This window comes from Corynebacterium neomassiliense (assembly GCF_900626215.1).
GTDB lineage: Bacteria > Actinomycetota > Actinomycetes > Mycobacteriales > Mycobacteriaceae > Corynebacterium > Corynebacterium neomassiliense.
Map to the genome: position 1 here is coordinate 1,108,844 of NZ_LR131106.1, position 115,343 is coordinate 1,224,186.

103 protein-coding genes and 1 tRNA gene (2 of these 104 running past the window's edge) are annotated in these 115,343 nt (G+C 67.5%); 43 read left to right on the forward strand and 61 right to left on the reverse strand.

What is annotated here, in order from left to right; genetic code table 11:
* Together E0E18_RS04885 and E0E18_RS04890 are read left to right on the forward strand one after the other, a co-directional pair.
* Positions 1-927: the 3' portion of a 1-phosphofructokinase family hexose kinase gene (locus E0E18_RS04885; RefSeq protein WP_110481141.1), read on the forward strand. It extends 66 nt beyond the left edge of the window; the window shows 927 of its 993 coding nt (coding positions 67-993); its start codon lies beyond the left edge, outside the window; it ends in the stop codon at positions 925-927.
* Positions 928-967: 40 nt separating this feature from the next.
* A complete protein-coding gene (locus E0E18_RS04890; RefSeq protein ID WP_130839525.1) occupies positions 968-3,115 on the forward strand; it encodes a PTS fructose transporter subunit IIABC in 2,148 nt (715 codons plus the stop codon).
* Between the two features lie 54 nt (positions 3,116-3,169).
* On the opposite strand, the gene E0E18_RS04895 is transcribed toward E0E18_RS04890, so the two are convergent.
* From E0E18_RS04895 to E0E18_RS04910, 4 genes are all read right to left on the reverse strand, one after another.
* Complete coding sequence (locus E0E18_RS04895; RefSeq protein ID WP_130839527.1) at positions 3,170-3,982, reverse strand: helix-turn-helix domain-containing protein; 813 nt, start codon at positions 3,980-3,982, stop codon at positions 3,170-3,172.
* Positions 3,979-4,533 carry a type 1 glutamine amidotransferase domain-containing protein gene (locus tag E0E18_RS04900; RefSeq protein ID WP_130839530.1) on the reverse strand — a complete coding sequence of 185 codons (555 nt, stop codon included), beginning with the start codon at positions 4,531-4,533 and terminating at the stop codon, positions 3,979-3,981. Before E0E18_RS04900 ends, E0E18_RS04895 begins: the two co-directional genes overlap by 4 nt.
* 131 nt (positions 4,534-4,664) lie before the next feature.
* The gene (locus E0E18_RS04905; protein ID WP_130839532.1) at positions 4,665-5,549 is read right to left on the reverse strand and encodes an SDR family oxidoreductase; all 885 of its coding nucleotides are present in this window, start codon (positions 5,547-5,549) and stop codon (positions 4,665-4,667) included.
* Positions 5,550-5,757: 208 nt separating this feature from the next.
* Entirely contained in the window at positions 5,758-6,426 is a 669-nt protein-coding gene (locus tag E0E18_RS04910; protein ID WP_066583589.1) for a GNAT family N-acetyltransferase, read from the reverse strand.
* Between the two features lie 345 nt (positions 6,427-6,771).
* Here E0E18_RS04910 and E0E18_RS04915 point away from each other — a divergent pair, with 345 nt between their 5' ends.
* The 6 genes from E0E18_RS04915 (at position 6,772) to E0E18_RS04940 (ending at position 13,707) form a co-directional block, all read left to right on the forward strand.
* A complete protein-coding gene (locus E0E18_RS04915; RefSeq protein ID WP_066583592.1) occupies positions 6,772-7,656 on the forward strand; it encodes an amino acid ABC transporter permease in 885 nt (294 codons plus the stop codon).
* Entirely contained in the window at positions 7,653-8,435 is a 783-nt protein-coding gene (locus E0E18_RS04920) for an amino acid ABC transporter ATP-binding protein (RefSeq protein ID WP_130839536.1), read from the forward strand. The genes E0E18_RS04915 and E0E18_RS04920 overlap by 4 nt, the downstream gene beginning before the upstream one ends.
* A gap of 11 nt (positions 8,436-8,446) precedes the next feature.
* Entirely contained in the window at positions 8,447-9,640 is a 1,194-nt protein-coding gene (locus E0E18_RS04925; protein WP_130839538.1) for an ABC transporter substrate-binding protein, read from the forward strand.
* Between the two features lie 349 nt (positions 9,641-9,989).
* Positions 9,990-10,997: a hypothetical protein gene (locus E0E18_RS04930; RefSeq protein ID WP_130839540.1), complete on the forward strand. Its 1,008-nt coding sequence runs from the start codon at positions 9,990-9,992 to the stop codon at positions 10,995-10,997.
* A gap of 80 nt (positions 10,998-11,077) precedes the next feature.
* Entirely contained in the window at positions 11,078-12,118 is a 1,041-nt protein-coding gene (locus tag E0E18_RS04935; RefSeq protein ID WP_130839542.1) for a hypothetical protein, read from the forward strand.
* A 200-nt stretch (positions 12,119-12,318) separates the two neighbouring features.
* Complete coding sequence (locus tag E0E18_RS04940) at positions 12,319-13,707, forward strand: alpha/beta hydrolase (RefSeq protein ID WP_130839545.1); 1,389 nt, start codon at positions 12,319-12,321, stop codon at positions 13,705-13,707.
* A gap of 379 nt (positions 13,708-14,086) precedes the next feature.
* Here the strand turns inward: E0E18_RS04940 and E0E18_RS04945 are convergent.
* Together E0E18_RS04945 and E0E18_RS04950 are read right to left on the reverse strand one after the other, a co-directional pair.
* Positions 14,087-14,160: transfer RNA gene (locus E0E18_RS04945), tRNA-Met, on the reverse strand.
* Positions 14,161-14,375: 215 nt separating this feature from the next.
* Positions 14,376-17,414 (reverse strand): UPF0182 family protein, encoded by a 3,039-nt coding sequence (locus E0E18_RS04950; protein ID WP_130839547.1) that lies wholly within the window; start codon positions 17,412-17,414, stop codon positions 14,376-14,378.
* 136 nt (positions 17,415-17,550) lie between these two features.
* On the opposite strand from E0E18_RS04950, the gene E0E18_RS04955 reads away from it, so the two are divergent.
* Positions 17,551-18,129, forward strand: coding sequence for a PPA1309 family protein (locus E0E18_RS04955; RefSeq protein ID WP_066583612.1), 579 nt, complete (start codon positions 17,551-17,553; stop codon positions 18,127-18,129).
* Positions 18,130-18,159: 30 nt separating this feature from the next.
* Here the strand turns inward: E0E18_RS04955 and E0E18_RS04960 are convergent, their stop codons facing one another.
* On the reverse strand, positions 18,160-19,314 hold the full coding sequence (locus E0E18_RS04960) for a YlbL family protein (protein ID WP_130841219.1): 1,155 nt from the start codon (positions 19,312-19,314) through the stop codon (positions 18,160-18,162).
* 193 nt (positions 19,315-19,507) lie between these two features.
* Between E0E18_RS04960 and E0E18_RS04965 the strand changes: the two genes are divergently transcribed.
* Positions 19,508-20,992: a zinc-dependent metalloprotease gene (locus E0E18_RS04965; RefSeq protein ID WP_130839550.1), complete on the forward strand. Its 1,485-nt coding sequence runs from the start codon at positions 19,508-19,510 to the stop codon at positions 20,990-20,992.
* On the opposite strand, the gene E0E18_RS04970 is transcribed toward E0E18_RS04965, so the two are convergent.
* Positions 20,993-21,562: a M48 metallopeptidase family protein gene (locus E0E18_RS04970; RefSeq protein ID WP_130839552.1), complete on the reverse strand. Its 570-nt coding sequence runs from the start codon at positions 21,560-21,562 to the stop codon at positions 20,993-20,995.
* 164 nt (positions 21,563-21,726) lie between these two features.
* Here E0E18_RS04970 and E0E18_RS04975 point away from each other — a divergent pair, with 164 nt between their 5' ends.
* The gene (locus tag E0E18_RS04975; protein ID WP_237559635.1) at positions 21,727-22,509 is read left to right on the forward strand and encodes a hypothetical protein; all 783 of its coding nucleotides are present in this window, start codon (positions 21,727-21,729) and stop codon (positions 22,507-22,509) included.
* A gap of 190 nt (positions 22,510-22,699) precedes the next feature.
* Here E0E18_RS04975 and E0E18_RS04985 read toward each other — a convergent pair whose 3' ends face one another.
* The 8 genes from E0E18_RS04985 to E0E18_RS05020 all read right to left on the reverse strand — a co-directional run bounded on the left by E0E18_RS04985 (position 22,700) and on the right by E0E18_RS05020 (position 36,807).
* The gene (locus E0E18_RS04985) at positions 22,700-23,029 is read right to left on the reverse strand and encodes a hypothetical protein (protein WP_162620206.1); all 330 of its coding nucleotides are present in this window, start codon (positions 23,027-23,029) and stop codon (positions 22,700-22,702) included.
* Between the two features lie 908 nt (positions 23,030-23,937).
* On the reverse strand, positions 23,938-26,118 hold the full coding sequence (locus E0E18_RS04990) for an ATP-dependent DNA helicase UvrD2 (protein WP_130839561.1): 2,181 nt from the start codon (positions 26,116-26,118) through the stop codon (positions 23,938-23,940).
* Positions 26,119-26,122: 4 nt separating this feature from the next.
* Positions 26,123-27,193, reverse strand: a complete 1,071-nt coding sequence (locus E0E18_RS04995; RefSeq protein WP_066583632.1) for a potassium channel family protein — start codon at positions 27,191-27,193, stop codon at positions 26,123-26,125.
* Positions 27,186-30,821, reverse strand: coding sequence for a UvrD-helicase domain-containing protein (locus tag E0E18_RS05000; protein ID WP_130839563.1), 3,636 nt, complete (start codon positions 30,819-30,821; stop codon positions 27,186-27,188). Before E0E18_RS05000 ends, E0E18_RS04995 begins: the two co-directional genes overlap by 8 nt.
* A 1-nt stretch (position 30,822) precedes the next feature.
* A complete protein-coding gene (locus E0E18_RS05005) occupies positions 30,823-34,257 on the reverse strand; it encodes an ATP-dependent helicase (RefSeq protein WP_130839566.1) in 3,435 nt (1,144 codons plus the stop codon).
* Positions 34,238-35,449, reverse strand: coding sequence for a TIGR02569 family protein (locus E0E18_RS05010; protein ID WP_130839568.1), 1,212 nt, complete (start codon positions 35,447-35,449; stop codon positions 34,238-34,240). The genes E0E18_RS05005 and E0E18_RS05010 overlap by 20 nt, the downstream gene beginning before the upstream one ends.
* A gap of 10 nt (positions 35,450-35,459) precedes the next feature.
* Positions 35,460-36,542, reverse strand: a complete 1,083-nt coding sequence (locus tag E0E18_RS05015) for a DUF3152 domain-containing protein (RefSeq protein ID WP_227871200.1) — start codon at positions 36,540-36,542, stop codon at positions 35,460-35,462.
* 43 nt (positions 36,543-36,585) lie between these two features.
* Positions 36,586-36,807, reverse strand: a complete 222-nt coding sequence (locus E0E18_RS05020; protein ID WP_066583638.1) for a DUF3107 domain-containing protein — start codon at positions 36,805-36,807, stop codon at positions 36,586-36,588.
* Between the two features lie 133 nt (positions 36,808-36,940).
* Between E0E18_RS05020 and E0E18_RS05025 the strand changes: the two genes are divergently transcribed.
* Both E0E18_RS05025 and E0E18_RS05030 read left to right on the forward strand, forming a co-directional pair.
* Entirely contained in the window at positions 36,941-38,353 is a 1,413-nt protein-coding gene (locus E0E18_RS05025) for a DEAD/DEAH box helicase (protein ID WP_110481121.1), read from the forward strand.
* On the forward strand, positions 38,350-39,651 hold the full coding sequence (locus E0E18_RS05030; RefSeq protein ID WP_202616696.1) for an Rv3212 family protein: 1,302 nt from the start codon (positions 38,350-38,352) through the stop codon (positions 39,649-39,651). Before E0E18_RS05025 ends, E0E18_RS05030 begins: the two co-directional genes overlap by 4 nt.
* Before the next feature lie 76 nt (positions 39,652-39,727).
* On the opposite strand, the gene E0E18_RS05035 is transcribed toward E0E18_RS05030, so the two are convergent.
* Positions 39,728-40,168, reverse strand: coding sequence for a hypothetical protein (locus E0E18_RS05035; RefSeq protein ID WP_066583644.1), 441 nt, complete (start codon positions 40,166-40,168; stop codon positions 39,728-39,730).
* 496 nt (positions 40,169-40,664) lie between these two features.
* Here E0E18_RS05035 and E0E18_RS05040 point away from each other — a divergent pair, with 496 nt between their 5' ends.
* The gene (locus tag E0E18_RS05040) at positions 40,665-40,925 is read left to right on the forward strand and encodes a WhiB family transcriptional regulator (RefSeq protein WP_066583646.1); all 261 of its coding nucleotides are present in this window, start codon (positions 40,665-40,667) and stop codon (positions 40,923-40,925) included.
* A 135-nt stretch (positions 40,926-41,060) separates the two neighbouring features.
* Entirely contained in the window at positions 41,061-41,135 is a 75-nt protein-coding gene (locus E0E18_RS14445) for a 50S ribosomal protein bL37 (protein WP_370513275.1), read from the forward strand.
* A 124-nt stretch (positions 41,136-41,259) separates the two neighbouring features.
* On the opposite strand, the gene rsrA is transcribed toward E0E18_RS14445, so the two are convergent.
* The 3 genes from rsrA to E0E18_RS05055 form a co-directional block, all read right to left on the reverse strand.
* On the reverse strand, positions 41,260-41,604 hold the full coding sequence (gene rsrA, locus E0E18_RS05045; protein ID WP_066585880.1) for a mycothiol system anti-sigma-R factor: 345 nt from the start codon (positions 41,602-41,604) through the stop codon (positions 41,260-41,262).
* 7 nt (positions 41,605-41,611) lie between these two features.
* Positions 41,612-42,247, reverse strand: a complete 636-nt coding sequence (locus E0E18_RS05050) for a sigma-70 family RNA polymerase sigma factor (RefSeq protein WP_066583648.1) — start codon at positions 42,245-42,247, stop codon at positions 41,612-41,614.
* Positions 42,248-42,311: 64 nt separating this feature from the next.
* Complete coding sequence (locus E0E18_RS05055; protein WP_130839570.1) at positions 42,312-43,025, reverse strand: SOS response-associated peptidase; 714 nt, start codon at positions 43,023-43,025, stop codon at positions 42,312-42,314.
* 148 nt (positions 43,026-43,173) lie between these two features.
* Between E0E18_RS05055 and aroA the strand changes: the two genes are divergently transcribed.
* Both aroA and rsgA read left to right on the forward strand, forming a co-directional pair.
* Positions 43,174-44,457: a 3-phosphoshikimate 1-carboxyvinyltransferase gene (gene aroA, locus E0E18_RS05060; RefSeq protein ID WP_066585882.1), complete on the forward strand. Its 1,284-nt coding sequence runs from the start codon at positions 43,174-43,176 to the stop codon at positions 44,455-44,457.
* A 6-nt stretch (positions 44,458-44,463) separates the two neighbouring features.
* Positions 44,464-45,483, forward strand: a complete 1,020-nt coding sequence (rsgA, locus tag E0E18_RS05065; protein ID WP_066583655.1) for a ribosome small subunit-dependent GTPase A — start codon at positions 44,464-44,466, stop codon at positions 45,481-45,483.
* Here rsgA and E0E18_RS05070 read toward each other — a convergent pair.
* Both E0E18_RS05070 and E0E18_RS05075 read right to left on the reverse strand, forming a co-directional pair.
* Complete coding sequence (locus E0E18_RS05070) at positions 45,480-46,007, reverse strand: DUF6912 family protein (RefSeq protein ID WP_066583656.1); 528 nt, start codon at positions 46,005-46,007, stop codon at positions 45,480-45,482. The two genes, rsgA and E0E18_RS05070, sit on opposite strands and share 4 nt — an antisense overlap.
* Positions 46,008-46,009: 2 nt before the next feature.
* Positions 46,010-46,420 carry an HAD family hydrolase gene (locus E0E18_RS05075; RefSeq protein ID WP_066583658.1) on the reverse strand — a complete coding sequence of 137 codons (411 nt, stop codon included), beginning with the start codon at positions 46,418-46,420 and terminating at the stop codon, positions 46,010-46,012.
* 59 nt (positions 46,421-46,479) lie between these two features.
* On the opposite strand from E0E18_RS05075, the gene E0E18_RS05080 reads away from it, so the two are divergent.
* The gene (locus E0E18_RS05080) at positions 46,480-47,127 is read left to right on the forward strand and encodes an Rv3235 family protein (protein ID WP_202616697.1); all 648 of its coding nucleotides are present in this window, start codon (positions 46,480-46,482) and stop codon (positions 47,125-47,127) included.
* A gap of 106 nt (positions 47,128-47,233) precedes the next feature.
* Here E0E18_RS05080 and secA read toward each other — a convergent pair whose 3' ends face one another.
* The 9 genes from secA to E0E18_RS05125 all read right to left on the reverse strand — a co-directional run bounded on the left by secA (position 47,234) and on the right by E0E18_RS05125 (position 59,449).
* Positions 47,234-49,801 carry a preprotein translocase subunit SecA gene (secA, locus tag E0E18_RS05085; RefSeq protein ID WP_110481119.1) on the reverse strand — a complete coding sequence of 856 codons (2,568 nt, stop codon included), beginning with the start codon at positions 49,799-49,801 and terminating at the stop codon, positions 47,234-47,236.
* Between the two features lie 287 nt (positions 49,802-50,088).
* On the reverse strand, positions 50,089-50,769 hold the full coding sequence (gene hpf / locus E0E18_RS05090) for a ribosome hibernation-promoting factor, HPF/YfiA family (RefSeq protein ID WP_066583663.1): 681 nt from the start codon (positions 50,767-50,769) through the stop codon (positions 50,089-50,091).
* Positions 50,770-51,013: 244 nt separating this feature from the next.
* Positions 51,014-51,769, reverse strand: coding sequence for a ComF family protein (locus tag E0E18_RS05095; RefSeq protein ID WP_110481118.1), 756 nt, complete (start codon positions 51,767-51,769; stop codon positions 51,014-51,016).
* A gap of 39 nt (positions 51,770-51,808) precedes the next feature.
* A complete protein-coding gene (locus tag E0E18_RS05100) occupies positions 51,809-53,710 on the reverse strand; it encodes an LpqB family beta-propeller domain-containing protein (protein ID WP_130839573.1) in 1,902 nt (633 codons plus the stop codon).
* A complete protein-coding gene (gene mtrB / locus E0E18_RS05105) occupies positions 53,697-55,967 on the reverse strand; it encodes an MtrAB system histidine kinase MtrB (RefSeq protein ID WP_419866038.1) in 2,271 nt (756 codons plus the stop codon). Before mtrB ends, E0E18_RS05100 begins: the two co-directional genes overlap by 14 nt.
* Positions 55,968-55,980: 13 nt before the next feature.
* Complete coding sequence (mtrA, locus tag E0E18_RS05110) at positions 55,981-56,655, reverse strand: MtrAB system response regulator MtrA (protein WP_066585888.1); 675 nt, start codon at positions 56,653-56,655, stop codon at positions 55,981-55,983.
* Between the two features lie 87 nt (positions 56,656-56,742).
* Positions 56,743-57,411, reverse strand: a complete 669-nt coding sequence (locus E0E18_RS05115; protein ID WP_066583666.1) for a dTMP kinase — start codon at positions 57,409-57,411, stop codon at positions 56,743-56,745.
* A 17-nt stretch (positions 57,412-57,428) separates the two neighbouring features.
* On the reverse strand, positions 57,429-58,946 hold the full coding sequence (ahcY, locus tag E0E18_RS05120) for an adenosylhomocysteinase (RefSeq protein ID WP_130839575.1): 1,518 nt from the start codon (positions 58,944-58,946) through the stop codon (positions 57,429-57,431).
* Positions 58,947-59,077: 131 nt separating this feature from the next.
* Positions 59,078-59,449, reverse strand: a complete 372-nt coding sequence (locus E0E18_RS05125) for a DUF4259 domain-containing protein (protein WP_066583678.1) — start codon at positions 59,447-59,449, stop codon at positions 59,078-59,080.
* A 578-nt stretch (positions 59,450-60,027) separates the two neighbouring features.
* On the opposite strand from E0E18_RS05125, the gene E0E18_RS05130 reads away from it, so the two are divergent.
* Positions 60,028-60,915 carry a hypothetical protein gene (locus E0E18_RS05130; RefSeq protein ID WP_110481115.1) on the forward strand — a complete coding sequence of 296 codons (888 nt, stop codon included), beginning with the start codon at positions 60,028-60,030 and terminating at the stop codon, positions 60,913-60,915.
* A 39-nt stretch (positions 60,916-60,954) separates the two neighbouring features.
* Here the strand turns inward: E0E18_RS05130 and manA are convergent, their stop codons facing one another.
* From manA to E0E18_RS05145, 3 genes are all read right to left on the reverse strand, one after another.
* Positions 60,955-62,181 (reverse strand): mannose-6-phosphate isomerase, class I, encoded by a 1,227-nt coding sequence (gene manA, locus E0E18_RS05135; RefSeq protein WP_202616698.1) that lies wholly within the window; start codon positions 62,179-62,181, stop codon positions 60,955-60,957.
* A 1-nt stretch (position 62,182) separates the two neighbouring features.
* Positions 62,183-63,571: a phosphomannomutase/phosphoglucomutase gene (locus tag E0E18_RS05140; RefSeq protein WP_110481114.1), complete on the reverse strand. Its 1,389-nt coding sequence runs from the start codon at positions 63,569-63,571 to the stop codon at positions 62,183-62,185.
* Positions 63,572-63,691: 120 nt separating this feature from the next.
* Positions 63,692-64,171, reverse strand: coding sequence for a DUF3499 family protein (locus tag E0E18_RS05145; RefSeq protein ID WP_066583687.1), 480 nt, complete (start codon positions 64,169-64,171; stop codon positions 63,692-63,694).
* A 92-nt stretch (positions 64,172-64,263) separates the two neighbouring features.
* Here E0E18_RS05145 and E0E18_RS05150 point away from each other — a divergent pair, with 92 nt between their 5' ends.
* Positions 64,264-64,773, forward strand: a complete 510-nt coding sequence (locus E0E18_RS05150; RefSeq protein ID WP_066583690.1) for a metallopeptidase family protein — start codon at positions 64,264-64,266, stop codon at positions 64,771-64,773.
* Between the two features lie 68 nt (positions 64,774-64,841).
* Here the strand turns inward: E0E18_RS05150 and E0E18_RS05155 are convergent, their stop codons facing one another.
* The 5 genes from E0E18_RS05155 to E0E18_RS14395 all read right to left on the reverse strand — a co-directional run bounded on the left by E0E18_RS05155 (position 64,842) and on the right by E0E18_RS14395 (position 69,569).
* Positions 64,842-65,147: a WhiB family transcriptional regulator gene (locus E0E18_RS05155; RefSeq protein WP_066585896.1), complete on the reverse strand. Its 306-nt coding sequence runs from the start codon at positions 65,145-65,147 to the stop codon at positions 64,842-64,844.
* Positions 65,148-65,647: 500 nt separating this feature from the next.
* On the reverse strand, positions 65,648-66,769 hold the full coding sequence (gene manB / locus E0E18_RS05160; RefSeq protein WP_066583693.1) for a mannose-1-phosphate guanylyltransferase: 1,122 nt from the start codon (positions 66,767-66,769) through the stop codon (positions 65,648-65,650).
* A gap of 99 nt (positions 66,770-66,868) precedes the next feature.
* Complete coding sequence (locus E0E18_RS05165; RefSeq protein ID WP_110481113.1) at positions 66,869-67,759, reverse strand: glycosyltransferase family 2 protein; 891 nt, start codon at positions 67,757-67,759, stop codon at positions 66,869-66,871.
* Between the two features lie 150 nt (positions 67,760-67,909).
* Complete coding sequence (locus E0E18_RS05170; RefSeq protein WP_337189532.1) at positions 67,910-68,740, reverse strand: SDR family oxidoreductase; 831 nt, start codon at positions 68,738-68,740, stop codon at positions 67,910-67,912.
* Entirely contained in the window at positions 68,664-69,569 is a 906-nt protein-coding gene (locus tag E0E18_RS14395; RefSeq protein ID WP_419866039.1) for an RNase adapter RapZ, read from the reverse strand. The genes E0E18_RS05170 and E0E18_RS14395 overlap by 77 nt, the downstream gene beginning before the upstream one ends.
* 109 nt (positions 69,570-69,678) lie before the next feature.
* Between E0E18_RS14395 and E0E18_RS05180 the strand changes: the two genes are divergently transcribed.
* Positions 69,679-70,389, forward strand: a complete 711-nt coding sequence (locus E0E18_RS05180; protein ID WP_066583701.1) for a TIGR03089 family protein — start codon at positions 69,679-69,681, stop codon at positions 70,387-70,389.
* Here E0E18_RS05180 and E0E18_RS05185 read toward each other — a convergent pair.
* On the reverse strand, positions 70,373-71,065 hold the full coding sequence (locus tag E0E18_RS05185) for a hypothetical protein (RefSeq protein WP_130839579.1): 693 nt from the start codon (positions 71,063-71,065) through the stop codon (positions 70,373-70,375). The two genes, E0E18_RS05180 and E0E18_RS05185, sit on opposite strands and share 17 nt — an antisense overlap.
* 210 nt (positions 71,066-71,275) lie before the next feature.
* Here E0E18_RS05185 and E0E18_RS13845 point away from each other — a divergent pair, with 210 nt between their 5' ends.
* Positions 71,276-71,437 carry a hypothetical protein gene (locus E0E18_RS13845; protein ID WP_154669485.1) on the forward strand — a complete coding sequence of 54 codons (162 nt, stop codon included), beginning with the start codon at positions 71,276-71,278 and terminating at the stop codon, positions 71,435-71,437.
* 247 nt (positions 71,438-71,684) lie between these two features.
* On the opposite strand, the gene E0E18_RS05190 is transcribed toward E0E18_RS13845, so the two are convergent.
* The 4 genes from E0E18_RS05190 to E0E18_RS05205 all read right to left on the reverse strand — a co-directional run bounded on the left by E0E18_RS05190 (position 71,685) and on the right by E0E18_RS05205 (position 75,636).
* Positions 71,685-72,491: an ABC transporter permease gene (locus E0E18_RS05190; protein WP_237559636.1), complete on the reverse strand. Its 807-nt coding sequence runs from the start codon at positions 72,489-72,491 to the stop codon at positions 71,685-71,687.
* 3 nt (positions 72,492-72,494) lie between these two features.
* Positions 72,495-73,484 carry an ABC transporter ATP-binding protein gene (locus E0E18_RS05195; protein WP_110481108.1) on the reverse strand — a complete coding sequence of 330 codons (990 nt, stop codon included), beginning with the start codon at positions 73,482-73,484 and terminating at the stop codon, positions 72,495-72,497.
* A gap of 116 nt (positions 73,485-73,600) precedes the next feature.
* On the reverse strand, positions 73,601-74,338 hold the full coding sequence (locus E0E18_RS05200; protein WP_066583709.1) for a response regulator: 738 nt from the start codon (positions 74,336-74,338) through the stop codon (positions 73,601-73,603).
* Positions 74,335-75,636: a sensor histidine kinase gene (locus E0E18_RS05205; protein ID WP_237559637.1), complete on the reverse strand. Its 1,302-nt coding sequence runs from the start codon at positions 75,634-75,636 to the stop codon at positions 74,335-74,337. The genes E0E18_RS05200 and E0E18_RS05205 overlap by 4 nt, the downstream gene beginning before the upstream one ends.
* A gap of 61 nt (positions 75,637-75,697) precedes the next feature.
* Here E0E18_RS05205 and E0E18_RS05210 point away from each other — a divergent pair, with 61 nt between their 5' ends.
* The 5 genes from E0E18_RS05210 to E0E18_RS05230 all read left to right on the forward strand — a co-directional run bounded on the left by E0E18_RS05210 (position 75,698) and on the right by E0E18_RS05230 (position 80,527).
* Positions 75,698-76,861 (forward strand): ABC transporter ATP-binding protein, encoded by a 1,164-nt coding sequence (locus E0E18_RS05210; RefSeq protein WP_130839581.1) that lies wholly within the window; start codon positions 75,698-75,700, stop codon positions 76,859-76,861.
* Positions 76,862-77,023: 162 nt separating this feature from the next.
* Positions 77,024-78,292, forward strand: coding sequence for an ABC transporter substrate-binding protein (locus E0E18_RS05215; RefSeq protein ID WP_078057054.1), 1,269 nt, complete (start codon positions 77,024-77,026; stop codon positions 78,290-78,292).
* 68 nt (positions 78,293-78,360) lie between these two features.
* The gene (locus tag E0E18_RS05220) at positions 78,361-79,434 is read left to right on the forward strand and encodes a carbohydrate ABC transporter permease (RefSeq protein WP_419866040.1); all 1,074 of its coding nucleotides are present in this window, start codon (positions 78,361-78,363) and stop codon (positions 79,432-79,434) included.
* Positions 79,431-80,273 carry a carbohydrate ABC transporter permease gene (locus E0E18_RS05225; protein ID WP_066583713.1) on the forward strand — a complete coding sequence of 281 codons (843 nt, stop codon included), beginning with the start codon at positions 79,431-79,433 and terminating at the stop codon, positions 80,271-80,273. Before E0E18_RS05220 ends, E0E18_RS05225 begins: the two co-directional genes overlap by 4 nt.
* On the forward strand, positions 80,273-80,527 hold the full coding sequence (locus E0E18_RS05230) for a hypothetical protein (RefSeq protein WP_227871196.1): 255 nt from the start codon (positions 80,273-80,275) through the stop codon (positions 80,525-80,527). Before E0E18_RS05225 ends, E0E18_RS05230 begins: the two co-directional genes overlap by 1 nt.
* Positions 80,528-80,576: 49 nt before the next feature.
* On the opposite strand, the gene E0E18_RS05235 is transcribed toward E0E18_RS05230, so the two are convergent.
* From E0E18_RS05235 to E0E18_RS05255, 5 genes are read right to left on the reverse strand one after another with little or no spacing between them, the layout of a single operon-like run.
* Complete coding sequence (locus E0E18_RS05235; protein ID WP_130839585.1) at positions 80,577-81,602, reverse strand: YdcF family protein; 1,026 nt, start codon at positions 81,600-81,602, stop codon at positions 80,577-80,579.
* A 9-nt stretch (positions 81,603-81,611) separates the two neighbouring features.
* Positions 81,612-82,145 (reverse strand): 5-(carboxyamino)imidazole ribonucleotide mutase, encoded by a 534-nt coding sequence (gene purE, locus E0E18_RS05240; protein ID WP_066583718.1) that lies wholly within the window; start codon positions 82,143-82,145, stop codon positions 81,612-81,614.
* Complete coding sequence (locus tag E0E18_RS05245) at positions 82,142-83,407, reverse strand: 5-(carboxyamino)imidazole ribonucleotide synthase (protein ID WP_066583720.1); 1,266 nt, start codon at positions 83,405-83,407, stop codon at positions 82,142-82,144. Before E0E18_RS05245 ends, purE begins: the two co-directional genes overlap by 4 nt.
* The gene (locus E0E18_RS05250; protein WP_130839588.1) at positions 83,404-83,967 is read right to left on the reverse strand and encodes a hypothetical protein; all 564 of its coding nucleotides are present in this window, start codon (positions 83,965-83,967) and stop codon (positions 83,404-83,406) included. The genes E0E18_RS05245 and E0E18_RS05250 overlap by 4 nt, the downstream gene beginning before the upstream one ends.
* Positions 83,968-83,974: 7 nt before the next feature.
* Positions 83,975-84,847 carry a biotin--[acetyl-CoA-carboxylase] ligase gene (locus E0E18_RS05255; RefSeq protein ID WP_130839590.1) on the reverse strand — a complete coding sequence of 291 codons (873 nt, stop codon included), beginning with the start codon at positions 84,845-84,847 and terminating at the stop codon, positions 83,975-83,977.
* Positions 84,848-84,919: 72 nt separating this feature from the next.
* Here E0E18_RS05255 and E0E18_RS05260 point away from each other — a divergent pair, with 72 nt between their 5' ends.
* The 7 genes from E0E18_RS05260 (at position 84,920) to E0E18_RS05290 (ending at position 92,787) form a co-directional block, all read left to right on the forward strand.
* Positions 84,920-86,506, forward strand: a complete 1,587-nt coding sequence (locus E0E18_RS05260) for an acyl-CoA carboxylase subunit beta (RefSeq protein WP_130839592.1) — start codon at positions 84,920-84,922, stop codon at positions 86,504-86,506.
* A 90-nt stretch (positions 86,507-86,596) separates the two neighbouring features.
* The gene (locus E0E18_RS05265; protein WP_130839594.1) at positions 86,597-86,848 is read left to right on the forward strand and encodes an acetyl-CoA carboxylase subunit; all 252 of its coding nucleotides are present in this window, start codon (positions 86,597-86,599) and stop codon (positions 86,846-86,848) included.
* Between the two features lie 7 nt (positions 86,849-86,855).
* A complete protein-coding gene (locus tag E0E18_RS05270) occupies positions 86,856-87,572 on the forward strand; it encodes a Maf family protein (RefSeq protein WP_419866041.1) in 717 nt (238 codons plus the stop codon).
* A gap of 115 nt (positions 87,573-87,687) precedes the next feature.
* Complete coding sequence (locus E0E18_RS05275; RefSeq protein WP_066583739.1) at positions 87,688-88,515, forward strand: sulfurtransferase; 828 nt, start codon at positions 87,688-87,690, stop codon at positions 88,513-88,515.
* Positions 88,516-88,634: 119 nt separating this feature from the next.
* A complete protein-coding gene (locus E0E18_RS05280; protein WP_066583741.1) occupies positions 88,635-90,452 on the forward strand; it encodes an acetyl/propionyl/methylcrotonyl-CoA carboxylase subunit alpha in 1,818 nt (605 codons plus the stop codon).
* A 39-nt stretch (positions 90,453-90,491) separates the two neighbouring features.
* A complete protein-coding gene (glpK, locus tag E0E18_RS05285) occupies positions 90,492-92,138 on the forward strand; it encodes a glycerol kinase GlpK (RefSeq protein WP_130839596.1) in 1,647 nt (548 codons plus the stop codon).
* Positions 92,139-92,148: 10 nt separating this feature from the next.
* Positions 92,149-92,787 (forward strand): DUF1707 SHOCT-like domain-containing protein, encoded by a 639-nt coding sequence (locus tag E0E18_RS05290; RefSeq protein ID WP_066583746.1) that lies wholly within the window; start codon positions 92,149-92,151, stop codon positions 92,785-92,787.
* Between the two features lie 10 nt (positions 92,788-92,797).
* Here the strand turns inward: E0E18_RS05290 and E0E18_RS05295 are convergent, their stop codons facing one another.
* The gene (locus E0E18_RS05295) at positions 92,798-93,991 is read right to left on the reverse strand and encodes an amidohydrolase (protein WP_078057055.1); all 1,194 of its coding nucleotides are present in this window, start codon (positions 93,989-93,991) and stop codon (positions 92,798-92,800) included.
* Positions 93,992-94,122: 131 nt separating this feature from the next.
* Here E0E18_RS05295 and E0E18_RS05300 point away from each other — a divergent pair, with 131 nt between their 5' ends.
* Genes E0E18_RS05300 through E0E18_RS05310 form a run of 3 tightly spaced genes read left to right on the forward strand, consistent with a single transcriptional unit; the run spans position 94,123 to position 98,291 of the window.
* Positions 94,123-94,983 (forward strand): purine-nucleoside phosphorylase, encoded by an 861-nt coding sequence (locus E0E18_RS05300; RefSeq protein ID WP_066583750.1) that lies wholly within the window; start codon positions 94,123-94,125, stop codon positions 94,981-94,983.
* Complete coding sequence (locus E0E18_RS05305; RefSeq protein ID WP_130839598.1) at positions 94,980-96,593, forward strand: phospho-sugar mutase; 1,614 nt, start codon at positions 94,980-94,982, stop codon at positions 96,591-96,593. Before E0E18_RS05300 ends, E0E18_RS05305 begins: the two co-directional genes overlap by 4 nt.
* A gap of 45 nt (positions 96,594-96,638) precedes the next feature.
* Positions 96,639-98,291, forward strand: a complete 1,653-nt coding sequence (locus E0E18_RS05310) for a hypothetical protein (protein WP_066583753.1) — start codon at positions 96,639-96,641, stop codon at positions 98,289-98,291.
* Positions 98,292-98,370: 79 nt separating this feature from the next.
* Here E0E18_RS05310 and upp read toward each other — a convergent pair whose 3' ends face one another.
* Positions 98,371-99,018 (reverse strand): uracil phosphoribosyltransferase, encoded by a 648-nt coding sequence (gene upp, locus E0E18_RS05315; protein ID WP_110481098.1) that lies wholly within the window; start codon positions 99,016-99,018, stop codon positions 98,371-98,373.
* Positions 99,019-99,080: 62 nt separating this feature from the next.
* On the opposite strand from upp, the gene E0E18_RS13850 reads away from it, so the two are divergent.
* From E0E18_RS13850 to E0E18_RS05335, 5 genes are all read left to right on the forward strand, one after another.
* Complete coding sequence (locus tag E0E18_RS13850; protein ID WP_161972242.1) at positions 99,081-99,383, forward strand: hypothetical protein; 303 nt, start codon at positions 99,081-99,083, stop codon at positions 99,381-99,383.
* Positions 99,380-100,381, forward strand: a complete 1,002-nt coding sequence (locus E0E18_RS05320) for a C40 family peptidase (RefSeq protein ID WP_130839600.1) — start codon at positions 99,380-99,382, stop codon at positions 100,379-100,381. The genes E0E18_RS13850 and E0E18_RS05320 overlap by 4 nt, the downstream gene beginning before the upstream one ends.
* Complete coding sequence (locus tag E0E18_RS13975) at positions 100,378-100,566, forward strand: hypothetical protein (RefSeq protein WP_130839602.1); 189 nt, start codon at positions 100,378-100,380, stop codon at positions 100,564-100,566. The genes E0E18_RS05320 and E0E18_RS13975 overlap by 4 nt, the downstream gene beginning before the upstream one ends.
* Positions 100,567-100,577: 11 nt before the next feature.
* Complete coding sequence (locus tag E0E18_RS05330) at positions 100,578-101,852, forward strand: hypothetical protein (protein WP_066583759.1); 1,275 nt, start codon at positions 100,578-100,580, stop codon at positions 101,850-101,852.
* 89 nt (positions 101,853-101,941) lie between these two features.
* Positions 101,942-103,756, forward strand: a complete 1,815-nt coding sequence (locus E0E18_RS05335) for an FUSC family protein (protein ID WP_237559638.1) — start codon at positions 101,942-101,944, stop codon at positions 103,754-103,756.
* Positions 103,757-103,850: 94 nt separating this feature from the next.
* Here E0E18_RS05335 and E0E18_RS05340 read toward each other — a convergent pair whose 3' ends face one another.
* The 7 genes from E0E18_RS05340 to E0E18_RS05370 form a co-directional block, all read right to left on the reverse strand.
* The gene (locus E0E18_RS05340; protein ID WP_130839604.1) at positions 103,851-104,765 is read right to left on the reverse strand and encodes a hypothetical protein; all 915 of its coding nucleotides are present in this window, start codon (positions 104,763-104,765) and stop codon (positions 103,851-103,853) included.
* A gap of 9 nt (positions 104,766-104,774) precedes the next feature.
* Positions 104,775-105,734 carry a hypothetical protein gene (locus E0E18_RS05345; RefSeq protein WP_202616699.1) on the reverse strand — a complete coding sequence of 320 codons (960 nt, stop codon included), beginning with the start codon at positions 105,732-105,734 and terminating at the stop codon, positions 104,775-104,777.
* A 145-nt stretch (positions 105,735-105,879) separates the two neighbouring features.
* Positions 105,880-107,463 carry a serine/threonine-protein kinase gene (locus E0E18_RS05350; RefSeq protein WP_130839606.1) on the reverse strand — a complete coding sequence of 528 codons (1,584 nt, stop codon included), beginning with the start codon at positions 107,461-107,463 and terminating at the stop codon, positions 105,880-105,882.
* 13 nt (positions 107,464-107,476) lie between these two features.
* Positions 107,477-108,175 carry a hypothetical protein gene (locus E0E18_RS05355; protein ID WP_130839608.1) on the reverse strand — a complete coding sequence of 233 codons (699 nt, stop codon included), beginning with the start codon at positions 108,173-108,175 and terminating at the stop codon, positions 107,477-107,479.
* 87 nt (positions 108,176-108,262) lie between these two features.
* Positions 108,263-109,054 (reverse strand): ATP-binding cassette domain-containing protein, encoded by a 792-nt coding sequence (locus E0E18_RS05360; RefSeq protein WP_130839610.1) that lies wholly within the window; start codon positions 109,052-109,054, stop codon positions 108,263-108,265.
* Positions 109,051-110,124: an ABC transporter permease gene (locus E0E18_RS05365; protein WP_130839613.1), complete on the reverse strand. Its 1,074-nt coding sequence runs from the start codon at positions 110,122-110,124 to the stop codon at positions 109,051-109,053. Before E0E18_RS05365 ends, E0E18_RS05360 begins: the two co-directional genes overlap by 4 nt.
* Entirely contained in the window at positions 110,121-111,128 is a 1,008-nt protein-coding gene (locus tag E0E18_RS05370; protein WP_130841231.1) for a sugar ABC transporter substrate-binding protein, read from the reverse strand. The genes E0E18_RS05365 and E0E18_RS05370 overlap by 4 nt, the downstream gene beginning before the upstream one ends.
* A 200-nt stretch (positions 111,129-111,328) precedes the next feature.
* Between E0E18_RS05370 and E0E18_RS05375 the strand changes: the two genes are divergently transcribed.
* Complete coding sequence (locus E0E18_RS05375) at positions 111,329-112,006, forward strand: LiaF domain-containing protein (RefSeq protein WP_130839615.1); 678 nt, start codon at positions 111,329-111,331, stop codon at positions 112,004-112,006.
* Between the two features lie 76 nt (positions 112,007-112,082).
* Here the strand turns inward: E0E18_RS05375 and E0E18_RS05380 are convergent, their stop codons facing one another.
* The 3 genes from E0E18_RS05380 to E0E18_RS05390 all read right to left on the reverse strand — a co-directional run.
* On the reverse strand, positions 112,083-113,555 hold the full coding sequence (locus E0E18_RS05380; protein ID WP_237559639.1) for an aminotransferase class I/II-fold pyridoxal phosphate-dependent enzyme: 1,473 nt from the start codon (positions 113,553-113,555) through the stop codon (positions 112,083-112,085).
* Positions 113,556-113,630: 75 nt separating this feature from the next.
* Entirely contained in the window at positions 113,631-114,788 is a 1,158-nt protein-coding gene (locus E0E18_RS05385) for an ABC transporter substrate-binding protein (protein WP_237559640.1), read from the reverse strand.
* Between the two features lie 91 nt (positions 114,789-114,879).
* Positions 114,880-115,343 carry the 3' portion of a TetR/AcrR family transcriptional regulator gene (locus E0E18_RS05390; protein WP_066583785.1) on the reverse strand. The gene runs 175 nt beyond the window's last position, so 464 of the gene's 639 nt are visible here — the last part of the coding sequence; the start codon falls outside the window, past its right edge; the stop codon is at positions 114,880-114,882.

The following is a 115,343-nucleotide window of genomic DNA, read 5'->3' on the forward strand; positions in this document are numbered from 1 at the left end:
GTCGGAGGTGTCAACCGGGTTGTCTCCGGTACCGACCAGGCCGGAGGAAAAGGGGTCAATGTCGCCACCGTCCTGCACCGGGCAGGTGAAGCAGTGCTCTCCGTCGTCCCCGCACCGGCCAGCGGCCGGTTCGCCGGGCTCGTCGCCGCGCTGGGCGTCCCCACACGGTTCACCGGGGGTGCGGACGCCAGGGTCAACCTCACCGTCGTCGACACCGACGGCACCACCACCAAGATCAACGAACCCGGCGGCACAGGCGGCGACGGGCTGCCGGACCCCGCAACACAGCTGCAGGCTGAACTGGGACGTCTCGGAGAAGAGGCGGCACCCGGTGACTGGCTGGTCCTCGCAGGCTCACTGCCCCCCGGATTCCCCGGTGACTGGTACGCGACAGTGACCTCGACCGCCCACGCCCACGGCCTGCAGGTCGCCGTGGACACCTCCGACACCCCCCTGACCGAACTCGTCAGAGTCGCCGGCACAGACCCTGCTGCGGCACCTGACCTGATCAAACCCAACTCCCACGAACTAGCCCAGATCCTCGGCGGAGAGTCCTCCGACGGCGACGCCATGGAGGCAGCGGCCGAGGCCGGTGACCTCACTGTCGTCGCTGACGCAGCCTGCCGCCTCACCGGACGGGGTTTCACCACGGTCGTGGTGAGTCTCGGAGCCGCCGGAGCGGTCCTCGCGGCCGACGGGCACGCCTGGTACTGCCCGAGCCCTGCGGTGGACGCCGTGTCCACTGTCGGTGCCGGGGACTCCACCCTCGCCGGCTATCTCCTCGGGACAGTCCGTGGACTGGAACCGTCGGAACGCCTGGCGCTCGCCGTCGCCCACGGATCCGCCGCCGTCACCCTGCCCGGCACCACCCTCCCCTCCCCCACGGACCTGCCGACGGTTCTGCCGGAACCCCGCCAGATCCGCTGAGCCACCACACCCCCGCCACACTTCACACCAGGAGCACATCATGACCACACCGACGAACACCCCCGACACCGGTGGACCGGACGCCGGGCGTCCCCTCCTCATCCCCGAACTCGTCTCCCTGGACGCCGGACTGCCGGCGGACAAGGACGTCGTCCTCACCACGCTGGCAGACCTGCAGGTCTCCGCCGGCCGTGCATCGGACGCCACCGTCCTGCTCGGCGACATCCACGCCCGCGAGGCACAGGCCGCCACGGGCCTTCCCGGCGGCATCGCAATCCCCCACTGCCGCACCACCGCGGTGGACGCCCCGTCACTCGGAGTCGCCCGACTGTCCAACCCCACCGACTTCGGGGCGGATGACGGGCCCGCCGACCTGGTGTTCATGATCCTGGCACCGGCCGGGGCAGGCAGAGAGCACCTGAAGATCCTGTCCACCCTGGCCCGGTCCCTGGTGAAGAAGGACTACGTCGAGGCACTGCGCTCGGCCTCCTCCGAGGAGGAGATCGTCGCGCTGGTCACCGAGAAGCTCAACGCGAGGAAGAAGAAGGCCGGGCCGTCGGCCGCGGCGTCCTCCACCGGCACCGCCGCAGGCAGCACCGGGAGAACCGGGGACGACGCAGACGCCGGAGAGGCCCCGACGAAGAAGGTCACGAAGATCGTCGGGGTGACCTCCTGTCCGACCGGGATCGCCCACACCTACATGGCGGCCGACGCACTCACCAACGCCGCCGCCAAACGGGACGACGTCGACCTCGTCATCGAGACCCAGGGCTCCTCCGGCAACGAGAAACTCACCGCCCGACAGATCGCCGAGGCCGACGCGGTCATCTTCGCCCACGGGGTCGCTGTCCGCGACATCGCCCGGTTCGCCGGGAAACCCGTCGTCGACGTGCCCGTCAAGAAAGGGATCTCCGACCCCGATGAGCTGCTCGACAGGGCCGTCGCCGCCTCCACGGCCGAGAACCCGAGTCGGGTCACCGCGTCCGGGGACGAAGAGGCCGGCGATGACACGGAGCAGAGCCCGGTCGGCTGGGGCACCCGTATCCAGCAGGCCGTGATGACCGGGGTGTCCTACATGGTCCCGTTCGTCGCCGCCGGCGGCCTGCTCATGGCTCTCGGGTTCCTCCTGGGCGGTTACAACGTCTCCAATGTCTGGGAGACGGCCGTCAAGGACTACTCCCTGTGGAACCTGCCCGGCCACCTCAGCTACGAGATGGACGGCAGCACCGAGGCCTTCACGTCCGACCGCTCCGGAATGCTCCTGTACCTCGGGGCGGTACTCTTCGGCGGGGGAACCACCGCCATGGGATTCCTCGTCCCCGCACTGTCCGGCTACACCGCGTACGCCCTGGCGGGCCGCCCCGGAATCGTCCCCGGGTTCGTCGGCGGAGCAATCTCGGTGACCGTCGGGGCCGGCTTCATCGGAGGCCTGATCACCGGCGTCATCGCCGGGCTGGCGGCACTGTGGATCCAGTCGTACAAGGCACCGCGTTGGCTCGCCTCGATGATGCCCGTGGTGATCATCCCGCTGGTCGCCACACTGATCACTGCGGCGTCGATGTTCCTCGTCCTCGGCCGGCCGCTCGCCGCGGTGATGGAGGGTCTCCAGAACTGGCTGACCTCCATGTCCGACGGCACCCCGTGGCTGCTCGGGATCGTCCTCGGACTGATGATGTGCTTCGACCTCGGGGGCCCGGTGAACAAGGCCGCATACCTCTTCGCCACGGCGGGACTGTCCACCGGCGATGACGCCGCACTGAAGATCATGGCCGCCGTCATCGCCGCCGGCATGGTTCCTCCGCTCGCCCTGGCCCTGGCCACTGCAGTCCGGCCCCACATGTGGACCCGTGAGGAACGCGAGAACGGCAAAGCTTCCTGGCTGCTCGGGGCGTCCTTCATCTCGGAGGGGGCAATCCCCTTCGCCGCGGCGGACCCGTTGCGCATCATCCCGTCGATGATGGTCGGTGGAGCCGTCACCGGTGCGCTCAGCATGCAGTTCGGGGCAATGAGCCGTGCCCCGCACGGCGGATTCTGGGTCGCACCGCTGATGGACAACGCCTGGGGCTTCGTCATCGCCGTGATCGCGGGCACTCTCGTCTCCGCGGTGACGGTGCTCGTCGTCAAACAGGTCACGGCCAGGAAGGACGCCACGAAATCCGGTGACGCGACGTCCCCGGTGCCCGCCTGAACCCCCACCCCCGGCGTGGACGCACACCGGACGGACGGTGGGAGAGCCGGCAGGTCACCGATAGATCACCAGTGACTGCTCCGGGTCATCCGGGGCGGTGACAGTGATGTAGCGGCACGTCCGCACCCTGCCGTCGATGCTCACCCGCCAGCTGCCCGACGTGTTCTCGTACGGTTCGTAACAGGTCCACAGCCGACGGAATGCAGGGTCCCCGAGCAGCCTCGCGACAGTGGACACCAGATTCTCCGTCGCAACACCCGTGGCCATCTTCATGTGGACCAGCCCGGTCACCTCCGCCGCCTTGTCCCTCCAGTCGACGTACACCCTGCGGCTGAAGCCCCGGTAGGCCGGGGAGAACATGTAGTCGACCAGTGACACCTGCGACGGAGCCTCCCCCGAGCCGGGAAACATGATCTCTCGGGTGCGCGCGTCGGCGAGCACGAGTCCGAGGTCACGGTCGAGCAGATGCCGCATGGTCGCGTCCGGAAACTGTGCCGCAACCTCGTCGAGGGTTGATCTTGCCCGCCCGCTCTCCTGCGCAGTGGTGCGGGTGACCGGCGCAACAGCATCACCGAACAACAGTCCGAGGTAGCGTCGGTCCAGGTCACTGAGCCGGAGGGCGTCCATGATGTTCTCCAGGACCGCCGGTGACGGGTTCAGCATCCTGCCCTGCTCCAGTTTGACGTAGTAGTCCATGCTGATCCCGGCGGCCCACGCGACCTCCTCCCGACGCATACCGGCGACCCTGCGGTCACTCACCGGATCGAAGACCGGCGAAGCAGGATCGGGGTCACGCCGAGCCCTGCGGTCGCGGAGGAAACCGGAGACGGCGTCCTTCCGGTAGTTCCCCGTGTCAGGGACGGTCATTCATCCTTCACCCGTGCGTCCCTGGCCTCGGAGGCCGCCCGAATGAACGCCGGCAGATCGTCCGGGGTACGGGAGGTCACGAGGGTGAACCCGTTGGTGGGGTCCACCGACACCTCTTCGTCGACCCAGGTTCCTCCCGCGTTGGTCACGTCGACGGCGAGGCTGGGATAGGAGGTCAGGGTCTTACCGACGACAAGGTCTGTGCTGACCAGGAGCCACGGTCCGTGGCAGATGGCTGCCACGGGGATTCCCGCGGACGCCGCCCCCCGGACGATCCTCTGGGCGTCCGGGTCGGTGCGCAGGGTGTCTGCGTTGACGGTACCGCCGGGAATGACCACCAGGTCGTAGTCGGACGCCGCGACCTCGGCCAGGGTGGTGTCACTGTCGACCACGGGCCCCTCAGCCCTGTCGCCGACCACGGTACGGATCTCACCGCCGTCGACGGAAGCTACCGTGACAGGCACGTCCGCTTCCCTGAATGCTTCGATCGGACGTCGGATCTCGTCGGTTTCGGTGCCGTAGTTGGTGGAGATGATGAGTACTCCGGTCATGTTCAGCTCCTCTGCTGTGACGTTCGGTTCGGTGGCCCCGATTCTGGTGGCCCGGATCCCGGCAGCCCGGATTCTGCTGGCCCGGATCCCGGAGGTCCGGTTTCCGGCGGTCCACCTTCCTGTGTACCCGGTCAGCCGTGGTTCTGCACCGGGGTGTACGGCTCGATGTCGAAGGCGGTGTCCACCAGCTCCGGACGGGTCCCGTCATTCAGGGTCCGCGACCACTGTGCATCGACCTGGTCGCGGACACTGTCGACCGTGTCCGCAGGAAGCACGTGCCGGTACATCGTGTCTCTGCCGGTCAGGACCTCGACACTGACGTCGACCACCTCGGCGGGATCGTACTGTTCGTGGGGGAAGGCGAGTCTGGTGTAGTCGTACAGTGACGGGGCCTTTTCCGGGGCCTTTTCTGGGGCCGTGCCGCTCCCCCAGGACTTCCAGCCCTCGAACATCATGTCGTTGAATCCGGTGAGGTACGGGCCCGGGTTCACCGTCGCAACTGTGACGCCGAACTCGGCGAGCTCCTGGTCGAGTGCGTCGGCGAAAGCCTCGACGGCGTGCTTCGACCCGGCGTACGCGCCGGTGAACGGGTCCACCGTCAGTCCCGCGACCGAGGACATGAACACGATCCTGCCTGCTCCTTTCTCGACCATCTGCCGGGCGATGCCCTGGGTGAGCAGCACCGGGCCGAAGACGTTCACCTCGAACTGACGGCGGAGGACATGGGCGGGGATGTCGACGGTGGAGCCACCCTCGGCGATGCCCGCGTTGTTGAACAGGACGTCGACATCCCACCCGAGCGCCTTCTCGCGGTCCGCACTGTCGGTCACGTCGAGTTTCTCCGCCCGCAGTGTCACACCCCGGCGCCGGGCCTCCGCTCTCAGGGCCGTGACCTGCGGGGCAATCTCAACTCCCGCGATCACGTCATGCCCTTCTGCCGCGAGACGGAGAGCGATCTCGGCACCGAATCCGCTCCCCGCTCCGGTGATGAGGTAGGTCTGGGCTGCAGCGTCCATGGCGTCCTTCTTCCTGTGGTCGTCGTACTGCGGCGTTCTTCTTACGGCGTTCTTCCCGCAGTGTCAGTTCCGACCGGTCACGATGCCGGCAGGTACAGGTCCAGTGTGTGTCGGCGGACGCCCGCCTGTCCTGGGACTGTCGGTACCACCCTGTGCCCGGGGCACCCCGGCTCCCCGCGGGAAGGTCACACAGTCCCCGGAGGACGCCTCACTCCGCCGGCACCGCGGTACCCCGGGAACGGTGCTCCGGCCTGTCCACCCCACCCAACCGCACGGCCGGTCGTTCACGCCATCGGTAGGTCGCCGCTACCGCGGCACGTTGGCGGGCGGCGCGGTCCGCCAGTTCCGGGCCCACCCTCTCAGACACTCCGGGGCCCGGGGATCGGCCCTGCAGCTCCTTCTCGAACGCCAGGTGGGCGATGTCCTCCCAGTTCGCGTCGAGGTCGAACAACGGGGTGTACCCCAGAGACCGGTACAGGCCCACCGCCTCCGGCTGCCGTGGCCCGGTGGTGAGGTAGATGCGCCGGTAGCCCCGGTCTGCCGCAGCCGCCTCCAACGCGGCCATCACCCGGCGCGACAGTCCTTCCCTCCGGTGGGACGACGATGTCCACACTCTCTTGACCTCGGCAGTCTCCTCGTCGAGGTACATGAAGGCACCACCGGCGACAGTCTGACCGTCGCGTCGGACCAGCAGGAGGGTACCGAGGGGTTGCTCGAACACCAGGGGAGGGAACAGGTCCAGTTCTTCGGGGGCGTCCTCGTCGCGGGCGAAGCCCTCGTAGTCCTCGTACCGGGAGGCGTACTCGAGATCCAGCTCTGCGACCAGCGGGGCGGCCTCGGGGGAATCTGTCCCGGCGACAATGATCGTGTCAGTCATGGCGCACAGCCTAACCCCGGAGGGGTCCGGCATGTCCCCGGTTCCACTCCGTAGTTTCACTCCGAACGATTCATAACCTGTGGATTCCTTGCCCCTGTGCACGGCCTGTCCTTAGTGTGAGCGCCCATGACACTCACCGGAACCGCCCCACCCGGGAACCCAGGACCTAATCCAGAAGCCAGCCCAGAAGTCGGCCCAGAAGTCGGCACGGAGTCAAGACCGGGCACACCACCCGCCCCCGCTGACCACGCACAGGCGCTCACCGTCGTCCGGCAACGGCACTGGTGGCGGTGGGGTGTCTCAGTCCTTGTCCTGTTCCTCCTGGCGCAGTTCATCTGGTCGCTCGTGACGACCCCCAACTACCGGTGGGACGTCTTCGCCCGCTACATCTTCGACCCCGCCATCCTCGCCGGACTGCGCCTCACGCTCGAACTCACTGCGGTGTCCATCCTCGGCGGATTCGTACTCGGTGGCGTCCTCGCGGTCTTCCGGCTCTCGGATTCGGCGGTGCTCAATGCCGCGGCCGCGGGCTACATCTGGTTCTTCCGGTCGGTACCGATCCTCGTGCAGATCCTCATCTGGTACAACCTCGGCTACCTCTACCCCACCCTCGGACTCGGAACACCGTTCACCGGCGACCACTGGCTCGTCGAGTTCCAGACCACCTCGCTGATCTCCGCCTGGTTCGCCGCCGCCCTGGGACTCACCCTCCACCAGGCCGCCTACTCCTGCGAGATCATCCGGGGCGGAATCCTCTCTGTCGACCAGGGCCAGTGGGAGGCTGCGGCCGCACTGGGCATCCCGGCAGGACGCCGCTTCTTCCGCATCATCCTGCCGCAGGCCGCACGGGCGATCGTCCCCAATGCGTTCAACGAGATCATCGGACAGATCAAGGGCACTTCTGTCGTCTTCATCGTGGCACTGCCGGAGCTGTTCTACACCGTCCAGGTCATCTACAACCGCAGTTCAACCCCGATACCGCTGCTCATGGTCGCCGTGGCCTGGTACGCGGTGTTCACCACGGTGCTGTCCGTCATCCAGTTCTACGTCGAGCGCCGCTACTCCCGCGGAACGCAGAGAACACTTCCCCCTACTCCCTGGCAACGGACCCGCAGGGCCGTCACCGCATGGTGGCGTTCGCTCGACGACAGGGACGGCAGGAGCGACCGGGACGCGGGCACCGGCAACACCGAGCACACCGAGCACACCGAAAGCACGGTGAGACCATGACCACCACAACTCCGGTTCAATCCGGGAGGATAGTGATCGACAAGGTCTCCCGGAGCTTCGCGGGACACCGGGTGCTCACCGACGTCTCCCTCACCGTCGAACCAGGCGAGGTCGTCACGCTCATCGGGCCCTCCGGGTCCGGGAAGTCGACCCTGCTGCGCACCATCAACCACCTGGAGACGGTGGACTCCGGCTCCGTCACGATCGACGGAGAGTACATCGGCTACCGGCGCCACGGCGACCGGCTCCACGAGCTGCCCGCCCGCGAAGTCCTTCGACGGAGGACACGTGTAGGCATCGTCTTCCAGAACTTCAACCTCTTTCCCCACCTCACTGCGGCAGAAAACATCGCAGAGGCTCCCGTGGCACTCCACCGTCTCCCGAAGGACGCCGCATTGGCCCGGGCGGCCCAGCTCCTCGCCGATGTCGGTCTGGCGGACAAGGCACACCACTACCCCCGCCAGCTCTCAGGCGGTCAGCAACAGAGGGTCGCCATCGCCCGCGCCCTCGCACTTGACCCCGACGTCCTGTTGTTCGACGAGCCCACCAGTGCCCTCGACCCGGAACTCGTCGGCGACGTACTGGCCGTGATCCGTGGCCTCGCCGACTCGGGCACGACACTGATCATCGTCACCCATGAGATCGGCTTCGCCAGGGAGGTGTCCGACCGGATCGTCTTCCTCAGCGACGGGGAGATCATCGAGGACGGCCCCCCGGAGCAGGTTCTCACCCACCCGACCCACCAGCGGACCCGACGCTTCATCGACAGCATCCTGTGAAAAGAGACACCATGACCACTCCACACAACTCCCCTGATCCGTCCGACCCGAGCACCGGAGCCACGGGCTCTTCTGCCACGCCTCCCGCGTCCCCGGCGTCCCCACAGAACTCCCGGCGGGAGTCACCGCGCGGGAACCCGGCTCCCCGGACGCGCAGGAGCAGGTTCAGCGGAAGGCAGAGGGCAGTACTCGCAGGCGGTGGCGTCATCGTCGCGGCCCTGGTCGCCGGCGCAGTCACCGTCGCCGTCAACTCCGGTGGGGTTGACTCCACCGCTGCCGAACCGACCCTCGCCTCCGGCTCCACAGGGGCAGCCGGGTCATCAGGCTTCGACATCAGCTCCCGTAACGCCGCCGAGCGACCCAGGACGGATGCGGTTCCCGACGCCGTCGAACAGCTCCGCGCCAGCGGATTCACCCCGGTCAACCCCGGCAAACTCACTGTCGCCTCCAACCTCGGCGCCGCCCCGCTGGGCATCCTCGCCGAGGACGACAACACCACTCCCCTGGGCAGTGAAGTCGACTTCGCCCAACTCATCGCCGACGGGCTCGGACTGGAACTCAATCTCGTGCCGGTCAGCTGGGCAGACTGGCCTCTGGGGGTTTCCTCGGGAAAGTACGACCTGGTCACCTCCAACGTGACCGTCACCGAGGAGCGACTCGACATCTTCGACATCGCGACCTACCGGCAGGATCTCCTCGGCTTCTACGTGAAATCCGGCTCGGAGCTCGACGACGGCCGGCAGATCACCGACTCCGGAGGAATCAGTGGCCTGACCATAGCGGTCGGTTCAGGGACCAACCAGGAGGAGGTACTGCTCCGCTGGAACGAGGAACTGAAGTCCGACGGCAGACCAGAGGCTCACCTGGTGTACTACGACGACACCGCTGCTGCTCAGCTGGCATTGGCGTCAGGACGCATCGACGCCACCTTCGGCCCCAATGCCCAGGGTGCGTACTCCTCCAGCAACACCGGCGAGACGGTCCTGGCAGGCATCGTGCCGGGAGGTTGGCCCAGATCGGCCGACATCGGAGCCGCGACGAAGAAAGGCAACGGACTGATCGAGCCGGTGGCCACCGTCCTCCGGGCAGCACAGTCCGACGCGAACGGGAACCCCTACCGGAAAATCCTGGACCGTTGGGGACTCGCGAATGAAGCGGTCAGCGAGGTCAATGTGAATCCCCCGGGTCTGCCCCGCACTGCCTGACCTGCAGCGCCACCCGCATCCTCCTGCGCCGGCCTGCAGGTCGGCCGGCACAACCCCGCGAGCTCTCCGGCCGACGGCATGACCGCCGCTCCCCGGACAGCGGGTGCACCTACTGCCGCCCTGCCCTCCGCCAAACCCCGCTGAAAGAGCACCCCCAAAAAGGCAGTTATCCCTGTGACATCTGTCACAGGGACTTCTCTGTGGTCTCTCCAGTACGGATGACCCATATTTACGAGACCAACCTACCATACGTGTCAAGTTAACTCTCCGTGTGGGCTTCCCGTCAGATGCCGGGCAGGCAAAGATGAACACGCCAAGACGTTCCGGGATCACTCCAGGGAGAGTTTTCATGCCTATCCGACGAATCACCGCACTATGTGCCGTCACCACCGTCAGTACGCTGGCACTGACTTCATGCTCTGACGGCCCCGAAATACCCGCCAACAACTCCCCGTCAACCGTGAAGACACCGGCAGTCGCTGACGAAGAGGAATACTCGAGCAGCCCTGAGGTGCGCAGACGCCAGGAGAACTACGCTGAACTGACCTTCGTCGCCCCCGGTGAGATGATCGCAGGGGAAGCCGCTGTTCCCGATTCACCCCACGAAGACCACCGAAGGTCCCCCGCGCCCGAGGTGTACACCAGCATTGACGAAACCGTGACAGAGATCGACCTCTCTGAAAAGTTCACGGCGTCATCCGTCACATGCTTCAACGGCAGGTTCGTCTTCGATTCTTCCATGGTGTACGACGTCACCAGATACGTGGAATACCGCGACAGAACCAACGGGCGCGGTCCTGACACTCCCGCCTACCGGACACCGGTGGGCCCGCTGGTACAGAACTTCGATGCCACCACCTTCAGTTCAGATACGGACGAGGCCTGGACAGACACCCGGCTCATTCCAGAGGACTCACCGGTGAAAGACCGGTGGGGTGTGGAAGAACTGCTGAAGATGATCGTTGTCGGGAGAACAGTCACCGCACCGTCAATCATGGCCGGAACACCGCAGCCGGTAAGAACGGAAGACGGCAGACCTGCCATCGAGTCTTTCGACAACGAGAACCTCCCTGTACCAGGCTATCTGGGGCTGACGGTGACCAGTGCAGACGACCTCAGACGGGCAGGTGAGCTCTATCAGGCCGGAACAATGATCAAGGAAGCCAGGCCGGTCAGGGAAGGGGACACCTACTTCATCCCCGTCGCCACCTGTTTCGACTCCCGATTGTTCGGTGACATCGGACCGGGACAGGAGTTCGCGGTAAAAGGTACTGAACCTCATGTGAGCAAGGAGAACAGGGCCGACCCGAGCTTCACACAGGAGAAGCCCGCCTGGCGTGTCAGGCTCGGCGGATGACCTGTCCTGACGATCTATCTGTCGTCCTCATCTTCCATCCGTGACCTCTGTTTTTCTGACGCCGACCACCAGGAAAGAAAATGCTGAAGACAATCACTCTCGCCGCGGCCGTTCTCACCACTGTCAGCCTCGCAGCATGCAGCTTCCCAGCTCCCGACCACCACGAATCCGTTGTGTCGGACACGACCTCCTCCCCCGGCCGGGAGGACCCCGGGCCGCACCCCACCACGGGAGCACACACACCTGCTCCTGAGCAGGATTCAGGAGGGGAACCGCTGTCCTCCTCGTACTCCGAGGTGCTGAAGGGTGCGCCGGCAGGGACCCGTTACGCTCTCGAGGACGTCAGCGGTGACGGGAAGCCGGAACTGCTGCTCCGGACCCCGGACATAACCGGTGTCCGCAATGACGTCGCGCTCGTCGAAGTGTTCGACACGCAGGGGAGAAAGCTTGACACCGGATCGTTCTACGACGGTGCCGCATCTGCCGGGGGTGGCCGTTATGAGCTCGCCGCCACCTCAGACGGCACCGGACTGCTGATGACCTCGTGGATGTCGATGAATCCGGAGACCACCACAGAGCTGTGGACGCTGAATAACGGAACTCTCCGTACCTCCGACCGGTCGTGGTCGTACACGATGACCGACCCGTCACTCGGCCCGGTCGCCAACGCTCCTGCTGAACTCGCGGCGATGATGAGGCCCGTCACCTGGTCGGACAGCCCCACCGCACCGGTCGGGCAGCCGACCGCAGTGACCGGTACATCCGGATCAGCCGTCGCGCTGAATCCGACCGCCCCCGGCACGCAGATCGGTGACACCTGCGGCTACGCGGACGGAGCGACAGTCACGGCAGGAGACTCCACCTCCTGCGGCTTCGCCATGGCTGTGGCACGCGCCGCCCTGTCGACCCGGTTCGGCCCGGACACTGTTTCGCCGGCAGATGTCACGGGGTACGCCGGAATCGCCGATGTGACAGCGTCAAGCCCGACCAACGGACAGACTTACACCATGTCCTGCGGAATCGGATCTGCCGGAAACGCAGTCACATGTAACGGTGGTAACAATGCCTCCGTAAGAATCCAGGAACCTGGCAACGGCACCCTGCTCCACCTGACCGACTGACCCAGCCCGCACCGTCCCCGTCACCACCTGTGGGTGACGGGGACCGTGCGGTGACGTACCTGTCCGGAGTTCCGCGAGGTGACAGCTCTTCACCAGACGCCGTCGCAGTCTCCGTGTCTGATATTCTCCTGAGGAACCCAGCACGGTCGTGAGAATCCCCGGAGTTCACGGCCCTCCACCTGATATCTCCTGAGGAAACAATGCTCCGTCACGTCTGCTCCCGTGTGGCTTCAGCTGTCATCGCCACCGCCCTGCCACTGTCCGTCGGCGTCGTCACCGGCGCCGGATCCGGATCCGCAGTGGCCGGTGAGCCGCAGCCCGCCATGACAGTCAACAGCGCAAAATCAGCTGTTCCCGGCTCCCGGTTCAGCGGTTCCGCGCAGATCGACGGCCCCTTCGCAACCCGGGCCGACGCCGAGGCGGACGGATATGTCGACGAGGCGAAAGCCGAGTGGCGCGACCTCGTCTACCACGCTGAGGCCGGCAGCGACCTCAGGGAGGGTTCGTCGTGGGAGGCAGGTGACCGGTACTCCCGCATGGAGGAGCTGAAGGTCACTTCCCGGGCGATGGGCGGCAGGGAGATCCCTGTGGTCACGATCAAAGCCAGGAACAACCCGGAGTCTGCTCCGACGTTGTACCTGCTCAACGGTGCCGACGGCGGTGAAGGAGAGGCCAACTGGCTCAAGCGGACCAGTGCCGTCGACTTCTACGGCGACCGCATCGGGGACGTGAACGTGGTCATACCGATGGCAGGCGCCTACTCGTACTACACCGACTGGCAGGAACCGACATCCAGCCTGGACACAGACGCACACGGCGTCGGCACGACACAGAAGTGGGAGACCTTCCTCACCCAGGAGCTTCCCGGACCGGTGGAGAAACACCTGGGCACGACCAGTGACAGGCGTGGAATCATCGGACTGTCGATGTCCGGGTCGACCTCACTGGTGTACGCCGAGAAGTATCCGGGGTTCTACAGCGCGGTCGGGGCATATTCGGGGTGCGCAGCCACATCGGGTGAGTTCTCCCGGGCCACGCAGATCGTCCTGAACCGAGGTGACGCCACATTCAACCAGATGTGGGGAGATCCCGACGGGACTGTCGCACTGGAGAACGATGCACTGGCCAACGCGGACAGGCTGGCCGACCAGCACAACATCTACGTGTCCTCTGCCACCGGGCTGCTGGGTGAACACGACGTGACCTCAGGTGATGTCCTTGACGGAAGAGCGTACGAGATGATCACACCGTTGACGGACGGCTTCGCCATTGAAGCGGGGAGCAATGTGTGCACCCATCTGCTCAAGTCGGCGACAGACGCCCACGGAATCACCGAAGCCTCGAACAACCTGGTGTACAACATCCGGGAGACCGGAACTCACCAGTGGGCGTACTGGCAGGACGATATGTGGGAGTCCTGGCCGGTCATCGCCGCAGGACTGGGTCTGGACGTCGACGAGGCCCGGACGGACGCCGCGGCTGCCCGGACAGAGTACCTTCAGGCAAACCCGGGCCGCGGAGCTGAGGGGTCAACGCCCGTATCCTCACTGCCGTCGTTTTTTGACGCCGTGGAACAGGCTTTCTCCTAAGGAAATGCTCCTGAGACGGCGTAGCCTTCCCTACCCCGGCGTCTGACACCGTCCGCTTAGAGCCCCGCCCCGGTACCAGAACTTCGGCAAGTCCGGACAAGTATCCGGTGACGGGACAGGGGCCTCTCCTGGGACACGCACGGCACTGCATCAGTCACCGGTTGTCGGCGCCGGTGACCGTAGCCTGGCGCTGTCTCCGGCTGGCAGACACGCGGTACCGACCCGAGGAATGCCGCGATGCGAACACCGCTTGCGGTGCCCGGAGATTGCGACGGTTATCTCCACCGTTCTCCGCCGGATAAAGGGTCCACGAAGAATGGTCCGCATACAGAAGTGCAGGCCACCGGTTTTATCCGGTGACCTGCACTTTCTTACTTTGTAGCGGGGGCAGGATTCGAACCTACGACCTCTGGGTTATGAGCCCAGCGAGCTACCGAGCTGCTCCACCCCGCGACGGGTAACTGATGATGACCGGAACTCTCCGTCCCGCTCTCTCAGCGACTCCCATAGTGTAGCGAACCCGGGGATCAATGTGAAATCACCAGGTCAGCGGGAAGAATCTCGGACAACGCCGGCTACACGGGAGAGTCCGGGCCCCTGGTGGCCCGGTACGACCCGGGCCATCACCCACGGACCCCGACGAATTCACCGGTCATCCTCAACAGCTTCTACTGCACTGCCGCAATAGCAGCGTCGAGCTCATCGAGTGCCTTGCCGAACTCCTCGAATGTTCCGCTCTCCCTGGTCTGCTGCACAGCTGCCATGGCATCGTTGATCCGCTTCATCTGGTCCGCCGTCGGAGTGGCCGTGCCACCGGCCTGGGAACCTCCGCCGGTCGACCCCGAGCCTGTGGAACCGGATGCACCGGAACCCGATCCGGTGGAACCGGAATCCTGCCCGGTCGACGAACTGTCCCCGGAACCAGATCCCGAGGAGCTTCCACCCGACTCGGCGACCTCGGTCACGGCGTCCGGATCGATTCCCACCTGCTGCAGTGCCTCGGCCACAGTCGGTGCATATCCGACCGAGCCGTTGTAGCTCACGAGCACGCGCAGGAGCTTCGGGAACGCCGAGGCCTGGTCCTTACGCTGGGAGTAGACAGGCTCGACGTACAGGATCTGGCCGTCACCGACCGGCAGTGTCAGGAGATTACCGTTGGTGAGCGTGTTGGAACCCTGCAGCAGAGTCCTCTCCCGGGCGATCTCGTCGGAGGACATCATGGTGTCCTGCGCCTGTCGCGGTCCCTGCGTCTGGGTGTTGGTCGGCAGTACCCGGACATGGATCCGGCCGTACGTCGCAGGATCGGAACTCACCGACATCTGCGCCGCCAGGTACTCACGACGCAGCCCGCGGAACGGGGTGATCAGCTGGAAACTGGGGCGGTTGGTCTCAGGGTCGGTCGCCACCACATGGTACGGGGGCTGCGCGAGCTCCTGGCGTCCCTCAGGCGCCGTCGGGTCCGAAGGCACCGACCAGAAGGCGTCATTGGTGAAGAACACCCCGGGATCGTCGACATGGTAGCGGGCGATGAGTTCCCTCTGGACCTTGAACATGTCTTCCGGGTACCGCAGGTGGGCGTTGAGCTCGTCGCTGATCTCGCTCTTGTCCTTGACTACACCGGGGAAGACCCCTTCCCACGCCTTGAGGACCGGGTCGGACTCGTCGAACTCGTAGAGGTCGACGGATCCGTCGTAGGCGTCCACCACGGCCTTCACCGAGTTCCGGATGTAACTCACGGAATTGGACACCGCGTTCTGCTGTGCCGCCGGATCATTGTTCACGGCGTCCTCCGTCGCGGAGTCCAGCTGCGTCCGTTCGGCGTACGGCAGATCCTTCAGCGTCGTGTACCCGTCGACGATCCACTTGATCCTGCCGTCGATGACCACCGGGTAGGTCTTCGAGTCCGTGGTCAGCCACGGGGCGACCTTGTGGACACGCTCGCGGGGGTCGCGGTCATAGAGGATCTTGGAGTCTGAGCCGATGACGTCGGAGAGCATCAGGTTCATCGACTGGAACTTCGCGGCGTACATCGCCCGGTTGAAGATATTTGACACGTCCACGCCGCCGGAACCCGAGTACGTGTAGTTGCTGGTGTCAGTGTCATACTCACCGTCATTGCCGGAACCGTCGTCGCCGACGACGGCGTAGTCCTCACTCGGATTCACCGAACCCGAGATCACCGGACCGAAGTAGATTCTCGGCTGCTCGAGGTCCAGGTCGAGTTCCCCGCCCTGGTCCCCCTCCATGTGCTGGAGGTCGGCAACGGTGTACACGGGGTAGCCGCCGCGGGCGGACCCGACGTCACGGGCAACCTCGTCAACCTTGTTCGCCGGAGCTGCGATGAACCCGTTCCCGTGGGTGTAGACGGTGTGCCTGTTGATCCAGTCCGTCTGGTTGCCGGACAGTGAGTTCGGGTCGATCTCACGGGCGGCGACAACGAAGTCCCTCATCTCACCGTCGACGTTGTAGCGGTCAACCGCCAGCTCCGTCGGGAATCCGTAGAAGTTGCGCAGCTGCTGCTGCTGGGTGAACGTGGGCGACAGGATCTCCGGGTCAAGCAACCTGATGTTCGACAGTGTCGCGGCGTCATCGGCGATGGAACGACGCTCACTGGCAGAGCCGGTGGTCTCTCCACCCCAGTTCTGCTCATAGGTCACGTTGTCGTCACCGATACCGTAGGAGTAGCGGGTGGACTCGATGTTGCGGGCGATGTACTCGCGTTCCTTCTCGGCACGGTTGGGTGTCACCGAGAACTGCTCCATCACCGCAGGCCAGCCGACTCCGATGGCCAGGGAGGAGACCACCATCAGCACCACGGCGAGTGCCGGGAGCCGGAGATCCCTCAGGACCAGGGTGCCGAAGAACATCACGGCGACGAAGATCGACACGATGAGCAGAAGAATCTTCGCCGGCAGGACAGCGTTGATGTCCGTGTAGGAACCACCCGTGAACGTGGAGTGGTCCTTGTTCAGCAGCCCGTAACGGTCGAACCAGTAGTCGGCCGCCTTCACCAGCATGAAGATGCCCGCGATCACGGCCAGCTGCCGGAGAGCGGGGGCCCCGATCTTCGCCTTCTCCCCGGTGCGGGGGTTTCCTGTGGTGATGGTCCCCAGGAGGTAGTGGGCCACAAGGTTGACCAGGAAGGCGACGATGACGAGCACCGTCAGTGTCGACAGCACGTACTGGTACAGGGGCAGGGAAAATGCGTAGAAGCCCAGGTCCTTGTTGAACTGGGGGTCCTTGACTCCGAAGTCTCCGCCGGAGAAGAACAGCCGCACCGTCCTCCAGTTGCCCTGTGCGACCATGCCCGCGACCACCGCGACGATGACGGGGATGATCACCAGGAACGGTCGCAGGGACCTTCTGATGGCGGGCCGGTGCTCGGCGAGGGGGGAGGACGCCTCCAGTCCGGCAAGGGACTCCGGACTACGGTCCGAGCTCCGGTAGGCCGCGAAGGCCGCGCCCCAGACGATGAGGCCGGACAGGACAGCGAACACCGCGAACAGTGCCACCCGGGTGAGGATCACCCCCCAGAACACCTTGGGCATGTCGACCGACTGGAACCACCGGAGTTCCGTGTAGTTCGAGACGAAAACGGGGACGAGGAACACGAGCGCCGCGAGGACGACCGCGATGATCCCCAGGATCCTGGCTCTACGGCCGGGTGCGGGGAGGTCTTGGAGGGACGGGACTGACGGTAATGACAAGGGTGCGCTCTTCTCCTGGCGCCGACCGGCGGTCGCTGCAGAACGCAGGGCGACGGTCGGGCGACGGTGGACGTCCGGGGGTCATTGCCTAGAATACCTACCGACCGGACAGCGGCGAACGAGGCAGGGACATCAGATGAACAACAGTCACTCAGGAATCGACTACCGCAGCGACATTCGCCCGCTCAACGCCGCCCTGAGAGAGGCCGTCGATTTCGTCCACGCCGAGGGATGGGACCGTCCACCGACACTGTTTGCACTGGTCCCGGCCCATCTCGTCCAGGACACTCTCGCCGCAGGCGGACAGGACCTCGACACCGACCACCACCCCCTCACCCTCGTCGTCCAGGACGAACTGCCCGACCACCTTCTCCCCGGATCCGAGGAACTCGGTGACTACATCGCCTCGGCGCGGTGGCCCTCCCCTGTAGTCGGGGCGGTGCTCGCCCAGGAGATCATGTTCAGCAATGCCGCTCCCGGCGCGGACCCCTCACCCCTCCCTGCCCGGTTGTTCTCCGGAATCATCGACGGAGGCCCGGAGCGCACACTGGTCCAGCTGCGGCCCACCCCGGAGGAGCTCGAGTCCGACCCCTTCGCCCAGGACCGGGTGCAGCTGCTCGGCGGCGAGAACCTCGCCCCCGGCGTCATCGCCGCGCTCCGCACCTCTTTCGAGGACGCCGGAGACTCCGACGGCGGTCCCGGTCACCTGCTCTGAGCGAACCGTGACCGACCCCAGCGCACCGGGTCAGCTGCAGGTCTCGGCGTCCTGACCTGCGTTACGGGCGTCCAGTGCCTTCACCGCACCGTCGAGCGAGTCGACGGCGAGCAGGGTGATGTCACCGTCGTAGCTCTTCGACGTGGCCTCGTCACAGTTGCCCCGGGGCACCAGGAAAACTGTGGCTCCGGCGTGCTCTGCGGCGGCGATCTTGTGGGTGATTCCTCCGATCGGCCCCACTGTCCCGTCCGCGTCGATCGTGCCCGTCCCTGCCACGAACTCACCGCCGGACAATTCCCCGGGTGACAGCTTGTCCACCACCGCCAGCGAGAACATCAGGCCGGCCGAGGGCCCCCCGATGTCCCGGAGGTTGTAGCTGACGCGGATGCCGTCGGCCGGCTGGGCGACCATCGTCACCCCCAGGTAGGCCCTGCCGTTGCCGCCGCTGGCGGCCTCGACGTCGGCGTCCCCCTGCAGTTCCTCGGGCATCTCCCCGAGGGTGACCTGCTCGGTGACGTCACGACCGTCCCTGCGGATGCCCAGCGTGACCTCGTCCCCGGGCCTCTTACCCCCGATGGCGTCGGAGATGTCGGAGGGAAGTGTCACCTTGTCGCCGTCCACCGAAGTGACCACGTCATTGGTCTTCACCGTTCCGTCGGCGGGGGCACCGTCACTGACGTCGTAGATCACGGTCTCAAGCGGGCGACCGAGATGGTTCATCGCCGCGACCGTGGCATTCGACTCAGACGAGGCGAACGCCGCCGCATTCTGGCGCGCAACCTCATCGGCCGAGGAGTTCGCCGGAATGACGGTCTCCAGGGGGACGACGGTGTCATCGCTGGCGAGCCACCTGCCCATCATCTGCGGCAGGGTCATCTTCGTGCGAACCGCGACGGTGGTCATGTTGAGGTTGCCCGAGGTCTGGTCGAGCTCGTCCCCGTCCACCCCGGTGATGTCGACGACCGGCACACCGTCGACCTCCCCCAGCGTGTTGAAGGTGGGCCCCTCCCCCTCCGCTGCGAACGGGACGGTGAGGTCGACATCGGTCCCGGGGATCCTCGTCATCCCTGTCAGTGCGAACAGGACCACCACCGGCAGTGCACCGACGACGATGGTCCTGGTTCGACGCCGGGAGCCGGGGACCGGTGCAGTGCTCGCAGTACTTCGGAACTTCACCCGTACCATCCTACCGTGGTCCACGGGTGCCTCCCGTGGCGGTCCGTACCGACCGTGACCGTGCCGCACCCGGGTCGCGTGCGGGGTGGGGTGCAGGCCCGTGTGCGGGTCACCTGTCCCGGCCCCACCTGTTCGCTGTCAGCGCACGCCCCTGGCCGTCCGCCGGCACCATCGCCGTCCGCGGCGCAGGTAGGCTCGGGACATGAGCAATTACGGATTCGGCTTCCACGGCTCCAGTGACGACAACGACGGTAACGACGACGGGGCCGACCGGAACAACGGCAACGGCAGGAACGGCGGCGGGAACGGCCGGAACGGCCGGGACAGCGGAGGGAACGACGACCCCTTCGGTTTCGGCGCCAACCCTTTCGGCTTCCTCTTCGGCGGCCAGGGCGGCCCCGGCGGCCCCGGTCAGCAGGGGCCCGGAATCGGCGACATCCTCGGCCAGTTCGGGGCGATGCTCAGCGGTTTCGGCAGGGACATGAACTCACCGGACGCGCAGGGACCGGTGAACTACGCCCTGGCCGGCAGGATCGCCCGCCAGCAGATCACCGGGCCCGCGGCCCGCAACCCCTCCGTCCACGATTCCCAGGCCGTCGCCGAGTCCGTCCGACTGGTCGAACTGTGGCTCGACGAAGCCACGGTCCTGCCTGCCGGGGCGACCGGATCCACAGCCTTCTCCGCCGAGAAGTGGCTGGAAGAGACCATGCCACGGTGGCGGCGGATCATCGACCCGCTGGCGTCCCAGCTCGGGGACGCCACACTCTCCGGCCTGCCGGAGGAGGCCCGCGCGCAGCTCGGCCCCATGGCAGGCATGCTCAGCCAGATCAACGGCATGAACTTCGGGATGCAGCTCGGTCACGCACTCGGTGAACTCGCGAAGGAGGTGTCGATGTCGACCCAGTGGGGAATCCCGCTGGCCGAAGGCACCGTCGCCGCCGTCGCCACGGGACGCCTCGACGACCTGTCGAAGAAACTCGGTGCAGAGCGCCGGGAGACCCTCATCTACCTCGCCGCCCGCGAGGCCGCCCACCTGCGTCTGTTCCGGCACGTCCCGTGGCTGGTGGAGAGGCTGATCCTCGATGTGGAGGAGTTCGCCACGGGGCTCTCCCTCGACAACTCCGCGTTGGAGGAGGCCACCCGCGAGTTCAACCCCGAGATGATGGGCGACCCCGCCAAGATGCAGGAGATGATGGAGCGGCTGCAGAACCAGGATCTCGCCCCCAAAATCGTCTCCTCCACCGACCATGCCCGGATCCGCCTGGAGACCAGCCTCTCCCTGGTCGAAGGATGGGTCGACGTTGTCGTCGGTGACGCCCTGGGCACCAGGCTTCCCGCCACGGCGGGGATCCAGGCCGCATGGTCGGTGTTCCGTGACACGACGCAGCCGGGCATGGCGATGCTGTCCAGGACTGTGGGGATCAACCTTGCTGCCCCCAAGGCGACCCAGGCCGCGGACCTGTGGTCCCGCCTGACCTTCGCCGTCGGCAAGGAGCGCAGGGACCAGGTGTGGAACCACCCGGACTTCCTTCCGGTGGACTCCGACCTCGACGCTCCGGCGGAGTTCATCGACTCGATCCTGGCGGAGAACGAGGGCCGCGACTTCGACCCGATCAGCGAGATCGAGAAGCTGGAACGCGAGCGCGGCAAGGACGACAGCGACGGTGACAAAGGAGACGGACGGTAGTCACTTTCCGGTGGGGGCCCACCTGCTGTAGGCCTCGAGATAGCCTGCGGCCCGGTCCGCGAGAGGGGCTTTCGCCGCCCACTTCCTGAACTCCGGACCGTGGTCCGGGACCCAGGTGTGCACCAGCTCGTGGATGAGCACCGAATCCAGGACGTACTCGGGAACGTCCCTCAGCCGGGACGAGATCCGGATCCGTCCCGAATCCACCGAACAGCTCCCCCACCGTCGGTTCATGTTCGTCACCCACTTCACGCTGGTGAAGGACGCCCTGCCCTCGAGAAACTTCTGGTTGAGGGTCCGCGCCCGCCGCATCAGGGACTCGTCGTCACCGGACTGGGATGCCCCGGTGTGTCTCCTCCTGACCTTGTCCACGAGCTCCCGTGTGCTGGCGCGCAGTTCCCCTGCGCCCATCGACATCGGGGCCAGCACCACGACATGCCCCGCCTCCATCCGCGCGGCAATGGTCCGACGTCTCCGCGCGGAGAGCCGTATCTCCACGTCCGGGGCGAACTCCGCTATCACGGCCTCCTGTGCTGCCGTGGGACGGTTCCGGGACTGTCGGGTGCTCATCACGTCCTCTACACTGGGCGCACGTACTGGGGGCGTTCTGAGGGGGACTCTACATGACCGGGTGCCAGAGACCGGGTAAACAGCGGCAGCCACATCTGCTGCTTCAGCTCAGGGAGGGAACCGACCTGATACTCAGGACACGGAGTCATCTCCAGTTCGGAACCGTGCCCGCACATTCCCTCGTCCTCGGACTTCCGGAGGAGGTCAGTGTCGACCAGGTTCACCAGGTCATGCGTGAACTGCGACGTCCAATGTCCGAGAAGACGGTGCACCGTCTCCTCGGGTACTGCGGTATCCCGGCCGTGCACGCCCGCGGGATCGTGGAGGAACTCCTGGTCGCGGGAATCCTTCACAGGCGGCCGGCCCGGTTCCACTCCACCGTCCATGTACTGGGACCCGCGATCCACGCCCGGGCGGTGCTCCGGCATCTCCGCGCCCTCGACATCCCGTCTTCGCCGATTTCACCGACGAATCCCGCATTCGGCCGCCTCTCACCCTCAGATCTGGTGGTGATGGCGGGAATGCTCTTTCCCCCGGCCGACATCAGCTACCGCCTCATGGACCTCGGGGTTCCCCATCTGACCTGCGGTGTCGTGGACGCCCGGGTGTCCGTGGGGCCACTGGTCCTGCCCGGGGTGACCGGGTGCCTCGCCTGCCTGGACGCCGCGGCACTGACAGAGGACGGCCGGTGGCGGACCGTGCGTAACCAGTGTATCGACGGCAGGACGCCCACCGCCGACCGTCTCGTCGAGTTCACCGCCGGCATGGTCGCCGGACTCGTCCGCGAAGTCCTCGTCGCACGCCGTCAGAACAGTGCGCAGCAGACCGAATGGACCGTGCCGGGACCGTTGACCGGTCGCAGCTACTTCGATCCCCTCACCCTTCAGGTCGGCATGACGGCACTGTCCCGGCATCCGGGGTGTGCGGCATGCGCCGTTGCGCCATGAGTTCTCTTCGGACGGTCAGATGAACAGTGGACCGGGCAGGGCGAACAGACCAGCAGCCGGCCCCCGGAGAACTTCCATGTTCACCACGAGGTCTTTCACGGAGAACCGGAACGCAGAAGTGGTACCGGCTGCGGCGGTCGCAGCTCCGACATAGGAGGCGTCCTCACTGTGACCGCCGGAGGGACGCCCATCAAACTCGTCGACGGCCGACTGGGACAGCCAGCACCCACAGAGCAACAACACCGACGACGGTGGCCGTAAGGCCGGCGATGTTGATCTCACTGTCGTCCAGGAAGAACCAGGAGCCGAAGCCCGCACCAGCGATTACTGAAGCAATGCTGAAGAACACACCAGGCAGATTCCTCACGGTAAACGCCACGAGGAAGCCGACAACGGCACCGACCACACCCACCACGGCACCGGCCACAACGAGGAATCCGGTATCCACCCCGGCTCCGACGAACATCGCTGCGAGCCCCGCGGTCACTGTCGCCACCGCAGCCCGTGAAGGGGATCTCATCGTCTTCATACTGCGCTACCCCTAAAAGTACGATGCGGCGGTGACCGCAGCATAGTACACGTTAGCGGTTGCTTCACATGATGTCCGAACCGAACTGGCCCCGTAAGTTGCCCTACAGTTAGCCTTCATGTTGTTCTTGAGCGGCGCATCACACGCTCGATTGTGGTAACCGGCCCGCTCGATACACATGTCGTGAATCGCACAGGGTCCATGGAAAGGTGCATTCTTCCCAAATGGATTCGGGAACTCATCAGGCGACTTCGTGCAGTAGTCATGGAGACTACCCCGTGACGAATTGTAGATATAGTTGGACGGAACCTTGACGATAGAAGCACGAGGCGTCGGCCCCTCGGAGACCCCTTCTTCAAAACCCTCAACTGGAACAGTCAGAGTCTCAGGATCAAATTCGACACCAAGAGTCTCTGCAGCATCTATCAGCGCCTGTGATCTACACCGTACGTGCCCGGCACCTCCTGAGCGACAGCCGGAGAAGAAACCCCCCAACCTGTAGTCGCCGCAACAAATGCGGCAACAGTAAATAGTGACTTTGTTTTCATTTTCCTTCACCTTATTATCGTTGACTTATACTCCACTCACAGTAGAAGACCCTTTCGTGGCCCTGCAAGGGCCTCTTTCCCAACAGGGGCACTCCGACCCGCCAGGGAACCATCTGCTCAGAACAGTAACTTGAGACACTTTCCAGACCGCGACGCTTCGACAAATTGCAAACATGCAGGTAACAGAAGTGCTACGGCGACCGCTCCCAGCTCAATGTTCATATAATGTGAACTAATATGGGAGAAATCAATTTACCTTCCGATCTTCATAATTCGGGGGTATCTCTGCCTGACCCCACTCCCGGTGGTGCTCGCACATACCTAATGCAACCGCTGCCCCGGCGTAGTCGTTCAGCTGTAGTTCTTCACGATCCCGAGGATGTCCTCGCCGAACTGCTCGACCTTCGCCGGCCCGATGCCCGGAACCCGGAGCAGTTCATGTGCCGAGGTCGGTGCCTTCAGCGCCACCGCCTTCAACGTGGCGTCGCTCATCACCACATAGGCCGGCACGTCACGCTCCCTGGCCAGGGCGGTCCGCCACGACCGCAGCTCGGTGACCAGCACCTGGTCCCCGTCATCGGCGTGGGCGTCACACCGGCCGAGAATGCGCTGCTCAGGGGTCGTCAACCGGGCGCCACACACCGCACAGGCGTTCTTCGGCGCACCCCGGACCTTCTTCCCCGCACCGGAACCACCGGCGTCGGTCTCCGACCCCTCCCAGGGCACCAGCCCGTCCAGGAACCTGGTCCGCCGGCGCGTCGCTTTGCCACCGGGCTGCCGGGCCTGCGACCAGGACAGTTCCAGAACCTCACGGGCACGGGTCAGACCCACGTACAGCAGGCGTCGCTCTTCCTCGACCGCGTCACCGGCATGTGACCCTTTCAGAGCGTGCCGTATCGGGACTGTCCCGTCGACGAGGCCGACGAGGAACACGGCGTCCCACTCCAGGCCTTTCGCGGCGTGGATGCTGGCCAGGGTAACGCCCTCCACCTTCGGAGGATTCTTCGACTGGGCCCGTTCCCTCAGCAGTCCGAGCAGGTCGGTCATGTCGAGGCCGGGGGTGGCCGTCGAAAGCTCCTCGGCCAGGTCCACGAGCGCCCCCAGTGACTGCCAACGTGCCCGCTCCTGTGCTCCCGTCGGCTCTGTCGGGGTCAGACCCACCGGGACCAGGGCGGCACGCACCTGGTTGACGAGCTGCTCCGGAGTGGGGCGTCCGGCAGCTGTTCCACCGGACCAGGCACCACCGTCAGATTCGTCAGCGGCACCCGTGCCGTCGGCCCTGGCGCGTCCCCGCAACCGCCGTGCCGCCTGTGCCAGGGCGTTGACACCCTGGCGGATCTCCGGTCGCTGGAAGAACCCCTCCCCGCCCTTGACCTGGTAGCTGATGCCTGCGGCATCCAGGGCGTACTCGATCACCGCCGACTGGGCGTTGATCCGGTAGAGAACCGCGATCTCCGACGGTGGAGTCCCCCCGGCGACCAGGGCGGCAATCTTCTCCGCCACTCCCGTGGCTTCCGCTGTCTCGTCGGTGTACTCGGTGAATTCCGGTGCGGGGCCGGCCGGACGCTGACCTTCGAGCTGCAGACGCGACCCCGCTGCCCGGCCCGTCGCCCGCCCGATGACCTTGTTCGCCAGGTCGACGACCTGGGGTGTGGACCGGTAGTCACGGAACAGCCGGACAGTGGTCGCCTCCGGGTAGCGGGTCGAGAATCCCAGCAGGTGATCCGGGGTCGCCCCGTTGAAGGAGTAGATCGTCTGATTGGCGTCCCCGACGACCGTGATGTCGTCCCTGTCCCCCAGCCAGGCGTCCAGCAGTCTCTGCTGCAGGGGGGTGACGTCCTGGTACTCGTCGACGACGAAGGTCCGGTACCGGGAACGGAACTCGTCGGCGACCCCCGCCTCCGCCTCCAGGGCCCCCGCCATCGACTGCAGCAGGTCGTCGAAGTCGAGGTACACCCCGTCGGAGGTGACCTTCGAGTTCTCGTAGCCCTCGAAGATCCGGACGAACTGTTCCGGATCAACCGGGCAGTCACGCCGGTCCGGGACGATGTGCGCCGGGTAGTCCTCCGGGGCGATGAGAGAGGACTTCGCCCACTCGATCTCTCCGAGCAGGTCGGAAAGAGTCGTCTTGTCCGTGGCGACGCCTACGGCCCCGCAGGCGCGGGCGACGAGGGGAAACTTCGAGTCCAGCAGCTGCCACGGGGTGTCACCGACGATCCGGGGCCAGAAGTACCTCAGTTGTCCACGGGCGGCGGCGTGGAAGGTCTTCGCCTGTACTCTCGCCACCCCCATCATGGTCAGTCTCTCACGCAGCTCCGCTGCCGCCCTGGTCGTGAATGTGACAGCGAGGACATGATCCGGGTTGACGAAGCCTCCGGACACCAGGTGGGCGATGCGGTGGGTGATGGTACGGGTCTTTCCTGTGCCGGCGCCGGCGATGATAGCGACCGGGCCCCGTGGGGCGGTGGCGGCACGCAACTGCTCCGGGTCCAGCGCATCGAGCCTGAGCTGGTTGAGTCTGCTCGTGGTCACGCACTCACTTCCCGTCGGCGTCGGTGATGCGCCGGATGTAGAGGATCCTGTCACCCGGTTCCACGGTCTCCGCCTCGACGGAGTCGATGCGGTAGAGCTCACCGGACCGAACGACGCCGAGGACGATGTCCTCCAGGTTCCGCGGATTTCCGCCGACCTCGTCCTCCCCCACCAGTCGCTCGGCGATGGAGAAACCCTCGTCCGGGCTGAGGAGGTCCTCCATCATCCCGGTGACCGAGGGGCTGACGGTGGCCAGGCCCAGCATCCGGCCGGCGGTCTCCGAGGAGATGACGACGGAGTCCGCACCGGACTGCCTGACCAGGTGGGAGTTCTCCGATTCCCGGACGCTGGCCACGATCGTCGCCGACGGGGCGATCTCCCTGACGGACAAGGTGATCAGGACGGCGGTGTCGTCCATGTTCGGTGCAACGACGACGGCCCTGGCCCGGGTCACCCCGGCGAGCTTGAGCACGTCCGACTTCGTCGCGGAACCACGCACGGTGACCAGGCCCCGGGAGGAGGCGTGTGCCAGGGCGTCGGGGTCGGAGTCGACGACGACGATACGGTCCGCGGGCACGCCGTCGGCCAGCAGCGCGGTCGTCGCCGCGCGGCCTTTGGTGCCGTATCCGATGACGACGGTGTGGTTACGCATTCGTTTCCTCCAGCGGCGGATCTGCAGTGCCTTCCGGGACTCCTCGGTGAGCACGGACAGTGTCGTACCGACGAGGAGGACCAGGAAGATGACGCGCATCGGGGTGATGAGCAGGACGTTGAGGAGGCGGGCCTCCTGGGTGACCGGGGTGATGTCCCCGTAACCGGTGGTCGACAGGGACACCGCGGAATAGTAGACGGAGTCCAGGAAGGTCTCGACCCCCTTGTACCCGTCACGGTCGAGGTAGACCACCACGGAGGACACGACGATGAGGATGAGGGCGTAGGTCATACGCCGGATGATCAGCCACCAGGGACTCGCCTGCTCCGCCTCCGGGATGCTGATGATCTTCAGCAGGGCGTGGGGAGGGAGGGAGTCCACCTCCTCGTTCCGGTCCAGCCGGTCGTGCAGGCTGTCACGCATCCTCATGCCCTCCGTCCGGTCCGGCCAGCCATCGTGCCAGATCTTCTGCAGTCGGCAGTGTACCCGGTTCCCAGGTCTCGTTCGGAAGGACGTAGTGGAACGCCGCCCTGACATCGGCCGGGTCGACGTGACGGCCGTAGCGGACGCTGAGCAGTTTCGCCCAGGCTAGCCGGTACACGGCAAGCTGCAGTGAGGCGTCCCGGAGATCTCTGCCGACCGGCTTACGACCGGTCTTCCAGTCCACCACTGTCCAGCCTGTCAGAGGGTCGTCACCGTCGTGGAAGACCGCGTCGATACGGCCTTCGAAGAGGTGGCCGGCGAGGGTGACGGAGTAGGAACCCTCCACGGTCACCGGGGTTCGGGCCGCCCAGATGCTGTCGAGGAACTTCTCCCTCAGCGTCGTCAGTACCGGGTCTGTCAGTGTGGCGTCCGCCGCACCCGGCAGTTCGTCCTCGTCGAACAGTCCGGCCCCGCCGTAGTAGTTCTCCACCCAGTTGTGGAATGCGGTTCCACGCTTGGTGTACGGCCGTGGTTCAAGCGGGACCGGGCGACGACGACGCCGGGCGAACTCCCCGGGGTCGCGGGCCAGGGCCACCGCCTCAGTGGCGGTCAGCCTCGCCCCGAGCGGCACCACCACTTCAGGGACTGTGGTCGCCCGGTACTCCTGGACGAGTGCTGCGGTCTCCCTGGCCCACTGAGCCGCCTGCAGGTCAGTGTCCCGGAGGGCGCCGGTGGCGGGGTCCCCGGCCCCGTCACCACCTCCGGCACCGGCTCCGCGTGCGTCACTGTCGCCTCTTCCCGGGAGGAGGGACAACGCGTCGCGGACCATGGCTGCACCGTCGGCCACCCCGGGCAGCCTTTCGGTGAGGGTGGGGCGCGGCCAGGGTGTCGGAAGGTGCTCCGGCATGCTCCGCGTGTAGGCCTCGACCAGGTCGTTGCGGGCCGCAGGTTCCGCCGGAACCATCACGGCGTCCTCACGACGGCGCAGGGCGCCGTCCTCCTCCGCCTTCGCAAGCCTCTTCAGCTCGGTCTTCGAGTACACCATCCCCAGCTGCGACCAGGTGACGATGCACTGTGGTGCGGTGGCTGCCAGGCGGTCACGGATGAGGGTGAGGGCCACCGACGGGTCCACCGGTTTCTTCGCGTCATTGTTGAAGGCTGCGCCGGAGACCAGCAGACACTTCTGGGCCCGGGTCACCGCCACGTAGAAGAGGCGGTCGTCCTCCCTTGCGGCATGTGTCCCGAGAGCTGTCCTGAACCTGTCCTCGGCTTCTACCACACCTCTGCGGTCGACCACGTCGGACAGGTCCAGGACCGGCATCCCTGTCAGGTCGTCCGGGTCATCGGTGGCGTCACCTCGCAGCCCGGACGGCAGGATTTCGGCGTTGCGGGTCCACAGGTGGACAGTCGGTCTCTTCACCGCGTCCGCGTAGGTGGCTCTGGTGGCGTGGGGGACAGCCACGATGTCCCATTCAAGTCCTTTCGCTTTGTGGACGGTGAGGAGTTGTACGCAGTCGCTGCGCTTCTCCACTTCACCGGCCTCAAGTCCTTTCTCCCTCTCCTCCGCCGACCGGAGGTAGTCGACCAGGGCACCCGGGGACGCCGCGCTGAGCTCCGAGAAGGAACGGACCACCTCGGCGAAGCGGTCGAGGTGACTGGTCCCGATGGAGCTGCTCCGGTCCCGGTGGTAACGGGTGAGTACCTCGGTCCGGACCCCGGTCATCTGCTCGATGTCCGCGACCAGGTCCGTCAACGGTTTCCCGAGGGACTGCAGGCGGAGGAACCGCAGTTCCCTGCCCAGCTCGCCGAGTCGACGTATCCCCTCGGCGGACATGCCGAAGTTCTCGAGGCCGCGGAGGTCCGCGAGTGCCTCCGCAAGCCCCACAGGGACCCGGGCGGAGTCCCGGTCGATGTCCGCGAGTCTGCGGCGGACACCCGCTGCCGCCGCAGAATCGTCCGGCCGGGCGGCGACCAGTGCGCTGAGCCCGGTGAGGTCACCGTCACCGGTGGTGGAACCGGTGTCCACGTCTGCCGTCCGGTCGCGACGCGACAGTTGGTCGACCCGACGTGCCAGCGCCTGCAGGTCGGCCGCACCGATGTTCCACCGGACCCCGGTGAGAAGCCGGAGCAGTGCGATGTCGTCGGACGGGTCGACGAGCACTCTGAGGGTGGCGTACACGTCGGCGACCTCGGGCACCTCCAGCAGGCCCGGTCCGGCGGTCATGTCCACCGGCACACCACGTTCTACGAGGAGGTCGTGGATCGGTCGTGCCTCGGCGTTCTTGCGCAGCAGTACCGCTGCGGAGAACGGTTCCCCGGCATCCCGGTGGTGGTAACGCTCCGCCAGTTGGTCGGCGAGCCACTCCAGTTCCTCTTCGCGGGTGTCGAACCATGCCGCCGCGACGTCACCGGTCCCGGCGCCGGGCCGGGACTCCAGCGGTGAGACGGTACGTGCTCCGGCCGGGCCTGCCGCCGACAGGGACCACCGGGACACGGTGTTGGCCAGGTCCAGGACCCGGGCGGGGTTACGCCACGAGGTGGTCAGTTCCAGTCGCGGTGCCGGTACCGGCCCTGCCCCCGTCTCCGGGTCCGCGGGTCTGGCCGGGAAGTCCGTCTGGAAGTGTGTGAGGTTCGCCGCCGTCGCTCCCCTGAACCCGTAGATCGACTGCATGGGGTCTCCGACGGCCGTGACGGTGAGCTCCGGGTCCACCCCGCCTCCGAACAGTCCGCGCAGCAGTATCCGCTGGGCGTGGCCTGTGTCCTGGTATTCGTCGAGCATGATGACGCGGAACCGTCGCCGTTGGGCGGCACCGACCTCTGGGTGGGCGGCGACGACCTCGGCGGCGACGGACATCTGCTGCCCGAAGGTCATCAGGTCACGGTCCGAGAGCCGGGCCCGGTAGTCGGCGACGACGTCGAGGAGTTCCAGCCGGTAGGCCAGGGCGTCACCGACGGACTGCAGGGTGGACTCGACCCCTTTGAGCACTTTGCCGTCACGGTGGGGCAGCCCGTCGATCTCCGCGGCGGTCGCCCGGCACTCCTCGATGACCTCCTCACGGGTCACCAGGTGATTGTCCATGCCGTCGTTGAGCTCCAGCATGTCGTCGATGATGGTGGGGACGGAACGGTGCGTGGTGAAGCCGGTCGGACGTTCCATGACGACGTCCCGGGCGATCATCCACCGTTCGGTGTCCGAGATGATCCTGCCTCCCGGTTCGGTGGGCAGCAGCAGTCCGTACTCCCGGACGATGTCACCGGCGTAGGAGTCGTAGGTGGACACGGTCGGAGTGACGGTCTGCAGTGCGCGGCGCCGCGGGTCGTCGACGTCGAGCGCGTCCGCGAGTCCTGATGACGCCAGGGACTGCAGTCTGGAGCGGATCCGGACCCCGAGTTCCCGGGCGGCCTTGCGGGTGAAGGTCAGGCCGAGCACCTGTTCCGGCAGTACCAGCCCGTTGGCCACGAGCCAGACGACCCTGGCCGCCATGGTCTCGGTCTTGCCCGCGCCGGCTCCTGCGACGACGAGCACGGGCCCGGCGGGGGCACCGATGACGGCGGCCTGCTGGTCCGTGGGCGGGAACTCCTGCCGCAGCCACCGTTGTGACAGTTCGAGGGGATCGATGGTGTCCATGTCAGACCACCTGCTCCCCGGCCCGGCAGGCAGGGCAGAGGCAGGCGTACTCCGTACCCGCGCAACTGTCCGTGGCCCGGAATCCCGGTCCTGCGATTCTCGCCGCCGTGGCCAGGGCGGTCCTGCGAAACGCCTCGAGGTCGTCGGCGCTGAGAATCCCCTGACCCAGGGTCTTCACTGACGCCGTCTCCACGCGCGGGTAGACGAGCATCGCACCGTCGGTGCGGCGTCCGTCCTCCATGTCCACGAGGAGCTGGTAGGACGCCAGCTGTGCACTGTCTTCGGCCTGCTGCGCAGTTTTCGCCGTCTTCCCTGTCTTGAAGTCCACCACGGTGGTCGCCCCGTCGGCTGCTGTCTCCAGTCTGTCTGCCCGGCCCGTCAGGATCACCGGCAGGCCTTCCGGAGTGTGACCTATCATCTGCTCCAGCTTCTTCTCCACTTCCACTGTCCGTCCGTTTCCTTCCCGCTCGAGAAGCCACCGGTGCAGCCGTTCGACACCGTCGAGGCAGCTCTCCACGAGTGGTCCTGCGGTCCATGCGGGACCGTCGATGATCCATGGGACGACCTGGCTGACGAAGTCCCGGGCCTCCTGTTCTGTCAGCCCCCGTGCGAAACCTTCGGCGAGGGCGTGGATGAGGGTGCCCACTTTCATCGCCTGGGTGGCGGGGACCCTCCTCAGGCTGTCGAAGAAGGTCGCCAGGTCGCAGCCTGTCGACGTCGGGGAGGTCGTCTGCCCCGCAGATCCTGTGGACCCGTCGACGGCGCTGCCCCGGGTGACGCCCAGGCTCTCCAGGGTCGTGGGACTGATCCTCAGGGTCGGTCCGGCATCGCCCCTGCGGTAGGCGACCGCCGGCCCGGTCGACGAGGGTTCCGCTGTCCCCCACCACTCACCGGGTGCCGCCCCGTAGACGCCGGCGTCGGCCAGGACAGCGAGATTGCGTGCCGCGGCACGGCGTTCCTCCGGGTCCCTGGAGGGGTCACACACGGCGTCCCGCAGCTCGGCGACGAGGGGTTCCATCGCCAGCACCCGGGGGAGGGTGCCGGACACGGCTTCAGCGGGATGGGGTTGCGGCTGACAGGGGTCGTCGGCGTCCTCCACTTCCCCGACGCCGGGGGTCGCGACCTGCATGTGGTTTCTGACTTCGTCGAGGAAGCGGGAGGGAACGGAGGCATCGTCGCCGGTCGACTCCACCGCGGTGACGAGGGTCCTCCGCGTCGCCCGGGACACGGCGAGAAGGAAGAGCCGGCGCTCCTCCGCCAGGGCGGGCGCGGCCCGGGACACCAGGGTCCCCGGCTCAATTCCCCGGTCAACCAGGTCGACGAGTTCCTGCTGTCCGAACAGTCCTCCTACGGTGGGGCCGGCCGGCCAGGTGTCTTCCTGGACGCCGCTGACCACGACCACCTCCCATTCCCTTCCTGCGGCGGCGTGGGCGGGGAGGATCTCCACGGCGTCCGGACGGACTCCGCGACGGTCACGGGTGCCGGTGGGGAGCTCCTGTGCCCGGACGCCGTCGAGGAAGGTCTCCAGGCTCACCGCAGGTGTCCGTTCGACAAGGTCTCCGGCCAGGTCGAACAGGCTCATCACGGCGTCCAGGTCCCGGTCCGCCTGGGATCCGAGCGTGCCCCCGCGCAACGCCCTGGTCTGCAGACGCGTGGACAGTCCGGTGGCCTGCCACACCGCCCAGAGCACCGCCTCGACCGACCCGCCGGCGTCGACAGCCTCCCTCCCGGCCGTGATGACCCCGGTGACACGGTCGAGCAGGTCCCTTTCCCGCGGGCCCAGGACACGGGACCACGTCTCACGCTGACTGTCGGTGGCACGCCCCGTGACCAGCAGTGCGACGGCTTCCATCGCCCCGGTGCCGCTGCCTGCGACGATCGGTGCCACCGCCCTCTCCAGCCGGCGGAGCATCACCGGGTCTGCTCCCCCGACCGGGCTCTCCACCAGCTGTCGGAGTTCCGCCACCGTAAGGGGACGAGTCAGCGCCTCTACGGCGAGGAGCAGGGACGCCACGAGAGGCTGTTCGGCGAGCACCACACTGGTGGGGTCGACCTTCACCGGCACGCCGTGGCTGAGCAGGGTACGTCGCAGCGGGGGGATCTGTCCGACAGTACGGACCACCACAGCGATACGGTCCCAGGCCACCCTGTCGCTCACATGGGCACGGCGGACGGCATCGGCGACGGTGAGGCGTTCCGCAGTGGCCGAGGGCGCCCTGCAGACGGTCAGGTCAGGTACCGGCCCTCCCTGCCCGGCATCCCCGTCCCCGTTCTCTGCGGCGCGTACCGGGATCCTGGTTCCGGACGGCGGCAGAAGCCGGGTGAGCCGGTTGACCGCGGTGACAGCCGACGGGCCGAGTCGCCGGGACCGTGACAGGACCACCCGGTGGTCCGGATCGGCGGCGATCCCGGTGAGATACTCCTCATCAGCGCCCCGGAAGTGGAAGACGCACTGGTCGGCGTCACCGGCGACGAGGGTACGGGCGCCGGGGACGGTGAGCATGTCGAGCAGCCTGGCGGACGCCGGGTCAAGGTTGTGTGCGTCATCGACGAGCAGGAGACGGATCCTGGAACGCTGCTTCTCCAGCACGGACCGGCCTTCCGCGGAACCGTCGAACTCCGCGAGGACACGGTGCAGCAGTTCCGAGGCGTTGAGTGCCCGGGACCCCGACAGCCTGCCCACCTGACGGCTCTCCCTCAGGAAGTCTCCTGCCGCCACCCACATGTCCATGTCATGGCGCCGGCCCAGTTCTGACAGCTCGTCGGGCCCTATACCGCGCTCTTCCGCACGCAGCAGCAGGTCACGCAGCTGCCTTGCGAATCCGACCAGGCCGAGTGCCGGACGCATGCGTTCCGGCCAGGACCCGCTGCCGTCCTCGGCGTTGCCGCGGAGCAGGGCCCGCACCATCAGGTCATGGTCGGCGCCCGTCATCAACCTGGGGAGAGGATCCCCACGGCGGGCGGCGACCGAGCGGAGCAGCGCGAAAGCCCAGGAGTGCACTGAGCGGACCGGGGTGCCGGTGGCCGCGTACCCGGGATCGTCCCGCAGCATCTCGGTGAGTCTGGCGCGCAGATCGGTCGCCGATTCCTTCGACGGGGTCACCACCATGACCGATTCCGGGTCCCCTCCACCACGCAGGTAGTTCACCAGGGTGTCGAGCAGCAGTGACGTCTTGCCGGTCCCCGGTCCTCCGAGGACCGCGTACGCCCGGTCGCGGTCCACCCTGTCGTCGTCGACGACCAGTGCCCCCGCCAGCCCGTTCCACACCCGGGTACCGGAAGTCACCGCCCCGTCCGGGCCGCCGGGGTCGAGCCTGACCCGCACGCTGTCGGCTGACCCGATTCTCCTGCGCAGGCTGGCGTCCGCCATCGCGGCTGCCCGGTCGGAGTTCAGTCCGTCACCTGACGGAAGGGCGTCACTCGGACGACCCGGCATCCGGGTATCCCTTCCAGTCGATGTTTCCCGCGCGTCTGTCACTGTCTGCCCCTGTCTGCTGTCCGGTGTGCGTGTCTTCCGAACCGCCCTGTCCGTCCGTACCAGCCGTGCCTGCCGTACCTGCCGTACCTGCCGTGATTCCTGTGACCGACGGGTCGTCCGGGTGTTCCCCGCCACCGGTGGCACCGGTGACACCGGTGGCGGCGGGACCGGCTGCACCGTCGTCCGTATCTTCGCTGCCGGCATCCATACTGCCCTCACGACCGGACCGGCCGGTCACCCGCACCGCCACAATATCGCTCACACGTTCGAGTCCGGGCCAGGCCTCCGGCCGACTGTCCGGAAGCACCGCGTGGACAAACAGACGGTAAATCACCGCCCGGAGCAGCAGCTGATTGAAATCCGGCAGGTGGCTCCACCTGTCGAACAGCTCATCCTCGGCATTGGCCCAGGCCACGGCGTCCACCACCAGAAGGGCCACGGACCATGCCGCCGGACGCCACACGGGAACCAGGTCCACCACCGCCGGATCCGCATAGCCGTCGAAGACGGTGCATCCCAGCACATCCCCGTGGACGAGCTGGTCGGCGGAACTCACGTCCGCGCGCAGGGGAAGCAGGCCGGCCGCTTTCTCCATCGCCGCGGCGACATCGTCGCGTGGCACCGCCTCCGGATCCATGACCGGAGCGAGCAGCCCGGCGGGATCGTCGGACCAGGCCGCCTCATCCGCGACGGCGAAAAGGTCACCGTCGACGAGCTCCTCCCCCCGCTCCGGGGTGACCCTGTCAGGGCCGAGGAAGGGCGGCCGCTGCTCCCCCGACAGGGCCGCGTTGAGGCTCAGAGCTGCCGCAGCCACCTCGTCGAACCGGGGGGCGCGGTGTCCGGAGACGAAAGAGCGGGCGGTCCAGCCCCCCACCGAATAGCGTCCGTCCGTTGACCTCAGCGGGCGGGGCACACTGACCCCGGCCGGCCGGATCCTGTCCATGACCTGTGCGACCCAGGTCGCCCGTGCGGGGTCGGACACCGGGGTGAGGACGACGTGGTCGCACCTCCAACCATCCCCCCAGGCGTGGCCGAGCCGGACGGGAGTCGAATACCCCACCTGAAAGGCACCCCGGACTCCCTCCGTCGGCGCACCTGCCGGGGTGCGGTCACCACCGCGGGTGCCGCTGTCGCGGGTCGTGTCAGCCATGCGGACCACTCTAGTGGGAGGAGGCGGTGCCGCCGTCGGGACGGGGCCACGGGTTGGCCCGGCACACCGCGTCGATGTCGCCGGCGTCATCGGTGTACTCCGATCCGGCGTCGAGTTCCGCCAGGTCGCGGTTCGCCAGACTCAGAGTCTGCTGCATCATCACCGGGGCCAGGTCACCGTCGGCGGGGCACGGCCGGTGCGCCGCATGGCCGAGTCCGTGACCCACCTCGTGGTTGACGACATACTGCCGGTAGGAACCGACGTCACCCTGGAACGGCAGAGCACCCCGCACCCAGCGCGCGAGATTGATGATCACCCTTCCCTCCCCCGCGGCACCGGACGTTTCTCCGGAAGCGTCGCCACCGCCGACGAAACAGCTGGTCTCGAGCCTGATCTCTCCGCCGCACAGGGTTCTGGTCGTATCGGGGGTGGTCAGGCGGATCCTCAGGTCGGGGGCACCGGCGTCGGAGACGCTCACATGCCGGAAGACGACAGGGTCATCGGTCTCCGCTGTCCATGACCGTGGGTCTGCGAGGGTGGCGTCGACCATGGAGGCGAAGGCGTCGCCTCCTCCGAAGGAGGAGGTGTCGGTGCCGTCCTCGACCTCCACGACATAGGTCACTGTCCGCACACCTGCCCTGTCGGGGTCCCCCGCGACGGCGCCCGGGGTCCCGACACCGTGCCATCTTCCGGCTCCGCTGCGGGTGTAGTCACCGCCCGGCGGCAGTTCGCCGACCGTGTCCGAGACAGGTGCGCCGGCCAGCGGCCCCGCCGATGCCGCGTCCCGGGGCGCGGCGTCCTCACCTGCAGGGGAGGACGCCACGACATCCTGCCGGTCACCGCTGTCCGGGGAGGAACCACCGGTGAACACGTCGACGAGCACCCCGACAGTGACCAGGACGACGATGAGCGCCCCCACCGCGATCCAGCGTCGGCGACGGTAGACCGCTGCAGTCGGAGGTCTCCGACCACCCTGTCCCCGGAATTCCCCGTCGCCGGGGCGTGCGGACCCACCGGAGTAGGCGGGACGACTGTCACGGCTTCCGGAAGGGTCGGTGACCCTCGTCCGGCCACCTTCGTTCCTGTGCGTCACTGTGTGCAGGCGCCCCGCATCCCCTCGTTACTCTCCGTACCTGTCAGATGAAGCCGACGGCGCGGGCGGTCGAGGCGCCCACCTCGATGAAGGCCACCTGGTCGCGGACGAGGATCACGACCGCGCCCTTGCTGTCCTCGAGGCTGAGGGTGCCGGAGTCACCGGCGAGGAACTTCCCGACCCTGTCGATCAGCGCCTCCCGGTCCTCCTTCGAGTTGATGACGATGTCCCGCGGGGAGGCGACGAAGCCGACCTTGATATCCATGTGGGCAGACCACACCTTTCGACGAAATGGTCCCGCAGTGACGGACACCGACGGGCTCTGGTGAGCGCCGGTGGCCTCCCGGGCCGACCGGCGCTGTAACGTTGACCATCATAGCGCCAACGACAACTTGAGGATGGTGGCAGTGGACAGCACCCGACCGACGTTCCGGAGCCTCGGCGTCGCCGCGGAGATCGTGGACGCCCTCGGTGAACAGGGCATCGACCGGGCGTTCGCCATCCAGGAGAGGACCCTCCCCCTCGCACTGACGGGCAAGGACCTGATCGGACAGGCCAGGACGGGTATGGGAAAGACCCTCGGGTACGGGATCCCGGTGCTCGACCGCCTCTTCGACGACGCTGACGTCACCGACCTCGACGGCACGGTCCGTGGACTGGTCGTGGTGCCCACCAGGGAGCTCTGTCTCCAGGTCACCGAGGATCTCTCCGCAGCCGCCGTCCACCTCACCGCACCGGCGTCGCCCCTGAAGAGCGACGGCAAGAGTGACGGCAAAGGCAACGGGGGAGGTACCGGGGGTGACGTACGACCGTTCCGCGTCACCGCCGTCTACGGCGGCGTCCCTTTCGAGAAGCAGGCCACCGCCCTTGCCGCCGGCACAGATGTGGTCGTCGGGACGCCGGGACGTCTTCTCGACCTGTCCCGGCAGAAGATTCTCGACCTGTCCCATGTGGAGGTACTCGTCCTCGACGAGGCGGACGAGATGCTGGACCAGGGCTTTCTCGACGACGTCACGGCGATCATGGCACAGACCTCCCCTCGCCGCCAGACCATGCTCTTCTCGGCCACGATGCCCGGCCCGGTCGTCGCCCTCACGAGGAGTTTCATGAACCGGCCCGTCAGGGTGAGGGCGGACAACTCCTCCACCCGTGCCACCCATGCCACGACCAGGCAGATTGTCCTCCAGTCACACCGTCTCGACCGGCTCAGCGTCCTCGCCAGGATCCTGCAGACCCCGGGCCGCGGCCGGACCATCGTGTTCACCCGCACCAAGCGCACCGCCGCGACTGTCGCCGAGAATCTCGCGGGGCTCGGCTTCCGCGTCGGGGCCGTCCACGGGGACATGAGACAGAACGACAGGGAGCGGTCCCTGGAGGCTTTCCGGGACGGTTCGGTCGACATCATGGTCGCCACCGACGTGGCTGCCAGGGGCATCGACGTCGAGGATGTCACCCATGTCATCAACTACCAGGTACCCGAGGACGACAAGACCTACGTCCACCGGATCGGCCGCACCGGACGGGCCGGCCACTCCGGCGTGGCGGTGACCCTGGTTGACTGGGACGACCTGACCCGGTGGCAGGCCATCGACGACACCCTCGGCCTCGGCTTCCCCGATCCTCCGCGGTGGTTCTCCACCTCCCCTGAGTTTCTCGCGGAGTTCAACCTTCCGGACAGTGTGACCGACCGGGTCGGACGGCCTCTGCGGGTCCACGGCTCAGGGGCGGCCACCGCACCCGCGCGCAGAGAGCGCCCGCGGACCGGTCACGACCGGCGTCCTGCCCGCCGCTCACCGGGGGCGCCCCGGTGAGCCGCCGTTCCGTCCTCCCCTCTCCGGAGCGCCGCAGCCGTACCGATCTCACCGTCACCGCGCTGATCGTCGTCGTGGTCCTGCTGGTCGTGGTAGGTACCTGGATGCTGTCCGACGCCCGCGGTACCGCGCACTCCACCGCGGCACCCGGTGACGCCGTGGCCCCTTCGACCTCCGGCACCGTTGCACCTCCGTCATCACTGACAGAGGTGTGGAGAGCCTCGACCGACTCCGGTGTCTCACCGGAACCGCTGACGTTGGACGGCGCAGTGGTGCTCACCGGTGCCGGGAGAGTCTCCGTCGTCGACGCCGCTGACGGACACGAGGTGTGGTCCTACTCACGGGACCGGGAACTGTGCGGTGTCTCCGGCGGCTGGTCCCGGGTGGTCGCGGTCTACCGTGGGCCCAAGGGGTGCGGCGAGGCCACGAGTTTCAGCGTAGGCACGGGCGTCTACGAGGACACCCGTTCAGCCCTCGCCGACTCCGACGTCCGCCTCTTCCGCTCCCTGGACCACATCGGGGTGCTCAGCAGTGACCGTGTGGAGCTGTGGAGGTCAGATCTTGTACGGACCGTGGAGGTCGGACACCAGGAGATCCCGGTCAACCCCGGAGACCAGCCGACCGACGGATGCACCTTCACCTCGTCACTGACACGTAAGGAGAATCTGGCCGTGGCGGTGCAGTGTCCGGACGACGCCGACGGTGAGCGCCGTGTCAGTCTTCTCGGCGCTGATCCGGAGGACTCCTCCGAGCCGGAGACGGTCCACGACTTCACGGTGCCGGCAGGTTCCGAGCTCGTCGCCGTCAGTCAGGACGCCGTGGTCATCTACGTCCCGGATGACGGATCGGGCAACCGTTTCCAGGTTCTGCGCACCGACGGGACGTACCGGGAGTATCCCACGGAGCCTGCCCCGGTACTGTCGCCGGAGGCGCGGGCGGCGTCCTCCGGCGGTGCTGTCGCCGGTACCGCGGAACCGTCCCTGTTCATCCCGCAGACGGCGGATCTCCCCCACCACATGACCTGGTTCGACGGAGAACGGGTCACAGCTTTCGGCCCCTCCGACCTGGCCCCGAAGTTCTCGGTGCCTGCCCTGGGCACCGGGGCTGCGATGGGAGGACGTCTTCTCCTGCCTGTCCGGGCAGGAGTGGCCGTGGTGGACTGGAGCGACGGACACATCGAGCGGGTGATACCCGTGGACCGTGGCGACTGGAGCGGTCCGGTGACGTTACGCGTCCAGGGGGAGACGGTCGTCGAACAGCGCGGCGACACCGTGGTCGGGCTCAGCGACCGCGGCTGACCCCCGGCCACGCCGCCTCTGTCGCGCGCCTTTCCTGTCACGGCCGCCGGAGCGAACCCGGGCCGGACACAGCCTCTCAGTCGCCGTAGCGGCGGGCCGCCCACTCCACGGCGGACGGGTTGAACAACAGTGCGAGACCCACCAGTCCCACCAGGACAGTGGGAACACCGAGCTCAGGACGCCCCGAGGTGAACATGTAGTAGGACACGAGCACGAGTATCATGCTGACCATCGCCACCGGCCCCCTGCCCCACCGTCTGCCGTCCTTGAGGAACCAACCGGCGACAGCGACCACCCCACCGAAGATGATGAACCACAGCGCTGTGCCGTAGCCGCTGATCTTCGCTCCCTCGTCGTGGAAGCCGTTGAGTTCCCGGACGATCATGACAACGGCCACCGCCAGGCCGACCGCCCCCTCGATGATTCCGAGCCATCCGGCGTAGCGGACGCTCGGCGGAAGGACGAGGGGACGGGATTCTCCGGCACTGTTCTGCTCTCGGCGGCCACGGGCACTCATGGTCACCGATCCTAGCGTCCGCGTCCCCGGTCCGGACGGAGCACGCCCCCGACGGACACGTCGACCTGTCGGACACGTCGGCCGGTAGGACAGGAGTCCAGGAGTCCACGAGCCCGCAATCGCGAACAGGTCGGTCTATTAGTCGAGCCTTACCCGAAGAACCAAATCGAACTACTGTGACATGCCCCACTCTTTTTCGCTCACCCCTAGCGGAGCCGTCGGTTCCGTGCCATTATCTATCTCGTAACAGCGAGAGGGCCTGCAGGTTACACACCGGTTAATCACCGGGGTCACGCTCCCTCCGCTATCCGGCGACAGCCGGGGTGACTTCCACAACCGCCCCCGCTTCGCTTCTCTTCCGTTCACACCCGACGACCCGGACCGGTCACTGTGTGGTCCGGGCGCGTTCATCCGCGCCCGGGGCCACCACCCTGTCCTGACTGCAGTTGTCCTGCATTTCCGCAGACACCGACTACCTTTCAAGGAGAAGATCATCATGGACTGGCGTCACCAGGCAATCTGTCGCAGCGAAGACCCCGAGCTTTTCTTCCCGGTCGGCAACTCCGGCCCTGCCCTCGCTCAGATCGCCAAAGCCAAGCTCGTCTGCAACAAGTGCCCCGTCACCCACGACTGCCTGGCCTGGGCGATCTCGTCCGGACAGGACGCCGGCGTGTGGGGCGGCATGAGTGAGGACGAGCGCCGCGCCCTCAAGCGCCGTAACAACCGCGGCCGCACCAGGACCCGCGCCACCGTCTGACAGGCACGGACTGCCGGGGAACAGCGCCAGCACCGGGGGGATTTCCACTCCGCTGACACGCCTCGGTAGACTGGCGAAGTTGCAAACCCCGAGATTGTTTTCGGGGAAACCCGTCGACATATCTGAGGAGTGACCATGAGCAAGCGTGGCCGTAAGCGTAAGGACCGTCGCAAGAAGGGCGCCAACCACGGTAAGCGCCCGAACGCCTGAGGCGACAGACAGGACGGAGGCCCGTCCGGAGAATTCAGATTCTCCGGACGGGCCTCCGGCGTCACCGGCTGCGGTACCTCCGCTCCACCGGTCCCCCGTCATTCCGGACCACTCCCGCCCAGTCTCAGCCGCGGTCGAAGTGCACCCGCCTGACGGACGCGGTCACCTCGGTCACCTCGGTCACCGTGGCGCTGTCCCCCGAACCGACTGTCCTCCGGACCGTGGTCGACCGCAGTGCGGTGACGATCCGGCCCCGTAGATCCTCCGGGGCCGAGTTGCAGCACCTGGCACGGAGCAGCTGACGGACCTGCTGTTCTATACCCAGCTGTTCCAGACACGTCGGACAGTTCTCGACATGTGCGGCCAACCGTGCCCGCAGGCTCTCGTCGCACCCGCCGTCCACGTACTCGTAGAGAACGTCAACGAGGTCGTCGCAGTCGGAGTGGAACTTCCTCTGGTTGTCAGTCATCGTCATCTCACGCTTTCGTCTTCGCTGCGGTCTTCTTCGCAGGTTCCGTCGAGTCCAGTCCGATACCCTGCTCCGCGGCGACATCCTTGAGGCGGGTGCGCAGCTGTCTGCGCCCGCGGTGCAGCCGGCTCATCACCGTCCCGATGGGGGTTCCCATGATTTCGGCGATCTCCTTGTACGGGAGGCCTTCGACATCCGCGTAGTACACGACCATGCGGTAGTCGTCGGAGAGTTCCATGAGGGCGTCACGGATCCTGTTGTCGGGGATGCGCTGCAGTGCCTCGATCTCGGCGGAACGCAGTCCCGTCGAATCGTGGGAAGCCACATCCGCCAGCTGCCAGTCGGTGACCTCCTCGTCGGAGGTTTCCCTGGGACGACGCTGGGCCTTGCGGTATTCGTTGATGTAGGTGTTCGTCAGGATCCGGTACATCCACGCCTTGAGGTTCGTCCCCGGACGGTAGGACCCGAAGGCCTGGTAGGCCTTCATGTAGGTGTCCTGGACCAGGTCCTGGGCGTCCGCAGGGTTCCGTGTCATACCGAGTGCGGCACCGTACAGCTGGTCCAGCAGGGGCAGCGCGTCCGCCTCAAAGCGGGCGAGCAGCTGCTCGTCGCTGTCGTCCGTGCGCTTCACGGTATTGCCCATGGCTCCTCTGCATCGTCGGCGGTCTGTGCCGTTCCACCGGAGTCAACGGTTCACGTGAACGGCCTTATTCCCCCATGATATCCCCGGGCCGGCCTCCGGCGACATCGCGGAGAAGCTCGGGGCCGTTCACCGAGACATCACCTACCCGACGGTCGACCTCCCTGGCCTGCAGTGCGGCAGTGTCCGGACCACCCGGAGGGGAGGACGCCAGCGCGCGCAGTGAGGGCCCGTCCCCGTCGAGCCAGTGCAGTGCCTCGCCCCCGTCCTGCCCCCCGGAGAGCAGCCGCGGCATCCGGTCGTGCAGCCAGGCCACCGGTTCGACCGACCGTGAGGTGACCACGGTCGACCGCAGGTTCCCCTCCCCGTCGGGCCGGACGAGCCCCGCCACCGTGAGGACGCCGTCCCCGACGACCAGGTACGGGGTCTTCGCCCCTGCTCCGTCCACGTACCACTCGTACCATCCGTCCATGACGACCAGGGCCGGTTCGGACCCGCGGAAGGACGCCTTGTCGAAGGCGGTCTCACCGCGGGCGTTGAACAGAACCCTGCCCGGACTCCACGGCGCCCGGTAGCCCCAGACAGCGGGTCCCAGCATGAGCTTTCCCCTGAACCTGCGGACGACGAGGATCCGGTGGGTCGGGGCAGTGTTCCAGCTGGGTCCGATGATATGCCCGCCGCCGCCGCCGGACGCTACCGGGTGCACCTGTTCGCCCAGTCGCGTCGTCAGGGCGGAGACCAGTGTCTCGGTGGAGCTGAACAGGACGTAACGGCCGCACATACCGGCCAAACTACGCGTCCTGCCCCGGTCTGTCCTGTGAACCGGACCTGTGCCCCGCACGGTCCCTGCCGGCATTCCCGCCGTGAGCCTCCGCCTGTGTCTCACCCGGCCGTGGCTCCACGGGCGGGGTCATGGAACACTGGAGACCATGAGTGCAACACCGTGGGCCGCACCTTTCGCCCCGTCCCCCGTCACCGCCACCGTGTCCGTCCCCGGTTCCAAGTCGATCACGAACCGTGCCCTGCTCCTTTCCGCACTCGCGGACGCACCCTCGGTGATCACCGGCGCCCTGCGCAGCAGGGACACCCTGCTGATGGCGGACGCCCTGCGCACTCTGGGGGCCACCGTCGTCAACGACGGGGACAATGTCATCGTCACCCCGGGCGAACTGCACGGCGGCGAGGTCCGGTGCGGGCTGGCCGGTACCGTGCTCAGGTTCCTCCCCGCGGTCGCCGCCCTGGCGCACGGAGAAGTGTGGTTCCAGGGCGACCGTGAGGCACGGTCGCGTCCCATGGGCACCACCCTGGCGTCGCTGAGGGCTCTGGGGGTCAAGATCATCGAATCCGGGGACGGAAGTTCACCGCTGCCGTTCGCGGTCGTGGGCGAAGGCAGGGTCCACGGCGGTGAAGTCCGGATCGACGCCTCGGAATCGTCACAGTTCGTCTCAGGGCTTCTTCTCGCCGCCCCACGCTTCGACGAGGGTGTCACCGTCGTCCATGTCGGCCCGGCCGTGCCGAGTCAGCCGCACATCGAGATGACCGTGGAGATGCTGCGGGAGGCCGGCGTGGAGGTGGACGTGAGCTTCAACAGGTGGACTGTCCGGCCCGGGCCCGTCCGGGGACGTCACTGGTCGGTGGAACCGGACCTGTCCAACGCTGCCCCGTTCCTCGCCGCGGCGGCGGTCACAGGCGGTGAGGTGCGGGTCCGCGACTGGCCGGTGACCACGACCCAGGCCGGTGACCAGTTCCGCACTGTCCTCGCCGACATGGGGGTGTCCGTGGAACATGAGACCCACACCGGCTGTCTCGTGGTCCGCGGTGACGAAGGTGGACGCCTCAACGGCATCACCTGGGACATGCACGACATCGGAGAGCTCACGCCCACCGTGGCCGCTCTCTGTGCGCTGGCACACGGTCGCAGCCACCTGTACGGGATCGCCCATCTGCGCGGACACGAGACCGACCGTCTGACTGCGCTGGAGAGCGAGCTGACGAACCTGGGATGCGGAGTGACCCAGACCGACGACGGCCTGGTCATCGACCCTGCACCGCTGCACGGAGGACTGTGGCACACCTACGCCGACCACAGGATGGCCACCGCCGGGGCGATCCTCGGGCTGGTCACTGAGGGGGTCAGGGTCGAGGACATCTCCACCACCAGCAAGACACTGCCGGACTTCGAACAGCGTTGGTCGCAGATGGTGGGGGTGTAGCGCCTGATGGCGAGACGGCGTTACGACGAATCTGACGTCAAGGTCCGTCCGGGCCGCGGGTCACGGCCCAGGACCAAAGACAGGCCCACCCACCGGGACGCCGAGACAGGCATGGTCGTGACGAAGGACCGCGGACGTTGGGGGGTGGTACTCGACGGCGCTGCACCGGACACTCCCCCCGCGATATGTATGCGTGCCCGCGAACTGGGACGCACCCCCGTCGTCGTCGGGGACAGGGTCGCCGTCGTCGGCGACACGTCGGGCCGTGACGGGACCCTTGCCCGTATCGTCCGCCTCGAGGAACGCAGGACCGTCCTCCGCCGTACCGCCGACGACACGGACCCCTACGAGCGGATCGTGGTCGCCAACGCCGACCAGCTTCTCATCGTCACTGCTGTGGCAGATCCCCCGCCACGTTCCGGATTCGTCGAACGGGCTCTCATCGCAGCGTACGCCGGGGGCCTCACCCCGGTGCTGTGTCTGACGAAATCGGATCTGGCCGACCCCTCGGACTTCGCCTCGGAGTTCACGGACCTGGACGTGAAAGTCATCGTCTGCGGGCGCGACGACCCCCTCGACCCCGTGGAGGAGGTGGTCCGTGGACATCTCACCGCTCTCATCGGGCACTCCGGCGTGGGAAAGTCCACGCTTGTCAACCGCCTCGTACCTGACGCGGACCGGGCCACCGGGGCCGTCTCCGGAGTCGGGAAAGGCCGGCACACCTCGACCCAGTCCGTGGTTCTGCGCCTGCCCGACCCCGCGGACACCGGAAAGCCCGGATGGATCGTCGACACCCCCGGCATCCGGAGCTTCGGCCTGGCCCACGTCGACCCGGACACGGTCATCGACGCATTCGAAGACCTGCGTGACGTCATCGCGGACTGTCCCCGCGGATGTTCCCACCTGGGTCCCCCGTCGGATCCGGAGTGCGCGCTCGACCGTCTGACCGGGGCCAGTGCCAGAAGGGTCACCGCGGTGAGGACACTGCTCGGGGCCCTGCGTTCGAACAACGACTGGGAGCTCTAGAGCAGTTCGACGAGGACGCCGAGTTCCCGGGCGTCGTACCAGCTCATCAGGTTGTCCTCACAGTCGCCGAGCGTGATCTCGGCGTCCTCGTCCCCCAGGTCGGCTGCGTCGACGACCTCCACGGCAGCAGCGGTCGCCGCCTCATTGCCGCTGTCGTCGACATGGACCGCCGCCAACTGGCCGACCTCCAGTTCCGCGGGTGACAGCTCGACAACCGCATCCCCCTTCTCCGGCGCGGGCGTGACCGACTCCGCGGGCAGGTCCGCCGACACAACCACGCGCCGGTGGGGGAACTTCTCCTCACCCCCCGCGCTGAGCAGCCGGAGGGACGCCCGGGAAGCCTCGAGGAAAGCGTGGTACTCGATCTCCTCGTCATCGCCGGCGGTGAAGAACTCCCGCAGCGCCGGGGTCAGTGCGAAACCCACCCCGGAGGGAACGGCGATCTTTCCGTCCCGGGCGAGATCTCCGAGCATGCTGAAGGTGGCGGGAAGATACACCCGGACAGTTCCCTGCTGCTCAGACATGGTCAGAAGTTCCCTTCCAGTCCGAGCAGACCGGTGATCTCCACGATCGCGCGGTCGAACTGCTGGTAGTAGACGCCGATGAGTCCGGCCTCCACGGCGCCCTTGATGTTGAGGATGGAATCGTCGATGAGGATGCAGTCGTTGACCGGGACGTCGAGGCGGTCCGCGGTGATCCGGAAGATACCGGGATCCGGCTTGTCCACCCCGACCTCCCCGGAGAGGACGACGGTGTCCACGTATCCGGCCTCCTGCCAGCTGCGGATCGGGTCCGCAGCCGGACCTCCCGGATCATTGGAGAGAATTGCCGTGCCGTAGCCGGCCTCCTTCGCGGCGGTGAGGACCTTGCGCCATCGCCGGCGGTCCTCCTCCGCGCCGTCAAGGACGCCACAGTAGTCCACAATCAGTGCTCGCATACCCCGTATTGTGCCACGCCCCCTCCCCTTCCCGCCGTCCGCGGTCTAGGATGTGGCGCATGGGGATTTCGGGGAGGACCTCTGCTGCCGTCACGTACGGCACGGGGGACAGACAGGGGACGGCGGACGCGGGGGACGCCGACGGGCTTTACGGAGACGTCAACGGGTCGGGTGCCTGTACCGCACCGGTTCCGGGCAAGGTGTACCTGCGCCGTCCTGCAGGAGGGGCGGCGGCACACAGGGGATCCGGCGACAGTTCCGGCACACCCGGTGACGTGACGGCGGCAGTGTCCGGGCAGGAAGCGCCCGGGCAGGAAGCTGTCACGAGCGCCCCCTCTCCCGGCAGGGACGTCACCGGGGTGCTGTCCAGCCCCGGCCCCGAGGCCCGTGAGGCCGTCACCAGGGAGATTGCACGGTTGCTGCAGTGCTGGCTGGAGGCCTATGACGGACGTCGTCCGGTCAGTGTACTGCGGCGCGGACCCTACTCGCCGGCTGTCATCGACGAGCTCCGGAACCGGATCAGACTGGACATCGACCACCGGCAGGGGGTCGCCTCCCAGCTGCTGCGTGTGAGTCTTCCCCCCTCACACCGGCGCAGGGTGTCGTTCACCGCGAGTGCCGCAGTGGACGGCCGTGTCCGTGCCGTTGTGGGTCACCTGGCCCGTCACCGGTCAAAGTGGCGGGTGGAGGGCGTCACCCTGGTATGAACCCGTACACCCGCGAAGGGTGGCGGACCTGTCCCACAGTGGACCGGTGGAGTACAGGCAGAGAACCGGATCCGGGATTCCCGGTTCCTATCTCGGTCCCGGAATCTCAGGCCGGTGCGGCCCCGGAGGTCGCGGCGTCCGCACTGTTCTTCTCCGCGTTCGCCTGGTACTGGCGACGGATGAGGAACAGCTGACGCACCGTCTCCTCCTTGATGCCGTCATTCATCCTGCGGAACATGTCCCCGCCTTCACGCTGGTACTCGACCAGCGGATCGCGCTGCGCCATTGCCCGCAGTCCGATGCCCTCCTTGAGATAGTCCATCTCATAGAGGTGCTCGCGCCACTTCTGGTCGACGACGTTGAGGAGGACGCCGCGTTCCAGCTGACGCATCTGGTCGTCCCCGCCGATCGCTGCGACCGCCTGCTCAAGTTCGTCGTACTGGGCGTGGGCGTCGTCCTGGAGTGCCTGGAGCAGCTGTGAGGCGGACAGTTCTCCCGGCTTGCCGTACTCGGAGCCGTCGATGAGGTCCTGGGCGACCACCCCCGGCCCGTACAGTGCCTCGAGAGCCTTCCACAGCTCGTCGAGATCCCACTCCTCCACATAGCCTTCGGCAGTCGCACCGTCGACGTAGGCGGCGATGGTGTCGTCGAGCATGTTGCGGATGTTCTGCTCGACGTTCTCACCTTCAAGAATCTGCCGGCGTTCGCCGTAGATCACCTTGCGCTGTTCGTTGAGGACCTCGTCGTACTTGAGCACGTTCTTGCGCATCTCGAAGTTGGAGTTCTCCACCTGGGCCTGGGCCCCCTTGATGGCGTTGGAGACCATCTTCGAGTCGATGGGCATGTCGTCGGGGACGTTGAGGCGGGTCATCAGCGCCTCCATCGTCTGTCCGACGAACCTTGTCATCAGGTCGTCACGCATGGACAGGTAGAACCGGGTCTCCCCCGGGTCGCCCTGGCGCGCGGACCTGCCACGGAGCTGGTTGTCGATGCGGCGGGATTCGTGACGTTCCGTACCGAGGACGTAGAGCCCGCCGACCTCGCGGACCTTCTCCGCCTCCTCCTCGGAACGTGCACGGGCCTTGACAATCTCCTCGTCCCAGGCGGCCTCATATGCCTCCGGGTCCTCGACCGGGTCCAGCCCGCGCTCGCGGAGAGTGATGTCACAGATGATGTCCGGGTTTCCGCCGAGGACGATGTCGGTGCCGCGCCCTGCCATGTTGGTGGCCACCGTCACCGCACCGAGGCGACCCGCCTGGGCGATGATCTCGGCCTCCTGGGAGTGGAACTTCGCGTTGAGGACGCTGTGCCGGATGTGACGGCGCTGCAGCAGCTGGGACAGGTACTCCGACCGCTCCACCGAGGTGGTGCCGACCAGGACAGGCTGGCCCTTCTCCACCCGCTCGGCGATGTCCTCAGCGACTGCGGCGAACTTCGCCTCCTGGGTCTTGTAGACGAGGTCGACGTCGTCCGTCCGCTGGTTCGGCCTGTTGGTCGGGATCTGCGCGACATCGAGCTTGTAGATCGACTTGAGCTCGGCCGCCTCGGTTTCGGCGGTGCCGGTCATCCCGGAGAGCTTGTCGTAGAGGCGGAAGTAGTTCTGCAGGGTGATCGTCGCGAGAGTCTGGTTCTCGTTCTTGATCTCGACGTTCTCTTTCGCCTCGATCGCCTGGTGCATACCCTCGTTGTATCGGCGCCCCTCCAGGATGCGTCCGGTGAACTCGTCGACGATGAGCACCTCACCGTTGCGGACGATGTAGTCCTTGTCCCGGGTGAACAGTTCCTTGGCCTTGATGGCGTTGTTCAGGTAGCTGACGAGCTGCGAATGCTCCGGAGAGTAGAGGTTGTCGATGCCGAGCTGGTCCTCGACGAACTCCACCCCCTCCTCGCGGACGCCGATGGTCTTCTTGCGCCGGTCGACCTCGTAGTGGATGTCCAGCTGCATCTTCGGCACGATGCGGGCGAAGGCGGTGAACCACTGCGAGGACCCTCCGACGGGTCCGGAGATGATCAGCGGGGTACGCGCCTCGTCGATGAGGATGGAGTCCACCTCGTCGACGACAGCGTAGTTGTGACCGCGCTGGACCAGGTCGTCCAGGGAGTGCGCCATGTTGTCACGCAGGTAGTCGAACCCGAACTCGTTGTTCGTCCCGTAGGTGATGTCGGCGTTGTAGGCGTCCCTCCGCTCAGCGGGTCGCTTGCCCGCGAGGATGACGTCCGTGCCCAGCCCGAGGAACCGGTGCACACGGCCCATCCACTCAGAGTCCCTCTTCGCAAGGTAGTCGTTGACGGTGACGACATGTACGCCCTTGCCCGCCAGAGCGTTGAGGTAGGCCGGCAGGACACAGGTCAGGGTCTTGCCCTCACCGGTCTTCATCTCTGCGACATAGCCCCAGTGCAGCGCGGCGCCACCCATGATCTGGACCTTGTAGTGCTTCTGACCGAGCACACGCCAGGACGCCTCGCGTGCAGTGGCGAAGGCGTCGAGCAGGATGTCGTCCAGGGTCTCCCCGGACTCGAGCCGCTCCTTGAGTTCCCCCGTCTTCGCCTGCAGCTCGGAATCACTGAGAGAGGAGTACTCCTCCTCCTTGGCGATGACCTGGTCGGCGACGGCTGCCAGTCGTTTGACGGCCCGTCCTTCACCGAGTCGGAGAATCTTCGAAAGTCCTAGCACGTGCTGCCTGTCCTTCTGCTGTTGCCGGTCGCGCATGGATGCGCATGGTCGAGCGTGATCGAACCCCCAGTATACCGGTCCGGACCCCGTCCCGGACGTACCGTGTCCCCCTTCACACCGCCCTCACAGGCGGACCGCCCCCGCGTGGGCCTGTGGCCGGCCGGCCACAGGCCCGACGCAGAACCGAGGTCACGTCAGAGGTGCAGGCACCCCGGCCGACCGTACAGGCCCGGCACCGCACGGTGCCGTCCCGTAACTGTCTCCGGGGACTCCCCGCCGCGTACCTGTCACTCAGCCCCCGGAACCACCGGAGCCTTCAGTGCGATCAGGCCGTAGTCGTAGGCACGGCGACGGTAGACCACCGAAGGCCTCCCGGTCTCCTCGTTGACGAAGAGGAAGAAGTCGTGACCGACCAGTTCCATTTCGCTGAGTGCCTCGTCAACGCTCATCGGGGTAGCGGGGTGTTCCTTCTTGCGGACCACCTGACCGGGAAGGAAACGGTCGGCGTACGGGTCCACGTCGAAGGGCCCGGGGGTCTCCTCCGGCGCTTCCGTCTCCCTCACCAGGTCAGCGGTCGCCTCCCCGACAGACACGGGTGCACGGTGACCGGACCGGGAGATGCGGCGCCGCGCCTTGACCTTGCGCAGGGACCGCTCCATCTTCGCGACGGCCGCCTCCAGCGCAGCGTAGAAGGAATCCTCCTTCGCCTCGGCACGGGCGATGTGACCCTTACCGGTGGCGGTGATCTGGATCCTGTCGGACTCGTCCGACCGGCGCGGGTTCCGCTCATGCTGGAGCTCGACATGGAAGTAGGTCAGGGTCGGGTCGAGCCTCTCGACCTTCGCGAGCTTCGCGTTCACCCGGTCCGCGAAATGCTCGGGAATCTCCACGTTGCGGCCGGTGATCTCAACCTGGGTCTCCGGGGCGACAACGCCCTCGTCTGCGGTGGTCTGCTCGTTGACAGCCATGCTCAACCTCCCGATTTCCGAGGTCACCGGGGCCACGGCCGGATGCCCTGGCGTCCCGTGAAGTGGTGACCTTCCTGTACCGCCACCATACCTGGAGACCCCCACGTCCGGCTGTCCCGCGGTGCCCGGTTCCACCCGGCCGACACCCCTGTGACACCCGGAAAGCGCGCTTCAACATCCTGCGACACCCGCTCAACGGCTGACCAGGCACCCCTGCATCACCCGCGTCCCGGTCACAGTGCCCTCACGCCTGCGCCACGACCACCCCCACGCGGGGGAATACCCCGTAAGTGGCCAGAGCCAGACTGAACGTTGTGAGTGTCGCACCGGTCGTGCAGACATCGTCGACGACGCAGGCGACCGCCCCCGGCGTCCGCAGGATTCTCAGCACCTCCGTCACCCCCTCCCGGCGGAGCCTCACCGCCCGCGACATGTTGACCGCCCGTGTCGCCCGCCCCAGCCCCACCGAGTCCGGAGTGCCCTCCTCCAGACAGGCGACGGGGCAGCACACCGCCGCGCCCCCGAGACCCGCCGCCGCCACCTGCGCCGCCCGCTCGACCACGCAGCCTCCCCTGGCCCGCGCCGCCGACGGGCGTGTCGGTGCCGGCAACAGCACCACCGGGGCCAGCCTCGGGTCCGGAACTTCCCCGAGACCCGCCAGATGCCTCACCACCCCCGCGAACACCTCGCCCATCACCGTCACAGCGTCCGGACGGTGGTGGTCCTTGGCCGCCAGCACCACGGCCCGGTGCGCGCCACCGTAGGGGCCGGCGGCGACGACGGGAAGCACACCGGCCGCACCGGTCCGCTCAGGGAGTCGGCGCAGCTCCACCGCACAGTCCCTGCACAGGCCCGCCCCGCCGGACACCTCCGTCACCTCCGTCCGGGCGCAGGCGGGACAGTCCACCCGCCACACCAGTGAGGCGGCGTCCCTGAGCACCTTGTCGGCGAACTCCGTCACCGCTGCAGCGCGGCGTCCCGCCCGTCCACTCCACCGCATCCGGCCCCTCCCCTGCGTCCCCACGCCAGCTGTCCACTCTCACCGTACCGTGACCGGTACCGCCCGTGCCCCCTGCAGTGCGGGAACCTCACGCCAGAAGTCGTCCGTCGAATCGTTCTCCCCGAACCCCGCCGACCCGTAGTCGATCTGCAGCAGGGCACGGCTGTCAAGGATGTACTCGGTCACCCCCGTCGACGCCACAGCCACCACCGGCGCGGTGACATTGCGTGAGGTCAGCTGGGTCTGCTGGGAGCCGTCGACGGCGACGACCCAGACCGGGGTGTCGTTCGTCCGGGTTCCGACCAGCAGGGCACCGTCAGGACGCCACCCCACCGAAACCGCGGTGTCCCCCAGATTCGGCGCCACCGCAACCGGGGTTCCCAGGCGCGGTCCGGAGGAGTCCTGGGACGCCCCCGTGTTCTCGAGGACACTGACGTACAGACGACCGTTGACGATCAGCGCCGCCCTGGTCCCGTCCCTGGACACGGTGAACTCACTGATCATCGGCCGGTCCAGACCCAGTGACCCCAGCTCCCGCGAATCCACGTTCACCTCTGTCATGCCGCCGGACGCCGCTCTCGCCCACCTCAGGACGCGGGTCCCGTCAGCCACCGCGAACAGTGTCTGCCCACCGGCCGTCCACGACGGGCGGGACAGTTGACCGGCGGTGTGGACAGTCACCGGAGACTCCGTCGGCTCACCGACAAGCAGGCGACGTTCCTCGTCACCACGACCGCTCACCGCAGCCACCATCCCCTCGGACGAGAACGCCGCCGATTCGAGCTGCCCCGACGACGTCCAGCCGTCGACGGTCGACGCACCGCTGTCACCGACCTCCACCAGAGCACCGTCGCGCAGGGCGCGCAGAGGCTGCGCCGGCATGGCGTGGGGGTCGAACTCTCTGACGTCGTCGACAGTCCAGGACTCCCGGGGCGTCTCCCTGCCACCGGGATCCGCGCCCGGCCCTGAACCGGACCCCCGGGTGGAGACCGGCGCCCCGTCAGCGAGAATCCGGTAGGGTCCCCGCACATCAGAACTGGCGAGCGTCCAGATGATCTGGGCGGACAGGGCCCGCAGTTCGTCGGCGGAGGTACCCGCGAGCCCGGAAAGGTCCACGGTGAAACTGCCGTTGTCCTCGGAGCGTGCCTGGACGACCACATCCGACGGCAAGGCGCTGACCACCCCGTCCGCGAGACTGTCACGGGGACCCGCCGCCAGCAGGGACATCAGCGAGGTACCCACATTGTCCTGCCTCGAATAGGTCCACCGACGGTCAGGGACAAGATAGCGGCGGGTCGGGTCGAGGAAGTAGACGTCCCGGGGCTGGTACGTCGACGTGAAGTCGTTGCGGTCCATGATCACACCGGACGGAAGTCTGTCTATCCGCCAGTTGCCGTCGACGAGCACCATGTCGATCGTGTTCTCGTAGGACCGGTACCCGGGCTGGTAGGTGCCGCCCGTACCGAGCGTCCCCGTCACAGTTCCCCGGACCGTGTACGTCAGCCGGTTGCCGGAGGCCGTGCCGTCGGCATTGAGGTCGATCCTGTCGAGGACGAGGGTGCCCGTGGCGTCCTGCCACTGCCCGTCCGCCTCAGAGGTGAGGAAGGCACGGGCTGCCTGGTGGTTGTTCAGTGGGTGGGCGGACGCCGAGAAGAACGACCGCAACAGAAGGTCGGGGGCCTGTCCCGCCTGGGGTGACGGCACGTTGTCCAGACTCGGCGACGCGGCATAGGTGCTCACCACCTCAGGGGTCGAACTGCCCGGAATCGACGCACACCCCGCCGCAGCGAACAGTGCCACCGCCGCCAGAGCCCCCGTCACTGCTCTGCGGGACCTCGGTACGCGCCGGACGTACCGCTCGTCGACAGCCCCGGGGACCCCGGCCTGCAGCGCCGGCCCTGCGGAATCCGCGGCCCGCACCTGACGGCTAACGTCGGTCATCGTCGTCCTCCGGCCGGTAGTCGTCCATGTCCGCCGCCTCCTCAAGCGCCCGACGCACCTCTTCCTCGGTGAACCCCTCGAAACCGGGGTGGCCTCCCGGAGCCCCGTCCAGGTTGAACCCCGGCAGGTCGGTCGTCCCTTCCAGTGATTCCATGGCCTCCTCCAGCACTGTGTCGTCAATCTGTCCGGAGTGCACCGTCGAGCCTCCGCTATCCCCTGCCTCGGCCGGCTCAGCAGCGGCCGGCTCAGCAGCAGCCGGCTCAGCGGCGGCCGGGCCGTCGGGCACTCCCCCGCCGTCCCTGTCGACCAGATCGTCCGCGGGACCGGGACCTGCTCCGACGGTGTCTGACCCTGCCGAAACGTCCTCGACACCCTGGGCCGGACCAGCTGCTGCCGCCGGGACCGCCGCGGAGACCGGGACGGTGTCGACCTCCAGGGGCAGCGGAGAGGTGCGCACCTCCTCGCCGGGGACCAGAGGCAGGGTGAGCCGGAAACAGGCTCCGACACCAGGCTCGCCGGTAGCCTCCAGGCGTCCTCCGTGGAGCTGGGCGTCCTCCTTGGCGATCGCCAGACCCAGACCCGTTCCCCCGGTCCGCCGCTCCCGCGACGGATCCGCCCTCCAGAACCGGTTGAACACCAGTTCCGCCTCCCCCGGCTTCAGCCCCACCCCGTGGTCCACCACCGTCACCGCCAGGGAACCGTCACCGGTCCTCATGGTCACGTCAACCGGCCGGCCCTCGCTGTGGTCGATGGCATTGGCCAGCAGATTTCGCAGAATACGCTCCACCCGGCGGGAATCCACCGGCACATTCACCGGCTCCTCAGGAAGATCCAGGTTGATTGTGCAGCCCACTTCCTCGGCAATGGCGCGCACCTGTTCCAGGGTGGACTTCACCACCCCCCGGACGTCGACGGTCTCCAGGGAAAGATTGGCGACCCCGGCGTCATGACGCGAAATCTCCAGCAGATCCCCGAGCAGCATCTCGAACCGGTCCAGCTCCGAGATCATCAGCTCCGAGGCCCGGCGGGTCATCGGGTCAAGGTCCCCGGCACTGTCGTGGATGAGGTCCGCCGCCATCCTCACCGTGGTCAGGGGAGTCCTCAGCTCGTGCGACACATCCGAGGTGAACTGCTGCTGCAGGGAGCCGAAATCCTCCAGCTGTCGGATCTGGTGGGAGAGATTCTCAGCCATCTCGTTGAAACTCATCGCCAGCCGCGCCACCTCGTCCTGACCGTCGACGGCCATACGCTCCCGCAGATGCCCCGCCGCGAACCTCTCCGCGATACGTGAGGCGGTGCGCACAGGGACGGTGAGCTGCTGGGAGAACACCCAGGCTATGACGACCAGGAGCACCATCAGCGCCACCGCGCCGGCGAACAGCAGACCCCGCATCAGACCCAGGGTCGACTCCTCGTTGTCGAGGGGAAGCACCAGGTAGAGCTCCAGCCCCTGGATGTCCGAGGAGACCGGACTGCCGATGATCAGCGCCTTGTACTTCCCCGACGCCCGTTCCACCGTCGCGTACTGGTCCGCTACACGCCCCTGCCTGACGAATGTGCGCAAACTCTCGGGAATCTGCTGCTGCTCCGGACTGGAGACGTCCCTGCCGTTGATGTCCGGGGCAATGACCACCGGCTCGAAGACAGTGCTCGACCCTCCCGATGATTCGTCGGTGCCGCTGATCCTCTCGGTCAGCGCCGCCCGGGCCGCATTGATCCTCAGCTGGAGGGAGTTCGAGGTGTCCGAGGAACGGATCTGCTCCTCCACAGTCGCCCGGGAGCTGTCGATCGCGGCGACGGCGACGTCATGCTTCTCGTCCAGCAGCTGCTGGCTGACGAAACTGGTCAGGACGAAACCCAGGGTCATGATGACCACCAGGGAGGACAGGAACACACTGCCGATGACGCGCACCTGGCTGGAGGTCCGCCACCGCTGTGCCAGTACCTGCCTGCTGCGGTGGAGAAAGGTCCTCGGCTGCCTCAGCAGCAGACGGACAATGTCCCGGTAGCCCACCCCCTCGAGCTCACCGCGCGGAACCGTCCGGGGGTCCTCCTCAGGCACGGGCGGGGTTCCCGGTGGGAGGGACGCCCCGTGACCGGTGGTTCCACGTTCGGCACGGGAGGTGCCGCGGCCCCGGGAGAACGGCAGTATCGAGCGGCCGAGCGCACGCCGGACATGGTGCACCGGAGGGTCCGTGACCCCCTCGGTGCCCCTGTCATCCCGACCTTCACCTGCGCCGGGGGGAAGACTGCTCACTGGCGCCCGGCCCTCACTCACCTGTCTTGTAGCCCACACCACGCACAGTCTGGATGATCGTGGGATTGTCGGGGTCCTTCTCCACCTTGGACCGCAGCCTCTGGATGTGGACGTTCACGAGCCGCGTGTCACTGTTCTTACGGTAGCCCCACACCCGCTCGAGCAGCTCCTCACGGGAGAACACCTGACGGGGGCGGGAGGCCAGCGTCGCCAGAAGCTCGAACTCGATGGGCGTCAGGGGAATGACCACCCCGTCACGTGTCACCTGGTGGCCGCCGAAGTCGATGACCACGTCACCCACCCGGGCGCTCTCCGGGACATCCTCGGTGGACCGGCGCAGCCTCGCCCGCACCCTGGCGACAAGTTCCTTGGGCTTGAAAGGCTTCGGGACATAGTCGTCCGCCCCGGACTCCAGGCCGAGCACCACGTCGACCGTGTCAGTCTTGGCGGTCAGCATGACGATCGGGACAGCGGAGAAGTCACGGACCGCACGGCACACGTCCACACCGTTCATCCCGGGGAGCATGAGATCCAGCAGGATGAGGTCCGGGTGCCGGGTACGGGCGGCCTCGACAGCCTCTGCTCCGTCGCCGACAGTGACCGTCTCGAACCCTTCCCCCTGAAGGACCATGGTCAGCATCTCGGAGATCGCGGGGTCGTCGTCGACGACAAGAATCTTGGCAGCCATGGTCAACAGTCTGTCACACCCGAGGTCTCCGGGGGACTGCCAGGTCACATGCCGGCACTACCTCCCGCGTACGGCGGACTACCGGTCTCAGTCCTCCGCCACCGCGTCGGCGAGCTCGACGATCCGGGCGTCGAGGGACGCCCGGTCGCCGCTGTTGTCCAGCACCAGCCACGGGGAACCCCACTCTGCGGCGGCCAGGTCACGGTAGGCGGTGAGTGTCCGGGACTGCAGCCCCCCGTCGGCCTCATAGGCGTCCATGCTCCTGGAGGCGTCCCGGGAGGCACGGTCGGCGACCCTGACCGCTGTCACAGAGTCCGGAACATCGACGAGGATCTGCAGGTCGGGGACGGGGACGCCCAGCTCACGGAATTCGAGGTCCTCGACCCAGGCGACAACCTCGGAACTCGCGCCACCGGATGTGGCGTCCTGCGACAGGCGCGCCGCAGAATATGCCGCATTCGAGGCGACCCAACGGTCCAGCAGGACCACGTAACCGTCCCGGTCGAATCCTGCGAGCTCCTCGGCGACCTCCGCCCGGTCGAGTGCGAACAGTGTCGCCATGCCGTAGGCGGAGTCGACGAGGTCCCCCATGCCACCGTGCAGCGCCGCAGAGGCGAGACGGGCGTGGACCGAAGTCTCGTAACGGGGGAAGGCGAGACGGGCGACGGGGACCTCCCGGGCGATCAGTTCTGTTTCCAGGGCGGTGACGACGGTGTTCTTGCCGGCGCCGTCGATACCTTCAAAGGCGATGATCACGGTGACCGGACCCCGGCCTAGTAACGGTAGTGCTCGGGCTTGTACGGGCCCTCGACATCGACACCGATGTACTCGGCCTGTTCCTTGGTCAGCTTCGTGAGCCTGCCGCCGAGTGCCTCCACATGGATCCGGGCGACTTTCTCGTCAAGGATCTTGGGCAGGCGGTACACCTTGTTCTCGTAGCGGTCACCGTTGGTGAACAGCTCGATCTGCGCGATGGTCTGGTCGGCGAAGGAGTTGGACATCACGAAACTCGGGTGGCCGGTCGCGTTGCCGAGATTGAGCAGACGGCCCTCGGAGAGCACGACAATGCTCAGCGGGTCCCCGTTGACGTCAGGGAAGGTGAATTCGTCAATCTGGGGTTTGATGTTGACCCGGGTCACGTCCGGACGGTGGTTGAGTGAGGCCATGTCGATCTCATTGTCGAAGTGGCCGATATTGCCCAGGACAGCGTGGTTCTTCATGTGCTGCATCTGCTCGAAGGAGATGATCCCGAGGTTGCCGGTCGAGGTGATGACGATGTCCGCCTCCCCGATGGCGTCGTCGACGGTGACCACGGGGAAACCGTCCATCAGCGCCTGAAGGGCGTTGATCGGGTCAGCCTCGGTGACCTTCACCCGGGCCCCCTGGCCCTTGAGGGCCTCAGCGACGCCCTTGCCGACGTCACCGTAGCCGCACACGAGAGCCGCTTTGCCACCGATCAGCATGTCCGTACCACGGTTGATGCCGTCGATGACGGAGTGACGGGTGCCGTAACGGTTGTCGAACTTGGACTTTGTCACGGCGTCATTCACGTTCATGGCCGGGAACGGCAGTGTTCCCTGGTCGGCAAAGTGGTACAGGCGGTGGACGCCGGTGGTGGTCTCTTCGGTGACCCCCTTCACCGACTCCGCCGCACGGGTCCACCGGGTGGCGTCCCTGCCGTACACCCTGGCGAGCATCCGCAGGAAGGCCTGGTACTCGTCGGAATCCTCGGAGGTGGGCTCCGGGACCAGGCCGTTGCCCTCGAACTGTGATCCGGTGATCACGGCGTTGGTGGCGTCCCCTCCGTCGTCGAGGATCATGTTGGGCAGACGGTCACCCCAGTCGAAGACCTGCTCCAGGCACCACCAGTACTCGTCGAGGGTCTCGCCCTTCCACGCGAACACCGGTGCACCCTGCGGATCCTCCGGGGTCCCGGCACCGACCACCACAGCTGCGGCAGCCTCGTCCTGGGTGGAGAAGATGTTGCAGGACGCCCAGCGGACCTCGGCACCGAGTGCGGTGAGGGTCTCGATGAGCACCGCCGTCTGCACGGTCATGTGGATCGAACCCGCGATGCGGGCCCCCGCGAGCGGCTGTTCCTGCGCATACTCGCGCCGCAGCTCCATCAGGCCCGGCATCTCGTACTCTGCGAGCCGGATCTGGTGGCGGCCGAACTCTGCGAGACTGAGGTCCCTGACCTTGTACTGCAGATCTCCGGCACTGTCGACAGTGAGGTCGGCTACCGGATCGAAGGTCAGGTCGGCGGGAATTCCGACGGAGGAATCGGCCATGGGTGAGTACTCCTTCTCGTGGCAGGCAGTGTCCACTGCCGTACGGGGGGTGGTCAGGAATCGAAACCGGAGAATTACCGGGAAACCCAGTCAAGACTACCGCGGCCCCGGACGGGGGACTCAGGCACCGGTCACCCCAACGCCTCCACCGAGGTCTCGAGACCGTCGGGGGCACCGTCCCCAAGAGTTTCGAGATGCCGGTCGAGCAGCTGCAGCGCGACTTCCCGGAGTTCGTCGGGGCATTCCCCGATCCAGGAGCGCACCAGTGGATGGTCGTCCGCGACCTCGGCGGCGGTGAAGGGTGCCCCGCACCAGATGGAGGCGACGGTCGCCGCGCACAACCCGGTCATGTGGTCGGCGTCCCCGGGTTCGGCATGGTTGAGCGCGACAGTGCACGCGTCCTCCAGCGCCCGGACCAGGTCAGCTCCGTCCAGTTCATCGCATTCGGCGAGGAACTCCGCGCTGTTCTCGTCGGCGAACACGGCCTCGTCCCAGCTGCTCATCGCCACCCACCTTCCTGTGCTCGTACTTTCCGCTCATGCTGTCCCGGCGGGTCCCCGGTCTGCTGTCACTGACCCGGTGGCGTGTCCCGGAGGGGTTTGCCCGCCCCACATTACCGCGCAGGCGACCGTACAACCGGACCGCACAACCGGACCACCCGACCGACCGCGCAGACGCACAGACACTGTCGCCCGGACACCTCAGCGGCGGCGGGGGGACCCTGCCCGTCGCGGGACACCGCTCCGGTGTCCCGCGAATCTGTCTGAAACATATGCCTGTCAGTACAGGAACAGAATAATTCACCTTCATCACAGTGAGAACCGTGGGACGGGTTCATGCGTTCCGCGCCGGTCGTGGTACGGTGGGCAATATCGTGACCATTCTGTTACCTTTCTCTCCACTGAACACCTCCCCAACTCCCTGACAGGTTCCGGCACCCGGTGCCCGGCGTCCTCTGCCTCTCCCCGGACCGCCACCTGGACAATCTGCACCCCTCACCACCACCCCTGCAACTCACCGCAGGACAGTTGTACACGGACACAACCCCGTGGCGGCCCCGAAAGGAGCGTGACCGAGGACCATGTCGAATCATCCGCAGTCCCCGGACGGCAGGTACTCCCTGACCCCCGAAACCCCCGACGGTCACGGTACCGGCGATGCCACCGGTGCCACCACCGCGCACCACGAGGAGCTGCTGCGTACAGAAGCCCTCGCCGCGCGGCGGGGCAACCGACTGGTGGCGAGATTCGCCGTCGTGGGACTCGTGGCCGCCGTCATCGTCGGGGTCGTCACCTGGCGCAACAGCGTGTCCGGCAGTGAGGTCGTCCAACGCAGGGAAGTCGTGGACGCGTCCACAGGAACCGGAATGCCCACCCGGGAGTCGCGCACCACCACCGCTCCCAGGCCCAGCGGCACACCTGATCCCGTCATCGCCCTGCCCGGCCCCTCGGGAGGAGGTGTGGTCCCGCTGAGCGAGGACCCCTACCTGCCGCCCAACGCCTGGAACGGCGGGCAGACACTGGCCCCGGCCTACCCCGGAGACTCCGGCAGCTCTCCCGGTGGCACAGGTACAGCTCCGGGACGCGGGGACGGCGGCACCGGAGGCCGTGGGGACGACGCCGACACCGGACGTGACAACCCCGACGGCGACGGTGGTGACGGTGTCCCGGGCCTGTGGCCGACCGACCCGGACACGGGTCTGCCCTCCCTGCCCGGATTCCCGACGGGCCTCCCGGTTCTGCCCTCTACCCCGGGAAGCTCCGGGACGCCGACCTCCACCGACGGGGCCGGAGGCGGGTCGGACAACAGTACCTCTCCACAGCCCACTGAGTCTGCCGAGCCGTCTGAGTCCCCTGAGACCGGTATCCCCGAAATCACGGGCAGTGCTGCCGCTTCCACGACCGCCGGTGCACCTGCAGAGACGGGCACTGCCACGGACCAGCAGGAACCTCAGTCCCGGGAACCCTGACCTCAGAGATACCCCCGGCCTGTCTCCGGTCCGGACGGATCAGCCGGCGGTGGCGACGAATCCCCGGCCGGACGAGGCCACCTGCACAGTTCCCGCTCCGGCGGGAACCCACACCGCCTGACCCGGCCGCAGCGCCTCGGACCTCTCCCCCGTCGGCGACTGCCACGACACGTCGGTGTCACCCGCGACACCCAGGACCACTGCGGGCCCGTCGACCGTCACCGGGGTCGTCCCCCTGATCTCACGGAGACCGAAATCTGACACCGGTACCGAGAACCGGCCCGAACTGTCCCGTGGACACACGGGGTCAGCCACCGGGCTGAAGTCCATCACCCGCATCAGTTCGGGAACGTCGATGTGTTTTGTCGTCAGCCCGCCGCGCAGAACATTGTCGGAGTTCGCCATGATCTCCACTCCGGTTCCGCGGACGTAGGCGTGCAACTGGCCCGCAGACAGGAAGATCGCCTGCCCCGGCTGCAGGACCACATGGTTGAGCAGAAGCGAGATCAGGACACCGGAGTCACCCGGGTACTGATCCGCCAGCTCCACCGCCACCGAGGCCGGGCCCCGCATCCAGTCCCGGTCCGGGGTCCCGCCGGTCTCTGCGAGAAGGCCTCTGCACCGTTCGGCGACTGCCTTCACCAGCTGCTTCTTGGTGGCGGAGGGGAGACTGATCCAGGTCGTGACCAGTGCACGGAGGTCCTCGTCGTCACTTCCGGAGCCGAGCAGCGACGTCGTCCACGCCAGCTCCGGCACGGCCAGATGGTCCAGCAGTTCCCTGGTCAGGTGCAGAGGACGGAATCCTGCCAGCGCCTCGAAGGGAGTGAGCGCCACGAGGAGCTCAGGCTTGTGGTTGTCGTCGCGGTAGTTGCGGTTCGGCGCGGTCAGCGCGATTCCTGCCGCGTTCTCCCTCGCGAACCCTTCCTGGGCCTGCTGCCGGGTCGGATGCGCCTGAAGACTGAGAGCCTGGTCCGCTGCGAGCAGTTTCAGAAGGAACGGCAGACGGTCACTGCGCCGGTGTCCACCGAGCTGGCCGTCAGGGTCAGCGGTGATGACGTCCAGCAGTGACCGGTCCGTGCCGGTGACGCGGCTGGGTGCGGCGGGATGGGCTCCGAACCACATCTCCGCCTCGGGGTGCTCGGTCGGCAGGGGTCGCCCGGTGAGGTCGGCCAGTGCCGTCCTGGAGCCCCAGGAGTAGTTGCGGATCGTCCCGTCGATCCGGATCACGGAATCGGTGGCCGGGGCTGTACCGGAGTTGTCGGACATGTCAGCCCCGGATCACCCCGAGTGCCTTGGCGACGATCTCATCGATCCGGGCACGTGTCGGCGCCTCCACGTTCAGCCTGAGGAGGGGTTCGGTGTTCGAGGCACGGACGTTGAACCAGGAACCGTCGGCGAGCTCGACCGTCACCCCGTCAAGGTCGTCCGTGGACGTGGTCTCGTCCGCGAAGGCCCGGACCACAGCTGCGGTGCGGCCCGCCTGGTCGTCGACCCGGGAGTTGATCTCCCCTGACGCCTCGTAGCGGGAGTACTGCTTCTTCAGCTCCGACAGCGGCCTGTCCCCGGCTCCCAGGGTGGCCAGCACGTGCAGTGCGGCGATCATGCCCGAATCCGCGTTGAAGAAGTCCGAGAAGTAGTAGTGGGCGGAATGCTCGCCACCGAACACCGCGTGTTCCTCGGCCATGCGTGCCTTGATGAAGGAGTGCCCAACCCTGGTGCGCACCGGGTGTCCCCCGTGCTCCCGGATGATCTCCGGGACAGCCTTCGACGTGATGAGGTTGTGGATGATGGTGGCGCCCGGGTTCTGCTCAAGGTAGCGTTCCGCGATCATCGCGCAGATCGCCGACGGGCTGACCGCCTCTCCTTTTTCGTCGACGATGAAGCAGCGGTCGGCGTCCCCGTCGAAGGCGACACCGATGTCGGACCCGGTCTCTACGGTGTACTTTTCGAGGTCGACGAGGTTCTTCGGGTCAAGGGGGTTGGCCTCGTGGTTGGGGAAGGTCCCGTCGAGTTCGAAGTACAGGTCGTGGAGGGTGAGGGACGGCTCCGTCCCCAGAACGGCGGGGGCCGTCAGTCCGCCCATGCCGTTGCCCGCGTCCACTGTGACGGTGAGCGGACGGATACCGTCCAGGGGCACGAGCTTCTTGAGGTAGGACGCGTAGTCGCCGAGGACGTCCTTCTGCGTGACTGTACCGGCAGCGCCCTGGTACGGGGGGACGCCGTCGACGAGCATGTCGACGATTTCCGTCAGACCGGTGTCCTGTCCCACGGGCCTGGCACCTGCACGGCACATCTTGATCCCGTTGTACTTCGCCGGGTTGTGGGAGGCGGTGAACATCGCGCCCGGGCAGTCAAGGGAACCGGACGCGTAGTAGAGCTCGTCTGTCGAGGTGAGACCCAGCTGGACCGCGTCCAGTCCCTGGGATGTCACGCCGGCGGCGAAGGCGTCAGCCAGGTCCGGAGAACTCGGGCGCATGTCGTGACCGATGACGACGGTCGAGGCCCCCTCGGCACGCATGAGGTTGCCGAAGGCTGCTCCGGTGTCCCGGACCAGGTCGGCGTCAATGCCTTCACCGACCACTCCTCGGACGTCATAGGCCTTGACGACGGAAGCGAGTCCGTCCCGGGTTCGGGGGCTGTGGGCTGAGGACGTCATGTGAACTCCTTGGGGTTCGGGATTCGGTGAGGGAAAACTGGCGGGGGCGGTGACTGCGCCTGCACCGGTACTGTCCGGGGTCCGCTGCGGTTCGCAGGGGCCCGCGCAGGGACCGGGGTGTCACTCACCGTCTTTCACCGCGTGAAGGTGTCGTGGAGGGGTGTGCCGGGGAAGGTTGCCCCGCGACGGGTGGTGACCGGTGGGCCGGGGAATGTCCTCCCGGCGCACGATCCGGGCCGCTGGTTGCGCAGGGCGCAGATCCGTCGGGGCGGTGACAGCGGTACCGAACCGGTCTCCCCCGTCAGCGGCCGCCTCGAGGGCGGCAGCCAGGACCTCCATCTCTTCGTCGGTGAAGTCGCTGAGGTCGGCGTCCCCCGGAAGTCCCGGCGCCGGGACATCCTGCCGGACCAGCTCCCACCCCTCCGGCACGGTGAGCCGGGCCACGTGCCGGCTGCAGAGGTCCCAGCTGTGCGGGTCTCCCGCCGGGCCCAGCACAGTGACGGTCGCCCTGCTGGCCCGGTAGTTGTAGCGGAGCGTGGCCACGGCGGGGGCGCTGCATCCCGGCCGGGAGCACTGTCGGTAGTCAGTCACAGCCGACATTTTAGCCCCCGGGCGGGACGGGGCGTCGGACCCTGCACCCTGCCGCCTGTCGCAACACCGGTGGCGCAGTACCCGGGGTTAGGATCAGGACCATGACAGCATCCACGCGTAGAGAGGGCGGGCCGCACGGTGGACGGGGTTTCGGTGAGGTCCGCGCCGCCCGTCGTGACCGTCGTGGCCGGGGCCTGCGCGGGATCCTGATGCCGGACCTCCCCCGGCACCGGACAAGGTCCCAGCAGTTCGACGCCGCGGTCCTGGACGTGTACGCCGACGTGCTCGAACGCTTCGGCAGTCGTCTCGACGGGCTGGACATCGCCGTGGACATGATCCCCCGGATGAGGATGGACGCCTCGGTGCCGCAGTGGTCCGACGAGGTCGCCTCGGACGGACCGGTGCCCCTGGGCCGTCTCGTCCCGGTGGGGGTGGACGAGGACGGTAACCCGACCCGCCCCCGGCTGATCGTCTTCCGCCGGCCGGTCGAGGAGAGGTCGGCTGACCGTGCGGAACTCGAGCAGTGGCTGCGGTTCATCATCGCCAGTCTGGTGGCGACCTACCTCAACGTCACCCCTGACCTGGTTGACCCGGGTTTCGACTGGGACTGAGCCGGACACCGCGGAGGTGCGGGCCGGGGCGGGTGGACCGGGGTCCTGAGCTCCGGCCGGCACTCCGCCTACAGCTGCCCGAGACGCTTCTTCAGCCGGCGTCTCTCCCGTTCGGAGAGCCCTCCCCAGATGCCGAAACGTTCGTCATGCTCCAGAGCGTATTCGAGACATTCGTCACGCACACTGCACGCACGGCAGATTCTCTTCGCCTCCCGGGTCGACCCCCCTTTCTCCGGAAAGAAGGCCTCAGGGTCCGTCTGGGCGCACAGCGCCTGCTCCTGCCACTCCTGGACGACACGGTCGTAGTAGGCGTCGAAGTCGTCGGTGAGGTCGGATCCGTTGACGGGGGCGCCGTCGACGACACCTCCCGACATTTCGGCGGCTTCCCTCAGAAGATCGCGCCGGCGCCGGGCCCGTCCCGACGCCGTCACCGGCGTGACGGCCGACGCCGACGGATCCACCGCCGTGGCCCCTTCTGACACCGGCTCCGGGAATGCGGGGAAATCACCCGGATCAGCGCCGTGGCGGACATCATCTCTGTCGTCCACGCCGCCTCCTCTCCGTCTGCTCATTCCCCGTCTACGTGGTCACCGGTGCAGGTTGGCAGGCCGGCGGCCGGTTGTCTACTCACCAGAGATTACACATACAGAATTACAAGTCTCAACCGGTGGAGGCCTCGACGGTCGGCCCACCGGCACCACTGACCACATCTGTCACACGCCTCACAGGCGACAGCGGAAATATGTCCAGAATTGTACCGATATATGCAATAGGTAGCGTAGCCACACCACAATATATGGACACGGGGGCCGCAATACGGCTCGGAGGGCACAATATTCGGAACCTTCCGCCTCCGCCCCCTTCAACCGCCGGGTCAGATGTCGCTGGAGAACCGGAGCCCTCCGTCGGGGATCTGCACTCCCGGCCAGACCCTGGCGAACCCGGACCCGCCGACGAGCTCGCAGCGGGCGCCGATGACAGCCCCCTCCCCGATGACCGAGTCCACCAGATGGGCCCGGGCACCGATCCGGGCACCGGCGGCGATCACGCACCGTTCCAGTGTCGCCCCCGCCTCGACAACCACCCCCTCCAGAATCACGGAGGTGTCCACCCTGGCGCCGGCACCGATCTCGGCCCCGCGACCCACCACGGTACCGCCGAACAGGAGCGCCCCGCCCGCGACCGCTGCGGACGGGTCGACCAGTGCCTCACCGTGCCTGCCCTCGATCAGCGGAGACGGCGCGATCCCGCGCACCAGGTCCGAGGAACCGCGGATGAAGTCCGAAGGGGTACCCAGATCACGCCAGTAGGCCTGGTCGACATGGCCGTACACCCGGGCACCCCGTTCCAGCAGCGCCGGGAACACCTCCCTCTCCACGGAAACGGGCCGGCCCTCCGGGATCCCCTCGATGATGCTGCGCCGGAACACGTAGCACCCGGCATTGATCTGGTCGGTCGGCGGATCCTCCGTCTTCTCGAGGAACTCCGTCACCCTTCCCTCGCTGTCGGTGGGTACGCAGCCGAAGGCACGGGGATCGGCCACCCGGAGAAGATGCAGTGTCACATCGGCGTCATTGTCGACATGGGTCCTCAGCACCGCGCCGAGATCCGTACCCCCCAGCACGTCACCGTTGAACACCATCGCCCGGTCATGGCGCAGCCGGTCGCAGACGTTCCGGATACCACCTCCGGTTCCCAGAGGGTCCTTCTCGACGACGTATTCGATGTCGAGACCGAGGTCACTGCCGTCACCGAAGTACTCCTCGAACACCTCCGCCCGGTAGGAGGTGCCCATGACGACGTGGGTCATCCCGGCCTCCCGTATCCGGGCGAGGAGATGCTGGAGAAACGGGTAGCCTGCCACCGGCAGCATGGGTTTCGGTACCGACGTCGTCAACGGACGCAGCCGGGTCCCCTTTCCCCCCACAAGTATGACGGCATCGGTGGACGCGGCGAGGTCACCGGCGCTGACGGCGCCGGAACTACGGTCGGTCATGGGAACAGTCGTGTCCTTTTCACTGGAGGGGACGGCCGGTGACTCCGCCGCCCCGGCGGTCTTGAAAGATGGGCAAATGAGAGAAAGCGTACCCTCCGCTCAGCTGGATCCCCGGCTCCGCGATGAACGCAGTGCACGACGTGCGAGGAAGAGCATGACCGCACCGCGGACCTTCAGCCCCACCCGGAGCACCAGCCGCACCGGCGCCTGCCACGGGGCCGTCAGACGGTCGGCCTGGAAGCGGTAGGCGGACTCGTGGTGGGCGGGCACGGTGATCTCGGGATGGGAGGACGCCGAGTGCCCCCGGGCATGGGTGATCTCGGCGTCGGGGGTGAAAATGTTCTCCCAGCCGGCGCGGCTGAGACGGTCACCGAGGTCCACGTCCTCCATGTACATGAAGTAGCGTTCGTCGAATCCCCCGACCTCGTCGAAAGCCTCCCACCGCAGCAGCTGGCAGGAACCGGACAGCCAGCCGGAGGTCCGCTCGTGCGACATGTCGGAGTCGTCCCGGTACCTTCTGCTGAACGGGTTTCCCGGCCACAGGGGTGCCAGCAGCGCATGGCCGATACCGGAGAAGAGGGTCGGCACCGCCCGCGCGGACGGGTACACCGAACCGTCGGGGTCCCGGATCAACGGCCCGACGGCCCCGGCACGCGGATGCCGGCGCGCCGCCTCGATCATCCGGTCCACCGCACCCGGGGTGAAAACCACGTCCGGGTTCGAAATGAGGACGAACTCGTCGTCGACCTCCCCGGCGTCCCGACGTGCCCTCACCGCCTCGACTCCCCGGTTCATCGCGGCCCCGTAGCCGATATTGCCCCCGGTCCGCAGCAGCTCCACACCCTCTCGGGCGGCGGCGGCAGCCTCGGGGGCGCCGTCGGTCGATCCGTTGTCGGCCATGACAACGACCGCTCCGGCAGACACCGCACCGGGCACGGAGTCGAGGAACCGGGCGAGGTACTCACCTGGCGAAAAGGTCACGGTGATCACCGCAAGGGGTCTGGCGGGCCGGCCCGGGGAACTTTCCGGGGACCCGCCCGAATTCTTGTTCAGGGAGCTGTCTGACGGCGTATCCACGATCGACCACCCTATCCCACGGTGCCGACGGCACGGCCCAACCCGGCCGGGTGTGGCCGGTGGTCACCCCCCTGCGACCGACAGCCCCTCCCGCAGGGAATCCCTCCACGGGGGCGGTGCCGTGGCGAGCCTGCACCAGTCGGACAGGTCGAGCACCGACCATGCCGGACGGCGCGCCGGAGACGGTCGGTCACCGCTGGCGCAGGCCCCCACCCGGTCCGGATCGTGGCCGAGCAGCCGGAAGACCTCCCGGGCGAATCCGAACCAGGTGACCGGCTCCCCGGAGTCTGTGTAGTGGAGGGTGGGGGGCAGTTCGCCGGCCAGGCGCGACAGCTCCATCAGACCGGCGGCCAGGTCTCCTGCCCTGGTCGGCCTGCCTGTCTGGTCGTCGACGACGAGCGGGTCCCGGCCCGATGCGGCGAGGTCCGCCATCGTCGAGACGAAGTCCCGGCCCGGCTCATGCGGCCCGGACCACACCCATGCGGTCCGCACCACGGTTCCCCCGTGGGCGCGCACGGCGTCCTCCCCTGCGGCCTTGGTCGCACCGTAGACGTTCACGGGGTCCACGGGGTCGTCCACCTGCCACGGCCTGTCCGCCCGAACCGGGACGCCGGAGAACACGTAGTCGGTCGAGACATGGAGGAAACGGGCACCCACCTCGGCGGCGGCGGCCGCGAGAATACCGGGCGCTGTCGCGTTGACACCTTCCACCGCGGCTGCGTTGACCGGATCTTCGGCGGCGTCCACAGCTGTCCAGGCCGCGACGTTGACCACCGTGTCCGCAGACGCGAACAACCGCAGTGCCGTCTCCCGCAGGTCACGGGGGGACGCCAGCAGGTCCATGTCCCTCCTGGTCACCGGCACTGCGCCGGTGGCGACGAGTTCCCGGCCCACCTGGCCTGCCGCTCCGACGGCAACGGTCGTACCCTGCTGCGCGGGGAAGACCGGTACCCCTGATCCGGATGTGTCCATGTCGTGCCATCTTAGCGACGCAGGGGTACCGGCCGGTCTTCCGCCGGGGAGACACGGTGGCGGCCGTCACGTGGACATCGCAGGTCGGGCTAGTACAATCTGCGCCTGACTGTGCTCTCCACGGTCCTCCCCCGTTGCAACGCGTCGACGCCCGTCGCCGACGCGGCGTCCGAAAGGTGAAGAATGAGCGAATCCGACCGGCCGTCCCGACCTTCCGGGTCCCAGGGCGGCCGCGGACGCCACGCACGGCCGGACGACCGCACACCACGCCCTGGACCGCGTCAAGGTAGTCCCTGGCCTCCGGCCGGTCCAGTACGTAGTCGGCTACTGCGGCCTCCAGTCCGCTGTGCTCCCTGAGCTCCGGCTCCCAGTAGGGGTTCGGCAGGAACCGTGCGTCGAACATCAGGTCCAGGTCCCGGGGGGCACCGTTCTTGAAGCCGAACGACTGCACGGTCACGTGCTCGCGGCGGTCGGACAGAGCGGTGAAATAGTCCTCCAGTTGCCGGCGCAGGTCATGGACACTGGTGCCGGTGGTGTCGATCACGATGTCCGCGCGTTGCCTGATGCCCTCGAGCATCTCCCGTTCGCGGTTGATGCCTGCCTGGAGAGTCTCCCCGTCCTGCAGCGGGTGGGTACGGCGCAGCTGGCCGTAGCGGCGTACGAGCGTGGCGTCATCGGCGTCGAGGTAGAGGACGACCGGACGTCGGCCGGAATCGTGCAGGCCGGCGAGCACCTCGGTGAGCGACCCCACGAAATCCCGGGAACGGACGTCAGTGACGATCGCAAGCCTCTCGACCGGGGAATGCGACNGCCCGGCCCCGCCCCCGCGCACTCGGTGACGGGACGTTAGTCTTGGCCCCATGGATCTGACGGCCCCGCTCCTCGCCAGCGACCCCTCCTGCCCCCGGATAACGACCTACACCCCCCGGGGCAGGATGGAACTTTCCGCGGCGACGGTCGCCAACTGGGCGGCGAAGGCCGGCAACTACTTCTCCGGGGAACTGGGGCTGGGCCCGGGAGACGTTGTCGTGGTGGACTGTCCGACGAACTGGCTTCCCGCTGTCCTGGTGCCGGGTTGCTGGCAGGCGGGGGCTGCGGTGTGTTCCCCGTCGTCACCCGCGGCGTCGGATGCCGCCGCTCTCCTCACCGCTGACCCGGATTCCGCCTTCGCCACCGGGTTCGACGCCGAGATCCTGCAGATCTCCGGGGACCCTTTCGGACGTGGTGTGGTGGAGTCCGGCGGGACCGTCCCCTTCGGCGTCACAGATCTCATCCCGGACCTGCGGGTACAGGCAGACCGCTACACGGGGCCCGTCACCGGGGACACCGTTGCGGCGCTCGTGACGGTCACCGGTGACGAGCTGACCGGGGACGATCTCAGGCACCTGGCGGCCCGGTCGGGTCAGGGCGTCCGACTGGTCAGTACGGGGTGGGAGGACGCCGACGGTCTCGTCCGGCGTCTGCTCCCCCTGTTCACCGGCGGTTCTGTTGTGCTGAGCACGGATGCCGACCGCCAGCGGCTGGAACAGCTGGCACAGGTGGAGAAGGCGACGGTCAGTCCAGGGCCGTGACCGCGTCGAGGAACTCCCGGGCCCGGGACAGGGGGTGGTCGGGGAAGCGGTCGTCGTACTCTCTGGCCTCGCCCAGGTTGGACAGGAGGTAGCCGTCCGCGGGAGTGAGAGTGGGATCGTAGGGGTCGACGAACCAGCCTTCAAGACCGTTGTCCCCGATTCTGATCAGCCCGGCACGACGGCTGAGGTCCATGACCGCGGCGTCACGCATCCCTGTCACCCCCGTCTCGGTGAAGAAACCCTGGATCTGCCATGGTTCGAGGTACTCGCCGTTGTCGACGGCCAGATGAACCGTGAGGTTGTATTGCATGCCGTAGCGGGAGTTCCCGGCGTCCTCCTCCGGGACCTCGCCCGGGTCCTCCGCGGCACCGGTGGGAGGCAGGGTCTTGACGAGGGTGTACACGACGATGTCGCCCGCCGGGGTCTCCCCCGCGTCCGCTTCGACGAGTCCGGCGTGAAACTCCATCAGCGACGGCCTGATGCCCGCGACGACTTCGTCACGGTCGACAGGCATCATCTGGGAATCCAGCGGTGCCACCGTCACCACAGCGGTGCATCCGCGTGTCCGGAATCCGGTGGCCACGGTACCGGGCGGATCCTCCGGGAGAGTGTCCAGCGGTGACCAGATGTCCGCAAGGTGAAGGGTTCTGTCTGTCCCACCGATGCTGATGTCCATGTGTCCCGAGCGTACCGGGGACGCCCCGGCCCGGCGCCCGGAGTGACCGGCTCGCCGGTCCGGGGGGGGTGAGCCGGCGTGAGCGACGGTCACCGATTCGCTGCTAGGATCGTGCGCGTGACCGCTCCGTTGTGGTGTGGTCACAACCAGATTCCTTTTCCCTGTCAGCGGGCACTGTGTCCGGTGACACTCTCCTGAAAGGCTCTCCTCATGTTTGACATCCTCGGATCCCTCGCAGTCTCCGATGCCGGAAACCCCGTGTGGTGGCTCCTCGACACCGCCCATGACACCATCGAGAACGGCTGGGGTATCCTCACCGAGTTCATCAAGGACAGTCTGACCTCCGTCGGCTCCACCGACGGGCGTAACTGACCGACACGCCCCCGGGCACCAGCCGGAGCCCGATTGTCTCGCACCCGGCCCCGCGACGCCGACAGGTTCGGCGGCGCGGGGCCTCCGCCTGCCTCAGCAAGGTGCCGGGAAGTGGTGCGACCCCCGCCAGAGATTTCCCGGCGGTCTCCTCCGGACGCTGCACCGCACCCGGGAGAGCTCCGCGGTCGACCGGAAGTGCCCCTACCAGGGCAACGGATGCGGTTCCTCCGCCGGTACGGGCTCCCGGCTACCTCACGTCCGTCCTGCGGTCACGCCACAGACCCGCGCCGGTGAGTACCACGAACCAACCGACAATGACCAGGTAGCAGACCGCGGTACTCAGGCCGAGGTCCAGTGGATCTGATCCACCCATCAACTGGTTCATTCGCTGGACAGGAGCGACGGCCGCCAGGGGCCGGAAGAGGTCGATGGACCCGGCCGCCATCCCCAGCATGCCGTCGATGACGAGCATCCAGGCGACAGGTACCGCCACCGAGGCAACCTGGCCTCGCAAGATGCAGGCCAGTCCCACACACATCGCGGCGAAGAGCACGGAGGTGACCAGGCCGACTGTGACCATGTGCACACCGGTGCCGAGCACGAGATGCCCTCCGAGGACGCCGCCGATCCCCACCGCCAGCGCAGTGCCGACAGCGTACGTCACCGCGGTGAACACGGCGGTGACCGTCACTTTCGCGATCACCCACTGCCAGCGTCCGTGCTGGGTGAGGAACGCCTGCGCGTGCATGTGGTTACGGATGTCGCCCGCGGTGCCCGAGGATGCGAAGATCACGGCGATGAGCTGGAAGATCGGCAGTCCGGTGAGCAGGGTGGACCAGTCCAGGTCCGGACTGCCCTCACTGAGCAGTGCCACAAGGGTGACAGGACCGTAGAGCGAACCGGTGAGCAGGATCGCGTACACGGCGGAGGAGCGGACACTGAACAGTTTCGTGATCTCCGCCCGGAGCGGGTTCAGGGGAGACACCCGTGGCACGGCAGACCTCCCCGAGACCGTCGAGGTTCCCTGCACTGCTGCTGTTGACGTCGGTGACATGGTTCAGTTCCTTCCGGTTACGGCGGATTCGGTCCGGTACTCCTGGGCACCGGAGGTGGCGGCGAGGAAACGGGTCTCGAGGTCGGCCGACTCGACCCGCAGCCCGGTGACCGGCACTGACGCCGCCAGAGCGATTTCGGCGACGGCCCGGCGAACTTCGGCGTCGGTTCCCCCCTCGGGGACGTCGACGAGCAGTTCGACGCCCCCGGTTGAGGGCCCGTCGGAGGTGGCGTCCCCCACCGTGAATCCGGCGGTGAAGCCGGCGTCGCGGAGACGGTCCGCCAGAACTGCGGTGGTGTGCCGCTCCGGCGTCTCGACGAGGACCCTGGATCCACCGGCGAGGAATTCGGACATCGTGTATTCGCCGATCATCCGCCCCCGGCCGATGACCACCAGCCGGTCCGCCGTCAGCTGCATCTCGGACAGCAGGTGCGAGGAGACGAGGATGCTGCGCCCCTCATCCGCCAGGCTGCGGATGGTGCGGCGCATCCAGCTGACCCCTTCCGGGTCGAGACCGTTCACCGGTTCGTCGAGGATGAGGTGCTTCGGGTCGCCGAGAAGGGCGGCCGCCAGGCCGAGCCGCTGCTTCATGCCCAGGGAGTAGCCCCCGACCTTCTTCTTCGCCGCGGATGTCAGTCCGACGATCTCGAGGCACTCCTCGACCCTCCGGTCCGGCACCCCTGCTCCACGGGCGAGAACCCTGAGGTGGGACCGTCCCGACCTGGCGGGGGTGAACCAGTCCGCTTCGATCAGCGCGCCTGCGGTGGACGCCTTGTCCGCGAGGGAGGGAAAGTCCCGGCCGTCGAAGGTCACGGTTCCTGACGTGGGCCGGTCCAGTCCGAGGATGCAGCGCATGGTGGTTGACTTACCGGCCCCGTTCGGGCCGAGGAAACCTGTGACGGTGGCGTCGGGGACGGTGAAGGACAGGCCGGCCACGGCGTCGTGGCTTCCGTATCTCTTGTGCAGTTCAGTGACTGTGATCATGGCTACCATGGTCGTCGGCCCGGCCGACCCGCACATCGGTCCACGGTCTGATCCTCCTGAGGCCGACAGCCCCTCCCGGCTCATACCGGAGTATGAGGCCGGAGTGTTGGACCGCCCTCCCGCGCCTACCCGTCGAGCAGGTTGACCGGGTCCACCAGCCCGTGCCGGAAGGCGAACAGTACCGCGTGCACCCTGTCCCGTGAACCGGTCTTCGCCAGGATCCGCCCCACATGGGTCTTCACCGTCGGCAGTGAGACGAACAGCTGGGCGGCGACCTCCGTATTCGATGCCCCCCTGGCCATGAGCACCAGGATCTCCCGCTCCCGGGGGGTCAGGGGGTCGACGAGCCCGAGGGAGTCGTCCTCGTCCGGGACACGGACAACCTGCCGGGACGGGGACGCCGGAACTCCGGCACTGTCCTCCCTGACCCTGCGCAGCAGACGTGCGGTCGCCTTAGGCGAGATCACTGCGGAGGATTCCCCGACTGTACGGACCGCGGCGATGAGGTCCTCGGGATCGGCGTCCTTGAGGAGGAATCCACTGGCACCGGCGGTGACTGAGTCCATGACGTACTCGTCGTTGTCGAAGGTGGTGAGCATCACGACACGGGTAGGGGCACCTGACGGGCCTGCCACCCGCCCGTCGACGATCAGCCTGGTCGCGGTGATCCCGTCCATGTCAGGCATCTGCACGTCCATGAGCAGGATGTCCACCGGATGCTCGCGGGCCGCACGGACGGCGTCCCGCCCGTCCACCGCCTGCCAGGCGACGGTGATGTCGTCCTGCGAGTCGAGCACCATGGCGAAACCTGCGCGGACCAGCTGCTGGTCGTCGGCGAGGCCGACAGTGGTGGTACCGGTCATGTCGACAGCTTAACCGTCACCCTCCACCCGCCGGGGTAGATGTCCGAGGGACCCCACCCCGCCGAACCCCCGTGGACCCGGGCCCGCTCCTTGAGGCCGAGCAGCCCCTGTCCTCCTGCTCCCCCTGCAGCGGACTCCGGGTCGACGAGGCACTCCCCCGGCGTGCCCGGGGAATTGTCCACGGTGATGGTCAGACGGCCCGGCGCGGTCCAGTCGATCACGATCGTCACCCCGACCCGCCCGGCGTGTTTGAGAATGTTCGTCAGCGACTCCTGCACCGTGCGGTACACGGTCAGTCCCACAGTCGGGGAAACTTCCCGGGGGCGCCCGAGCACCTGCAGGTCGACCTCCAGTCCGGACCGCCGGGCGTCTTCGACGAGAGCAGGCACACCGGCGACGCCGGGGGCGGCGGAGGTCCCACGCAGACCGTCGTCGCGTAGCACGCTGAGCAGCTGACGCATCTGGGCCAGTGCCTCCCTGCCTGTGGAACCGATGGTCTCCAGGGCCTCGATCGCCTTGTCCGGGTCCTTCCTGCCCGCATATCTGCCACCGTCGGCCTGGGCGATGACGGCGGTCAACGAATGTGCGACGATGTCATGCATCTCACGGGCGATCCGGTTGCGTTCGGTCACCGCGGACAGTTCGGCCCGGGCTGCGAGGTTCTCCATGCGTTCATGCTGCCGGCGTACCCCCAGGCCGAGCTGCCAGCACAGTGCCACCGACACGATGACCAGCAGGACCAGGACCGACAGGGTGACAGTCAGTTCCCGCACAGGGACGTCGCCGACCGCGGCCCCGGTACCGCCCCAGCCGAAGCCGAACACGGACGCCAGGACCGCGAGCAACGCCGTGGCCACCGCGCCGACCGAGAGCAGGGCGAGCCACCGTCGACGGTGACGGCGGACATACCCGGAGATGAACCAGGCCTCGTAGCCGACGATGCCCGCACCCAGCATGTACACCGGCGACATGGCCGCAGCGGCGGTCAGGGATCCCGCGGCGACGACGGCGAGCCCCGTCTCAGGGCGCCGACGCTGCAGCAGCAGTCCGATGAAGGAGATGCCGTATCCGCCGGCCAGAAGCACGCCGGTGACGGTGCCCGCGTCCGAGGTGACCGACTGACCGGGGGTAGCGGACTCCCCCAGTGGTTCGACCGCGTTGACCGCACTGACGACGTCCAGCATCCCCAGGAACAGGAACACCACGGACTGGACGATGAACTGCAGCCAGAATCCACGGTCCCGCCAGAACCTGCCCGCAGGGGCCTGCACGGCCGCTGCTCCACCGGTGTCCTCCACGAGGGGTAACTCTACGTCGTCCGCCCGATTCACGGGTCAGCCTGCGGTATGATCCGGCAGCATGGCTGACGTCGTCTTCGATCATGTGAACATCCGGTATCCCGGAGCGGACTCCCCCACCGTCAGGGACCTCACCCTGGAGATCGCCGACGGAGAGTTCCTTGTCCTCGTCGGACCTTCCGGGTGCGGGAAGTCCACCACCCTGCGGGCCCTGGCGGGACTGGAGCCCACCAGCAGCGGGACCATCTCCATCGGCGGAAGAGACGTCACCGGTGAGGAACCCGGGGACCGGGACATCGCGATGGTGTTCCAGGACTACGCCCTGTACCCGCACATGTCCGTGCGGGACAACATGGGCTTCGCCCTCTCCATCAAGAAGCGTCCGAAGGAGGAGATCGCCCGACGGGTCGAGGACGCGGCCCGTATCCTCGACCTCACGGAGTACCTGGACCGCAAGCCGAAGGATCTGTCGGGAGGTCAGCGTCAGCGGGTGGCCATGGGCAGGGCCATCGTCCGTGAACCCCAGGTGTTCCTCATGGATGAGCCGTTGTCGAACCTGGATGCGAAGCTGCGGGTCCAGACCCGCGCCCAGATCGTCAAACTGCAGCAGAATCTCGGCGTCACCACGGTGTACGTCACCCACGACCAGGTCGAGGCGATGACGATGGGGCACCGGGTGGCCGTGCTGCGTGACGGTGAACTCCAGCAGGTGGACACCCCCCAGAACCTCTACCGCGACCCGGTCAACGCCTTCGTGGCGGGATTCATCGGTTCCCCGTCGATGAACCTGCTGACTGTCGGCGGGACCCTGCCGTCGGTACGTGCCTCTCTGCCGGAACTGGGCGTCGATCTGCCTGCCGGGGCTGTTCAGGTGGGGGTGCGTCCGGAGCATCTCACGGTCGTCGACACCGGAGGTCCCGGCCACCACGGCGCCGGCAGCGCCGGTCTGACCGGCACCGTCACCCTCGTCGAGGAGCTCGGGGCGGACGCCAACGTGTACGCGGACACCGCGTACGGGCCGGTGACGGCACGGACAGCTGATTCACCCGGTGCCCTGCCCCCGATCGGGGACACCGTGGTCTTCGGTCTGGCGGACAATGCCCGGGTGTACTTCTTCGACTCTGCGGGCGAGAGGGTACGCGCCGGCGTCAGCACGGTCGGTACAGCCGGTACAGCCGGTACTGACGGCGCATCCACCGTCCGTGGTGACGGCGACGGGGAGTGACCGGCCCCCCTCCCCACCCCTGAAACGGAAGCGCGGCACGGTGAGCGTGTCCCACGGATGCCCCCGCAGAGGCACCGGAGATACTAGACTCGTCCGGAGCACCCGACGGCACACCGCCGACGGGGACGTTTCACTGAGGACCCCAACTGAAAGGTCAGGCCCATGGCTCACCTTCCTCAGCTTCCGACGAAGCTGCTCGCCATTCTCGCTGCCACCGGTCTCACCGCCGGCCTGGTCGCCTGTTCCTCCGACGACGACAGCTCCGGCGGAGACACGGCGTCGAACACCTCCCGCGGACCGATCAGTTTCGCGATGGGCAAGAACGACACCGGAAAGCTCCGCCCCGTCATCGACAAGTGGAATGCCGCCCACCCGGACGAGCAGGTCACACTGAAGGAACTTGCGGGCGAAGCGGACGCCCAGCGTGAGACCCTGGTCCAGTCCCTCCAGGCAGGCTCCTCGGACTACGACGTGATGGCCCTCGACGTGGTCTGGACCGCCCAGTTCGCCGCCAACGGGTGGCTTGCGCCGCTGACCGGGGACCTGGAGGTCTCCACCGACGGCATCCTCGACGCCCCGGTGCAGTCCGCGACCTACAACGACACCCTCTACGCCCTGCCCCAGAACACCAACGGTCAGCTGCTCTACCGGAACACCGAGCTCGTGCCGGAAGCCCCCCAGAAGTGGGATGACGTCGTCGCCGCCTGCCGGGCCGTGCTCGAGAAGAACAAGGACTGCCTGACCACCCAGCTCAAGCAGTACGAGGGCATCACCATCGCCACGGGGAACTTCATGGACGGATGGGGTGGCGGCATCCTCGGTGACGACGGACAGCCGACCGTCACCTCGGACGCCTCCCGTGAGGGCCTGCAGGCCCTCGTCGACGCATACAAGGACCGCACCATCGCCCCGGGTTCGACCGCGGCGACCGAGGAGGAGACCAACCTGGCCTTCACCGAAGGTTCCACAGCGATGGCGATCAACTGGCCGTACATGTGGACCAACGCCCAGGAGGCGGACGCCACCCGCGGGAAGGTGGAGGTCCAGCCCCTGGTCGGCAAGGACGGTACGGGTGTGTCGACCCTCGGCGGGTACAACAACGGCATCAACGTCAATTCGAAGAACAAGGCGACCGCCCTGGACTTCATGAAGTTCATCGTTGACCCGGAGAACCAGAAGTCCTTCGCCGAGGCGTCCTTCCCGCCCGTTCTCGCCTCGATCTACGACGACCAGTCCCTCATCGCGGACTTCCCGTACCTCCCGGTGCTCAAGGAGTCCCTGGAGAACGCGAAACCGCGTCCTGTCTCCCCCAGCTACGATGCCCTGTCCAAGGCTGTCCAGGACAACGCCTACGCCGCCGTCAACGGGACCGCTGACGTCGACAAGGCGACGACGGACATGGATGCCGCGATCCGCAACGTCACCGGCTAGTTCCTGAAAGGCCCCGCCACCGGTGCGGGGCCCTTTCCGTTCCACCCCGGAGCCCACACGTGCTCCGCGTGCCCCGCACACGTCCTCCACCCCGTCCCGCTTTTGTAAGGTGTCCTCCCGTGAGAACCAAGAAACGCGACCTCCGGGCCGTCTGGCTTGTCGGACCCAGCCTCGCCCTGCTGGCCGTCGTCATCGGATACCCGGTGCTCCGCGCGGTATGGCTGTCCTTCCAGGCAGACAAACACCTGGACAAGTCCACCGGAATGTTCGTCGAGGGCGGCTTCGCCGGATTCGACCACTACCTGTACTGGCTGACCCAACGGTGCATGTCACCCAACGGGACCGTGTCCACCTGCGCCCCCGGCAACCTGGCCGTGGACTTCTGGCCCGCGCTGAAGATCACCCTGTTCTTCGTGGCCGTCACCGTCGCCCTGGAGACGGTGCTGGGCCTGTGGATGGCGACGGTGATGAACCGCAGCTTCCTGGGCCGTGGCCTGCTGCGCGCCGCAGTGCTCATCCCCTGGGCCATCCCCACCGCGGTCACCGCCAAACTCTGGCAGTTCATCTTCGCCCCGGAAGGCATCGTGAACTCGCTGACCGGACTGGACATCGCCTGGACGACCGACCCCTGGGCTGCGAGGTTCGCGGTCATCATCGCGGACGTGTGGAAGACCGCACCGTTCATGGCACTGCTCATCCTCGCCGGTCTGCAGATGGTGCCACAGGGGGTCTACGAGGCGGCGCGGGTCGACGGTGCATCCCGCTGGGCCCAGTTCACGCGGATCACCCTTCCGCTGATCCGGCCGGCGCTCATGGTCGCCATCCTGTTCCGCACGCTCGACGCACTGCGCATGTACGACCTGCCGGTCATCATGATCAGTTCCTCGGCGAACTCCCCCACCGCCGTGCTCAGCCAGCTCGTCATTTCTGACATGCAGGGCGGCAACTTCAATTCCGCCTCCGCGATCTCCACACTCATATTCCTGCTCATCTTCGCGGTCGCATTCATCATGGTGAAGTTCCTCGGCGCTGATGTCGCAGGCACGCAGAACATGCCGAAGGACCAGGGGAAGAAGAAGCGTCGACGGCACCGCGACACCGACGCGACGCCCGCCACCACAGGAGAGGAGATCACCCGATGAACCGCGACGGCCGTTCACTGCTGCGCACCGTAGGCGGATACCTCGGCGTCATCGTCATCGTCGTCTGGGCGCTCGCACCGTTCTACTGGATGCTGGTCACAGCATTCAGGGACAAGAGCCACACCTTCGACACCACTCCCCTGCCCAGCCACCTCACACTCGAGAACTTCAGTGAGGCACTGGCCACCGACAAGGGGAACAACTTCCTGCGCGCCATCGGCAACTCCCTCCTCATCGGTGCGGGAACCACCGCCATCGCACTGGCGGTGGGCGTGTTCACCGCCTACGCGCTGGCCCGGGTCGACTTCCGTGGCAAAGGGTTCGTCACCGGCATCATCCTCGCTGCGTCGATGTTCCCCGGTATCGCACTGGTCACCCCCCTGTTCCAGCTGTTCACCGACCTGGGGTGGATCGGTTCCTACCAGGCGCTGATCATCCCGAACATCTCCTTCGTCCTGCCTCTGACCGTGTACACACTGACCTCCTTCTTCCGCGAACTTCCGTGGAAGCTGGAGGAGGCCGCCCGGGTCGACGGTGCGTCCCGAGGTCTGGCCTTCCGGAAGGTGATCCTCCCGCTGGCCGCACCGGCGATGTTCACCACCGCCATCCTGGCCTTCATCAACACCTGGAACGAGTTCATGCTGGCCAAGCAGCTGTCCTCGACATCGACCGAGCCGGTGACGGTGGCCATCGCCCGCTTCTCCGGCGCCAACGCCTACGAGTACCCCTACGCGGCGGTGATGGCCGCAGGTGCCCTGGTCACCGTCCCGCTGGTGATCATGGTCCTGGTCTTCCAGCGTCGGATCGTCGCCGGCCTCACCGCCGGCGGCCTGAAGTAGTGTCCGGGAACCGAGCCGGGGACGGGGGTTCTGCAGACCCGGGCCCGAGGCACCTGCCCGCCTCGGAGTACCGGCGACGACGCACGGTGTGGGAGTCCGTGCTGGGGTTCCTCGCCGTGTTCGACGTCCTCGCCCTCATCCAGGCGGTGTGGAACCTGACCGGGGACGCCGCGGTGTGGCCCTCCCTGGTCCTCCTCGTCTTTCTCCTGCTGACCTGGGGTGCCTGGCGTCAGTGGAACCGCTACCGGGACTGAGAGCCCTTCCGCCCCGCCCCGGGTCAGGACCCCGGGATCAGGGGCCGGGTCAGGCCCGTCCGACAATCCGGTGCAGCATCAGTGCGACGTACTCGCGCAGGTAGGACGCCGGGATCGCGGCCCTCGGAGTCGGGGCACCCAGCACCACCGCGGAGAACGGCAGGCCGTTGTCACCCCGTTCCCGTCCGAGCATCTCCACGATCCTTTCCGTCCTGAGGACGTGGAAGTCCGAGGTGCACACCACCACCGACGGATCGTGGACGCCCCGCTCCTCCAGCAGGTCGAGACTGAAGTGAAGGTTCTCGGTGGTGTCCGTGGCGTCCCCCTCCTCGATGACCGCTGCCCGGGGGAATCCACGGGAGGCGAGGTAGTGGTGCATCGCCTCAGCCTCGGTGCAGGGTTCGTCCTCTCCCCTGCCGCCGGAGACGATCAACGGTGTACTCCGTGCGGGGCGCCTGACCGTCACCGTGTACCAGGCCTGCGCACCCCGGTCACACCGGCAGGCAAGCAGGTCACTGACCTTGTCGTCGACCAGTCCCGCCCCGAGCACGATCACGGCGTCCGCCCGTCCAGGGGCGGCACGCCGCCGGCCGCGTGCGACATCCCTCAGGTAGTGCAGCATGGACCAGACGGCACCGGCCCACAGGAGCAGACCGACGGCACCCATGACGACCAGTGCGATCCTGCCGTCGTCTCCGCCTTCCCCGAGGCTGCCCACCGGCACAGCCACCAGCACCAGCGCACCCGCCCCGAGGCTCAGCAGTTCCGCTGCGGCGATGACGGTGGCCAGGTGGTACCAGCCCCGGCCGTCACTTCCGGGCAGGGTGTCCCCCATCCACCGGGCGACGATCCAGCCGGCCGCACCGACGGCGGCATGGGCCACAGCGAATGCGCACCACATGGTGCCCGGGAAGCCGGCCCCTGTCGCGGCGATGAGCAGCCACACCCACGCCAGCAGGCCCAGTGCCCAGACCAGGATTCCGTTACCTCCCCACCTGGACCGGGATTTCACACTCCACGCGGTGACGAGGAAGAGCAGGACCAGCAGCAGACTGACCAGGAGCAACGGTGCCATCGGGGTGGACTAACCGCCCATCAGTTTCTGCCTGAGCTTCAGGTCCTTGGCCAGCACCTCGTCACGCATCGTAGACTGGTAGTCGACCATCTGCTCCATGAGTTCCGGGTGTGCGGTGGCGAGGATCCGCACCGCGAGCAGTCCCGCGTTCTTCGCACCGTCGATGGAGACGGTCGCTGTGGGCACCCCGCCGGGCATCTGCACGATCGACAGCAGTGAGTCGAGACCGTCAAGGTTGCCCAGCGCACGGGGTATGCCGATCACCGGCAGCGGGGTCGCGGCCGCGACCATGCCCGGCAGGTGGGCGGCACCCCCGGCGCAGGCGATGATCACCTTCAGGCCCCGGGTGTGGGCCCCGCGGGCGTAGTCCAGCATCCTTTCCGGGGTGCGGTGTGCGGACACCACGCCGACCTCGTGCGGGACGCCGAAATCTGCGAGGACCCGGGCTGCCGGCTCCACGGTGGGCCAGTCGGAGTCGGACCCCATGATGATCCCTGCCGCGGGACCGTCGAAAGCGGGCCCTCTGTCGGTTGTACCGGTCATTCTCCCCTGTCCTTCCAGGTGGCGGTGACGAGGAACCCTGCCGCGAGCTCGGCGTCCCTGCGCAGGTTCTCCACGTTCACCGGTGTCGCCGCTGTCCCGGTGGGCAGCGAAATGTTCACGTGGCCGATCTTGCGTCCGGGACGCCACTGTTTTCCGTAGAGGTGGATCTTCGCCGTGGGATAACGCCGCCACACCTCGTCCATCCTCCGGGCAGTCGGCATCTCCGGGTCACCGTCAGGGTCACCGAGGATGTTCGCCATCACGGTGGTGGTGGAGGTCATGGCCGTGGACCCGAGCGGGCGGTCGAGGACTGCCCGCAGGTGCTGCTCGAACTGACTGGTCACGCAACCGTCCTGGGTCCAGTGGCCCGTGTTGTGCGGACGCATCGCCAGTTCGTTGACGATGATCTCCGGCTCCCCCGCCTCATCGAGGGTCTCGAACAGCTCGACGGCGAGCACGCCCGTGACCCCCAGTTCCGCGGCAATGTCACGGGCGAGTGTGTGCGCCTGCGCCACGACGCGCGCCTGGCCGTCGGTCGCCACCGGCGCCGGAGCCACGGCCAGACTGCAGACCCCGTCCCTCTGCACGGACTCGACGACCGGCCACGACTCCGTCTGCCCGGAGGGTGTGCGCGCCACCATCGCCGACAGTTCCCTGACCAGTCTGACCTTCTTCTCCGCCATCAGCGGAACACCCCGGTCCAGCAGTTCAGCGACGAGGGACGCCGTCTCCCGCCTCGTGGCGGGGAACCAGACGCCCTTGCCGTCATAACCGCCACGCCTGGTCTTCAGGCACACCGCTCCGTCGGTGGCGTCCCAGAACCCCTCCCCGTCGGCGACGGACAGGATCTCGGCGAACGGAGGAACCGGGGCGCCCAGTTCCCGCAGACGTCGCCTCATCACCAGCTTGTCCTGCGCATTGATCAGGGCGGACGGCCGGGGCTGGACGTTGACCCCGGCGGCGATGAGATCCTCGAGGAAACGGTTCGGGACGTGTTCATGGTCAAAGGTCACGGCGTCCGCCCCGTCACTCACCGCCCGGACGACATTCTCGTCGGTGTAGTCGCCGAGCCAGACATCCCCGGTCGCCTGGGCAGCCGACGATCCCCCGCTGCCGGCCAGCAGCCGTACCGTCAACCCCAGGCCGATACCGGACTGCTGCATCATCCGTGCCAGCTGACCGTCCCCGATGACGGTGACCAGGGGCATACCGGGTGCGTGGGCTTCCGGCCGGGACAGGTGCAGATCAGGTTCGTCACTCACTCCCGCAAGTATACCGGCCGGTTCCGGCGCGCAGCCTGTGCCCTGAGCATTGCCACGAACTCCGCGGCGTAGGGCACGTCGACCAGTCTCAGCGGCCGCCTGTCGAACCTGGTCAGCACCTCCACCGCCCGTCCCCGGCGACGGGCGTCGACGACGGAGCCGAGCGGCACCTCCCCGATCCGGGAGCGCCAGTCCCCCGACGCGGTGACCAGGCGCAGGTCGGTGAGGATGATCCGGCAGCGTTGACGGTGCACGAGTCTGCGCAGACTCCGGCGCCAGGCCACCCAGACCCACAGGACCAGGAGTATCCGCCGGCACCACAGGGCCGGCAGCGCGGTGGAGGACACCCCTGGCAGGCCGGGCACGAGGGCCGGATTTCCGGGGTAGTACCCCACGGCAGTGACCGCCGCCCCCGCCAGGTGCGCGTCCAGCAGGCCGACGAGCATCCATACGACCCCGGTGACGAGGACGAGCTCCAGCACCGGGAAAACGACACTGCGCCGACTGGGGCTGAGGTCGGCGAGAATCACCTCCTCCGGCGCGAAGCGGATCTTGGACATCGCCCGCTCACTCCTCCCCGGGTCGCAGGTGCACCACATCACCGGCGGTCACGGTACGGCGTCCACCGTCGGTGGTCCCGATGACCAGCTCCCCGTGCGGCCCCAGGTCCACGGCCGTGCCCGTGACTTCCCCGCCTCCGGGAAGTTCCGCCCTCACCAGGGTTCCGAGGGTCGAGGACAGTTCACGGTAGCGGGCCCGGACCTGCGCCGCGGCGTCCCCGTTCTCCCGCCACGCCCCGTCCACGGCGAAGAGGTGGCGCAGCAGGACCGCGGTGACCCTTTCTCTCTCCGCGACGTCGGGTATCCCGACCCCCTCCAGTGTCAGGGAGGTTGCCGCGGCCAGTCCGGCCCGGTCGAACTCCTCCCTGGTGACCGACAGGTTCAGCCCGATGCCCGGCACGATCGCGGGCGGGGTGAAACCGGCCGCCTCGACGAGGATGCCGGCCAGTTTGAGCGGCCGACCGGAACGGATGACCTGCAGGTCGTTGGGCCATTTCAGGACAGCGGGGACGCCGAGTTCGCGCACCGCTTCCGCACAGGCCACGCCGATGAACAGCGGCAGCTCACCGAGCCGCTCGGGGTCGACTGACTCCGGGGCGAGCAGAACGGAGCAGATCAGCTGCGAGCCGGCGGGCGCGGACCACGGCCTGCCCATCCTCCCGTGTCCGGTCTCCTGCACTTCCGCGAGCAGCACCGTACGGTCTGCCGCCGACCCCCGGGCGGCCTCGGCCGCCAGGTCGGAGTTCGTCGACCCCGTCGACACCACGTGCCGCACCGTCACGTCACGCACGCCCGCCGCAGACAGCAGGTCACTGATCCGGCCGGCGTCGACGGGGCCCCGGTCAGGCCGGGCGGGAATACCGTGTGTCTGGGTGCTCATGACTGTCGAGGATAACGGTGACGGACAGGACAGAGTAACGACGCCGCGGCAACTTCTCTTAGACTGTCCCCCATGACTGCTCCCACCCCTGCCGATACCTCAACCGACATGTCGACCACAGTCGGCAAGCTGCAGGATCTGCGCAACCGTCTCACCGAGACGCTCGCACCTTCCGGAGAGGACGCCGTCACCGCCGTCCACGACGCCGGTCGGCTCACCGCCCGTGAAAGGGTCACCACCCTGCTCGACCCCGGTTCTTTCGTGGAGATCGACGCTCTCGCCCGGCACCGCTCGAACAGCTTCAACCTCGACCGCGAACGCCCTGTCACGGACGGTGTGGTGACCGGTTACGGCACCGTGGACGGCCGTCAGGTGTGCGTGTTCTCCCAGGACGCCACCGTCTTCGACGGTACCGTCGGTGAAACCCACGGGGAGAAGCTCATCAAGGTCATGGAGCTCGCCGAACGTGCCGGTGTGCCGCTCATCGGGATCCACGACTCCTCCGGCGCCAGAGTGAAGGAGGGGGTGGCGTCCCTGGGCATGTCGGCGAAACTGTACCGGCTGCGGTCGAGGATCTCCGGCGTTGTGCCGCAGATCTCCGTCATCGCCGGCCCCACCGCGGGGACGGAGGCCCACCAACCGGTGCTGGCGGACATCGTCATCGCGGTGGAGGGTGCCCACCTCTACCTCACCGACCCGGACATCACCCGCAGAGTCATCGGGGAGGAGGTCGACGCCGACGAGCTGGGAGGGGTGACGGTTCTCGCCGGGAACGGGACCTCCCACCTCACCGCGGCCGACGACACCGCCGCCCTGGACCTGGTGCACGATGTGCTGGCACAGCTGCCCTCCAACAACCGTGCACTGGTTCCCGCCGTCGAGCCCTCCGACCCGGACACCGCGGCCCTCGACACGGTCATCCCCGACTCCCCGCTCGCCGGCTACGACATTCTCGACGTCCTCGCGGGGACCGTGGACCCGGGCAGCCTGCTGGAACTGTCCGCCGACCATGCCGGGAACGTCCTCACCGCCTTCGCCCGCATCGACGGCCGGGGGGTCGGGATCGTCGCCGACCAGCCGGCGGTACTGGCAGGTGCCCTGGACGCCGCCTCCGCGGCGAAGGCCGCCCGCTTCATCAGGATGTGTGACGCATTCAACATTCCACTGGTGTTCGTCGTCGACTCCCCCGGTTTCCTCCCCGGCGTGAACGAGGAGCGGTCCGGACTGCTGCGACGTTCCGCGCCACTGTTCGCCGCGGTCGCCGAAGCATCCGTCGGAGTGCTCACCGTGGTGGTCCGGAAAGCCTTCGGCTCCGCGTACGTGGCCATGGGATCCAAGGGACTCGGCGCTGACCTGGTCCTGGCCTGGCCCACCGCCCGGATCTCCCACGCGGACGCCGCGAACACCGTCACCGTCGTCCACGACGACACCCTCGCCAAGGCTGCCCGGAAGCGCAGGGACGTCGAGGCGCTGCGACGCCAGCTCACCGAGGAGATCGAGGACACGCTTCTCACCCCCTACGCTGCCGCGGCCCGTGGGCTGGTCGACGCGGTCATCGCCCCGTCCGAGACCCGCCGCCGGCTCATCGACGGGCTGGCACTGCTGGAACGCAAGGTCGTCCCCGCCCCGGACCGTAAGCACGGCAATCTTCCTCTGTAGAGGATTCGTCCCAGGTCCGAAATCCCGGGCCAGAAGTCACGGGCCAGAAATCACGGAACAGTAGCCCCAGAGCCGAAAAGAGAACTCCACATGACCGACAATCCGCCCGTCCCGGTGACCGTGCTCCGCGGCCTGCCGGGGGCAGACCCTGATGAACAGGACCGTGTCGCCCGGGCCGTCTCCCTCGCCCTGACCTCGCTGGCCGGTGAACTGTCGTCGTCCGCCGGACGCTACGAGGACCCGCGCGAGGCACTGCGCCGCGATCCGCGTGGGGCCTGGGGTGTTCCCGGGGTCGGACGACGAAACTCCGGTACCTTCTCCCCGGCCGGGTTCCGTGCCTGAACCCGCCGTGCCCGACAACACCGGCACACTGCCCGGCCGCCCGGTCCTGGTACTGGCGTCCTCCTCCCCCTCGAGGCTGTCCGTGCTGCGTGCCGCCGGAACCGAACCACTGGTGGTCGTCCCCGACGTCGACGAGGACGCCGCCGTCGCCGAACTCACCGACCGCCTCGCCGACCGGGGCGTCGCACCCACACCCGAACAGACCGTCGTCCACCTCGCCGAGGTCAAGGCAGATGCGGTGGCCGGACGCCTTGCAGCGGACGGAGGCCGGGACACCACCGCCGGCGTCCTCACCGGTGACCCCGGGCCTGACCTCCTGAGCGACGCCGTGATCGTCGCCGGAGACTCCATGCTCCTGCTCGACGGCCGACTGCAGGGCAAACCCCACACCGTGGAACGCACCGTCGAGCGGTGGAAGGCCCAGCGGGGACGCACCGCCACTCTCGTCACCGGACACGCGGTCGTGCACCGGGGCCGACGGATCTCCGTGGCGTCCTCGACGCAGGTGCATTTCGCCCGGGTCTCCGACAGGGACATCGAAGCCTACGCCGCCACCGGTGAACCCCTGGAATGCGCCGGCGCCTTCACCCTGGAGGCTCTCGGCGGGTGGTTCATCGACCGCGTCGACGGGGACCCGTCCGGGGTCATAGGACTGTCGTTGCCGGTCCTGCGTCGTGCACTGGAGGAGTTCGGTCTGTCCGTGTCCGATTTCTGGACGCGGTGACCCGGCCGCACCACCGTCCCGGGCCCTGTCAGTGTGATCTGCAGCCCCACAGGTCACGTGGGGGGACCCCCGCAGTTAGACTGATCAGCAGACATGAAAGGCGGTACCCGTACCCATGGGAATCGAGAGTGACCCCAGCCCCGCGCTGCAGCAGTACGCCCACCCCGAGCGTCTCGTGACGAGCTCCTGGCTGGGCGCCAAACTTGGCGGAGCGGGGCTCAAGGTCGTCGAGTCGGACTCCGACAGCATCCTCTACAACATCGGACATCTCCCGACCGCCATCCGCATTGACCTGCACAACGACCTCGGCGCCCCGGTGTGCCGGGACTTCCTCGACGGTGCCGCGTTCGCCCGGCTCATGGACGACAAGGGCATCACCCGGGACGACACCGTCGTCATCTACGGCGACGAGTCCAACCTGTGGGCGTCCTACGCCTTCTGGGTGTTCGACCTTTTCGGCCACCCCGACGTGCGCCTCCTCGACGGTGGACGGGAGGCCTGGATGCAGGAGGAACGCGAAACCTCCTACGATGTCCCGCCCGGGCCGACCCGTGGCTACCCCGTCATCGAACGCGACGACAGCACCCACCGGATCTTCGTCAACGAAGTGCTCGCCGACCGGAACGACCGGCGCAACATGCAGCTGGTCGACCTCCGAGACCCGGCGGACTTCGCCGCCGGTCACATCCCCGGGGCGGTCAACACCGACCCGTCGACGATGGTCCACCCCAACGGCCGGTTCCGCAGCAGACAGGACCTCGAGGCTGCCTTCTCCTTCCTCTCCCCCGACGATCCGGTGGTGACCTACTGCGGGACCGGCGAGCGGGCCGCGCACCTGTGGTTCGTCCTCCACCACCTGCTCGGCAGGAAGGATGTCCGCTGCTACGACGGTTCCTGGGCCGAGTGGGGCAACATGGTCAGAATGCCGGTCGAGGCCGTCTGACAGCAGTCGCTGACGTCAGCTGACCCGGTTGTAACAGCCGGGCTGGCAGCGGCGGTGGTTCCCGTTGTAACGTCAGGCGGTTGTCACCAGACGTCGTCAGCAGGAGAAGAGGAGAGCACGTGCCGGCAGAACACCGGAATGACCCGCGGAAGATCAGGAAGGTTCTGGTCGCCAACCGTGGCGAGATCGCGGTGCGCGTGATACGCGCCGCCCGCGACGAGGGTATCTCCTCTGTTGCCGTGTACGCCGTGCCGGACGCGGACGCCCCGTTCGTCCGGCTCGCCGACGAGGCTTTCGCACTCGGCGGCCAGACCTCCGCCGAGTCCTACCTCGACATCGTGAAGATCGTCGACGCCGCAGTACGCTCCGGTGCGGACGCCGTCCACCCCGGCTACGGATTCCTGTCCGAGAACGCCGATTTCGCCCGCGCCGTCATCGACGCGGGCCTGACCTGGATCGGCCCCTCACCGCGCACCATCGGTGAACTGGGAGACAAGGTCACCGCCCGTCGGTACGCCGAACAGGTCTCGGCCCCGATGGCGCCCGGAACCCCGGAGCCTGTCACCGACGCGCAGGAGATCATCGACTTCGCCACAGAGTACGGTCTGCCGGTCGCGGTGAAGGCGTCCTTCGGCGGCGGGGGGCGCGGCATGAAGGTGGCGCGCACCCTGGAGGAGATTCCGGCCCTGTTCGAGTCCGCGACGAGGGAGGCGGAGAAAGCTTTCGGGCGCGGGGAGTGCTTCGTCGAACGGTACCTCGACCGGGCACGGCATGTGGAGTGCCAGGTCGTCGCCGACACCCACGGTAACGTCGTCGTCGCCTCCACCCGTGACTGCACCCTCCAGCGCCGCTTCCAGAAGCTCATCGAGGAGGCACCCGCACCCTTCCTCACCCCGGAGCAGGACGCCAGGCTGCGGGAAGCCTCCAGGGCCGTGATGCGTGCCGCCGACTACACGGGTGTCGGCACCGTGGAATACCTTGTCGGAGACGACGGGCTCATCTCGTTCCTCGAGGTCAACACCCGCCTGCAGGTCGAACACCCTGTCACTGAACAGGTGACCGGATGGGACCTCGTCCGGGAACAGTTCCGTATCGCCGAGGGCCGGGAACTGTCGCGGACAACCGACCCGGAGATCCGCGGGCACGCCTTCGAGTTCCGCATCAACGGTGAGGACGCCGCCTCCGGTTTCATGCCCTCCCCCGGTACCCTCACCACCTACCGGGAGCCCGCCGGCCCCGGAGTCAGGGTGGACTCGGGGGTGGAGCAGGGATCCGTCATCGGTGACCAGTTCGACTCCATGCTCGCCAAGCTCATCGTCACCGGCGAGGACCGTGCCCACGCCCTGCGCCGGGCCGCCCGGGCCCTCGACGAGTACACCGTCGAAGGTATCCCCACGGTCCTTCCGTTCCACCGGGCGGTCGTCCGGGACCCCGCATTCGCCCCGGAGCTCGCCGGGGATTCAGCCGCAGACGCCGCTGCCGACCCCCTCACCGTCGACCACTTCGACGTGTACACCCGGTGGATCGAGGAGGAGTGGCGGAACACGGTCGAACCCGACGAGTCTCCTGCCGCCGACGGGGACGTCCCCTCCCGCAGGACCATCCCCGTCGAGGTCGACGGCCGACGGGTCGAGGTCAGTGTCCCCGGGGACCTGTTCGCCACCGGTGCTCCGGTACGGCGTCCTGCCCGACGGTCCGCAGGAGGTTCCGCGGCGTCCGCCTCCGGCGACGACGTCCTCGCCCCCATGCAGGGCACCGTGGTCAGCGTCCTCGTCGAAGAAGGCCAGGAAGTCACCGAAGGTGAACCGGTCCTGCTGCTTGAGGCGATGAAGATGGAGAACGCTGTGCGGGCGCACAAGAACGGGACCGTCTCCGGCCTGTCGGTCAGTGCCGGCGACGGAGTGAAGAAGTCGCAGCTGATGCTCCAGCTGCTCTGACGGTACCCACCCCGACCGCACTGACGAGAGGCCCCGGAAATGTCCGATCTGTTCTCCCGCTTCCGCCGCCCGGATGCCGGCGCGAAGTACGACAGCCGTCGTGACAAGGGGTTCATCCTCTCCCTCGACCAGGGCACGACCTCCACCCGGGCGATGGTCTTCGACCCACGGGGGCAGGTGGTCTCCGTCAGTCAGCTCGAGCACCGGCAGATCTTCCCCGGCCCGGGACAGGTCGAACACGACCCGGAGGAGATCCGGCTCAACGCCAGACGCGCCATCGCCGACGCCGTCGCCCGGGCGGACATCGGTACCGAGAACATCGCCGCCCTGGGTATCACGAACCAACGTGAGACCACGGTCATCTGGGACCGTCAGACCGGTGAGCCCGTGTACAACGCCATCGTCTGGCAGGACACCCGCACGACCGACTTCTGCTCACAGCTCGAGGAGAACTCCGGGGAACTGATCCGCCGGCGTACCGGGCTCCCGGTGTCCACCTACTTCGCCGGACCCAAGATCCGGTGGATCCTGGACAATGTGCCCGGTGTGCGGGAACGGGCGGAACGCGGTGAGCTCGCCGCCGGGACGATGGACTCCTGGCTCATCTGGGAACTCACCCGCCCGCCCCGCTCAGGCCGGGCGGGGCGGGGAAGACTGGGAGGCCACGGCGATGCCGCCCGCCACGTCACCGACGTGACCAACGCCTCCCGAACCATGCTGATGGACATCAGGACCCGCCGGTGGGACCCGGAACTGTGCGGTCTTCTGGGTGTACCCGAGTCACTGCTCCCCGAGATCGTCAGCTCCTCCGAGGTCGTCGGCACCGTCCGACGCTCCGGCCCGGTCCACGGCGTCCCCGTGGCAGGCATCCTCGGCGACCAGCAGGCGGCAACCTTCGGGCAGGCCTGCACCGAACCCGGGGAAGCGAAGTGCACCTACGGCACGGGAAACTTCCTGCTGCTCAACACAGGTACCGAGCCGAGAACTTCCGGGAACGGCCTCATCACCACGGTCGCCTACCAGCTCGGCGACGCCCCCGCCGTGTACGCGTTGGAGGGGTCGGTGGCGGTGACCGGAGCCCTGGTGCAGTGGCTCCGTGACAATCTGGGGTTCTTCAGCTCCGCCGACCAGGTGGAACCGCTGGCCCGCACCGTCAGCGACAACGGCGGGTGTGTGGTCGTCCCCGCCTTCTCCGGGCTTCTCGCCCCACGGTGGGTACCGGACGCCAGGGGTGTCATCATGGGCCTGACCCGGTACGTGACGAAGGCGCACATCGCACGGGCGTCACTGGAGGCCACCGCCTTCCAGACCCGGGAGGTCGTCGAGGCGATGAACGCGGACTCCGGGGTACCCCTCACCGGTCTGCGTGCCGACGGCGGCATGGTGGGCAACTCCCTGCTCATGCAGTTCCAGGCCGACCAGCTGGGGGTGCCGGTGACCGTCCCCCGTGTCACGGAGACGACAGCCCTGGGCGCCGCCTACGCTGCCGGCCTGGCCGTGGGCTACTTCAGCGACACCGCCGAGATCAGGTCACTGTGGCAGGAGGAGTCGACCTACCTTCCCACCGCGTCCCGAAAGGACAGGGACGACGCCTATGCCCTGTGGAACCGGGCGGTGGAGCAGGCCGTCGGGTGGGCCCGGGAACAGGGCGGGGAGGCACGGACCGACCGGGTGCAGTCCGACTAGACTCGGTCCCATGAATGATCCCTACGACGCCCGGGACAACCGTGTCCGTGTGGGGGACGCCGACCGCGACCGTGCGATAGGGGTCCTCGGCGTCCATTTCTCGGACGGCCGTCTCAGCGTCACAGAGTACGACGAACGGTGCCGGGCCGTCGCCGGAGCCCTGACCCGCGCAGAGATCGACGCCCAGTTCACGGACCTGCCTGCACTGCCGGCGGCTCAGGCCGGCCCGGTGGGGGACGGGGTCGCGGTGTACTCCGCCACCGAAATCGCCGAACAGCACCGGCGCGGAGCCAACCCCCGGGCGGGAATCATGATGCTGACCACCGTGGCCGGGGTGGCTGCCGCCGTCATCATCGGCGGTACGGCCGCAGTCGTCCCCGTCGCCGTGATCGCCGCCGTCGCAGTCCTGCTCTACGTGGTCAAACCTGGTCCCGACTCCTGGTACGTGCCCTCCCCCGGGGCGCTGGAACGGGCCAGGGTGCGCAGGTTGCGCCAGGCGCACCAGCTCGAACTCGAGGAGAAGAAGGCCCGCCGACGCCTCATCCAGGCGGAGATCACCACAGATGCGATGGACCTGGCGCACAGAGCGATAGGCAGGGTCGGCAGGAAACCGGGCGGCGGGCAGGGCCGGTCACGGAAAGGACGTTGACCCGGACACGTCAGTCCAGTCTGCGGAACTGTTCGAGAACCCCGGCGAACAGGCGGACCCCCACAGGGATGCACGCTTCGTCGAAGATGATGTCCGCCTGGTGCAGGTCGGCCTTCTCCCCCTGACCGTTCCACGCACCCAGGCGTGCCATGGCACCGGGGACGTGCTCGAGATACCAGCTGAAGTCCTCACCCCCGGACGACTGCGGTGCCTCCTGCAGTGCATGCGGGTCAACGTCCTTGACCGCCTGTGCCATCAGGGCGGTGCAGGCGTCGTCGTTGGTCACCGGCGGAACGCCCTTGGTGTGGCGGATCTCCGCGGTGGCGCCGGTGGGTGCCAGCAGCTGGTCGACCAGCAGGGGGAACAGTGTGCCGAGCTGACGCCAGACCAGCGGACTCCCGGTCCGCAGGGTACCGAGCAGGGTGACCTCCTGCGGCATCGCGTTGAATGCCGACCCTCCGTTGACCGCGCCGAAGGTCAGCACCGTACCGGTACGGGGGTCCACCCGGCGCGACAGGAGCCCGGGAAGCCCGGTGATCAGCAGCCCGGCGGCGTAGATGACGTCCGAGGTGAGGTGGGGGCGGGCGGTGTGACCCCCCTGGCCTTTCACGACGATCTCCACGACATCGGTGGCAGAGGTGATGGCACCGACCCTCACCCCGATCTGGCCGGCGCGGAGCTTCGGTTCCGCGTGGACGGCGAAGATGTGGCTGACGCCGTCCAACGCGCCCGCCCGGATAACGTCGGTGGCACCCCCGTCGAGAACCTCCTCGGCGGGCTGGAAGATGCATCTGACACGCTGGTCGAGTCCGTGGTCGCGGTCGTACTCCGCCAGGGCGCAGGCCAGGGCGAGCACCACCGTGGTGTGGATGTCGTGGCCGCAGGCGTGCATGACACCCGGGTTGAGGGAGGAGAACTCCAGACCCGTCTCCTCGGTGACCGGCAGGGCGTCGATGTCCGCGCGGAACGCCACCGCCGGGCCGGAGGCGTCCCCACCGATGTCCACGGTCAGCCCCGTGCCCGGCAGCAGGACCGGTTCCAGGCCCGCCACCCGTAGTTCATCGGCGATGAATGCGGTGGTCCGGACCTCGTCGTGTGACAGTTCCGGATGTGCGTGGAGATGGCGGCGCCAGCCGATGATCTCGTCGTGGTGGTCGACCAACCAGGTGGTGACGGCCGATTCAACGGCGCCGGTGCTACTCACGGATCGCAGGACTCCTCCACGCTAGATGCACGCTCGATGACGGTGCGGGTCGCGACGCCGCACAGTGACCTCTCCACCTTAGTCGTCCGACCGCCCGGCCTCCCATTCCCGGGGCGTCCTATGCTGGTGCCATGACTGTGCCGCACCAGCAGACACCACCGGAAACCCCGCCCGACTCTCCCGCCGGGCTCGCCGCCCGCGCGGCGGCCGCACTCGCGGAGAAGACCGGGCGACCCCGCCACGACGTGGCGGTCGTCCTCGGATCGGGGTGGCGTCCGGCAGCTGACGTCCTGTGCGGGGACGCCGTGGGCACCGTGGAATTCCCCATGTCCGACCTGCCCGGCTTCCTTCCGCCGACGGCCGAGGGCCACGGGGGCACGGTGCGGAGTGCGGAGATCGGGGGGAACCGGGTACTGGTCCTGCTGGGGCGGATCCACGCCTATGAGGGGCACGAACTGTGGCGTACGACCCACGCGGTACGTACCGCGGCCGCGGCCGGGGTACGTACGGTGGTCCTGACCAATGCCGCGGGTGGACTGACTCCGGGGATGCAGGTCGGTGAACCGGTGCTGATCAGCGACCACCTCAACATGACGATGCGCTCGCCCCTGCGGGGCGCACAGTTCGTCGACATGGTCGACGCCTACTCCCCGCGTCTGCGGGCGCTGGTCGCCGGACTTCGTCCGGGGATCAGGGAGGCGGTGTACGCGATGATGCCCGGCCCCCAGTACGAGACTCCCGCGGAGATCAGGATGCTCGGCGTCCTCGGCGCGGGTCTGGTGGGTATGTCGACCGTCCACGAGACAATTGCGGCCAGGGCCGCGGGTATGGAGGTGCTGGGGATCTCCCTGGTCACCAACCTGGCCGCGGGAATCACCGGACAGCCGCTCGACCACCGCGAGGTCCTCGCCGCAGGGGCTGAGGCCGCGACCACGATGGGTGGACTGCTCGGCCGGCTCGTCGCCGGCGACGTGGTGGTGGGTGCACGGTGATCACCTTCGGTACCGCAGGTCTGCGGGCCCCGGTCGGCCGGGGCGAGGACCACATGAACGTCTCCACCGCCACGCGCACCACGGCCGGTGTCGCCCGGTGGCTGCACGGGCAGGGCGTCACCACCCCACGGGTGGCCGTCGGTTTCGACTCCCGGTACGGCTCCAATGCGATGGCCCGGGCCACGGCGGAGACCTTCGCCGGGGCCGGGTGCGAGGTGACCCTCCTGCCCCTGCCGACCCCCACCCCTGTCCTGGCATGGCTCGTCCGCGACCGTGGGCTGGATGCCGGGGTGCAGATCACGGCCAGTCACAACCCCCGTGGGGACAACGGCTACAAGCTCTACCTGGCCGGCGGTTCCCAGCTGGTCAGCCCGTCGGACCGGGAGATCGAGGAGGCTGTGGCCCAGACCCCTCCCGCACCGGAGATCCCCCGCTCCCCGGACGTGCATCTCGACGTCCACGCGGTCGACGGGTACCTCACCGCGATCGCCGGCCTGGTGGGTTCCGGTGACGGGGCAGTTCTCACCGCGCGCCGCAACCTCCGGGTTCTGTTCACCCCGCTCCACGGGGTCGGAGGCACCGTCCTCGACGACGTCTTCCGGATGTCGGGTTTCCGCTCTCCTGCCGCAGTCCCCGCCCAGCGGTGGCCCGACCCGGAGTTTCCCACGGTCTCCTTCCCCAATCCGGAGGAGCCCGGCAGCTGTGACATGCTCCTTGAGACCGCAGCCGCCGCCGCGCCGCAGGAGCGGCCGGACCTCCTGATCGCCCTGGATCCGGACGCCGACAGGTGCATGGTGGGCATCCCCGACCCTGAGGCACCCCGCGGCTACCGGATGCTGCGCGGTGACGAGACCGGTCCCCTGCTGGCCCGGCACCTGGTTCCCGTGCACCGGGACGACGCGACCCCGCGACCCGTGGTCGCCACGACGGTGGTCTCCTCGGGACTGCTGCGCAGGATCGCCGACGCCTCCGGCTGGGATTTCCGCGAGACCCTCACCGGTTTCAAGTACCTGGCCCGCGCTGCCGGGGACGCACCGGGAGACCTGGTCTTCGCCTGTGAGGAGGCCATCGGCACCTGCCCTGCCCCGGGCACTGTCGCGGACAAGGACGGGGTGGCCACCGCACTGGTCACCGCGGTGTGGGCCGCAGAACTCAAGGCCCGGGGCCGGACGTTGCGCGATGAACTTGCCGACCTCGACGAGACCTTCGGTGTGGTGCGCACCTCCCAGGTCTCCGTGCGGCTGTCAGGCCGCTCAGCCGCCGCCGCCCTCGTCGCCGGGTGGGCGGCATCTCCCCCTGCCGAGCTCAGCGCGGGGCGTCCTGCCACGGTCGAGCCACTGGACCCCGGGGCCGGAACACAGGCGGGTTTCCGTGTCCGCTGGTCAGCACCGACAGGTGGCACAGCACCGGGGGACAACGCAGCCGGTACCGCCACCCTGGACTACCGTGTGGTGGTCCGTCCCTCCGGTACCGAGCCCAAGGCCAAGTTCTACCTGCAGGTCGCCGGGCCGGTGCCTGACGGTGGCGCCGACCGGCGGGTGGACGCCGAGGTCGTCGACGAGGCCCTCGCCGGGCTCACCGCGACAGTCCGCAGGCTGACCGCCCGCTGAGGACGCCTCAGATCCCCTGTCCCCCCGTCCCCGACTAGGAGTCCGATGCCGAGAGTCCCCGCCGCCCAGGGACGCCCCGCAGTGACCTGGGCCCCGTTGGCCCTCACACTTGCCGCCACGGTCGCCCTCGGCGTCCTCGACCCTCCCATGAGAGACCTCCAGGCGTCCCTCGCACGCGAATCGGCCAACCGGTCCGGCGTCGGCGTCACCTACTGGTTCGACTGGTTCGGCGGTGTCGCCCCCGGCAGTTACTCCCTCATCGTCCCCGCGCTGACCTCGGTCACCGGTTCCCTGACACTGCTGTGCCTGTGCACCCTCGCCGTCGCGGCCCTCGCCCTCCCGCTGTCCCGGAGTGCGACGCATCCCGCCCTGATGACCTGGTCGGTCTCCCTCGCCGCGGTGTTCAACATGCTCTCCGGGCGGGTGACCTTCGCTGTCGGCGCCACGCTGGCGACGGCCGCCGCGCTCGCCTTCCACTACCGGCGGCCGGTCCCCGGAGCCGTACTGCTCACTGTCTCCGGCCTGGCCAGCCCGCTGGCACCCGCCTTCGCCGGCATGGTCATCCTGCCGTTCCTCTTCTTCCCGGACCACCGGAACCGCATGACCTGGTCCGCCCTGGCCGGAGCTGCCGCAGGCGTGGCGGTCCCGGCTCTCCTGTTCGGAGCCCCCGGGCAACAGCCTTTCCCGTGGACCACCCTCGTGTGGTCACTGGTCATCGGTGCGGGTGCCGCAGTCGCGCTCACCGGTGGCCCCGACCGGACAGACGGGGAGGCGCCACCTCCCCCGGTCCGCTGGATCGCCCCCCTGGCGCTGGCCGCAGCCGTGGTGCTTTTCGTGATCCCCACCGGTGTGGGGTCCAACATCAGCAGGTTCTTCTACCTCGTCCTGCCCTGCATCGTGATGTACTGGTCCCTGAAGTCGCCGCGGGTTCTCGCCCTGCTGCTGTCCCCGGCCCTGGTGTACGCCCTGTTCGTCTCACTGTACGACCAGGTCACGGTTGCCGACGGCGGTGACTCAGCTGCCCTCTACACGCCGTTGACCGAACAGCTCGACACCCTGGTGGCCGAAGGTGCGGTCACCAACCACCGTGTGGAACTGGTGGACACGGACACCCACGCCGGCAGTAACCTGCTGACCCGGTCCGTACCCCTCGCCAGGGGCTGGGAGAACCAGTCCGACATGCGCTACAACCCGGTCTTCCATGAGCCTGGGGCGCTGACCGGAAGCTCCTACCGTGACTGGCTGACGGACAATGCCGTGGCCTGGGTCGCTGTCTCGTCCTCCCCGATACGGCAGCAGTCCGGGGAGGCCGAACTCATCCGTTCGGGACTGCCGTACCTCCACGAGGTCTGGGCCAACCGGGACTGGACCCTGTACAAGGTCGCGCAGCCGTCCGTGATCGTCCCCGCGCCGTTGACACTGGAGGAGTCCGGGGCGGCGACGATGGTGGTGGACGTCCCCCGGGACGCCGTGGGCACCGACCATCTGCTCAGAATCCGGCCGAACCGGTACCTCACCGCCACCACCGGTGACAGTGCCGGAACGCGTACCGCCTGCCTGGCCCCCACCGACGACGGCAACTGGACGACAGCCCGCTTCACCGAACCCGGAACCTACACCCTGACGGGACAGTTCTCCGTGACCGCGGCCCTGGAGCCGATGACGGCAACCTGCGGTCCGGAGGAGTCGCCGCGGTGACCTGCAGCAGGACGCCCCGGACCTTCCCCTTCCCGGGTCCGCAGGGACGCGGACACTGACCTGCGGTTCACAGGCCGGTTCAGAGGCCGTCGAGGTCGATGTTCCGGGGTCCGTAGAGCCGGTCTCCGGCGTCACCGAGCCCGGGGACGATGTAGGCGTCATCGTTGAGTTCGGGGTCGACAGTCGCGGTGTAGAGCCGCCCGACAGGCAGGCCTGAATCGCGTACCGCCTCCACCCCGGGCACCGCGGACACCATGCACACCACGGTGATGTCGGCTGCGCCACGGTCGGCGAGCAGCCGCAGGGCGTGCAGCAGTGACCCGCCGGTGGCGAGCATCGGATCGACGAGGAACACGGTGCGCCCTGTGAGGTCCTCCGGCAGTGCCTCCAGGTACGGGACAGGCTGGTGGGTCTTCTCGTCGCGCGCCATGCCGATGAATCCGACCTGGGCATCGGGAATCATCGCCAACGCCGGGTCGACCATACCCAGCCCTGCCCGGATGATCGGGACGATGATCGGCGGGTCCGACAGCCGGTGCCCGGTCGCGACGTCGACCGGCGTCCGGACATCGAACTGCTCGACCGGCAGGTTGCGGGACGCCTCGTAGATGAGCATCATCCCCAGATCCGCCAGAGCCGCGCGGAAGGCGGCGTTGTCGGTTCGTGCGTCCCGCATGATCGTCAGCCGTGATGCTACGAGCGGATGGTTTACCTCGACAATCTCCATGGGTTCCAAACTACTGGGCGGGGACGGGAACCACTGCACCACTCCCGGAGTCCTACTCAGACATGACAGGAATAGCAGCTGACCTGACTTCGCTCGCACGCACATCCGCCCTCGTCGACGAGGCCGCCGGGCGCCTGACGGCCGACCCCGGAGGCGGCACCCCCGCGCACTTCCCTGTACCCGGGGCCGCCCGCTTCCTGACCGCCTTCACCACAGCAAGACAACGGCAGCACAGCTGCGCCCTCGGACTGTCCAGGTACTACTCGGACGCAGGTGCCGCGCTCACCGGCCTCAACCGGTCCCTCACCTCTCACGAGGACGCCGCAGCCCGCCGCTTCGACCGGTCCCCCGGTGACGCCGCATGATCCCTGACATCACCGCACTCGTCTCCCCCGTCGCAGGGCTCGTCCCGGCCCCTGTCACCACGGGCGAGAGTCCTCTCGCCCCCCTGCTCGCGGACACCGGCCTCCCCGGTCTTCTGGCCGCCGTTCCCGCCGACGTGGAATCCGCGCTGTCCGGTGATGCCGGTGGTGCAGTCGTCGCCTCACTCTCGGATGCCGCAGGCAGGGCACGGGACCTGCTCGGATTGTCCGGTGACCTCGAGGCACTCGGGGACGGAGCCGTCGAATCGGTCACCCGGGCGGCAGGGGACGTCACCGGTATCGCCTCTGACTGCGTCCGACAGTTGACCGTTCTCCTCGGATCCGGTCCCCCCGGACCGTTGACCGGCATATGTGCGACGCAGACCGCCTGGCACCACCTCGAACGCGCCGCCCGTCGGATGGCCGTTCTCGAGTCGGAGCTCGACGCCCTCGCCGACAGGGTCGCAGTGGTGGATGCCGCGACCCCGCAACCTCCCCGGTCCCTGTCCACCGGTGAGGTACCCTCCACACCGGTGTCAGGGGCAGCACCGGAGGGCGATCCCGCGCCCTCCCCGGGACACACCGGTACCACCGCGACCGGGGAACCGGACCCCGGAGTGGACGGGGACGCTGACGGGGGCCCGGGCGCCCCCTCGCCGGAAGCTGCCGCGGCAGTCGAGGCCGCCAGGTCCGCCCTGGGAACCCCCTATGCCTGGGGCGGTACCACCCCCGGAGTGGGGATGGACTGCAGCGGCCTGACACAGTGGGCCTACGCCCGGGCCGGGGTGGACATCCCCCGCACCGCCTCAGCCCAGGCGGTGGGATCACCGGTGCCCGCAGACCAGATCGCCCCCGGAGACCTCGCCGTGTGGGACGGACATGTGGCCATGGTCACCGGCGACGGGATGATGATCGAGGCGGGGGACCCGGTCCAGCTCTCGCCGGTGCGAACCACGAACTCCGGTATGGCCTTCCACGGCTTCTACCGTCCGACAGCATGACAGGCGGCATGAGCGGCCGCCGGGCCGGCCTGGCCAGGATCATCTCCGTACCGCCGGTCCCGGACTACCACGCCAGGCTCTTCCTCGGTTCCCCTCCTCCCACAGTTCCCCCCGTGCTGGACCGCAGCCTCTTCACACCTGCTTCAGGGGCACGGTCGGGGACAATCCGCCCGGGGCACCGGTAGAATGACCCTCCATGACAGACCGCGGCATCGTACCCCTCGAAATCGAGTCCACCACCGGCACCTACTACACGCTCTGGGCACCGGGGTGGACCGCCCGGGGCGAGCAGTGGCAGGCATTCCTCGGGGACGACACGGGTATCTTCGGTTTCTCCTCCCCCGCAGCACTGCTGGCGTGGATCCGGTCCCACTCCTCAGCAGGCGACCACGACCTCAGCGACCACCCGCGGTGGCGTTCCTTCACCGATAATCCTGCGGCGAAGGTCACCCCGCGCGCGAGCGGGAAGATCAGCCTGATCGAAGTTCCCGACCGTCTGGCCGGCCGGCCCTCATTCGACAATGTCAAGGCAGTGAGCTCAGCGTTCGACGTCCTGCGTTCCATCGGGGAGGTCTGCGGAATCGACCGGATCACCACCTGGTTCAGGTCATACTCGATCCTCGGCAACACCGCCCGTGGTGCCGACCACTACGCCGGTGAGAACGGGCTCGGAGAATGGTCGAACGTCGGCTGGACGGTCCTGTCGAACTGGAAGGAACTGCTCGACCTCGTCGACGAACAGTTCGTCACCCCTGAGGTCGACGACACCGCTGTCTCCACCGCACAGGAGGACATCGACGCGGCGGAGAAGGCCAGGAAGGACGCCGACGCCGCGGCCGCCACCGCCGCCGAGGAGGACAGACGACAGGTCGAGGAGGAGTCCGCTTCCGCGAAGAAGACAGTGGACGAGGACCCGTACGACAGCACCCCATGGTCGGAGGCCGGGATCGATCCCGTCCGGATCACCGTCGACGGCACCACTGTGTACACCCTGCGGTGTTACGTGGGTGACCGCGAGCCGGTCTTCCTCGGCAAGGACGGGATGATCAACACCTTCCCCTCCGGCCGGTCACTGGTGCGGTGGATCATCGATGCCAGGGACCATGATCTCGCGGCGATGGAGACCTGGGGTGATCTGGTGTCACTCGCCAACGCCGGCGAACTCGAGACAACCGTCCACCCCACGAACGACTACGGTTTCACCGGGTTGCGTGAGGACATCGCCGAAGGCACCCGTGCCGTGGACACCGACCAGCTCGGACGTGCCTATGAACTGCTGGCCGACGCCGCCGACTGGGCAGGGGACGACGCCGTGAACAAGGTGCTGCTGGCTTATCCGAGACTGCAGGACTACATCGCCTACATGCTCGGATCCCCGTCCTCCGGCACCCCCACCGCCCCGTTCGACGAAGAGGTCGAGGGCTGGAGCGAGCTGGAGAAGAAGCTCACGGAACGGTTCACTAAGTTCTGATCCCCGCGCCGGCCCCGCATCTGCGGACGGAGTCCACGGTCCTGCGTCCCGGCAGGAAGAGGTGGTCCGGCCGGTCCTATAGTTGACAGGTGACCAGCCCTACCCCGCCGTCCCGTCCCTGCGAACCGGGAGAGACCCCGCCCCCCGTTCCGGGGTGGTGGGCGATGCTCACGGCCGTGCACAGTCCGGGCCCCACCTGGCCCGGTGCACTGCGCGCGGCCCTGGCGGTGGTGCTGCCCGCCGGGGTGGCGCTTTTGGCCGGCTACGAGACACAGATGCTGCTGATCACCGGCGGGAGTTTCGCCGTGATCTACGGCGAGGGCCACCCCTACCGTTCCAGACTGCGCATCATGGTGACTGCCGGCGTCCTGCTGTCCCTCGGCCAGATGGCGGGGGCATCCGTCGGGTCGTTGGTCTGGCCCCAGATCGACGCCGGTGGCTCACGCTGGTGGCTGCTGTTCATCGCGGTCTTCGCCACCGCCCTGTCAGCGGTGGTCGTGTTCATGCAGAATGCGTTGCGGCTCCCTCCGCCCGGAGGGTTCTTCCTCGTCATGGTCTCCGGCGGTGCGACGATGGTCGCCAGACAGGGGATGAACCCCGTCGAGGTCGGCGCCTGGGCCCTCGTCGGTGCAGCTACCGCCACAGTCATCGGAATGGTGCCGGCACTGTGGGGGTTCCACCGTCCGGAGACTGCCGCGGTGGAACGGCTGGAGAACGCCGTGGCCGTGTACGCTGCTGACGCCGCGCACACCGTCGCCCAGAGCCACAGGGTGGAGTCACTGCTCGTCTCGACATGGGACATGCTCTTCGATGCCGGTCATGCCCGGGGCGGGGAGGTCACCGGTTCGCGCCACACCGACGGCACCGGCACCGCACCCGGAGATGAGCTGGTCCGCAGGACACTGGCGGCCCACATCACCCTGGCCCGCTGCAATCCCGCGGTCGAACGTGACAGCACGACCTCCGACGACCTCTCTGACATGCCGAACTACATCGACCTGTCCCGTCACACCGTCCCCTTGGCCCGGCCTTCGGTCAGGTACAGGATCTACCGTTCCCTCCACCGGTACTCCGGGGCGACCATGGCGTCTGTCAAGGTGACGGTGGCGTGTCTGCTGGCGGGGGTAGCCGGCACGGCGTGCGGCTTCGACAGGCCTGACTGGGCGGTGCTCTCCGCGCTCCTGGTACTGCAGTGGAATCCGGAACGTCGGTCGGGGACCATCCGGGGGCTTCACAGGGTCATCGGTTCCGTGGCGGGGGTCGGAGTGTTCGCGCTGCTGCACCTGCTGCAGGTCCAGGACTGGTCCCTGCTGGTCGCGCTGGCGGTCTGCCAGTTCTTCGCCGAGGTTTTCGTGGTGAGGAACTATGCGCTGACTGTCACGGCTTCCACGTCACTGGCCCTGCTGATGGGCGGTACCGTCGACCTTCCGCTGGGCGAGGTGGTGGCGGCCAGGTGGTCGGAGATCGGGCTGGCGACCGTGTTCTCTCTTGCTGCCCTGTGGCTCTACCCGCGGTCCGCGGCGATCCGGCACGAGGGACGCCTGGTCGACCGGTGCACCGGCGCGATGGGTGCCCTGCTCGGTCAGCTTCTCACCGCGCCTACGGTGAAGGACGCCCTGCCGCAGCGGCGGGACCTCCAGTACGAGTTGCTCAGTGAACGACACTCGGCCCAGACCGTGGCACTGGACTCCCCCGCGTTCGCCGAGGGAAACTGGTACCGGCATCTGGCTGTCCAACGGGTCGGATACCAGCTGCTGGACTTCTGCACCACCGCCGGTGACAGGAGCGTGTCCCCGACCGAGGTCACCCGGCTCGCCGAAAAGGTACGGGACATGGGCGGGGACGCCACGGACACGGACAGCCCGGGCAGAGGACAGGGGTCCGTGCAGCAGTCGACACCGTGACCTCGGACGACAGGGTCGCCGGGCACGGGGCAACCGGATGTCCCGGCCCCGGGGCAGGTACCGGACCCGTACACAGTCAGTCGGTGAGGGCCGCTCAGGGGGCCGGCGACGGGCCCCCGGACTGTCCGTCCTGTCCACCGGGGTTACGCGGACCGGGTGCGGAATCCGGCCAGGTGAACTGTCCGGACGGGCCCGGGATCTGCGGTGGACCCGGCTGCCGGACACCCGGAGCTGGGACTGGAGTGGCGGCCGGAACGGCGGGAACACTCCGGCGCCCGGTCACGGTCGTGAAAACCAGGAGTACTCCGAGCGCGACAAGCAGGAGACCCGCTGCGATGACGATGTACTGGCCCGGACCTTTCGACGTGCTGAGCGCCCGGACCAACTCGTCGACCAGATCCCTTTCGTAGTCGGACAGTCCCTCTGCTGAGCCTGTGACAGCTTCTCTGTCGTCGGTCAGGAGGCCGACCACGGCGCTGGCGATCTCCCCGACACCACCGAGGCACAGCAGGACAGCCCCGGCAACCGGCAGCCGTCGTGACAGAGTGACGACGATTCCCAGGACCACCAGGGTCAGAGGTACGAGAGCGAAGACCAGGTACCTGGTCTCAAGGTCGGTCTCACTGGACCCAGTGAAATTCTCCCTCAGAGTCAGTTGGCCGAAACCGTTGATCACGGCCTCTATCTGCGGCCCGTACCGGCCCTGTGACAGGTCGAGAGAGACCCGGATCCACCGGGTGAAATAGCCGAACGCAGACACCGCCGCCAGCACCACCGCAGCAGCACCGATGAGAAGAGAAGCACGGACGGGAAACGCTGACTGTGACGGCACACCCGAGGGCGCGGGGCCGAACCCGTCCGCTACCGGCGCGGAGCCGAACCCGTCCGCTACCGGCGCGGGGCCGAACCCGTCCGCTACCGGGGTATTCCCGTTCCCGGCGGCGTCCTCCCCGAAAGCCTGACGCGACCACCGCCCGGGGCTGGTCCCCGGCTGATTCTCATCCGGCATACAGCAGCCCTACTCCCCTGCAGCTGTTGTCGTACCGAACTGCGCCGGAGCACCCGCCACCGGCCGGGCCTGAGAACCGGCCGCCCCGGAAGGGGCCAGGATACGGCGGGCACTCCAGATAGCCTCCGCGACAGCCAGCCACGCCACCGCGTGGGCGACGGTGAAGAGAAGAGCCTTGAGGATGCTGTAGACGGCGTCCACGTCATCCTCACCCGCGGTGAACAGAATCACCAGCGGGTAGAGCATGCCGAGAGCGATGACTGCGAGGCAGGCGAGATACACCTTCGACTGGCTGCGGGACCGCCCCTCCACAGAGATCTCCGCAGACCCGAACTGCTTCGTCTGCGACGCGGGTGCGGCGGCAGGCTGCGGCCCGGAAGCTCCCCCGTAACTGCCGGCGGCGAAGCGGCTGCTGAAATCGGTGGAACTGGAACTGCCCTGCGCGGGCTGACTGAACGGCGTCGCCCCGTAAGACTGGCTCGCATCCGCTGCACCGGCAGAGGAGGAACCGTACGGGGAGGCCGCAGAGGCGGACGAGGAATCAGAATCAGAGGACACTTCGGAGAAAGACGAAGATGCCGACGAGGTCGGGAAGCTCTCCTGGCCCGATGCCCCGGAGACCGGGTTCCGGGAGGACAGAGACTCCGGGAACGTGGGGGATGACGGGGAAGCAGGGGCAGGATGTGAGGAGGAACCGGAGGGTACAGAGGGTGCGCTGTCAGCGAGACCGTGCAGCCACCTGACGTCGACCACCCCGTCCGGCCCTGCGAGAGCCGCCTCGTAGGTGTCCCGCTTCACTGGGTCGGAGAGGATCGCCCGGGCAGTGGCCAGCTGGTCGACCTCCGGGGAATTCTGCTGGTAACCCTGCCCCAGCAGAGTGTTTATCCTGCTGTCCAGCAACTGGCCGATCTCCGCCGGTGGCATGTCCTTGTCCAACGCCAGCTCGGTGTACAGGTTGTAGTTGGGCATCTGTGTCCGCTCACTTCTTTCGTCGTCTCCGGTTGTCGCCGGGTTTCTCCGGTGCTCAGAGGTAGTGTCCGGTTCCCACCGGTAGTTACCCTCAGTGAACTCTAATACACCCGGCACCGTGCCAGACAGGGGTGTCAGCGAACTGTCAGCACACCGGAATGTTCCGGATGTCGGACTCTGCCGTGGCCGAAGCCAGCAGAAGTGAGTAACGGTCCTTCCCCTCCTGCTGGGGCAGCACCACCCGCGCGGCACCGCTGCCCTGGTCCACAGCCCCGGTCCGGATTGCACAGTCTCCCGACAGCAACGTCGTCAGATCCGCCGCCGAACCGTACTTCTCCCGGTCTCCTGCACTGCCGAAATCGGCGACCACAAGGTTGCGCGACGGTCCCGAGCACAGGATCCGTCCGAATTCACCGGGCCCCGGCGAGGCCTCCGCGCAGGACAGACCCGACCATCCTTTCCGGTTCTGCCGGTCCGGGATGATCCCGGGGAACGCCGAGGCGACCCCCTGTGTGCTACCTGACCAGGCCGGATACCGGACCAGGCCACTGACCGGGTAGGCGACGGCCGGAACCAGGACCGCCACGACAAGAAGCACCGCCGCCGTCCTCCCCCGCCTGTGGCCCCTCCTGAGCCGACCCGGCACCACATCCCGGGAGGGACCCTGCACCGGAACGCCGACCCGCCTCCCCACCGGATGCGGCAGCGTCTCCGGACGATCTGCCTCCGGACGATCTGAGGGAACCGGGGCGGCACCGCTGCTTCCACCGGCACCGGCCACCGCCCCGACGGAGGCGGACAAGGCGCCGAGCATGGCAGTGGCAGTCGGATACCGGTCGTCAGGACGGTCCGCGAGAGCTCTCTCCAGGACCGCTCCGACCGCAACCGCCCGGGGCCGGTCCCGGACAGCCAGGGCAGTGGAGGGCAGTCCGGGGTAACGACGGGCGTAGTACCAGGCGTCCTTCCCCGTCAGCTCACGCATGGACCGCAGGGACAGCATCTCGAAGACAATGAGGGAGAGCGCGTACAGGTCGACCGACGCCCCCGCCACCGGGCCCTCGCCGGTGACCTCACGGAACAGCTCCGGGGCAAGATAGGAGTCGGTACCGACGAGAATGCCCTCCGAGGTCACACGGGTGGCGTCCTGGGTCAGGCTGATACCGAAGTCGGTGAGCACTCCGGCCGGCCACAGTGACGGCTGGTCCGGGACAAGAATGTTCGCCGGCTTCACGTCCCGGTGGATCACCTGCGGCTGCATCCGGTGAATCGTGTCCAGGGCGTCCGCCACCGGGGTGAGCAGGTCCACCACCTCAGCCACTGTGAAGGGCCTCTGCGCCTGACGACGCCGTGCGATGCGGGTGCCCAGGTCCTCCCCCGGCACATGGTCCATGATGAAGTAGGCCACGCCGTCCGGCGACGTGGTCGCCGAGTGGACACCGACGACCGCCGGATGCCTCAGCTGCCCGAGAATCCGGCTCTCCTGACGGAAACGGTTGAGAGAGGAAGGAGTGGCGGCGAAACTGGCGAGCACCTTCACCGCCACCCACCTGTCCAGGTCGCCGTCCCAGGCCCGGTACACCCGGCCCATTCCGCCGCGCCCGATCTCGGTCAGCCTGTCCAGTCCGTGACGTTCGCGCAGGTAACCCAGGAAACCTGTCCAGGCCCGGTCGCCGGGTGCCGGCGACGTGTCGGTGCCGGCACTGGCGCCGGGGTCGGTACCGGTGTCCATCCGTCCCCCTGTCCTAGAACGTTCCACGGCTCTTCAACGACCAGTAGTTCTCCTGCGCGTACCGGGCGAGAGCGAATCTACGGGCCGGTGCATTTCCGGTACGTGCAGTAAACCCGGGGACCCCGTTGGCCTCCAGTGTGCGGCACAGGTAGTCGATCTTCGTGTTGACCTTCTTCTGGGACCAGCCGAGAATCCTCTCGAGGTCGCGGACAGCGGGCACCCTGTCCATACCGGCACCCGGACTGTCCACCAGCGGCTGTGCCAGTGCCCGCAGCAGCAGCCTCTGCTCGGTGTTGGGCGTGAACCGGCCCACGGTGAGGTCGTCGGACGCCACCGGGGCAGGGTCGGGCGGCTGCAGTGTCCGCGCCACCGTGAGGTGCAGTTCGTAGGTGCACAACGACGTCGCGAAGACGACGGAGGACAGTCCCGGCGGAAGCGGGTGGCTGGCACCGGGGCCGACCAGCAGCTGTGCGAAGGAGTTGTGTCCCCGGGGGTGGACTGTCGCACTGATCCGTGACCCGTGGTTGGTGACCGTCCACGTGGGACCGTCCGACCAGAACTGGAGGAACTTCCGGTGCATGAACTCGTCGTCGTCCCCGACAGCGAACTCCACCGCCCTTCCGGTCGTCAGCTGCTGGCCGGGGTTGAGGACGACACACTGCCCGACCAGGTCGTCGACGACCAGCTGGCCCGGAAGAATCCCACGTCGCACCGTCGCACCTCTCCCTGATCAGGTGATTCTTATCTGTACTGCTGCCTCTGACAGGGTCATCTTAGCTGACCGGTCGGAACGTGCGACTCATCTCTCCAGTTCATGGGCCAGGGTGGACAGTTCGCCGCCCCCGGCCATCTCCAGGGTCAGCTCGTCGAGCGTCACCTCGTCGCGGGTGGCGTCCATCTTTCGGTGTCCGAGGTTCAGCAGGACAAACCGGTCCCCCACCATGTACGCGTGGTGGGGGTTGTGGGTGATGAAGATGACGCCGACGCCCTCATCACGGGCAGCGGCGATGAACCTGAGCACCATGCCCGACTGCTTCACACCCAGAGCCGCGGTCGGTTCGTCGAGAATGATCACCCGGGCGCCGAAGTACACGGCACGGGCAATGGCGACGACCTGACGCTGCCCCCCGGACAGGGAGGAGACCGGGACCGCGACGTCGGGAAGGTCCACACCCATGCGGTGCAGTCTTTCCGCGGTGATCTCCCTCATCTCCGCCTCGCGCAGCATCCCGAAGCGCCCGGTAAGTTCCTGGCCGAGGAAGAAGTTCCTCCACACGGGCATCTCCCCCACCACAGCGAGGTCCTGGTAGACGGTGGCGATACCGTGGTCCAGGGCGTCGCGGGGCGAACCGAAGGTGACCGGGGTGTCGTCGACCAGCATCTCTCCCTCGCTCGGACGGTGGAGCCCGGCGAGGATCTTGATGAGCGTCGACTTTCCCGCCCCGTTGTCACCGAGGACGCATGTCACTGTTCCGGCGTCCACGGTGAGACTGATGTCCGTCAACGCCCGGAAGGCACCGTAGGTTTTCCCGATACCCCGGAGTTCGATGATGTGCCCTGACACCGGCGTCACTGGGGTCACTGACGTCATTTGCGTGCCTCCGTGAACTTCGAGAAGGAGTTGTTGGACAGGACGGCGAGGAGCAGGACCGCACCGACGAAGAACTTCAGCCAGTCCGGGTTCCACCCTGCGTAGACGATGCCCTGTGTGGTCATCCCGTAGATCAGGGCGCCGACAGCGGTGCCCACGGCGGTGCCCTTGCCTCCCGTCATCGCCACTCCTCCGACAACTGCGGCGATGATGTAGAAGAACTCGTTGCCGACTCCCTGACCTGCCTGGATGGAGTCGAAGTTGTACAGGTTGTGCTGCCCGACGAACCAGCAGGACGCCGCGACCACCATGAACAGGATGATCTTCACACGGTCGACAGGCACCCCGACTGCCCTTGCGGCCGACGGATTCCCCCCTACGGCGAACACCCAGTTGCCGAACTTCGTGCGGAACAGGACGACGTGGGCGACCAGGACGAACAGCACCCACCACAGCACGGTGATCTTCACACTGACCCCGAAGACGGAGAAGGAACCGGCGAAGATCCTCCGGCAGATTTCAAATCCCTGCATGTCGGAGATAGTGGGGGTGGCGACCGCGTTGGTGATCATCTTGGTCACCGCAAGGTTCAGCCCCTGGAGCATGAGGAACGTGGCCAGGGTGATCAGGAAGCTCGGTACCCCGGTCTTGGTGACCATCCACCCGTTGAAGAATCCGACCGCCAGGGCCACCTCCAGCGCCAGAAGTGAACCCACCCAGGTCTGGAGGTGCCAGTTGTAGCTCATCATCGACGCTGCAAGTGCGGTCGTGGTCACGGCGACACCCGTGGACAGGTCGAACTCGTCGGCGATCATGAGCAGGCCGACGGCGAGAGCGACGATGCCGAGCGTTGACGCGGTGTACAGGACCGTCGCGAAGGAGTCGAGCGACCGGAAGCTGGGCGCCACGACCATGAACAGGACGAAGACGCCCACCGCGCCGACGATGCTCGCCAGTTCGGGCCGGCGGAGGACCGCGGTCACCCCGTTGCGGGTCCGCGGGACACCGCTGCCGGTGGACAGTTTTTCCGTGGCGTCCCCGGTGCGGTCCACACGGTCTGTCGGGCTCATCGCAGGCCCTCCTGCGCCGCGTCGGCGATGACGTCGACGTTGGTGGCGTCGACGAAACTCGGTCCCGTGTACACCGGACGACCGCCGCCGACCGTGGTGCCGTTGCGCTTCGCCAGCCAGAGTGCGTCGACGGCCATGTATCCCTGAAGGTAGGGCTGCTGGTCGATCGCGAAGTCGACCCTGCCGTCCCGGATGGCCTTGACCAGTTCGGCGTCCGTGTCGAAGGTGGCGATCCTGATGTCCTTTCCCGGTGTACGACCGGCCTCGGTGGCTGCCTGGGCGGCCACGAGTGAGACCGGGGCGACGAGGTTCATGATCCAGTCCACCGAAGGGTCCTGTGCCAGCTTCGCCCTGATGGTGGACTGCACGGAGGTGAGTTCCTGACCGTTGACGTAGAGCGTCTCCGTCTCCCCCGCGGAGCCGAGTCCCTTCTTCACACCGGCGCACCTGTCCTCCTGGGACTGGTTGCCCTGCTCATGGATGACGCACAGGACCTTCTTCGCCTTCTCTGTCCTGAGCCGTTCCCCTGCCTTCTCTCCCGCGACCGACTCCTCCTGGCCGAAGAAGCCGGTGAGCCCGTACTTCGTGTACTGCTCCATTCCGGCGTTGAGACCGACGACAGGAATGCCGGCGTCGACCGCCTTCTCTGCCACCGGGCCGACCGCCGACGGGTTCGGCATGGTCACTGCGATCCCGTCCACCTGGGAGTCGATGGCGGTCTGGACCAGCTGTGCCTGGTTGGGTGCCTGCGGATCGGCACTGTAGCGCAGTTCGATGTTGTCTTTCTGCGCGGCGTCCTCCGCCCCTTTGCGCACCAGGTCCCAGAAGGTGTCCCCGGGGGCACCGTGGCTGACCATGCTCACGACGTAGCGGGGGGTGTCCACGGTTCCACCACCGGACCCGCTGCCGTCGCCGCGTGGTGCCCCGCCGGTGGACGAGCAGGCGGTGAGCGTCGCTGCAAGCAGTGCCGCCGTGGCGACGGCGGCGGTCCTGAAAGTCTTCACGTGAGTCACAGATCGTCAGTCAAGGCTCCCGCGCGCAGCAAGTCAAACCGACTGACCTGCATGTTTACCGATACAGTTGATCGGTACAGTGCTTCCCACCTGCACCGGAGCATGGTCAGCCACCGGAACTGTCCGGAACGGTGTGCGCCCGGCGGTGCGGCCCACGACCTGCCCGGCAGTCCCCCGGTATCCTCGGGCGCATGGAACAGCACGAACCCGTCGACCCGTTGCCGGAACGGATCGACGACTCCCGGCGCAGCGCGCTCAACGACAGGCTCACACTCGCCGTCGGGCAGGGCAGGATCGACCTCGGGGAGTTCTCCGAACTCAGCGACGCCGTGTGGGGGATCACAGATCCTGCACAGTTCGGACGACTCGAGGAGATGATCTCCGGGAGAACCTCCCCGACCGACGGCACCGGCCTGGACAGGCTCGCGGAGAAGGCCGCCACCACCACGGGACCGGGGAACGTGCACACCGGACAGGTGTCCCCCGGCGCGCCGGCACCCGTGCAGTCACTCTGGTTCGGTGACCTGCACCGCAGGGGAGACATGCAGCTCACCGGGCACCAGGGATACCGTCTGGTGTTCGGCGACCTCGACCTCGACCTCCGGGAAGCCACCTTGACGACCCCCGGCACCGTCATCGAGGTCAACTCCGTGTTCGGGGACATCCGCATCACCGTGCCGCCGGGAGTCGCCGTGGAGAACCGCATGACCCTGATCCTGGGCGACGTGAAACTGGACCAGAACACCCGCAACATGCCCGGAGCACCCACAGTGACAGTCACAGGCAGGTCAGTGTTCGGCGACCTCGAGGTCCGGGTCGCAGATCCCGGCGCGAGACCCGGATTCCTGCAACGGCTCACCGGACTGTGACTCCTGTGCACCACGGAGGAACGTTGCGGCGCAGAACAACGCGGTACAGGTCAGCGTGACGCGGTGCCTGTGGACGTCACAGACACCGGCCCGCGACGACAGCCAGATCGGCGACCAGGCGGCCCATCTCGGCGTCATCCAGCTCCTGCACGGTCAGCCGCACGCAGGTCTCCTCCGCCCCGCCACCGCCGGCACCGGCCACCCCTGCCCCACGGCCGGCCGCCGACGGGCCACCCGCCCGGAACAGGGCGCCGTCGCGGACTATCCAGCCCGCGGATCTGAGCTCCCGCGTCGCCGCCGTGGAAGGCACTCCAAGGTCCACCCAGATGTTCAGCCCGTCCACGCTGGGCGAACTGAGCCCCGCCTCCGCCAACTTCCCGAGGAACACCCGGTTACGCGACGCATAGTGCGCTGACGCCCGGGAGAGCTGACTTCGGACGGCACCGTCAGAGAGCATGGCGGCGACCGTCCGCTGCAGAAGATGACTGACCCAGGTAGTCCCCCCGTTGATCCGTCGGGACAACCGCTCAGCGGTCTCCGGATCCGATGCTACGAGGGCTGTCCTCAGGTCCGGACCGAGCGACTTCGACATGGACCTCACCAGAGCCCAGCGGGGGTGCCCGGCCGGGATGACGGTCTCATAGCGCGAGCGGGACAGTCCCGCGAACTGGTCGTCCTCGACCACCAGGACGCCCGGATGCTCCTTCAGCACCTCGCGCAGCGCAGACGCACGCCCGGGAGTGAGGCTGACACCGGTCGGATTGTGCGCCCGCGGAGTACACACCACCGCCCTGGCGCCCGCTGCGAGTGCGTCACGCAACGGCTGCACCTGCATGCCCTCACCGTCGACGGGGACGGGAAAGACACGGTACCCCGCCAGTCTGGTCGTCGTCCCGGAGCTGAGGAAGCAGGGGTCCTCCAGTGCCACGGCGTCCCCGGTGACGGTGACCGTGGCGAGCAGACGTTCAATGGCGTCGACGGCGCCGGCGGTGACACTGATGACGGCGTCCTCCGCCCTGTCGGCGAGATCGGGACCGAGCAGGCGCAGTGCGACCCGACCCAGTTCAGGGTGGGTGGCGGAGGTGCCGTACAACGGTGGCGGAGCGGGGCTCAACCTCACGGTGGCGGGGTCCGGGAGGAAAGTGGCGTCCGGATTGCCGTGGCCGATGTCCACCAGTGTTCCCGGTGAGCCGATGCCCGGACCTCTGGCCGCCCCCTCGGTAACCGTCCCGGGCACGCCGGCGACGGTCGTTCCCGCACCCCGCCTGCTCACTGCCACGCCCGCGGTGACCAGTTGACGGTACGCGGACTGGACGGTGTTGCGGTTCACCCCCAGGGTGTCCGCCAGACCCCGGACCGGGGGCAGCCTGTCCCCACCGGTGAGGACGCCCCGGTCAACGAGATCGCGGATACTTTCGACGATTCCCGCGGCGGTGGAGCCGCTGATCGGCAACGGCAGATCCCCGGCACCCGTCGCCGCACGTTCCCCCGTTTCCGGTACAGGTCCCGGAGCTGACTGCGGGGTGGACCGGGAGGGGGACGCTGACACAGTTCCACTATGCCACAGCCCCCGGCCCCTCAGTCACTGCTCGCCGGTCACCGCCCACCGGTCACTTCTCACCGATCAATTCTCGCCTGCCACCTTCTCGAGTGTGGGGCGCAGTTCGTCGAGTGCCCAGGCCCGCAGCAGTGAGCTCGGCTGTGCCAGTCCGAGCACCATCGCGTAGTCTCCCTCGATCATCGTCCCGTTCTTCACCTGGGGCAGGTCAGCGAAGGTCGGGTTCTTCTCCAGTGCGGCGATTCCTTCGGGGGCGTAGATCACCGAGAAGTCGGCGGCGAACTCGTCATACTGTTCCGGACTGACGACGTAGGCACCGCTGGCCGCGTTGGGCTCCTTTCCGAGGATGGTGGACGGCAGGGTCATACCGAGGTCTCCCAGGAAGGAGTTGGACGCCTCGGTCGGGTCGGGAGAGGTCCCGATCTTCCCCTCCCCCTGGTCTCTTCCGATCCACCCGGTCTTCCCCTGCAGACCGGAGAGCTCTTCGCGTGCCCGGGCGAAGAGGTCGGCGTCCCCGTCGATGATCTTCTGGGCGTCGTCACTGCGGTTGTACAGTTCACCGAGCTGGGTGAGACGCTCCTTCCAGGTGGCCTGCGTCGGGTCCTGCGAGGGACCGTTCAGGGTCGGGGCGATGTCTGAGAGACGGTCGTACTCGTCCTGGGAGTCGATCCAGTAGATGTCTCCGATGATGACGTCGGGGTCCGCCGCAGCGATTTTCTCGACGTCGATGTCGCCGTAGGTGGCGACCATGATCTTGTCGACCCCGTCGAGCTTTCCTGCCCTCCACGGCGCGTTCTCGTCCTGTTGGGTCATGACCACAGCGGTGGGGGTGATCCCGAGTGCCAGGACATTGTCCAGGGCACTCGCTGTGACGACGACGCGCTCAGGAGCGACGGGGTAGTCGGCGTCCCCGAAGGCGCTGTGGAGCTTGACGGTGGTGCCAGCCGCACTCCCGGTGCTGGTCGCCGTCTCGGCCCGGTCAGTGTCGGAGCCGCTGTCGGAGCCGCTGTCGGAGCCGCAGCCGGCAATGCCGGCGACAAGTCCGAGGGACAGGGTGACTCCGGCGGCAGTCCGTATGAAATGCCGGGTACCTGATACTGACGGTGCTGACGGTGCTGACGGAACGGACATGTGGGCTCCTTCGACGTTGTGGACGGTGAAGTCCGTGGAGGAGGTGGACCACTTCCTCCACGGATATTCCCGTGAGAGCAGAACAGCGAACACTGTTCTTGATTAGGTTACCGTTGCCGTCCCCGATTGAGAACAGGTGTGACAGTTAACCTCACCACTGAGCCCGCCGGACCGGGACGCCGCGTCACAGCGCAGGCCAGTTCCGTTCCAGGCCGTCGATGATGAAGTCCACCTTCAGGTCGACGAAACCGCGGTCGGCCCAGGAGTCCTCCGGCTGGATCGGATGGGAGGCGTCGGTCCGCTCTTTCGCGCGTTCGAGCCCCGACTCCCCTGACTCGTCGACGGACCGCATCGCCTCCACTCCGAGGCGGCAGGAGAACACCGTGTCCCCGATGAAGTCGAGGGCGAAACCAGCCTGCCCGACCGTCCTTCCGTGGGCTGCGAGAGCGTCAGCGTAGGCTGCGGCGACACTGCCGATCCTGGTGAAGGCCGCCGGATACGAGTAGACGACCTGCACCAGCCCCGGAAACACTCCGCAGATCCGCCAGCATTCATCCGCCCACAGTCGGCAGATCTCCTGCCAACTCATCCCCGGCCGGGGAAGTGCGACCGCGGAAGCCACACGGGACAGGCAGGCGTCGAGGAGGT

What these genes read in the sequence shown, in the direction of transcription:
- manA (WP_202616698.1), bottom strand. Translation starts at nt 62,181, where the DNA reads ATGTCCGACAACTCCGGTACAGCCCCGGCCACCGATTCCGTGATCCGG.
- E0E18_RS13845 (WP_154669485.1), top strand. Translation starts at nt 71,276, where the DNA reads ATGTTTGACATCCTCGGATCCCTCGCAGTCTCCGATGCCGGAAACCCC.
- E0E18_RS05235 (WP_130839585.1), bottom strand. Translation starts at nt 81,602, where the DNA reads ATGGCACCGTTGCTCCTGGTCAGTCTGCTGCTGGTCCTGCTCTTCCTC.
- E0E18_RS05050 (WP_066583648.1), bottom strand. Translation starts at nt 42,247, where the DNA reads ATGGGCAATACCGTGAAGCGCACGGACGACAGCGACGAGCAGCTGCTC.
- E0E18_RS04905 (WP_130839532.1), bottom strand. Translation starts at nt 5,549, where the DNA reads ATGGACGCTGCAGCCCAGACCTACCTCATCACCGGAGCGGGGAGCGGA.
- glpK (WP_130839596.1), top strand. Translation starts at nt 90,492, where the DNA reads ATGTCCGATCTGTTCTCCCGCTTCCGCCGCCCGGATGCCGGCGCGAAG.
- E0E18_RS05260 (WP_130839592.1), top strand. Translation starts at nt 84,920, where the DNA reads ATGACTGCTCCCACCCCTGCCGATACCTCAACCGACATGTCGACCACA.
- E0E18_RS05020 (WP_066583638.1), bottom strand. Translation starts at nt 36,807, where the DNA reads ATGGATATCAAGGTCGGCTTCGTCGCCTCCCCGCGGGACATCGTCATC.
- E0E18_RS05320 (WP_130839600.1), top strand. Translation starts at nt 99,380, where the DNA reads ATGATCCCTGACATCACCGCACTCGTCTCCCCCGTCGCAGGGCTCGTC.
- E0E18_RS05040 (WP_066583646.1), top strand. Translation starts at nt 40,665, where the DNA reads ATGGACTGGCGTCACCAGGCAATCTGTCGCAGCGAAGACCCCGAGCTT.
- E0E18_RS04890 (WP_130839525.1), top strand. Translation starts at nt 968, where the DNA reads ATGACCACACCGACGAACACCCCCGACACCGGTGGACCGGACGCCGGG.
- E0E18_RS05365 (WP_130839613.1), bottom strand. Translation starts at nt 110,124, where the DNA reads ATGAGCCCGACAGACCGTGTGGACCGCACCGGGGACGCCACGGAAAAA.
- E0E18_RS05340 (WP_130839604.1), bottom strand. Translation starts at nt 104,765, where the DNA reads ATGCCGGATGAGAATCAGCCGGGGACCAGCCCCGGGCGGTGGTCGCGT.
- E0E18_RS05310 (WP_066583753.1), top strand. Translation starts at nt 96,639, where the DNA reads ATGCCGAGAGTCCCCGCCGCCCAGGGACGCCCCGCAGTGACCTGGGCC.
- E0E18_RS04985 (WP_162620206.1), bottom strand. Translation starts at nt 23,029, where the DNA reads ATGAGATCCCCTTCACGGGCTGCGGTGGCGACAGTGACCGCGGGGCTC.
- E0E18_RS05180 (WP_066583701.1), top strand. Translation starts at nt 69,679, where the DNA reads ATGGATCTGACGGCCCCGCTCCTCGCCAGCGACCCCTCCTGCCCCCGG.
- E0E18_RS05155 (WP_066585896.1), bottom strand. Translation starts at nt 65,147, where the DNA reads ATGTCGGGAGGTGTCGTCGACGGCGCCCCCGTCAACGGATCCGACCTC.
- E0E18_RS05215 (WP_078057054.1), top strand. Translation starts at nt 77,024, where the DNA reads ATGGCTCACCTTCCTCAGCTTCCGACGAAGCTGCTCGCCATTCTCGCT.
- E0E18_RS04995 (WP_066583632.1), bottom strand. Translation starts at nt 27,193, where the DNA reads ATGCGTGACAGCCTGCACGACCGGCTGGACCGGAACGAGGAGGTGGAC.
- E0E18_RS05100 (WP_130839573.1), bottom strand. Translation starts at nt 53,710, where the DNA reads ATGACCGACGTTAGCCGTCAGGTGCGGGCCGCGGATTCCGCAGGGCCG.
- E0E18_RS04955 (WP_066583612.1), top strand. Translation starts at nt 17,551, where the DNA reads ATGAACAACAGTCACTCAGGAATCGACTACCGCAGCGACATTCGCCCG.
- E0E18_RS05140 (WP_110481114.1), bottom strand. Translation starts at nt 63,571, where the DNA reads ATGACGTCCTCAGCCCACAGCCCCCGAACCCGGGACGGACTCGCTTCC.
- E0E18_RS04925 (WP_130839538.1), top strand. Translation starts at nt 8,447, where the DNA reads ATGACCACTCCACACAACTCCCCTGATCCGTCCGACCCGAGCACCGGA.
- E0E18_RS05150 (WP_066583690.1), top strand. Translation starts at nt 64,264, where the DNA reads ATGACAGCATCCACGCGTAGAGAGGGCGGGCCGCACGGTGGACGGGGT.
- E0E18_RS05345 (WP_202616699.1), bottom strand. Translation starts at nt 105,734, where the DNA reads ATGCCCAACTACAACCTGTACACCGAGCTGGCGTTGGACAAGGACATG.
- purE (WP_066583718.1), bottom strand. Translation starts at nt 82,145, where the DNA reads ATGACCGGTACAACCGACAGAGGGCCCGCTTTCGACGGTCCCGCGGCA.
- E0E18_RS05070 (WP_066583656.1), bottom strand. Translation starts at nt 46,007, where the DNA reads ATGTCTGAGCAGCAGGGAACTGTCCGGGTGTATCTTCCCGCCACCTTC.
- E0E18_RS05375 (WP_130839615.1), top strand. Translation starts at nt 111,329, where the DNA reads ATGGAACAGCACGAACCCGTCGACCCGTTGCCGGAACGGATCGACGAC.
- E0E18_RS05190 (WP_237559636.1), bottom strand. Translation starts at nt 72,491, where the DNA reads ATGTCACCGACGTCAACAGCAGCAGTGCAGGGAACCTCGACGGTCTCG.
- E0E18_RS04895 (WP_130839527.1), bottom strand. Translation starts at nt 3,982, where the DNA reads ATGACCGTCCCTGACACGGGGAACTACCGGAAGGACGCCGTCTCCGGT.
- E0E18_RS05255 (WP_130839590.1), bottom strand. Translation starts at nt 84,847, where the DNA reads ATGAGCACCCAGACACACGGTATTCCCGCCCGGCCTGACCGGGGCCCC.
- E0E18_RS05225 (WP_066583713.1), top strand. Translation starts at nt 79,431, where the DNA reads ATGAACCGCGACGGCCGTTCACTGCTGCGCACCGTAGGCGGATACCTC.
- E0E18_RS04940 (WP_130839545.1), top strand. Translation starts at nt 12,319, where the DNA reads ATGCTCCGTCACGTCTGCTCCCGTGTGGCTTCAGCTGTCATCGCCACC.
- ahcY (WP_130839575.1), bottom strand. Translation starts at nt 58,946, where the DNA reads ATGGCCGATTCCTCCGTCGGAATTCCCGCCGACCTGACCTTCGATCCG.
- aroA (WP_066585882.1), top strand. Translation starts at nt 43,174, where the DNA reads ATGAGTGCAACACCGTGGGCCGCACCTTTCGCCCCGTCCCCCGTCACC.
- E0E18_RS05265 (WP_130839594.1), top strand. Translation starts at nt 86,597, where the DNA reads ATGACCGACAATCCGCCCGTCCCGGTGACCGTGCTCCGCGGCCTGCCG.
- E0E18_RS13975 (WP_130839602.1), top strand. Translation starts at nt 100,378, where the DNA reads ATGACAGGCGGCATGAGCGGCCGCCGGGCCGGCCTGGCCAGGATCATC.
- E0E18_RS05250 (WP_130839588.1), bottom strand. Translation starts at nt 83,967, where the DNA reads ATGTCCAAGATCCGCTTCGCGCCGGAGGAGGTGATTCTCGCCGACCTC.
- E0E18_RS05330 (WP_066583759.1), top strand. Translation starts at nt 100,578, where the DNA reads ATGACAGACCGCGGCATCGTACCCCTCGAAATCGAGTCCACCACCGGC.
- E0E18_RS05210 (WP_130839581.1), top strand. Translation starts at nt 75,698, where the DNA reads ATGGCTGACGTCGTCTTCGATCATGTGAACATCCGGTATCCCGGAGCG.
- E0E18_RS05005 (WP_130839566.1), bottom strand. Translation starts at nt 34,257, where the DNA reads ATGCCGGGTCGTCCGAGTGACGCCCTTCCGTCAGGTGACGGACTGAAC.
- E0E18_RS05195 (WP_110481108.1), bottom strand. Translation starts at nt 73,484, where the DNA reads ATGGTAGCCATGATCACAGTCACTGAACTGCACAAGAGATACGGAAGC.
- E0E18_RS05010 (WP_130839568.1), bottom strand. Translation starts at nt 35,449, where the DNA reads ATGGCTGACACGACCCGCGACAGCGGCACCCGCGGTGGTGACCGCACC.
- E0E18_RS05145 (WP_066583687.1), bottom strand. Translation starts at nt 64,171, where the DNA reads ATGTCGGCTGTGACTGACTACCGACAGTGCTCCCGGCCGGGATGCAGC.
- E0E18_RS05035 (WP_066583644.1), bottom strand. Translation starts at nt 40,168, where the DNA reads ATGAGTGCCCGTGGCCGCCGAGAGCAGAACAGTGCCGGAGAATCCCGT.
- E0E18_RS04910 (WP_066583589.1), bottom strand. Translation starts at nt 6,426, where the DNA reads ATGACTGACACGATCATTGTCGCCGGGACAGATTCCCCCGAGGCCGCC.
- E0E18_RS05360 (WP_130839610.1), bottom strand. Translation starts at nt 109,054, where the DNA reads ATGACGTCAGTGACCCCAGTGACGCCGGTGTCAGGGCACATCATCGAA.
- E0E18_RS04960 (WP_130841219.1), bottom strand. Translation starts at nt 19,314, where the DNA reads ATGGTACGGGTGAAGTTCCGAAGTACTGCGAGCACTGCACCGGTCCCC.
- E0E18_RS05055 (WP_130839570.1), bottom strand. Translation starts at nt 43,025, where the DNA reads ATGTGCGGCCGTTACGTCCTGTTCAGCTCCACCGAGACACTGGTCTCC.
- E0E18_RS05025 (WP_110481121.1), top strand. Translation starts at nt 36,941, where the DNA reads ATGGTGGCAGTGGACAGCACCCGACCGACGTTCCGGAGCCTCGGCGTC.
- E0E18_RS04920 (WP_130839536.1), top strand. Translation starts at nt 7,653, where the DNA reads ATGACCACCACAACTCCGGTTCAATCCGGGAGGATAGTGATCGACAAG.
- E0E18_RS05185 (WP_130839579.1), bottom strand. Translation starts at nt 71,065, where the DNA reads ATGGACATCAGCATCGGTGGGACAGACAGAACCCTTCACCTTGCGGAC.
- hpf (WP_066583663.1), bottom strand. Translation starts at nt 50,769, where the DNA reads ATGGCTGTCAACGAGCAGACCACCGCAGACGAGGGCGTTGTCGCCCCG.
- mtrA (WP_066585888.1), bottom strand. Translation starts at nt 56,655, where the DNA reads ATGGCTGCCAAGATTCTTGTCGTCGACGACGACCCCGCGATCTCCGAG.
- E0E18_RS05300 (WP_066583750.1), top strand. Translation starts at nt 94,123, where the DNA reads ATGACTGTGCCGCACCAGCAGACACCACCGGAAACCCCGCCCGACTCT.
- E0E18_RS04970 (WP_130839552.1), bottom strand. Translation starts at nt 21,562, where the DNA reads ATGAGCACCCGACAGTCCCGGAACCGTCCCACGGCAGCACAGGAGGCC.
- E0E18_RS04930 (WP_130839540.1), top strand. Translation starts at nt 9,990, where the DNA reads ATGCCTATCCGACGAATCACCGCACTATGTGCCGTCACCACCGTCAGT.
- rsgA (WP_066583655.1), top strand. Translation starts at nt 44,464, where the DNA reads ATGGCGAGACGGCGTTACGACGAATCTGACGTCAAGGTCCGTCCGGGC.
- E0E18_RS05095 (WP_110481118.1), bottom strand. Translation starts at nt 51,769, where the DNA reads ATGCGGTGGAGTGGACGGGCGGGACGCCGCGCTGCAGCGGTGACGGAG.
- E0E18_RS05080 (WP_202616697.1), top strand. Translation starts at nt 46,480, where the DNA reads ATGGGGATTTCGGGGAGGACCTCTGCTGCCGTCACGTACGGCACGGGG.
- manB (WP_066583693.1), bottom strand. Translation starts at nt 66,769, where the DNA reads ATGACCGACCGTAGTTCCGGCGCCGTCAGCGCCGGTGACCTCGCCGCG.
- E0E18_RS05130 (WP_110481115.1), top strand. Translation starts at nt 60,028, where the DNA reads ATGTCGAATCATCCGCAGTCCCCGGACGGCAGGTACTCCCTGACCCCC.
- E0E18_RS05000 (WP_130839563.1), bottom strand. Translation starts at nt 30,821, where the DNA reads ATGGACACCATCGATCCCCTCGAACTGTCACAACGGTGGCTGCGGCAG.
- E0E18_RS04965 (WP_130839550.1), top strand. Translation starts at nt 19,508, where the DNA reads ATGAGCAATTACGGATTCGGCTTCCACGGCTCCAGTGACGACAACGAC.
- upp (WP_110481098.1), bottom strand. Translation starts at nt 99,018, where the DNA reads ATGGAGATTGTCGAGGTAAACCATCCGCTCGTAGCATCACGGCTGACG.
- E0E18_RS13850 (WP_161972242.1), top strand. Translation starts at nt 99,081, where the DNA reads ATGACAGGAATAGCAGCTGACCTGACTTCGCTCGCACGCACATCCGCC.
- E0E18_RS04900 (WP_130839530.1), bottom strand. Translation starts at nt 4,533, where the DNA reads ATGACCGGAGTACTCATCATCTCCACCAACTACGGCACCGAAACCGAC.
- E0E18_RS05075 (WP_066583658.1), bottom strand. Translation starts at nt 46,420, where the DNA reads ATGCGAGCACTGATTGTGGACTACTGTGGCGTCCTTGACGGCGCGGAG.
- E0E18_RS05125 (WP_066583678.1), bottom strand. Translation starts at nt 59,449, where the DNA reads ATGAGCAGCTGGGACGAGGCCGTGTTCGCCGACGAGAACAGCGCGGAG.
- rsrA (WP_066585880.1), bottom strand. Translation starts at nt 41,604, where the DNA reads ATGACTGACAACCAGAGGAAGTTCCACTCCGACTGCGACGACCTCGTT.
- E0E18_RS05290 (WP_066583746.1), top strand. Translation starts at nt 92,149, where the DNA reads ATGAATGATCCCTACGACGCCCGGGACAACCGTGTCCGTGTGGGGGAC.
- E0E18_RS05350 (WP_130839606.1), bottom strand. Translation starts at nt 107,463, where the DNA reads ATGGACACCGGTACCGACCCCGGCGCCAGTGCCGGCACCGACACGTCG.
- E0E18_RS04935 (WP_130839542.1), top strand. Translation starts at nt 11,078, where the DNA reads ATGCTGAAGACAATCACTCTCGCCGCGGCCGTTCTCACCACTGTCAGC.
- E0E18_RS05275 (WP_066583739.1), top strand. Translation starts at nt 87,688, where the DNA reads ATGGGAATCGAGAGTGACCCCAGCCCCGCGCTGCAGCAGTACGCCCAC.
- E0E18_RS05200 (WP_066583709.1), bottom strand. Translation starts at nt 74,338, where the DNA reads ATGACCGGTACCACCACTGTCGGCCTCGCCGACGACCAGCAGCTGGTC.